This is a genomic window from Pseudoalteromonas marina, from assembly GCF_000238335.3.
Taxonomy (GTDB): domain Bacteria; phylum Pseudomonadota; class Gammaproteobacteria; order Enterobacterales; family Alteromonadaceae; genus Pseudoalteromonas; species Pseudoalteromonas marina.
On record NZ_AHCB03000005.1, the window covers coordinates 1,095,759 to 1,211,101 of the forward strand.

Annotated in this window: 92 protein-coding genes and 1 riboswitch (1 of these 93 only partly in view); of the genes, 56 read left to right on the forward strand and 36 right to left on the reverse strand. The window is 39.8% G+C overall.

All coding sequences use genetic code 11. The annotated features are described in order from the left end of the window. Window positions 1-674: 674 nt before the first annotated feature. The 3 genes from gltB (at window position 675) to PMAN_RS05215 (ending at window position 7,902) form a co-directional block, all read left to right on the forward strand. Window positions 675-5,132 carry a glutamate synthase large subunit gene (gene gltB, locus PMAN_RS05205; protein ID WP_010557607.1) on the forward strand — a complete coding sequence of 1,486 codons (4,458 nt, stop codon included), beginning with the start codon at window positions 675-677 and terminating at the stop codon, window positions 5,130-5,132. A gap of 9 nt (window positions 5,133-5,141) precedes the next feature. Further along, entirely contained in the window at window positions 5,142-6,557 is a 1,416-nt protein-coding gene (locus PMAN_RS05210) for an FAD-dependent oxidoreductase (protein WP_006792417.1), read from the forward strand. A gap of 322 nt (window positions 6,558-6,879) precedes the next feature. Beyond that, a complete protein-coding gene (locus PMAN_RS05215; protein ID WP_242032455.1) occupies window positions 6,880-7,902 on the forward strand; it encodes a GGDEF domain-containing protein in 1,023 nt (340 codons plus the stop codon). A 377-nt stretch (window positions 7,903-8,279) separates the two neighbouring features. Here the strand turns inward: PMAN_RS05215 and recN are convergent, their stop codons facing one another. The 3 genes from recN to nadK all read right to left on the reverse strand — a co-directional run bounded on the left by recN (window position 8,280) and on the right by nadK (window position 11,555). Beyond that, a complete protein-coding gene (gene recN / locus PMAN_RS05220; protein ID WP_010557609.1) occupies window positions 8,280-9,959 on the reverse strand; it encodes a DNA repair protein RecN in 1,680 nt (559 codons plus the stop codon). 75 nt (window positions 9,960-10,034) lie between these two features. After that, a complete protein-coding gene (locus PMAN_RS05225) occupies window positions 10,035-10,592 on the reverse strand; it encodes a hypothetical protein (RefSeq protein ID WP_010557610.1) in 558 nt (185 codons plus the stop codon). Window positions 10,593-10,670: 78 nt separating this feature from the next. Beyond that, the gene (gene nadK / locus PMAN_RS05230) at window positions 10,671-11,555 is read right to left on the reverse strand and encodes an NAD(+) kinase (protein WP_010557611.1); all 885 of its coding nucleotides are present in this window, start codon (window positions 11,553-11,555) and stop codon (window positions 10,671-10,673) included. Window positions 11,556-11,730: 175 nt separating this feature from the next. Between nadK and PMAN_RS05235 the strand changes: the two genes are divergently transcribed. Next, on the forward strand, window positions 11,731-12,696 hold the full coding sequence (locus PMAN_RS05235; protein WP_006792423.1) for an HrcA family transcriptional regulator: 966 nt from the start codon (window positions 11,731-11,733) through the stop codon (window positions 12,694-12,696). A gap of 58 nt (window positions 12,697-12,754) precedes the next feature. Continuing rightward, on the forward strand, window positions 12,755-13,363 hold the full coding sequence (gene grpE / locus PMAN_RS05240) for a nucleotide exchange factor GrpE (RefSeq protein ID WP_008132071.1): 609 nt from the start codon (window positions 12,755-12,757) through the stop codon (window positions 13,361-13,363). A 28-nt stretch (window positions 13,364-13,391) separates the two neighbouring features. On the opposite strand, the gene PMAN_RS05245 is transcribed toward grpE, so the two are convergent. Continuing rightward, window positions 13,392-14,594: a Bcr/CflA family efflux MFS transporter gene (locus PMAN_RS05245; protein ID WP_010557613.1), complete on the reverse strand. Its 1,203-nt coding sequence runs from the start codon at window positions 14,592-14,594 to the stop codon at window positions 13,392-13,394. 180 nt (window positions 14,595-14,774) lie between these two features. Here PMAN_RS05245 and PMAN_RS05250 point away from each other — a divergent pair, with 180 nt between their 5' ends. Then, on the forward strand, window positions 14,775-15,572 hold the full coding sequence (locus PMAN_RS05250; RefSeq protein WP_006792426.1) for a M48 family metallopeptidase: 798 nt from the start codon (window positions 14,775-14,777) through the stop codon (window positions 15,570-15,572). Between the two features lie 119 nt (window positions 15,573-15,691). Here PMAN_RS05250 and PMAN_RS05255 read toward each other — a convergent pair whose 3' ends face one another. The 3 genes from PMAN_RS05255 to PMAN_RS05265 form a co-directional block, all read right to left on the reverse strand. After that, window positions 15,692-16,708 (reverse strand): alpha/beta fold hydrolase, encoded by a 1,017-nt coding sequence (locus tag PMAN_RS05255; protein WP_010557614.1) that lies wholly within the window; start codon window positions 16,706-16,708, stop codon window positions 15,692-15,694. Window positions 16,709-16,860: 152 nt separating this feature from the next. Then, on the reverse strand, window positions 16,861-17,649 hold the full coding sequence (locus PMAN_RS05260; protein WP_010557615.1) for a hypothetical protein: 789 nt from the start codon (window positions 17,647-17,649) through the stop codon (window positions 16,861-16,863). Window positions 17,650-17,768: 119 nt separating this feature from the next. After that, entirely contained in the window at window positions 17,769-19,082 is a 1,314-nt protein-coding gene (locus PMAN_RS05265) for a Na+/H+ antiporter NhaC family protein (protein WP_021032455.1), read from the reverse strand. Between the two features lie 348 nt (window positions 19,083-19,430). On the opposite strand from PMAN_RS05265, the gene dapB reads away from it, so the two are divergent. From dapB to rhlP, 8 genes are all read left to right on the forward strand, one after another. Beyond that, window positions 19,431-20,228, forward strand: coding sequence for a 4-hydroxy-tetrahydrodipicolinate reductase (dapB, locus tag PMAN_RS05270; protein WP_006792430.1), 798 nt, complete (start codon window positions 19,431-19,433; stop codon window positions 20,226-20,228). 362 nt (window positions 20,229-20,590) lie between these two features. Next, a complete protein-coding gene (gene carA / locus PMAN_RS05275; protein ID WP_006792431.1) occupies window positions 20,591-21,727 on the forward strand; it encodes a glutamine-hydrolyzing carbamoyl-phosphate synthase small subunit in 1,137 nt (378 codons plus the stop codon). 16 nt (window positions 21,728-21,743) lie between these two features. Further along, a complete protein-coding gene (gene carB / locus PMAN_RS05280; RefSeq protein WP_006792432.1) occupies window positions 21,744-24,962 on the forward strand; it encodes a carbamoyl-phosphate synthase large subunit in 3,219 nt (1,072 codons plus the stop codon). Window positions 24,963-25,009: 47 nt separating this feature from the next. After that, window positions 25,010-25,486: a transcription elongation factor GreA gene (greA, locus tag PMAN_RS05285; RefSeq protein ID WP_006792433.1), complete on the forward strand. Its 477-nt coding sequence runs from the start codon at window positions 25,010-25,012 to the stop codon at window positions 25,484-25,486. Window positions 25,487-25,618: 132 nt separating this feature from the next. Further along, complete coding sequence (locus PMAN_RS05290; protein ID WP_010557616.1) at window positions 25,619-26,662, forward strand: S66 family peptidase; 1,044 nt, start codon at window positions 25,619-25,621, stop codon at window positions 26,660-26,662. 123 nt (window positions 26,663-26,785) lie between these two features. Further along, window positions 26,786-27,235 (forward strand): hypothetical protein, encoded by a 450-nt coding sequence (locus PMAN_RS05295; RefSeq protein WP_010557617.1) that lies wholly within the window; start codon window positions 26,786-26,788, stop codon window positions 27,233-27,235. Window positions 27,236-27,542: 307 nt separating this feature from the next. Next, window positions 27,543-27,887, forward strand: a complete 345-nt coding sequence (locus PMAN_RS05300) for a VOC family protein (protein WP_008132086.1) — start codon at window positions 27,543-27,545, stop codon at window positions 27,885-27,887. A gap of 12 nt (window positions 27,888-27,899) precedes the next feature. Beyond that, a complete protein-coding gene (gene rhlP / locus PMAN_RS05305; protein ID WP_010557618.1) occupies window positions 27,900-28,730 on the forward strand; it encodes a rhombotarget lipoprotein in 831 nt (276 codons plus the stop codon). A gap of 80 nt (window positions 28,731-28,810) precedes the next feature. Here the strand turns inward: rhlP and PMAN_RS05310 are convergent, their stop codons facing one another. From PMAN_RS05310 to PMAN_RS05320, 3 genes are all read right to left on the reverse strand, one after another. Then, entirely contained in the window at window positions 28,811-29,701 is an 891-nt protein-coding gene (locus PMAN_RS05310; RefSeq protein WP_010557619.1) for a dienelactone hydrolase family protein, read from the reverse strand. 413 nt (window positions 29,702-30,114) lie between these two features. Further along, window positions 30,115-33,264, reverse strand: a complete 3,150-nt coding sequence (locus PMAN_RS05315) for an efflux RND transporter permease subunit (RefSeq protein WP_010557621.1) — start codon at window positions 33,262-33,264, stop codon at window positions 30,115-30,117. Then, complete coding sequence (locus PMAN_RS05320; protein WP_010557622.1) at window positions 33,261-34,442, reverse strand: efflux RND transporter periplasmic adaptor subunit; 1,182 nt, start codon at window positions 34,440-34,442, stop codon at window positions 33,261-33,263. The genes PMAN_RS05315 and PMAN_RS05320 overlap by 4 nt, the downstream gene beginning before the upstream one ends. A 168-nt stretch (window positions 34,443-34,610) precedes the next feature. Between PMAN_RS05320 and PMAN_RS05325 the strand changes: the two genes are divergently transcribed. After that, a complete protein-coding gene (locus PMAN_RS05325) occupies window positions 34,611-34,874 on the forward strand; it encodes a YkgJ family cysteine cluster protein (protein WP_033035838.1) in 264 nt (87 codons plus the stop codon). 723 nt (window positions 34,875-35,597) lie between these two features. Here PMAN_RS05325 and PMAN_RS05330 read toward each other — a convergent pair. The 8 genes from PMAN_RS05330 to PMAN_RS05365 all read right to left on the reverse strand — a co-directional run bounded on the left by PMAN_RS05330 (window position 35,598) and on the right by PMAN_RS05365 (window position 43,554). After that, window positions 35,598-36,404, reverse strand: a complete 807-nt coding sequence (locus PMAN_RS05330; RefSeq protein WP_010557624.1) for a hypothetical protein — start codon at window positions 36,402-36,404, stop codon at window positions 35,598-35,600. Window positions 36,405-36,519: 115 nt separating this feature from the next. Further along, the gene (locus PMAN_RS05335) at window positions 36,520-36,876 is read right to left on the reverse strand and encodes a hypothetical protein (RefSeq protein ID WP_010557625.1); all 357 of its coding nucleotides are present in this window, start codon (window positions 36,874-36,876) and stop codon (window positions 36,520-36,522) included. A gap of 42 nt (window positions 36,877-36,918) precedes the next feature. Further along, a complete protein-coding gene (locus tag PMAN_RS05340) occupies window positions 36,919-37,566 on the reverse strand; it encodes a hypothetical protein (RefSeq protein ID WP_010557626.1) in 648 nt (215 codons plus the stop codon). A 129-nt stretch (window positions 37,567-37,695) separates the two neighbouring features. Continuing rightward, window positions 37,696-38,888 (reverse strand): IS3 family transposase gene (locus tag PMAN_RS05345; RefSeq protein ID WP_198434401.1). Its coding sequence is split into 2 segments (ribosomal slippage): window positions 37,696-38,580 and window positions 38,583-38,888, totalling 1,191 coding nucleotides; the frame shifts between segments, so codons are not numbered across the junction. An 82-nt stretch (window positions 38,889-38,970) separates the two neighbouring features. Further along, window positions 38,971-39,381 (reverse strand): hypothetical protein, encoded by a 411-nt coding sequence (locus tag PMAN_RS05350; RefSeq protein ID WP_010556291.1) that lies wholly within the window; start codon window positions 39,379-39,381, stop codon window positions 38,971-38,973. Window positions 39,382-39,528: 147 nt separating this feature from the next. Beyond that, window positions 39,529-40,566 (reverse strand): hypothetical protein, encoded by a 1,038-nt coding sequence (locus PMAN_RS05355; protein WP_010556292.1) that lies wholly within the window; start codon window positions 40,564-40,566, stop codon window positions 39,529-39,531. A 121-nt stretch (window positions 40,567-40,687) separates the two neighbouring features. Beyond that, window positions 40,688-41,062, reverse strand: a complete 375-nt coding sequence (locus tag PMAN_RS05360; protein ID WP_010556293.1) for a hypothetical protein — start codon at window positions 41,060-41,062, stop codon at window positions 40,688-40,690. A gap of 635 nt (window positions 41,063-41,697) precedes the next feature. Next, window positions 41,698-43,554 carry a TonB-dependent receptor plug domain-containing protein gene (locus PMAN_RS05365; protein WP_010556294.1) on the reverse strand — a complete coding sequence of 619 codons (1,857 nt, stop codon included), beginning with the start codon at window positions 43,552-43,554 and terminating at the stop codon, window positions 41,698-41,700. Between the two features lie 190 nt (window positions 43,555-43,744). Between PMAN_RS05365 and PMAN_RS05370 the strand changes: the two genes are divergently transcribed. Then, window positions 43,745-44,236 (forward strand): peptide-methionine (S)-S-oxide reductase, encoded by a 492-nt coding sequence (locus PMAN_RS05370; protein WP_010556295.1) that lies wholly within the window; start codon window positions 43,745-43,747, stop codon window positions 44,234-44,236. 20 nt (window positions 44,237-44,256) lie between these two features. Here PMAN_RS05370 and PMAN_RS05375 read toward each other — a convergent pair whose 3' ends face one another. The 5 genes from PMAN_RS05375 to PMAN_RS05395 form a co-directional block, all read right to left on the reverse strand. Then, a complete protein-coding gene (locus PMAN_RS05375) occupies window positions 44,257-45,054 on the reverse strand; it encodes a hypothetical protein (protein ID WP_010556296.1) in 798 nt (265 codons plus the stop codon). A gap of 76 nt (window positions 45,055-45,130) precedes the next feature. Further along, window positions 45,131-45,682, reverse strand: coding sequence for a DUF4136 domain-containing protein (locus tag PMAN_RS05380; protein WP_008132113.1), 552 nt, complete (start codon window positions 45,680-45,682; stop codon window positions 45,131-45,133). A 135-nt stretch (window positions 45,683-45,817) separates the two neighbouring features. After that, window positions 45,818-48,592: an AAA family ATPase gene (locus PMAN_RS05385; RefSeq protein WP_010556298.1), complete on the reverse strand. Its 2,775-nt coding sequence runs from the start codon at window positions 48,590-48,592 to the stop codon at window positions 45,818-45,820. Next, entirely contained in the window at window positions 48,589-49,137 is a 549-nt protein-coding gene (locus PMAN_RS05390) for a condensin complex protein MksE (protein ID WP_010556299.1), read from the reverse strand. Before PMAN_RS05390 ends, PMAN_RS05385 begins: the two co-directional genes overlap by 4 nt. 5 nt (window positions 49,138-49,142) lie before the next feature. Continuing rightward, window positions 49,143-50,429 (reverse strand): hypothetical protein, encoded by a 1,287-nt coding sequence (locus tag PMAN_RS05395; RefSeq protein ID WP_010556300.1) that lies wholly within the window; start codon window positions 50,427-50,429, stop codon window positions 49,143-49,145. A gap of 219 nt (window positions 50,430-50,648) precedes the next feature. On the opposite strand from PMAN_RS05395, the gene nhaD reads away from it, so the two are divergent. Both nhaD and lysC read left to right on the forward strand, forming a co-directional pair. Continuing rightward, the gene (gene nhaD, locus PMAN_RS05400; protein ID WP_033020049.1) at window positions 50,649-51,896 is read left to right on the forward strand and encodes a sodium:proton antiporter NhaD; all 1,248 of its coding nucleotides are present in this window, start codon (window positions 50,649-50,651) and stop codon (window positions 51,894-51,896) included. 110 nt (window positions 51,897-52,006) lie between these two features. Next, a riboswitch (Lysine riboswitch) is annotated at window positions 52,007-52,179 on the forward strand. Window positions 52,180-52,254: 75 nt separating this feature from the next. Continuing rightward, a complete protein-coding gene (lysC, locus tag PMAN_RS05405; protein ID WP_010556301.1) occupies window positions 52,255-53,634 on the forward strand; it encodes a lysine-sensitive aspartokinase 3 in 1,380 nt (459 codons plus the stop codon). Window positions 53,635-53,787: 153 nt separating this feature from the next. Here the strand turns inward: lysC and PMAN_RS05410 are convergent, their stop codons facing one another. Continuing rightward, window positions 53,788-54,543 carry a 4'-phosphopantetheinyl transferase family protein gene (locus tag PMAN_RS05410; protein ID WP_010556302.1) on the reverse strand — a complete coding sequence of 252 codons (756 nt, stop codon included), beginning with the start codon at window positions 54,541-54,543 and terminating at the stop codon, window positions 53,788-53,790. A gap of 140 nt (window positions 54,544-54,683) precedes the next feature. Between PMAN_RS05410 and PMAN_RS05415 the strand changes: the two genes are divergently transcribed. Beyond that, window positions 54,684-56,006 carry a sodium-dependent transporter gene (locus PMAN_RS05415; protein ID WP_010556303.1) on the forward strand — a complete coding sequence of 441 codons (1,323 nt, stop codon included), beginning with the start codon at window positions 54,684-54,686 and terminating at the stop codon, window positions 56,004-56,006. 4 nt (window positions 56,007-56,010) lie between these two features. Here the strand turns inward: PMAN_RS05415 and PMAN_RS05420 are convergent, their stop codons facing one another. The 3 genes from PMAN_RS05420 to PMAN_RS05430 all read right to left on the reverse strand — a co-directional run bounded on the left by PMAN_RS05420 (window position 56,011) and on the right by PMAN_RS05430 (window position 58,405). Further along, entirely contained in the window at window positions 56,011-56,685 is a 675-nt protein-coding gene (locus tag PMAN_RS05420; protein ID WP_010556304.1) for an NYN domain-containing protein, read from the reverse strand. Window positions 56,686-56,771: 86 nt separating this feature from the next. Continuing rightward, the gene (locus PMAN_RS05425; protein ID WP_008130847.1) at window positions 56,772-57,758 is read right to left on the reverse strand and encodes a 2-hydroxyacid dehydrogenase; all 987 of its coding nucleotides are present in this window, start codon (window positions 57,756-57,758) and stop codon (window positions 56,772-56,774) included. A gap of 95 nt (window positions 57,759-57,853) precedes the next feature. Further along, a complete protein-coding gene (locus tag PMAN_RS05430; RefSeq protein WP_010556305.1) occupies window positions 57,854-58,405 on the reverse strand; it encodes a glutathione peroxidase in 552 nt (183 codons plus the stop codon). A 121-nt stretch (window positions 58,406-58,526) separates the two neighbouring features. On the opposite strand from PMAN_RS05430, the gene PMAN_RS05435 reads away from it, so the two are divergent. Next, entirely contained in the window at window positions 58,527-59,408 is an 882-nt protein-coding gene (locus PMAN_RS05435; RefSeq protein ID WP_198434402.1) for an NAD(P)-dependent oxidoreductase, read from the forward strand. A gap of 690 nt (window positions 59,409-60,098) precedes the next feature. On the opposite strand, the gene rsmF is transcribed toward PMAN_RS05435, so the two are convergent. Continuing rightward, a complete protein-coding gene (gene rsmF, locus PMAN_RS05440) occupies window positions 60,099-61,538 on the reverse strand; it encodes a 16S rRNA (cytosine(1407)-C(5))-methyltransferase RsmF (RefSeq protein WP_010556307.1) in 1,440 nt (479 codons plus the stop codon). 265 nt (window positions 61,539-61,803) lie between these two features. On the opposite strand from rsmF, the gene PMAN_RS05445 reads away from it, so the two are divergent. The 8 genes from PMAN_RS05445 (at window position 61,804) to PMAN_RS05480 (ending at window position 75,209) form a co-directional block, all read left to right on the forward strand. After that, a complete protein-coding gene (locus tag PMAN_RS05445) occupies window positions 61,804-62,490 on the forward strand; it encodes a GntR family transcriptional regulator (RefSeq protein ID WP_010556308.1) in 687 nt (228 codons plus the stop codon). A gap of 129 nt (window positions 62,491-62,619) precedes the next feature. Then, on the forward strand, window positions 62,620-63,498 hold the full coding sequence (gene prpB / locus PMAN_RS05450) for a methylisocitrate lyase (RefSeq protein ID WP_010556309.1): 879 nt from the start codon (window positions 62,620-62,622) through the stop codon (window positions 63,496-63,498). Between the two features lie 46 nt (window positions 63,499-63,544). Beyond that, on the forward strand, window positions 63,545-64,672 hold the full coding sequence (prpC, locus tag PMAN_RS05455; RefSeq protein ID WP_006794389.1) for a bifunctional 2-methylcitrate synthase/citrate synthase: 1,128 nt from the start codon (window positions 63,545-63,547) through the stop codon (window positions 64,670-64,672). A 76-nt stretch (window positions 64,673-64,748) separates the two neighbouring features. Then, a complete protein-coding gene (gene acnD / locus PMAN_RS05460; protein ID WP_010556310.1) occupies window positions 64,749-67,355 on the forward strand; it encodes a Fe/S-dependent 2-methylisocitrate dehydratase AcnD in 2,607 nt (868 codons plus the stop codon). Between the two features lie 15 nt (window positions 67,356-67,370). Next, on the forward strand, window positions 67,371-68,537 hold the full coding sequence (gene prpF, locus PMAN_RS05465; RefSeq protein WP_010556311.1) for a 2-methylaconitate cis-trans isomerase PrpF: 1,167 nt from the start codon (window positions 67,371-67,373) through the stop codon (window positions 68,535-68,537). 569 nt (window positions 68,538-69,106) lie between these two features. Then, on the forward strand, window positions 69,107-72,160 hold the full coding sequence (locus PMAN_RS05470) for a hypothetical protein (RefSeq protein ID WP_010556312.1): 3,054 nt from the start codon (window positions 69,107-69,109) through the stop codon (window positions 72,158-72,160). 64 nt (window positions 72,161-72,224) lie between these two features. After that, a complete protein-coding gene (locus PMAN_RS05475; RefSeq protein ID WP_010556313.1) occupies window positions 72,225-73,316 on the forward strand; it encodes a hypothetical protein in 1,092 nt (363 codons plus the stop codon). Window positions 73,317-73,325: 9 nt separating this feature from the next. After that, on the forward strand, window positions 73,326-75,209 hold the full coding sequence (locus tag PMAN_RS05480) for a hypothetical protein (RefSeq protein WP_010556314.1): 1,884 nt from the start codon (window positions 73,326-73,328) through the stop codon (window positions 75,207-75,209). Between the two features lie 82 nt (window positions 75,210-75,291). Here the strand turns inward: PMAN_RS05480 and moeA are convergent, their stop codons facing one another. After that, the gene (gene moeA, locus PMAN_RS05485; RefSeq protein ID WP_010556315.1) at window positions 75,292-76,506 is read right to left on the reverse strand and encodes a molybdopterin molybdotransferase MoeA; all 1,215 of its coding nucleotides are present in this window, start codon (window positions 76,504-76,506) and stop codon (window positions 75,292-75,294) included. A 42-nt stretch (window positions 76,507-76,548) separates the two neighbouring features. On the opposite strand from moeA, the gene modA reads away from it, so the two are divergent. The 3 genes from modA to PMAN_RS05500 are packed head-to-tail and all read left to right on the forward strand — an operon-like array spanning window position 76,549 to window position 78,995. Next, window positions 76,549-77,301 carry a molybdate ABC transporter substrate-binding protein gene (modA, locus tag PMAN_RS05490; protein ID WP_010556316.1) on the forward strand — a complete coding sequence of 251 codons (753 nt, stop codon included), beginning with the start codon at window positions 76,549-76,551 and terminating at the stop codon, window positions 77,299-77,301. Next, entirely contained in the window at window positions 77,288-77,965 is a 678-nt protein-coding gene (gene modB, locus PMAN_RS05495; protein ID WP_008131252.1) for a molybdate ABC transporter permease subunit, read from the forward strand. Before modA ends, modB begins: the two co-directional genes overlap by 14 nt. A 1-nt stretch (window position 77,966) precedes the next feature. After that, a complete protein-coding gene (locus PMAN_RS05500) occupies window positions 77,967-78,995 on the forward strand; it encodes an ATP-binding cassette domain-containing protein (protein WP_010556317.1) in 1,029 nt (342 codons plus the stop codon). Window positions 78,996-79,008: 13 nt separating this feature from the next. On the opposite strand, the gene PMAN_RS05505 is transcribed toward PMAN_RS05500, so the two are convergent. Further along, window positions 79,009-79,764 (reverse strand): HesA/MoeB/ThiF family protein, encoded by a 756-nt coding sequence (locus PMAN_RS05505; protein ID WP_010556318.1) that lies wholly within the window; start codon window positions 79,762-79,764, stop codon window positions 79,009-79,011. 288 nt (window positions 79,765-80,052) lie between these two features. Here PMAN_RS05505 and PMAN_RS05510 point away from each other — a divergent pair, with 288 nt between their 5' ends. From PMAN_RS05510 to PMAN_RS05565, 12 genes are all read left to right on the forward strand, one after another. After that, on the forward strand, window positions 80,053-81,522 hold the full coding sequence (locus tag PMAN_RS05510) for a NarK family nitrate/nitrite MFS transporter (RefSeq protein WP_010556319.1): 1,470 nt from the start codon (window positions 80,053-80,055) through the stop codon (window positions 81,520-81,522). Window positions 81,523-81,531: 9 nt separating this feature from the next. Beyond that, window positions 81,532-83,271 carry a bifunctional protein-serine/threonine kinase/phosphatase gene (locus PMAN_RS05515; RefSeq protein WP_010556320.1) on the forward strand — a complete coding sequence of 580 codons (1,740 nt, stop codon included), beginning with the start codon at window positions 81,532-81,534 and terminating at the stop codon, window positions 83,269-83,271. Between the two features lie 9 nt (window positions 83,272-83,280). Next, a complete protein-coding gene (locus tag PMAN_RS05520; RefSeq protein WP_010556321.1) occupies window positions 83,281-84,474 on the forward strand; it encodes an alginate export family protein in 1,194 nt (397 codons plus the stop codon). Window positions 84,475-84,701: 227 nt separating this feature from the next. Continuing rightward, window positions 84,702-86,228: an FAD-dependent oxidoreductase gene (locus PMAN_RS05525; protein WP_010556322.1), complete on the forward strand. Its 1,527-nt coding sequence runs from the start codon at window positions 84,702-84,704 to the stop codon at window positions 86,226-86,228. 21 nt (window positions 86,229-86,249) lie between these two features. After that, a complete protein-coding gene (locus PMAN_RS05530) occupies window positions 86,250-88,940 on the forward strand; it encodes a nitrate reductase (protein WP_010556323.1) in 2,691 nt (896 codons plus the stop codon). A gap of 16 nt (window positions 88,941-88,956) precedes the next feature. Next, a complete protein-coding gene (moaA, locus tag PMAN_RS05535; protein ID WP_010556324.1) occupies window positions 88,957-89,928 on the forward strand; it encodes a GTP 3',8-cyclase MoaA in 972 nt (323 codons plus the stop codon). Between the two features lies 1 nt (window position 89,929). Beyond that, the gene (locus PMAN_RS05540; protein ID WP_010556325.1) at window positions 89,930-90,556 is read left to right on the forward strand and encodes a molybdenum cofactor guanylyltransferase; all 627 of its coding nucleotides are present in this window, start codon (window positions 89,930-89,932) and stop codon (window positions 90,554-90,556) included. Next, on the forward strand, window positions 90,553-91,092 hold the full coding sequence (gene moaB, locus PMAN_RS05545) for a molybdenum cofactor biosynthesis protein B (protein ID WP_004587753.1): 540 nt from the start codon (window positions 90,553-90,555) through the stop codon (window positions 91,090-91,092). The genes PMAN_RS05540 and moaB overlap by 4 nt, the downstream gene beginning before the upstream one ends. A gap of 1 nt (window position 91,093) precedes the next feature. Continuing rightward, window positions 91,094-91,564, forward strand: a complete 471-nt coding sequence (moaC, locus tag PMAN_RS05550) for a cyclic pyranopterin monophosphate synthase MoaC (protein ID WP_010556326.1) — start codon at window positions 91,094-91,096, stop codon at window positions 91,562-91,564. Next, window positions 91,542-91,841, forward strand: coding sequence for a MoaD/ThiS family protein (locus PMAN_RS05555; RefSeq protein ID WP_010556327.1), 300 nt, complete (start codon window positions 91,542-91,544; stop codon window positions 91,839-91,841). The genes moaC and PMAN_RS05555 overlap by 23 nt, the downstream gene beginning before the upstream one ends. Further along, window positions 91,841-92,320, forward strand: coding sequence for a molybdopterin synthase catalytic subunit MoaE (moaE, locus tag PMAN_RS05560; RefSeq protein WP_010556328.1), 480 nt, complete (start codon window positions 91,841-91,843; stop codon window positions 92,318-92,320). Before PMAN_RS05555 ends, moaE begins: the two co-directional genes overlap by 1 nt. Further along, on the forward strand, window positions 92,321-92,977 hold the full coding sequence (locus tag PMAN_RS05565) for an MOSC domain-containing protein (protein ID WP_010556329.1): 657 nt from the start codon (window positions 92,321-92,323) through the stop codon (window positions 92,975-92,977). It begins immediately after the preceding gene. Window positions 92,978-93,032: 55 nt separating this feature from the next. Here the strand turns inward: PMAN_RS05565 and PMAN_RS05570 are convergent, their stop codons facing one another. The 5 genes from PMAN_RS05570 to PMAN_RS05590 all read right to left on the reverse strand — a co-directional run bounded on the left by PMAN_RS05570 (window position 93,033) and on the right by PMAN_RS05590 (window position 98,985). Further along, the gene (locus PMAN_RS05570) at window positions 93,033-94,292 is read right to left on the reverse strand and encodes a nitrate- and nitrite sensing domain-containing protein (protein WP_008131277.1); all 1,260 of its coding nucleotides are present in this window, start codon (window positions 94,290-94,292) and stop codon (window positions 93,033-93,035) included. Between the two features lie 252 nt (window positions 94,293-94,544). Continuing rightward, on the reverse strand, window positions 94,545-95,414 hold the full coding sequence (gene cobA / locus PMAN_RS05575; protein WP_010556330.1) for a uroporphyrinogen-III C-methyltransferase: 870 nt from the start codon (window positions 95,412-95,414) through the stop codon (window positions 94,545-94,547). 10 nt (window positions 95,415-95,424) lie between these two features. Beyond that, window positions 95,425-95,778: a nitrite reductase small subunit NirD gene (gene nirD / locus PMAN_RS05580; RefSeq protein ID WP_010556331.1), complete on the reverse strand. Its 354-nt coding sequence runs from the start codon at window positions 95,776-95,778 to the stop codon at window positions 95,425-95,427. Continuing rightward, on the reverse strand, window positions 95,765-98,338 hold the full coding sequence (gene nirB / locus PMAN_RS05585) for a nitrite reductase large subunit NirB (protein ID WP_010556332.1): 2,574 nt from the start codon (window positions 98,336-98,338) through the stop codon (window positions 95,765-95,767). The genes nirD and nirB overlap by 14 nt, the downstream gene beginning before the upstream one ends. A gap of 410 nt (window positions 98,339-98,748) precedes the next feature. Next, window positions 98,749-98,985, reverse strand: a complete 237-nt coding sequence (locus PMAN_RS05590; RefSeq protein WP_010556333.1) for a hypothetical protein — start codon at window positions 98,983-98,985, stop codon at window positions 98,749-98,751. A gap of 257 nt (window positions 98,986-99,242) precedes the next feature. On the opposite strand from PMAN_RS05590, the gene PMAN_RS05595 reads away from it, so the two are divergent. The 3 genes from PMAN_RS05595 to PMAN_RS05605 are packed head-to-tail and all read left to right on the forward strand — an operon-like array spanning window position 99,243 to window position 102,872. Beyond that, window positions 99,243-101,438: an LruC domain-containing protein gene (locus PMAN_RS05595; RefSeq protein ID WP_010556334.1), complete on the forward strand. Its 2,196-nt coding sequence runs from the start codon at window positions 99,243-99,245 to the stop codon at window positions 101,436-101,438. After that, a complete protein-coding gene (locus PMAN_RS05600; RefSeq protein WP_010556335.1) occupies window positions 101,438-101,893 on the forward strand; it encodes a hypothetical protein in 456 nt (151 codons plus the stop codon). The genes PMAN_RS05595 and PMAN_RS05600 overlap by 1 nt, the downstream gene beginning before the upstream one ends. A 31-nt stretch (window positions 101,894-101,924) precedes the next feature. After that, a complete protein-coding gene (locus PMAN_RS05605; protein ID WP_010556336.1) occupies window positions 101,925-102,872 on the forward strand; it encodes an endonuclease/exonuclease/phosphatase family protein in 948 nt (315 codons plus the stop codon). 58 nt (window positions 102,873-102,930) lie between these two features. Here the strand turns inward: PMAN_RS05605 and PMAN_RS05610 are convergent, their stop codons facing one another. Continuing rightward, window positions 102,931-103,845 (reverse strand): glycosyltransferase family 2 protein, encoded by a 915-nt coding sequence (locus PMAN_RS05610; RefSeq protein ID WP_010556337.1) that lies wholly within the window; start codon window positions 103,843-103,845, stop codon window positions 102,931-102,933. A gap of 206 nt (window positions 103,846-104,051) precedes the next feature. On the opposite strand from PMAN_RS05610, the gene PMAN_RS05615 reads away from it, so the two are divergent. The 10 genes from PMAN_RS05615 to PMAN_RS05660 all read left to right on the forward strand — a co-directional run. Continuing rightward, window positions 104,052-105,203 (forward strand): glycosyltransferase, encoded by a 1,152-nt coding sequence (locus PMAN_RS05615; protein ID WP_010556338.1) that lies wholly within the window; start codon window positions 104,052-104,054, stop codon window positions 105,201-105,203. 8 nt (window positions 105,204-105,211) lie between these two features. Further along, entirely contained in the window at window positions 105,212-106,624 is a 1,413-nt protein-coding gene (locus PMAN_RS05620; protein ID WP_010556339.1) for a lipopolysaccharide biosynthesis protein, read from the forward strand. Continuing rightward, entirely contained in the window at window positions 106,617-107,969 is a 1,353-nt protein-coding gene (locus PMAN_RS05625) for an O-antigen ligase family protein (RefSeq protein ID WP_010556340.1), read from the forward strand. The genes PMAN_RS05620 and PMAN_RS05625 overlap by 8 nt, the downstream gene beginning before the upstream one ends. Before the next feature lie 4 nt (window positions 107,970-107,973). After that, the gene (locus PMAN_RS05630) at window positions 107,974-108,681 is read left to right on the forward strand and encodes an acyltransferase (RefSeq protein ID WP_010556341.1); all 708 of its coding nucleotides are present in this window, start codon (window positions 107,974-107,976) and stop codon (window positions 108,679-108,681) included. Window position 108,682: 1 nt separating this feature from the next. After that, window positions 108,683-109,816, forward strand: coding sequence for a glycosyltransferase (locus PMAN_RS05635; protein WP_010556342.1), 1,134 nt, complete (start codon window positions 108,683-108,685; stop codon window positions 109,814-109,816). 231 nt (window positions 109,817-110,047) lie between these two features. Further along, window positions 110,048-111,541, forward strand: coding sequence for a GumC family protein (locus tag PMAN_RS05640; RefSeq protein WP_010556343.1), 1,494 nt, complete (start codon window positions 110,048-110,050; stop codon window positions 111,539-111,541). A 1-nt stretch (window position 111,542) separates the two neighbouring features. Further along, window positions 111,543-112,619, forward strand: coding sequence for a glycosyltransferase (locus tag PMAN_RS05645; protein ID WP_010556344.1), 1,077 nt, complete (start codon window positions 111,543-111,545; stop codon window positions 112,617-112,619). Window positions 112,620-112,629: 10 nt separating this feature from the next. Continuing rightward, complete coding sequence (locus PMAN_RS05650; protein ID WP_010556345.1) at window positions 112,630-114,435, forward strand: sugar transferase; 1,806 nt, start codon at window positions 112,630-112,632, stop codon at window positions 114,433-114,435. A gap of 168 nt (window positions 114,436-114,603) precedes the next feature. Beyond that, window positions 114,604-114,912, forward strand: coding sequence for an STAS domain-containing protein (locus PMAN_RS05655; protein ID WP_006792900.1), 309 nt, complete (start codon window positions 114,604-114,606; stop codon window positions 114,910-114,912). An 18-nt stretch (window positions 114,913-114,930) separates the two neighbouring features. Next, window positions 114,931-115,343 carry the beginning of an OmpA family protein gene (locus PMAN_RS05660; protein WP_010556346.1) on the forward strand. Its footprint extends 442 nt past the window's final position, so 413 of the gene's 855 nt are visible here — the first part of the coding sequence; its start codon is at window positions 114,931-114,933; the stop codon falls past the right edge of the window.

The following is a 115,343-nucleotide window of genomic DNA, read 5'->3' on the forward strand; positions in this document are numbered from 1 at the left end:
TAAAGTAATATGTCCGCGGACACTTTATGTGTCCGCTTCGGACACATAAAAAGCAATATATAAAGAGTAAATACTGCGTTGCGGGTATAAGAAAACCAATAACGTCGCAACTACAGTGAACTCAAAGTGTAAGTGTATTTTAAAGCTAAGCTACTCAGGTGATTAAATAGCGGGATGACATTTAAGCTTGAACTGGTGTTATTTTTTTATTTACGAATAATTAATCAAAGTAATGAGTGGTTAAATGACAGTTTTTAAGCTGAATGAAGAATAAGGAACATAATTCTACCTTTATTTATCCCTTTTATAATTCGTTAATGAAAAGGGGTAATATTATTTGCATAATCCCCACATTTTACGAATCTCTTTAATTGAATATTTATTCACTAATGCCTAAGTTTACGTTTACGTAAACTGCGTTTTAGATTGGAGGTGTTTTTACAAAATGTTAAACTTGACACCAGTGTCATGAAAAAATAACGGTGAAAATACCGCTAAATGTTAATAAAAATGATAAAAAAGAAATCTTGCTATGAAGTGAGAAATATTCAAGAATGTGAATATGTATTCAAATTACTGTTGACTCTATTTGATATAGAGGCTAGTTTTGACCGGCTGTTAGCAAATCGTCGAGCAGTTCATTAACGCTAACAGTGAAGCAAGGGGAGGGGTCTATGTTATACGACTCGAAATTAGAGAAAGAAAATTGTGGCTTTGGCTTAATTGCCCAAGTTAATGGTCAGGCTAGTCACCGGCTTATTCGTACTGCTATTACTGGGTTGGATCGTATGCAACACCGTGGCGGTATTTCTGCTGATGGTAAAACAGGCGATGGCTGTGGTTTGCTTTTGCAAAAACCGGATAGTTTTTTCCGTGCTATTGCAAGTGAGCATAATTGGCACCTTGGTAAAAACTATGCAGTAGGCATGATCTTTTTAAATTCAGATCCTGTTTTAGCACAAGCTGCAAAGGAAATTCTTAGCGAAGAATTAGAAAAAGAAACGCTAAATATTTTAGGCTGGCGCGAAGTGCCTACCGACCCATCAATGCTAGGCCCAATTGCTGTGCAGCAATTACCGGGCTTTGAGCAAATTTTTGTAAGCGCACCTGAAGGTTGGCGTTCAAAAGATTTAGAACGTCGCTTATACGTAGCGCGCCGTCGTGCTGAAAAACGTTTAGCAGACGATGAATCATTTTACATTGCAAGTTTATCTGGGTTAGTGACTATCTATAAAGGCCTTATGATGCCTGCAGATTTGCCTAATTTTTATTTAGACTTGGCAGACATCCGTATGACCAGCGCAATTTGTGTTTTTCATCAGCGCTTTTCAACAAACACACAGCCTCGTTGGCCACTTGCTCAACCTTTCCGCTATTTAGCGCACAATGGTGAAATTAACACCATTGAGGGTAACCGTCAGTGGGCTCGTGCTCGCTCGTATAAATTTTCGTCTCCACTTATTCCAGATTTACAAAGCGCAGCGCCGTTTGTTAATGAAACAGGCTCAGATTCGTCAAGCCTTGATAACATGCTAGAACTATTTTTAGCCGGTGGCATGGATTTATTCCGTGCAATGCGCATGCTTGTGCCGCCTGCATGGCAAAAAAACCGTGCTATGGATGACGATTTACGTGCATTTTATGACTTTAACTCTATGCACATGGAGCCATGGGACGGTCCTGCGGGGATTGTTATGTCAGATGGCCGCTTTGCAGCCTGTAACTTAGACCGAAATGGTCTTCGTCCTGCGCGTTATGTAATCACACAAGATGGTTTTATCACTCTTGCTTCTGAAGTGGGCATTTGGGATTACACCGCCGATGAAGTAGTTGAAAAAGGCCGAGTGGGTCCGGGTGAGCTTTTAGTAATTGATACCAAATTGGGGAAAATTTGGCACTCAGACGAAATCGACCAAGATTTAAAATCTCGCCATCCTTATAAGTCGTGGCTCGAAGAAAATGTTAAGCGCTTGACTCCCTTTGAAGAATTAAAAGAGCAAGATGCAGGCAATCGTTCATTTGACGATGAAACGTTAGCTAAATATCAAAAAATGTTTGGTTATACCAATGAAGAGTTGGATAGCGTTATTCGTGTAATGGGTGAAAACGGCCAAGAAGCAACAGGCTCAATGGGTGATGACACTCCGTTTGCAGTGTTAAGCGAAGGGCATCGTTCACTATACGATTATTTCCGTCAAAAGTTTGCACAAGTCACTAATCCGCCAATTGATCCTCTTCGCGAAAATCATGTTATGTCTTTGGCTACGTGTATTGGTAGCGAACAAAATGTGTTTAACGAAACTACAGGCCACGCCAAGCGCTTACAGTTCGATACACCTATTTTAATGTATGCAGACATGCAGCAGCTACTAAATGCAGATGAAGCGCATTACAGCTATTGTAAAATTGATATTACTTATACTGTTGAAGAAGGTTTAGAAAACGCAGTTAAACGCATTTGCGATAAAGCAAAAGAGAAAGCAGCTGCTGGCTCTATCATGCTTATTTTAACTGATCGTAATTTTGACGATGTAAACCTACCTATCCCTGCGGCTATGGCTGTAGGTGCAGTGCAAAAGTGTTTGGTTGATAACAATTTACGCTGTGAATCAAACATCATTATTGAAACGGGTAGCGTAAGAGATCCTCATCAATTTGCAGTGTTACTTGGTTTTGGCGCAACAGCTATTTACCCATACCTAGCGTATGAGTCGTTAGTCGCGATGAGTGACAGTAAAATCATCGATAAATCTTACTGCGAGGTAACCCTTGCTTATCGTAAAGCAGTAAACAAAGGCTTATACAAAATAATGTCGAAAATGGGCATTAGTACAGTCGCTTCTTACCGTTGCTCAATGTTATTTGAGGCGGTGGGTTTATCAGATGCTGTTGTTGATATGTGTTTTAAAGGTGTGGCTAGCCGCATTAAAGGTGCATGTTTTACAGACTTTGATGACGATCAACAAAGCTTACACAAGCTTGCTTTAAGTAAACGTAAGTTACTTAGCCATGGCGGTTTGTTTAAATACGTACATGGTGGTGAATACCATGCATACAACCCAGATGTGATCCAAACACTGCAGGTAGCAGTTCGCTCTGGTGAATATAGAGATTACAACGAGTATGCAAAGCTTGTTAATAATCGCCCTATTTCAACATTACGCGATATGCTGGCACTTAAATTACCAGAAAATGGAATTAGTATTGATGATGTAGAGCCTGCAGAAGCGCTTTACAAACGTTTTGACTCAGCTGCAATGAGTATTGGTGCTTTATCGCCAGAGGCTCATGAAGCACTCGCAATTGCAATGAACCGCCTGGGTGGTTGTTCAAATTCAGGTGAAGGTGGTGAAGATAAACTTCGTTACGGCACTGAGAAAAACTCACGTATTAAGCAAGTAGCTTCAGGTCGATTTGGTGTTACACCGCATTATTTACGTAGCGCAGATGTAATTCAAATTAAAGTCGCGCAGGGTGCAAAACCAGGTGAAGGCGGGCAACTTCCGGGTGAAAAAGTAACACCTTATATTGCTAAACTTCGCTATTCGGTACCTGGCGTGACGTTAATTTCACCGCCACCGCATCATGATATTTATTCTATTGAGGATCTTGCTCAGCTAATTTTCGATTTAAAGCAAGTAAATCCAAAGGCACTAGTATCAGTAAAACTAGTGTCGGAACCAGGTGTTGGCACCATAGCAACAGGTGTAGCTAAAGCATATGCTGATTTAATTACTATATCTGGCTACGACGGCGGCACAGGCGCAAGCCCGCTAACATCAGTAAAATATGCAGGCAGCCCATGGGAACTAGGTCTAGCTGAAACACAGCAAGCCCTTGTAGAAAATGGCCTTCGTCATCGTATTCGTTTGCAAACAGATGGTGGTTTAAAAACAGGTTTAGATATTATTAAAGCTGCTATTTTAGGTGCTGAAAGCTTTGGTTTTGGTACAGGCCCTATGGTGGCATTAGGGTGTAAATATCTACGTATTTGTCATCTAAATAACTGTGCAACCGGTGTTGCAACCCAAGACGAAACACTTCGTCAAAAGCATTACCATGGCTTACCTGAAATGGCGATGAACTATTTTAAGTTTATTGCACAAGAAGCGCGTGAAATCATGGCAAGCTTAGGTGTTGCAAACTTAACTGATTTAATTGGTCGTCTTGATTTACTTGAAGCAATTGAGGGCAAAACAGCCAAACAGAAAAAGATAGATTTATCTTCTGTTATTGCGCAGCCAAACAATCCAACAGGCGAAACGTTATTTTGTAGCGCGCCAAATAGCTCACATTATTTAGGCGAGCTTAACGAAAGCCTATTAGGAAAAGCGCAAGAAGCAATAGATGCTTCAAGTGGTATTTCACTTGTTAGCCGAATTTGTAATACAGACCGTTCAGTTGGTGCTATGTTATCTGGCTACATTGCTGATAAACATGGAAATCAGGGGATGGCGGCTGACCCGGTAGCAATCGAGCTCCATGGCACGGCTGGTCAATCGTTTGGTGTTTGGAACGCAGGTGGTCTTGAAATGACCCTCGTTGGTGACGCTAATGACTACGTTGGTAAAGGCATGGCTGGTGGCAAGTTAGTTATTCGTCCGCCAGTGGGTTCATCATTTGAAAGTCATAAAGCAACGATTATTGGTAATACCTGCTTATACGGTGCAACGGGCGGTAAATTGTTTGCTGCAGGTTGCGCAGGTGAGCGCTTCGCAGTTCGTAATTCAGGCGTGCAAGCAGTTGTTGAAGGCGTTGGCGATAATGGTTGTGAATACATGACCGGTGGTGTTGTGTGTGTGCTTGGTAATGTGGGTGTTAACTTTGGTGCGGGTATGACCGGTGGTTTTGCCTATGTTTTAGATGAGCGAAACGACTTTGAAAAACGCATAAACCCAGAGCTTGTTGAAGTTGTGACATTAGAAGCGTTAACGTCACACCAAGAGCATTTACGTGGATTAATTGCTGAGCATTTAGAGCTAACAGGCTCATGCAGAGCAGAAAGTATTTTAGCTAATTTTGAGCTCTACTTACCTATGTTTAAATTAGTAAAACCTAAATCAAGTGACGTAAAAAGTTTACTCGGGCACCGCGCCCGTAGTAGTGCCGAACTACGTGTTCAGGCGCAATAAGGGGGCAGTATGAGCGAAAATGTATATCAATTTATAGACGTGCAGCGTGTAGATCCACGCAAAAAGCCAATTTCGTCACGTAAAAAATCATTTGTAGAAATTTACGAACCCTTTTCAGAGAATCAGGTTAACTCTCAAGCTGATCGTTGCTTGGATTGTGGTAACCCATACTGTGAATGGAAATGTCCGGTACATAATTACATTCCACAGTGGCTTAAACTAATTCGCACAGGGCGTATATTAGAAGCTGCGGAGCTTTCTCATCGAACAAACAGCTTGCCTGAAGTATGTGGCCGTGTTTGTCCTCAAGATCGATTGTGTGAAGGCTCATGTACGCTCGATGAAGAGTTTGGCGCGGTAACGATAGGTAACATTGAAAAATATATTACCGATACCGCGTTTAAAATGGGCTGGAAGCCAGACATGTCTTACGTAACATGGACTGACAAAAAAGTAGCTATCATTGGTGCAGGGCCCGCGGGCTTGGGTTGTGCGGATATTTTAGTTCGAAATGGTGTTAAGCCTGTTGTGTTTGACCGTCACCCAGAAATTGGTGGATTACTCACATTTGGTATTCCTTCTTTCAAACTAGAGAAAGAAGTGATGCAAAAACGCCGTGAGATTTTCACTGAAATGGGCGTAGAATTTAAGCTGAATGTTGAAGTAGGTGTAGATATCACTATGGATGATATTTTAGCCGACTATGATGCAGTATTTTTGGGCGTGGGTACGTATCAGAGTATGCGTGCTGGGCTTGAAAATGAAGATGCACCGGGTGTTCACGATGCGCTGCCGTTTTTAATCGGAAACACTAACCGAGTTATGGGTTATGACGAAGCGAATCAAGCTTATATTGATATGGCGAACCAGAAGGTCGTTGTATTAGGTGGTGGTGATACTGCGATGGACTGTGTAAGAACGTCTATACGACAGGGTGCTGCAAAAGTAACGTGTGCGTACCGCCGTGATGAAGAAAATATGCCAGGCTCTAAGCGTGAAGTAAAAAATGCCAAAGAAGAAGGGGTTATATTTACATATAACGTTCAACCTAAAGGCATTGTGCTAGACGCTAACGGCCATGTTGCAGGCGTAAAAATGGTTAAAACTAAGCTGGGTGAGCCAGATGCGAATGGTCGTAGCCGCGCAGAAGAGGTCGCCGGTTCAGAGCATGTTATTGAAGCAACACAAGTAATTATGGCGTTTGGTTTCAAGCCACACAAAATGGACTGGTTAGAAAAGTATGATGTAGAAATAAACCACTGGGGCGGTATTAACGCACCAGAGCAAGGTGAATTTACACATCAAACAACTAACCCTAAAATATTTGCTGGTGGCGATATAGTGCGTGGTTCGGATTTAGTAGTAACCGCTATTTTTGAAGGCCGTAACGCAGCTGAAGGTATTATGGATTATTTAAAAGTTTAATTTAATATTTTCAGAAATCGACAATTTAAAAGCAAGCCAAGTGGCTTGCTTTTTTGTGCTTGAAACGATTTAGGTACCATTTATTTTTAACCATTTTATTTTCGATGATAATTTGGTCGTATTACCAAGCTACACTCATGAATAGTTTTAAGATTCATAAAGTTAAAATTTTCTAAAAAAGGTACTAGTATTAATTTTACATCAGTAATACTTTAATCTTGATTTAACTGTTGAAAAAGGGGAGTATTGAGTGTTACTCAGAAAAATTGGTGATAACTTTGCTGAAAATTAACTCAATAATATAAGAAAAATAGCGCTTATTATGCATGAACATTCAAATAATCCAGAAAGAAAACTAATAGTTAGATTTTTCTCATCAATAGGCTTTATAGCAACCTTGGTGATGGGCTGCATTGCATTGACCAACAGCGATTATTTTTTATTTTTTACCTTAATATGTTCTTCGCTAATTTACGCATGGGCGCTTAGTGTTTATAAAAACCTTGAAAAGTCAGCTAGTGCTATCCTATATAACCTTTATGCATTGATGATTTACCTTGTTTTAACTGGAGGCGCGCAGGGAACCGGTCCGATTTGGATATTCATAGTTTCGCCAGTCACATTTTCAATTAGAGGCTTAAAGCGCGGTATCGTTGATATTGTTTTGTTTTTATTAGCGGTTATATTAGCTTTTTATTGTGCGCATACCTTTAGTATTTATAACTATCTACCGGATCAATTTCCCTATCGAGTTATATTTTCATTTATTATTGTCGCAATGTTGAGTGGCTTTTATGAAAACTCAAGGGAAAAATACAATCAAAAAATATTAGCACTGAGTAAAAAAAATGAACTGTTGGCGACTATTGACCCTTTAACGGGGTTACCAAACAGACGCTTTACAATGAATAAGCTTAGTGAATTTAAATTAGCGCTCACGAAGGAGCAAACACCGTTTGTACTTATTTTGTGCGATGTAGACAACTTTAAAAAAGTTAACGACGAGTACGGGCATAGTTTTGGTGATGAAGCGCTCATACACTTAGCTAATATTTTAAAGCAACATATTCCTAATAATGCCGTTGCATCACGCTGGGGCGGGGAAGAGTTTTTGATTGCAATTCCTAATGTATTTAACGCAAAGGGCGTAGAAATCTCAAATAAAATACATGCCGCGCTAAAACAATTTCCGGTTAATACATCTTTTGCGAGCTTAAGCTTAACGATTAGTATGGGGGTTGTTCAATCCCATGAAAGCGATTCTATAGACATTGATATCAAGCGCGCAGATGAATTGCTTTATAAAGCTAAAGAGCAAGGTAAAAATAGGACTTGCTCAGAGTAGTTTTATTATTCCATTGAGAACGAATCAAGTGTTGATTTAACTTTAGCAATACGTCTTTTTAAACTCATGTAACAAAATACATTACACAGTATTTGGGTGAGCAAAACACATGTATAACTAAAAATTAAATTATTCGAATTACCATCCTGGTAACTCATTAAATTGTAAACACTAAGAATAAGCTGAACGAATAACGTTACATTTAAAAAGCTCATTAAGTGTTTCTTGAATTGTGTGTGTTTATATCGGCTAAATAAAGTTAACAATATACTAATTAAAACCAGTAGACAGCTTACAATAATAAGAATTAAAGCAGTATTAGTAATCATATAAAGGCCTTGCTGAAAATTGAAACCCTAGTTGGTTATTAATTAAACCTAAATTACACATGCGCTTTTTATTAACTCTTTTGCGTTTGCTTTTGCTGTTTTACTAACATTGTCGCCGCCAAGCAACCTTGCTATTTCGTCTACTCTACCATCTTTTGTTAGTGCCAGCATATTGGTAAAGGTTTCACCTTTAGCAATTTCTTTTGCTACAAAAAATTGCTGATGCGCACTACTTGCAACCTGCGGCAAATGGGTAACACAGATCACCTGAGTCGATTTACCAAGTTGCCTTAATAACTTTCCAACAGCAGAGGCTGTAGGTCCAGAAATACCTACGTCTACTTCATCAAATATCAATGTTGGTGTTGTTACTTTTTGGGCAATAATAACCTGAATGGCTAAGCTAATACGCGAAAGCTCACCACCAGACGCCACCTTAGCCAAAGGCTGAAGGGGCTGCCCTGGGTTGGTCGATACTAAAAACGAAACGCTATCATGCCCTAAAAGATTGGGGGCGCGCTCAGGATCTTCAGTAAGCGATATTTCAAATACACCATTTTCCATGGATAAATTTGCCATACTTTCGCTTATTAAGGTGTTTAAGGTATTAGCATAACTTCTGCGGCTAATACTTAGCGCTTCACTTGCTTGCTTGTAGTCAAGCAATGCATCGTTTATTTCAGAGTCAAGTTGCTCCAAACGCGAACTATTATTACTAATTGACTCGAGTTCTTTTGAAATTGACTGATGAAATTCAACTAATCCTTGCGGTTTTATATGGTGCTTACGAGCTAAGTCCATTGCGCCACTTAACCTATTTTCTATCTCTGTTAAACGGGCTGGGTCTAAATCAACTTGTTCCGTATAATTGCGAATTTCTCGGCTAGCTTCTTCTACTTGAACAGCAGCTTCTTCTAGCATTGCTGCCACACTTGCTAAGCTTTCATCATATTGTGCTAAATCTGCAAATTGTTGTGCGCTGTGCTGTAAAACAGAACACGCGCTTTGTTCTTCACCTTCATATAGGTATTGCAGCTCTTTTTGACATGACTCTAAAATGGTTTGGCTATTACTTAGCTTGTAATGTTCGACTTCAATTTGTTCAAACTCACCGTCTTGTAACGCAAACTCGTCAAGTTCTGCCACTTGGTATTCTAGTAGCTGTTTTTGAGCGGCTTGTTGTAATTGCTGTTGCTCAAGCTGTTTAAATTCTTTTTGAAGGTTGGCGAATTGTTTATAACTTTCAGTTACTTTTACAACTAAGTCTTGATGGCCAGCATATGCATCAAGTAGTTGTAATTGATGTTCAGCTTTTAAAAGGTGTTGATGAGCGTGTTGTCCATGTATAGAAATTAAATACTGGCCAAGTTCTTTGAGCTGAGATGCAGTTACTGAGCTGCCATTAATATAGCTTTTACTGCGACCATTTTTGCAAACAACGCGTCTAAGTAAGCAATCATTATCAGTACTGGTCAGAAAATGTTGCTCTAAAAAAGCCTGAGCGAGCGGGAGTGCGCTTATATCAAATTGAGCACATACTTCAGCTTTGTCTGCAGAAGGTCGTACAGCAGAGGCTTCAGCGCGCTCGCCTAAACACAATGAAAGTGCATCAATGGCAATCGATTTACCCGCGCCGGTTTCACCCGTGATCGCCGTCATGCCGTTATGCCATTCAGTGCTTAAGTTACTTACAATTGCAAAGTTTTTAATTTCTAAACCAACTAACATACTGTTTATCCATCCAGTTAATTAACTGGTAATTTATACAGTGTTTAGCTTTTTTGCAAATTAATTTTTTATTATTTAGGCAATATTAACATGTTGATTGAGTTGGTTGTTTGGGTCTTGATTTTCTGGGATGTATTCATTTTCTTCATTATCAAGGGGTTGTAGCAAGTCGTTGGTTTTAATTAATTCGATAAGGTTTGGTAACGCTTCTGAGTAAAACGTTTTGTTATACGAGATACCTTGCTGTGGAAGTTCAGACACAAAATACTGGATATTTTCTTCCAAACTTTGGCCATTGCCCGTTTGGTTCGCTTTAGTCAGTTCGTTAGATAAAGTATTGATTAATAGATCAGATACATCTTCAAGGGTTTGCAAATTTTCGTCGGTATGCTTTTGAACTACAAAAAAGTTAGAAACGATTGCTTGAATTCGAGGTGCGTATTTAGGGCGAAGAATTTTCGCTTCTACTAGCTCATTTAATTTTGACTTTAGACGGGCGCCAACTTGTGATACACGTTCGTTAAATTGCTTTTTTTGAGCTTCAATTGCTTTGCGACGATTGCTTTCTATTTTTAAGTAGGTTGCTAGAAGTGTAATTAACAGTAGCAAGGCAAAAAAAACGACATATGTCATTGCTATTTGTTCCTAAAAATTGGTGTATTATTGTTGTAATCTGCATTTTGCGCTAAAGACAACGCTTTAGCAATAAAATTAGTATAAACGACTGCCCCAATTTAATTTCGTACGTAAAACGTTGTAGTAAGAGTAGTTTTTTGGATGAATTAACCGCAATTTTTTATCTGCTTTTTTAATGACGACTTCATCACCAGGTAAAACGGCAAGCACAACGTGGCTGTCGCAGCTGACTTGCAAGCTGTCAGTATTGTCTAAACTAAGTTTTAGCCTCACTTCGTTATCGGCATCTACCACTAATGGCCTGCTTGATAACGTGTGCGGAAACATAGGCACCAAAGATATTGCATTTAGTTCAGGCGTTAATATTGGACCGCCACCAGAAAGTGAGTAAGCAGTTGATCCTGTTGGCGTAGATACAATTAGCCCATCAGAGCGCTGAGAGAATACAAAGTCGCTATTTATAAATGCCTCAAACTCAATCATATGAGCCACTTTATCTGCATGTAATACGGCTTCGTTTACCGCTAAATTGGCACTTTTTAGTTCATTGTGACGATAAACTTCTACTTCCAATAAAAAGCGATTTTCTTCAATATACTCACCACTTAAAACATGCTCTAGGCTAGCTTCAAAACCTTCAGGGTTTAAGTCGGTTAAAAAACCAAGGTTACCTCGGTTAACGCCAATTACAGCAATGTTAAAACGAGCAAGCACGCGCGCAGCTCCTAACATATTTCCGTCACCGCCAACCACAATTGCAAGGTCGGCTTGCTCTCCTAAATCAACCAGTTTAACAAGGTTTTCTTTGGGTACATCGACTAACTGTCCGCCAGTGCGCTTTTCAACAATCACTTCAAAACCAAGTGCCAGTAGAAATGTATGCAAACGCTGCAAAGTGGCAGCCGCTTTTGGGTGGTTTGGTTTGCCAATAAGGCCAATAGTATTGAAAGGAGAGTTCATAATCTGCACACTAAAAATTTTGATGTTTGTAGAGTAACTCAAAAGCAAAGTGTTTGAAAATACAGATTTTACCTAAATGAGTATGATTCAATTTAGTTTAAAATAAATTTGTTTTATATTGTTCAACAAAGGGGAAATGACTTGAAATAGCAGCAAATGCCCCGATATACCTTTCATGCAACAAGATGTAGATATCATGAAATTAAATCCGCGCGATCAGCAAATATTTTCAGCTGTAATGAACATGTACTGTAACGGTGAGGGATTGCCCGTTCCATCAACAAAAATTGCCAAGCTAAAAAGCATGGCTGTGTGTTCAGCAACCGTTCGTAATGCAATGGCCCGTCTTGAAAAAGTAGGTTTATTGTATTCCCCCCACACTTCTGCAGGACGAGTACCTACAGATGAAGGGTTTAATTATTGGTTTGATGAGTTTTTTCCATTATCAGATATTGCTAGTTACTGGGAGCCAGAGCAAGCACAGCTAGTTGAATTGGCACATGGCTTGAGTCAAAAGTATCAGGTATGCTGTTGTGTTGGTTTACCGCAAGTAAGCTCACAGCATGTATTTAGGGTTGAAGTACTTGATTTTGATTCTACCGATTGGCTTATTTTATTGATAGATCGAGCAGGCCAAAGCCATAATATTTGCATTGATAAACCACATGATGCTTCAGATACGGTTCGTTACCAGTTTGCAACGTGGTTAAATACAGTATTTAGTCAACAAACATTGATGGAAGGCTTGTATAGAATGCAAGCAATGGCAAACACAGCGCCTAAAAACTGTCATGATTCACTTACTCAATGGACACGGCAGTTAAGTCAAAAGTTAGGTTCAGATAATAGTATTGTTGTGGGTGAAAACTACCTTTATAAAAAAATAAATTGTGAGCAAAGCCTAAATATAGGCGTGTCATTTCTAAATTTTGTTGAAGATGCACTGGCATTTAAAAATGGTGTTTCGGTGATCAGCGGTAAAAAACTTCCGTTTAGTGAATGTAACGATCTAATAACCATCAGCGTTCCTTACTTTCAAAACCAAGAATACCAAAGCCGCTTTTGTATAATCTGCCCAAAATCAGCGCAAATAGAACAAATAATCCAAGAATTTAAATTAATTGAGTCATCGAACTCTTGAATCTTTTTATTCAATCCCCATAATTACCGCAATTGAAAAGAATTGGAGCATGTATTTTATGTCTGAGCAGACACAAAACCCAGAGCAAGAAGTAGAACTAAACGAAGAAATTGAACAAATGCAAGCAGATGTAGAAGCAGCCGTGGATGCCGCTGAACAACATGCAGAAGAACAAAGCCCTGAAGCTGAAATTGCGATGCTTTACGCAGAGCTAGAAGCTGCTAAGCAAACTATTGCAGACCAAAAAGACGGTGTGATCCGTGCCGCTGCTGACGTTGACAACATTCGCCGTCGTGCTGCACAAGATGTAGAAAAAGCACACAAATTTGCACTTGAAAAGTTTGCTAACGAATTACTTCCTGTGATTGATAATCTTGAGCGCGCTATTGAGTTTTCTGATAAAGAAAACGAAACGTTAAAACCGTTGCTTGAAGGTATTGATATGACGGTTAAAAGCTTTAACGATGCTGTTGCTAAATTCGGTGTTGAAATTGTTAACCCACAAGGCGAGCAATTTAACCCAGAGTTCCATCAAGCTATGTCAATTCAGCCAAGCAACGATGTAACACCAAACACTGTGCTTGCTGTTATGCAAAAAGGCTACACATTAAATGGACGTTTATTACGCCCGGCAATGGTTATGGTTTCAAAAGCGGCTGACGCTTAATTTAGCCGTTTAACACTTTAAAAATGCCTCAAATTGAGGCATTTTTTTTGTCTTTTTTAAAATGAATTATTTGCACTAATATCGTCAGTAGTACCGCGCTAAACATGAGGCTAGAAAACGGCACAGAGCTTTGAGCATGCATAACAGCAAGAATGGGGCCTACCAAGGCACCGCTGCCAAACCTAAGCGTACCAATAACGGCAGTAGCCGTGCCGGTGTTTTTTTCAAACTTCATGAGTATTAACGAATCTGCATTACTGGCAGTGACCCCTAAACTCATCATTAATGGTGCAATTGCTGCCACTATATAATAAAGCGATAAATGTAAAATACTAAAAGTTAAAAGGCAAAATCCTGAAATAAAACCGCATACCAATCCAATATATAACATTTTGCGTGAACCAATACGCGGCACAATTCGTGTGTTTAAAAAGTTACCAAACATTAATGCCATCACATTAAAGGCAAATAATATCCCAAACAGTTGCTCCGACACTTTGTATAAGTCTAAATAAATAAAAGGTACTGAGGTTAAAAAGCAAAAAAAGCCAAACGATACAAACATTGAGCTTAAAATATCGGCGCGTGCATCGGTATTACTCAAAACAGTTTTATAACTATCAAAAAATAAGGCTAACCCTTTTTTTTCGCTGGTATGAATAGGTATATCAATTAAATATACTTGCACAAACACAAGTATTATAAAGCTGTAAGCTGCTAATACTAAAAATATTGTAGACCAAACAGAAAGCCCTAAAATAAAAGAGCCTACAGACGGTGCTATTAATGGTGCAACCATCATGATCATCGATACATACGACATACCTTTAGCCGTATTTTGCTGATAAATATGCCTAATGATTCCTGGCACGACCACCGTAGCAGCAGCACCAGTGAACGCTTGTATTGCCCTTAGTGTCCAAAAAGTATGAATTTCTGTTGTGAATGCTAACGCAGTAGAGGTTAAACCAAATAATGTTAAACCAATTTTAGCCAGTTTCCGGCGGCCAATTTGATCCGCTATAGGGCCAAAAAATAACATGCCCAATGAGTAACCTGCTAAATAAATACTTAGCGATATTTGTACATTTGGCATACTTGTTTGTAAATTGTTCGCAATAACCAACATTGCGGGCAAATACATATCAATTGCAAGGGGTGTAATAGCGACAATACTTGCCAATAAAGGTAATAAAATACGGGTATTAAAAGACGTAGACGAGGCGCCCATACATAAACTCAAGGTAACTAAAACAAGGGCTATAGTGTAGCAGGGCATCGTATATGTATAAACATAGTTTAGCCGGAACGTTACTTACTTCACCGCAAAGTACTTACCTTAAACCAATGATTTTAAACTGGCACTGTGTTTGCTATCCTACTTGCAGTATAAATGACTTAAGGTAATACAATGAAAAAATTGGTATTGGCACTAGTAGCAACGGCTGTTTTAGCAGGGTGTAAAACATCGCCAACAGGGCGTACTCAAATAGCGCTTTATTCGGATCAGCAAATGAGCGAAATGGGTACGGCTAGCTTTGCTGACATGAAAAAAAATCAGCCAATTAATAAAAATCCAAAAACCAATACATATGTAAATTGTATTGCTGAAAAAGTAATTGCCGTTTTACCTAATGAGTATGCATCTCAAAACTGGGAAGTGGTGGTATTTGAAGATGATTCAGCAAATGCATTTGCTTTGCCTGGCGGTTATATTGGTGTTCATACCGGATTACTAAAAATAGCGACTAATCAAGATCAAGTTGCCACCGTTTTAGGGCATGAAGTAGGACACGTAATTGCAGAACACTCTAATGAACGTGTATCACAAAGCTCGTTGTTAAGTACGGGAATGCAGTTGGGTAGTGTTGCGCTTGAAATGGGTAACGTGCAGTACCGTAATGAAATTATGCAAGGGCTCGGATTAGGCGCTCAATATGGTGTGGTTTTACCGTTTAGCCGTTCTCATGAATCTGAGGCCGATACCATTGGTCTTGATTTAATGGCTAAGGCGGGTTTCAACCCAAAAGAGTCGGTTACGCTTTGGGAAAACATGAGTAAAGCGGGAAGCGGTGCAACGCCTGAGTTTTTGTCTACACACCCAGCACCAACGAGTCGTATTAATAATTTGCAGTCGCAAATGACAAAAGCATTAAGTGAGCAAAGTACTGCAAACTCGCAAGGAAAAAGGCCACAGTGCTCACTTTAGTTGAGCTCTTAACAGTATAAAGCAGTGGCGTATAGTGTTGATGCGCTAATAAAATAAAACCCCTGAATGTAAAATACTTTCAGGGGTTTTATTTTGTCGGTTATGTGTATTTATGTGTGTTATTCAGCAGCGAGTGCTTCTTTAAATACAGTTTTAAAGCGCTCAAAGTCTTCTATATGTGGTAAGTGGCCTAAATTATCGAGCTCATATAATTTAGCATTGGGGATAAGCGATACGGCATTTTTGCCTAACTTATCGTATCGACCAAGCTCGTAATCTACACCGGTTTTTTTCCAGTTGCGGCCTGGTCCTGTTCTATCACGGGTACCAATAATTAACTCAACTGGCACGGCAAAGTCTTTAAATTCAGTAATAACGGGTTGAGTGAAAATCATATCGTATGTTTTAGCATTAACCCACGCCATGTGAGCTTTATCCGGCCCTTGTATTTGCCCTGTAATAAAGTTCGTTAATGCTGAATATGTAGCGTTCCACTTACCATCGTAATAGTTTTTTTGCTGATATTTTTTTACGCCCTTGGGCGTTTTAGCAAGCTCATTTTTATAAAAGAAGTTGGTGTCTTTGTATTCAACATAATGTAAGTAGTTTTCAAGCCCTATAGGGTTAAGCAAAACCAATTTAGTTGTTGTATTGGGATACATTAAAGCAAAGCGACTTGCCAACATGCCGCCCATAGAATGGCCAACTACAATTGTTTGTTTTAAGTTAAGGTAGGCAATTAACGCATGTGTATGGTAGGCAAGCGATGCAAACGAATACTGATAATTAGTGGGTTTAGATGATTTACCAAAGCCAATTTGATCAGGAATTAATACACCAAAGCCAAGCGATTGTAAGTACTGCGCTGTAGTCGTCCAATAATCAGCATTAAAATTTTTGCCGTGCATGAGTGTCACGGTAGGCATCTTTTCTTTGGTAGGCTTTAGGTAAATATACGCTATCTTTAAAGACTGCTTTTGTGATTCAACGCTAAAGTAATTTACTTTAAAGTCATATTGATAACTGCTTAAAAGGGCATCGTAAGATAGGGACTCTGTATTTACTTCACTACTTGCTAAAGCATTATTAGTTAAAGCTAACAGGGCAGCAAAACACATCACTTTAATTGACATCATTTCATTATTCCTTCAAAGGTAAAGCATGAGGCTTAAAAGAAATACGACAATAACTAAGTATTTACAGCCATTCAATTAAATACTTTTATGGCATAAAAAAAGGAGCGCTTAATAGGGCTCCAATTTATGTGATTTTAACGCAGTGTAATTGCTTAAAAGGTCCACTCTACATGTATTTGCGGAACTGACTCTGTCACTTCAGTTCCTAGCTTGTTATGCCAGTATTGAAGCTCCATGCCGAGTAGCAACGTATTTTCTTTCATTTCAAAGGCATGACCCATGTCCCATACTAAAATAGGTTGTGCGAGTATCCATGCCTCTACATCGTTTCCAAATTCGTCTTCACGTTCTGCAATGTATTCTGCGTGCCCTCTAAAGCTGAACTTTTGTGAGCCAATAGTAAAAGGGTATTCAAAAGCTACATCAAACATCCAACTATTTGTTTCTATGGGGGCACCACCTTTAGCAACACCTTCGCTGTCGTCAATATAGGCTGTTACTATCGTTTGAAAGAAGTTAAAACCTGGTACATCCCAGCTTAATTTAACACCCGGCAGGTATTTCACCATTTTAGCATCGCCAGCAATATTTATACCGCCAGTAAGGCCAACATCTAATAACGCACCGGTGCCAATTTTTTCACCGCTGAGCGCCGATAAGCTAACAGTTGAATACCATTCGCCGTAAAAATCGCTATCTTGATAGCCGTCAGCTTTATCGTCTTTACTGTAATCAATGAAAAAGAAGTTGTCGCCGTAATCGTAACCCGATGCATGTTGAACTGAGTAAACCGTGGTATCTGACTCCTGCTCAGTAAAAGGGTTTTTTTGGTCGCCATTGTTAATGTGTAATGCTGTGCTGCTCCAATTAGCGGCAAAAGCAGAAGACGATAAAGCAATGGATGTAAGGGTAAAAAAGGAGAGTATTTTATTTAATTTCATAATTTGTATTTAACTATAACTTGAGTGACACGCGAAAGCGCGCATTATAGCAAAAGTGATTAATATGTAGAGTAATATGTTGCAGCTTGTTTTTAAGCTGCAACAGTGGGGCAAAGGTTTTAAGCTTTATTACGACGCAAACAAATTATTGCTATAGCGGTAAATGCTAAAATGAAACAATAATAAGACGATGTTGAGACTTCCCAAGGGCTAATTTTAAACGTAGCGCCAAGTAAAAGTGCTTGTGCTCCATAAGGTAAAGAGCCCTGAGTTACACAAGCAAAAATATCAAGTAGGCTTGCAGAGCGTTTGCCACTAATTTCACCATCGTCAGCGAGTTTTTTAGCAATAGGACCTGCCACAATAATTGAAACGGTATTGTTGGCAATACAAATGTTACTTGTCATGACTAGGGCTGCAATACCAAGTTGGTCAGCTACTTTACGGTGCCATTTAGCAATTACTTTAGTAATGGCTTGAATTTTTTGGGCAATGTAATCAAGGCCACCGTTAATGCGAATAAATTCAGAAAGGCCACCAATAAACATAGAAAGTAAAAATATTTCCTGCATATCGGTAAAACCTTGATAAATATCTTTAACAAAGCTAGACCCTTCGTAGCTACCGGTAAAGCCCATTAATGCAGCAAATATAATACCGCTAAATAACACAACAAATACATTTAGACCTGCTACGGCGAGAACTAAAATAAAGGCATAAGGTAGCACTAACCAAATATCGTAATCTTGGGTTTCGACCACTTGCGCTGCAGGCGTAAGGTAAAACAATAAACCGATTGTTAAAATTGCGGCTGGTACTGCAATTTTAAGGTTTTCTTTAAATTTATCTTTCATTTCACAACCTTGCGTACGTGTAGCCGCAATAGTGGTATCTGAAATAATTGATAAGTTATCGCCAAACATAGCGCCTGACACAATAGTACCCGCCATAAGGGCTGGGTCTATGCCTGTTTTGATCGACACCGCATAAGCAATTGGGCCAATCGCCCCAATAGTACCCATTGATGTGCCCATGGCTGTAGATACAACCGCGGCAATTAAAAATAAACCAGGAAGTAATAGAGCAGGCGGTATCAGTGATAAACCCGCATTAACTACTGCGTCAACACCCCCTGTTGCACTGGCCACTGCAGAAAAAGCACCAGCAAGCAGGTAAATTAAACACATCGTAATAATGTTGTTATGCCCAGCGCCTTTTATAAAGGTTTCAACACATTGATTAACAGTGCCTTTATTAAGTATAAAGGCAAGCATAATGGCGGGTAATATTGCCACCGGTGCTGGGAGTTGATAAAAAGCGTAATCAACCCCTTGAGATTGCAGGTATAAACCAGAACCTAAAAATAGGGCTACAAATGTTAGTAGGGGTAGTAAAGAAAGTATTGCTTTGTTTTTATTAAATGATGGCTGCATCATAATCCTCGGAACCAATTAATTACCACAGCCAAAAATTCCTCTTTTAGCTGAATTTAGCAAGTCTATCTACGTTGTTAAAAGCTAACAAATAGTAGAACAATGCAGCGCCCGCAAGCCAAAGACCAAATCGACGCGAAGGGGAAGTTTAAATGTATAGATGGCTAAAGTAAACTGGTATTGTTATTATTCTTTTATTAAAGGGTTGACTGACTATTACATGACTTTTAGATAAAATCTACTAAGTACGTTACTTTCAGTGATTGATGTTAACTGAGCGATATATACACTCAATATATACAAAACGATCGGTTTACGGTTTAAACAAAAATAAATTAAGGCATAGTGATGATTCGAATAGGTGTTTTTGGTGCTAATGGCAGAATGGGTTTAGCTTTATTGGAAGCCGCAACAATAAAAGAGCAAACACAACTAACAGGCGCCTATGTTCGCAGTGGGTCATCGTTAATTGGAGTTAATGTAAACCAAATAAATAGCGCTGCTGATAAAAACGTATGTTTTAGCGACGAAAACACGCTCGAAAGTGTTGATGTTTTAATTGATTTCACCCTGCCAGACGGTATGCGTAGCCACTTAAAGCGTGCTGTTGAACAATCTCTCCCTTTAGTTATTGGCACAACAGGTTTAACGGCCGATGACATGGCATTATTAGAAAATGCTGCTAAACATATACCTATTGTATTTGCTCGTAACTACAGTGTTGGTGTAAATGTTTTACTAAATTTAGTTCAAACGGCTGCCACTAAGTTCGGTGACGATTTAGATATTGAGATATTTGAAGCGCATCACCGTCATAAAATCGATGCGCCATCGGGCACGGCTCTGGCAATTGGTGAGTCAATTGCAGATGCAAAAGGATGGAACCACGAAGAGGTTGCTGTATACGATCGAAGCCAAATTGAAACTGAAAAATCTCAAAACGAAATTGGTTATTCAGTCCTAAGAGGAGGTGACATAGTAGGTGAACATACCGCCTATTTTGCCACAATGGGGGAAAGGCTTGAATTAACGCACAAAGCAAGTTCGAGAATGACCTTTGCGCTAGGCGCTATAAGAGCTGCAAGCTGGTTGCAAAATAAACCGGTAGGACTTTATGACATGCAAGATGTGCTCGATTTAAAGTAGTTTAGTATCTATTTTGGGTGTTTGGGTCTAATTTTAGCTAAAAGCACTTATTTGTTATGATTTACCAAATAATGTTAGACCTAAAACTCAACATCATGTAGTATACAGCCAATTTGCCAAAAATTACTAAATGCGTGTTTCCAATTATACCCAAGTGGCTAGTAAAATCAGGGGTTCAGTGGGAATGATAAGAGTTTTAGGCAAGAAAAAATGTTGAAGATTTAGCGGTTATATCGGCCTCATTTAAGACTGCGTAAAACAATTTAATCTCATACAAAATCTGGTTTTGACGATCCCTCTGGGTATTGGCGGGGTGATAAGCAATTTGCTTACTCCCGTTTTTTACTGTTAGGAGGTTTAACTTGACTAAATCCGCTCTGTTAGTCCTAGAAGACGGCACAGTGTTTCGCGGTACTGCAATCGGCGCTGACGGCATGTCAGTCGGTGAAGTGGTATTCAATACGTCTATGACTGGTTATCAAGAAATTTTGACTGACCCTTCGTACGCGGAACAAATCGTAACTTTGACGTACCCACATATCGGTAATACGGGTACCAACAGCGAAGACGAAGAAGCGAATCAAATATGGGCTAAAGGCCTAGTGATCCGTGATTTGCCACTGCTAGCAAGTAATTTTCGTAACGAGCAATCGTTAGATGATTACTTGAAAGAACGTAATATTTTAGGTATTGCGGACATCGACACCAGAAAGCTAACACGTATTTTGCGCGACAAAGGCGCTCAAAATGGTTGTATTATTGCTGGTGACGAACTAGACGAACAAAAAGCGCTACAAGCCGCGCAAGCCTTCCCAGGCTTAAAAGGTATGGATTTAGCAAAAGTTGTCTCAACCAAGGAAAATTTTGAGTGGCGCGAATCAAGCTGGACATTAGGCGAGGGGTTTAAAACCTTAGATACCGCCGATGAAAAGTTTCATGTTGTAGCCTATGACTTCGGTGTTAAGCGTAATATATTACGTATGCTTGTTGACCGTGGTTGTAAACTTACCGTAGTACCTGCACAAACTAGTGCTGCTGACGTACTCGCATTAAACCCCGATGGTATTTTCTTATCTAATGGCCCTGGCGATCCTGAGCCATGTACATACGCAATTGACGCGATAAAATCATTTTTAGAAACCGACACACCCATTTTTGGTATTTGTTTAGGTCACCAGTTATTAGCGCTTGCTTCAGGTGCTAAAACAGAAAAAATGAAATTTGGCCATCATGGTGGTAACCACCCAGTTAAAGATCTAGACCGCGATGTAGTGATGATCACAGCGCAAAACCATGGTTTTGCAGCCCAAGAATCAAGCCTACCAAGCACGCTTCGTGCAACACACAAATCACTGTTTGACGGTACGCTTCAGGGTATTCATCGTACAGATAAGCCAGCATTTAGTTTTCAGGGTCACCCTGAGGCAAGTCCTGGCCCGCATGATGCAGCCCCATTATTTGACCACTTCATCGATTTGATGCAAGCGCGTAAACACTAATTTAACTGGAGTAATAATGCCAAAACGTACCGACATAAAAAGCATTCTTATCTTAGGCGCAGGCCCAATTGTTATTGGTCAAGCTTGTGAATTTGACTACTCTGGTGCACAAGCGTGTAAAGCACTCAGAGAAGAAGGCTATAGAGTTATCCTTGTTAACTCAAACCCAGCAACGATTATGACCGACCCAGAAATGGCTGATGCAACATACATCGAACCTATTCACTGGGAAGTAGTAGAAAAAATCATCGAAAAAGAAAAGCCAGATGCAGTCCTGCCTACTATGGGCGGTCAAACAGCATTAAACTGTGCACTTGATTTAGATAAGCACGGTGTATTGGCTAAGCATGGCGTAGAGTTAATTGGCGCAACAGCTGATGCAATAGACAAAGCCGAAAACCGTGAACGCTTTGACACTGCAATGAAAAATATTGGGCTTGAGTGTCCTCGTGCAGAGATAGCACACTCAATGGAAGAAGCTAAAGATACAATGAGCCGCATAGGCTTACCGTGTATCATTCGTCCTTCTTTCACCATGGGTGGCACCGGTGGCGGTGTTGCTTACAACATGGAAGAGTTTGAAGAAATTTGTGAGCGTGGTTTAGACTTATCACCTACTAACGAATTACTAATTGATGAATCACTGATTGGTTGGAAAGAGTACGAAACAGAAGTTGTTCGTGACAAAAAAGACAACTGTATTATTGTTTGTACTATTGAAAACTTTGACCCAATGGGCGTGCACACAGGCGACTCAATCACTGTTGCACCAGCGCAAACGTTAACCGACAAAGAATACCAAATTATGCGTAATGCCTCTATGGCAGTACTGCGTGAAATTGGTGTTGAAACCGGTGGCTCTAACGTACAATTTGGTATTAACCCTAAAGATGGCCGTATGGTTATCATTGAGATGAACCCACGTGTATCGCGCTCATCGGCACTAGCCTCTAAAGCAACGGGTTTCCCAATTGCTAAAATTGCAGCAAAACTTGCAGTAGGCTACACGCTTGACGAACTTCAAAACGATATCACTGGCGGTAAAACACCAGCCTCTTTTGAGCCTTCAATTGATTACGTTGTAACTAAAATACCTCGCTTTAACTTTGAGAAATTTGCCGGTGCTAACGACCGTTTAACCACGCAAATGAAATCAGTGGGCGAAGTAATGGCAATTGGTCGTAACCAACAAGAGTCATTACACAAAGCATTACGTGGTCTTGAAGTTGGCGCAACGGGTTTTAACCCAATTGTTGCACTTGATGACCCTAAGGCAAAAGAAAAAATCATCCGTGAATTACGTGAGCCAGGTGCTGAGCGTATTTGGTACATTGCAGATGCAATGCGACACGGTATGAGCGTTGAAGATGTTTACGAGCTGACTAAAGTTAACCGCTGGTTCTTGGTTCAAATTGAAGACATTTTAAAAGATGAGGCAAGAATCGCTGAAGGCGGAATGGCTGGCCTTAATGCAGATTTTTTACGCAAGCTTAAGCGTAAAGGCTTTGCCGACCCGCGTATTGCTGAAATTGCCGGCGTGTCAGAAGCTGAAATTCGTAAAAAACGTCATCAGCTAAATATTGTGCCAGTGTACAAGCGTGTAGATACGTGTGCTGCAGAATTTAGTTCAGACACCGCTTACATGTACTCATCGTATGATGAAGAGTGTGAAGCAAATCCAACAGACAAAGATAAAATCATGGTTATTGGTGGCGGTCCTAACCGTATCGGCCAAGGTATTGAATTTGATTACTGTTGTGTACATGCTGCGCTTGCACTTCGTGACGACGGTTACGAAACCATCATGGTTAACTGTAACCCTGAAACCGTATCTACCGATTACGATACATCTGACCGACTTTACTTTGAGCCAATTACACTTGAAGACGTATTAGAAATTGTACGTGTTGAAAAGCCAAAAGGTGTTATCGTGCAGTACGGTGGTCAAACACCACTTAAACTAGCACGTGAGCTAGAAGCCAATGGAGTGCCAGTAATTGGTACTTCACCAGATGCAATTGACCGTGCAGAAGACCGTGAGCGTTTCCAACAGTTAGTAGAGCGTTTAGATTTACTACAGCCAGAAAACGCAACGGTTACATCAACTGAAGAAGCTATTTTAAAATCAGCTGAAATTGGTTTCCCGCTGGTTGTTCGTCCATCATATGTATTAGGTGGCCGTGCAATGGAAATTGTATACGACGAAGACGATTTACGTCGTTACATGACCGAAGCAGTTCAAGCCTCAAATGAAGCGCCTGTTTTATTAGACCACTTCCTAGATAACGCAATTGAAGTTGACGTTGACGCAATATGTGACGGCGAGCAAGTAATCATTGGCGGTATTATGGAACACATTGAGCAAGCTGGTGTTCACTCTGGTGACTCTGCCTGTTCATTACCAGCACATTCTTTATCGCAAGAAGTGCAAGATGTAATGCGCAAGCAAGTAACCGATATGGCTCTTGAACTGGGTGTTGTAGGCTTAATGAATACACAGTTTGCAGTAAAAGATGGCAAAGTGTATTTAATTGAAGTTAACCCACGTGCTGCGCGTACGGTTCCATTTGTATCTAAAGCCACCGGCGTTGCACTTGCAAAAGTAGCTGCACGTTGTATGGCGGGCCAATCTTTAGCGAGCCAAGGCATTACTAAAGAAATTATCCCTCCTTACTACAGCGTTAAAGAAGTGGTTTTACCGTTTGCTAAGTTCCAAGGTGTAGACCCTATCCGTGGCCCTGAAATGCGCTCAACAGGTGAAGTAATGGGTGTTGGTGATACTTTCGCCGAAGCATTCGCAAAAGCACAATTAGGTGCAAGCAATACTTTACCACGCGGTGGTCGCGCGTTATTATCTGTTCGTAATAGCGATAAGTCACGTATTGTTGAATTAGCTAAAATCATGACCGAGTTAGGTTTTGAATTAGACGCAACAGGTGGCACAGCCAAAGCGCTTGAAGAAGCGGGTATTAACGTTCGTCGCGTAAATAAAGTTTACGAAGGTCGTCCACATATTCTTGATTACATTAAGAATAAAGAATACAGCTATATCGTTAATACCACCGAAGGTCGCCAAGCGATCGAAGATTCGAAGGTGTTACGTCGTGGTGCATTGCAAAATAAAACCAACTATACGACTACCTTGAACGCGGCATTCGCTAACTGTACTGCTAACAAAGCAGATGACCGCAGTAAAGTGGCGTCAGTTCAAGAGCTACACCTGCGATTGAACTAAGGAAATGTACCAAGGCCTAATTAGGCCTTGGTGTTAAGTGAGAAAATATGCAAACAATTCCGATGACAGTTCGTGGCGCAGATTTACTGCGTAAAGAGCTTAACGAATTAAAAACAGTTACCCGTCCTAAAATCATCGCTGATATTGCTGATGCGCGTGAACACGGTGACTTAAAAGAAAACGCTGAGTACCACGCTGCGCGTGAGCAACAGGGTTTTTGTGAAGGTCGTATTCAAGAAATTGAAGCTAAACTTTCAAATGTTCAAATAATCGACGTAACTAAAATGCCTAACACAGGTAAGGTTATTTTTGGTACCACAGTAACTATTGTTAATGTAGAGACTGATGCCGAAGTTAAATACCAAATAGTTGGCGATGATGAGGCAGATATTAAAAATAACTTAATCTCTGTTAACTCACCTATAGCTCGTGGTTTGATTGGTAAACAAATGGATGATGCAGTCACCATTAAAACACCAAAGGGCGACGTTGAATACGAAATCATTGAAGTTGAGTACCTTTAATATATCCTCACTTTAGCGTTTACATAAAAGCCGATGTGATTACATCGGTTTTTTTATGCCTTTAATAATCTCGACTTTGTTTACTTTATTGGGTACGTTAGGTTGACTATATCCTAATGATTGAGAGTACTGATGTCCTTAATTAATTTTCCTGAGCCACTTAAACCTAATGATAATATTGCAATTTGTGCGTTTTCTTCAGGTGTTGATAATCACTTTCGAACACGATTAGACACTGTGCTAAATGGTTTAAAGTCGCTAGGGTATAAAGTAATTGAAGGTAATAGTGTGAGGAAAAATATTAGCGCTAAAGATCGAGCTTTAGAGCTAATGCACTTTCTTACCGACGAAAATATAGCGGCAATTATGCCGCCATGGGGTGGAGAGCTTGCGCTAGAAGTTTTGCAATATATTGACTTCAACATAGTGAAAACGGCTAAACCTAAGTGGTTGGTGGGGTTCTCTGATGTTAGTACATTAGCGTGTGTGCTCACTTCTCGTTGTGGTTGGGCAACTCTTCATACTGCTAATTTAATGCAGCTACATCCAAATGAAACTGATCATAATTGTGTAAATGTTTTTCACGTTTTAGCGCTCACCAAAGGCGAGCAATTTGAACAAGTACCTTCAACTTCATACCAAACTAAATTAATTAATTATGAGAGCGACCCTGATGCGTTGTTTGAACTTACTGAGCCAACTCAATGGCAATGTTTAAATTACAACGATGCGCGTAAATTAGAAATAACAGGCCGGCTTTTTGGCGGCTGTTTAGACACGCTTAACTTGTTGCTTGGCTCGCCTTACCTCGATTTACATCGCTTTAAACAAGAGTATGCACCAGAGGGGCTTGTGCTCTTTCTAGAAAACGCAGAGTTAAGCCCAACAGCCGTAGCACGTAGTCTCATTGCATTAAAACTAAATGGCGTACTTACTGATGTAAACGGTATTATACTTGGTCGCAGTGCCATTATTGATAGCCCCCATAAGCAGATTGATTATTACCAAGCAATAGAATTAGCACTTGGTAAATGTATTTTCCCCGTACTGTTTGATGCTGATATTGGGCATGTTGCACCTAATTTAAACTTAATTAATGGTGCAAGCTGTACGATTAACGCAGACATAAATGAAGGCAAAGTGATTAAGGCATCGCTAAGCACTAAGCTGTGTTAATTATAAAGTCGCTCTTATTGGTGGCTAATCATATAAAAGTAATGGATAAATTAAGCTCTCTAATTTATTTTAGTTAATCATTAGTTTTTATACGTATTGTATATTTGAAAAGGAATCGCTAAGTTGAAAATTACGGACGCTCATTATAAAAACGGCTTTGCTTTTATTGCCGTTGTTATGTTTATCGCTTTTTTTATAATTTGGTATATAAACAATGAAATTGAAGCTTCTTTTTTGCTGTTATTTTTTGCATGCTTATCGTTTAGGTATCGATTTACCGATGAATATAAAGCTAAACATTCCCCACATAATCTAATCAAGAGAAGCGCCGGCACTATAAAAATCACAAAGCCAAATTTGAGTCGCTTTAAGTTTATATCAGATCAAGAGTCGATCGAGGTTAAGCGAATTTCTATTGTTAATATAAGTGATAATTGGTTATCAATAATTATTGACGGAAACGGCAATGGTTACGATTTTCAACTTTTAGGCTCAAAAGATGTAATTTATCAACAATTTAACTCACTGCTAAATTCAGATGAAAAAGAGAACATTGATATTAACTACGTGTAATTTATTGAGCGCTTAATACCGCGCTTGATGGTAAAAGCGATAGGGCATGTTGACCTTAGTGGCTTGAGTTTATTTAATTTAGTGGACGTGGAATAACTGCGCTATGTGTGCAGCCGAGCGGGCTAAGCAAAAGTCGAGCAATGCCTATGCATCCAGCTTACGCCTTTAGCCTAATTTATACAGGCAACAAATAGTAAATGGCTCTTAGCAAGGACAACCCTTAACCCTGAAAGTTTATTAGTCTCTAAAGTCGCTTTTAAAAGTAAGTTAATAAGCTCTGCTGCACCTAAATAACAACAGGAAAACAATGAAAATAGATGACATCAGAGTGTTTGTGCCATGTAAAAACTATCAACAATCGTGTGCATTTTATCAGGCGCTGGGCTTTAATGTTGAGCAGGCATCAGCTGATTTAAGTATTGCAACATCAGGTGAATGCAGCCTCTTTTTACAGCGTTACTACAACCAAGAATTTTCTGAAAATTTAATGCTGCAAGTGTGCGTATTAAACATAAACGAAGCTTTTAACACTATTAGTAAGTTAACTCACTTTGATATTCGCTTTGAAGGGATAAAACAAGAGCCGTGGGGTAAAGTGATTTATTTATGGGGACCATCAGGCGAGCTTTTACACATAACTGAATTTAATTAAAAAGGAATAATAATGAAAAAAAATACGTTTTTTGTCATGTTGATGGTTTTTGTACTGACCTCATGTAGTGCGCTTGTGAGTAATAATGCAGGTAAAAATACGCGTTCTAGCAGTTTGGTTGACTTTCTTTATCCAAACGAAGATAGCCGTGCTACGTATAAACCAGAAATTCCAGTGTTAAAATTACCTGTTACTGTGGGCATTTCATTTGTGCCTTCTAAGGATTGGCGAGCAAACAGTATTGAAAGTCAAAATGAGGTAGAGTTGCTCGAAAGAGTTAAAAAATCGTTTTTGCAGTACGATTACATTGACCGCATAGAAGTAATTCCAAGTACGTACCTTAAAGGTGGAGAAGGGTTTTCAGCGCTTGAACAAGTAGGGCGACTGTACGATGTAGACGTGATGGCATTGGTTTCTTACGATCAAGTAACGCAAACCTATGAAAATAACGCCGCATTACTGTATTGGACCATTGTAGGTATGTACGTTATTCCCGGTAACGAAAATACGATTCAAACCTTTGTCGACACTGCTGTTTTTGATATAAAAAGTAAAAAAATGCTTTTTAGAGCACCAGGCATCAGCAAGCTTGAAAAAAGAACCACCGCTATTGGTATTGACGAAACGCTCAATGAAAAGTCACTTGAGGGGTTTAATTTAGCGGTTACCGATATGAGCCTAAATTTAGATGCGGAATTAGCACGCTTTAAAACGCGGGTTAAAGAAGAAAAAATAGCAAAAATAGAGAATAAAGATGGCTCAAGCAGTGCTGGGGCGTTTAGTGTGTTTATTCTGGTTTTTATATCGCTACTTGTTTTAAAGCGCAGATATGTTAATAACTAAACATCTATATAACTAAGTCGCTAAATAATTAAATTTAAAACGCCACATTATTCAACTTATGCGGCGTTTTTTTCTGGTGTTTAGCTTAATTTTTCATTAAAAAACGCTAAGGTACGCTGCCAAGCAAGCTCTGCTTTTTGCTCATCATAACGCCCAGTAGAGTCGTTATGAAAACCATGATTAGCGCCTTCGTACATGTGCATAGTGTACTCAACATTGTTAGCTTTTAAGCTTTTTTCATACTCAGGCCATGTGGCGTTAACGCGTTTATCAAGTTCACCTAATTGAATCAGTAAAGGGGCTTTTATATTTTTGTGTAAGCTTTCACTTGCAGGTGTGCCATAAAAGGGCACGCCCGCGCTGAGTAAGTCACTATCAACTGCGGCTAAGTAGTTAACAATATAACCCCCAAAACAAAAGCCTACGGCGCCTAATTTGCCGTTGCTGCTAGGGTGGGCTTTTAAAAAGTGAGCGGCGGCTACAAAGTCGTTTTGAATTTTAGCTCTGTCCATCGTGCGTTGCATTGCACGCCCCTCATCATCATTACCCGGATAGCCACCAAGCGGGAAAAGTGCATCGGGAGCAAAAGCAATAAAACCTTTTTTGGCTAAGCGCCTTGCTACGTCTTTTATGTAAGGGTTTAAACCACGGTTTTCGTGAAAAACTAATACAACCGGCAGTTTACCTTCAATTTTGCTAGGCACCGCTAAATAACCTTTACCCTTACCATGCCCGTTTGGCGAATCAAATTCCTCGTAAGTGGCTTTAATATCGTCATCGTTAAACGAGACTTGCTCTGCAAGTGCATAGTTAGGTAAAAGCGCGTTGGTGAGCACACTCATTGAAATCCCCAGTGCTGCAAGGCCACCTAGTTTTTTCATAAAAGTACGGCGGTCCATTAAACCATGGGCATATTCGTCGTACCAATCAAACGCTTCTTGAGGTATGTGATCTATTTGAGGTGAATTCATGGTTTTCCTTAATTGTTTTGCTTTTTAATATTAAGTACCTAAACGTATCGGGTATAAAAAACGAGCACTAATTTTACTATTTAGTGTATTTTTGCCGTTAACTATTAATAAGCAGAGAGGTTATGATCAACCCTCATCATAAAATCTAATCCTACAAAGGCAAACGCGACAACAATGGCACCCAATAACATTAAATTACGGTTATTTATTCTGTATCCAACAATGGTTAGCACTGCAAATATGATAAATAAAATAAGTTGAAATGTACCCGTGGTTAATCCTTTAAGAAAGTAAACTGAGAGTTAAAATACCAGTGAAAAGGGGAAGTTAGCAAATAATTGAAGGTTATTTTTAACTATAAATAAAAAGCTCGGTATGTTGCCGAGCTTTTTTTGGTTGGGGGTTTTACTTAATTAGCTATTGGTCGTTGTTGGTTGGCCATCGACAATAGGGTGTTTACCACGCCACTTACGAATCATTCGTTTTGTATCTTCAAGTGCGACATACTGACACGGTATAAGAATAAGCGTAATCACGGTGGCAAATAGCACACCAAAGGCGAGTGATACGGCCATAGGTATTACAATTTGTGCCTGTAAACTCGTTTCCATAATAATAGGTAACACGCCAATAAAGGTGGTCACTGAGGTTAGCAATATAGCTCTAAAACGACGAGCTCCCGCTTGCATAACCGCTTCTTTTATAGGTACACCTTCTGCACGCGCTTTATTTACAAAGTCAACCATAACTAACGAATCGTTCACAACAATACCGGCGACCGCAATGATGCCAAACATTGAAAGGCCGCTCATGGTCATTCCTAATACCATATGCCCAAACATTGCACCGACCACACCAAATGGAATAACCGACATAATGATCAATGGTTGTGAGTATGAGCGAAGCGGAATGGCTAATAATGCAAATATAATCATTAGTGAAATTGCAAAATCACGTAATTGCTCATCAGCGCTTTCCATTTCCTCTTGCACTCGACCAGCGACATTACTGGTAACACCTGGGTAATTTTGTAAAAGGGTTGGTAAATACTCGTCAGTGATTTCTTTTACAATGGCAAAAGGTTCAACTTTATCAGTATTAATGGCTGCCCATACATTAACTGTTCTGTTTGCGTTTTCACGGCGGATTCTGTTTACACCATCTACAATGTTGATTTGTGCAACTTCACTTAACGGCACTTCAACACCTGTTGGCGTGATAATACGTGTGCTGTGTATGTTACTAATAGAGTTACGTTCGTTTTCAGGGTAGCGGATCATCACTCTGATCTCTTCGCCTTCACGTAAAATACGTTGTGCCTCTAATCCGTAATAACTAAAGCTAACTTGCGATGCAACGTCTGCAAGGGTCAATCCCATGCTGTATGCAAGTGGTTTTAAATCAAGTTGCACTTCATCGGTAGCGCTTTGTAGTGAGTCGTTAACATCGCCTACGCCTTCCATGCTTTGTAATTTAGTTTTTAATAACGAAGCAACTTCTTTTAGTTTGTCGGTATCTTTACCTTGCAGTCTAAAACTTACGTCGCCGTCATCTCGTCCGCCACCAAATAAGTTATCTTCAATGGTCAACGTTTTAACGCCCGGCAACGGTGGCAATTTTTCACGCCATAATGAGCTAAGAGTGAAGGTATCAATAGGGCGTTTATCAGGTTCAATGAGCACAGCCATTAATTGTGCAGTGGTACGGCCACGAAGGCTTACCGAGAGGTCACGAATCATTTTTTGACCGTATTGTGCTTCAAGCTCTTCATCTACACTAAGAAGCACCGCTTCAATTTTTTTAGCTGTTTCAAGTGTTGCTTGCTCTGATGATTCAAGATTCATTTCTACAACCACACGCGGAAAGTCATGTTGTATTTTAGGGTTTGGTACAAATTTAACTAAACCGCCTGCAAACATGCCTGCGCTCATAATTAAAATACATATAAACCCAATAATTACGGTATAGCGATAATGAATACAGTGCCCTATGAAAGGCGTGTAGTAATTTTGAACAAACGATTTAAGGCCTTTATCAACAACCATACGCACCTTGTGCAATGGGTTTTTAGGATTAGGTTTACGTGGGTTCATTGCGGCAATATGAGCCGGTAAAATAAGTTTTGATTCAATCAACGAAAAAATCAAACACAGGATAATAACGACACCAATTGCTTTAGAAAATGCTGCGCCTGGGCCTGATGCCATAGCTTGTGGTAAAAAAGCAGCAATGGTAGTGAGTACGCCAAATGTAGCGGGCATTGCAACACGTTTAACACCACGGATTACGTTATCGAGTGAGTGGCCGTGTTTTTCTATTTCGGCACTTGCCGATTCTCCCACAACAATTGCATCGTCCACCACAATACCGAGTACAATAATAAAGGCAAATAGCGACACCATATTAATGGTGATATCTAAAAAGCCTATCGGCATGAACAAAAAGGCACCCAAAAAAGAAACCGGTAAACCCATCATTACCCAAAATGCTAATCTAAGCGGTAAAAACAATGCCAACACCAGCATAACTAAAACACCACCCCATACCATGTTATCGATCATCATATCGAGACGACCTTGCAGGTAGTAGGTTAAATCAACCATAGGGGTTAGTTTTACGCCTTGTGGTAATTTAGATTCTTTTTCGGCCATGTAATTTTTAAGTACTTTGGCAACGTCGGTAATGTCTTGATCTTTAGATGCTGCAATATCAAACATTAACGAATTTTTACCATTGTATTTTGAATATAATAAGCCTTCTTCAAAACCATCGTTAATGGTGGCTACATCGCCTAAATAAATTTGTGCGCCATCAGCAAGGGTAATTAAAGGCAGCTGCTCAAACTCATTGCCTTTATATGCTTGTTTTTCAACACGCATAGAAATATACCCATTATCTGAACGGATTTGGCCAGCCGACATATTAGTTGAAAAGTTTCTTACAGCGTTTGATACATCTCTAAAAGTAAGGCCGTATTCACGCAGTTTGTCGGGGCTAATCTCAATGCCTATTTCATAATTTAAGCCGCTAAAAAAACTGACTAAATTAACACCAGGTAAAGCGAGTAATTCATCTTCTAAATCGGTACCTAGTTCTTTTAGTTGGGCATAGGTCATATCCCCATATAGTGCAATAAACATCACTTCTTGTTGAAACTTATCGCGCTGAATTATTGGTCTTTCCATACCTGCTGGAAAAGAGTTAATAGAATCTACTTGGGCTTTTATTTCGTCTAAGGCTTCTTGAAGGTCGTATTTTTCTTCAATTTCAATCCATGCCTGTGCATAACCACGGTTAGAGTAAGTTATAAAGCGTTTAATGCCCTCTAATCCCTCAAGGTTTTCTTCAATTTTTATTGTAATGCCTTCTTCAACCTCTTGCGGTGCGGCGCCAGGGTAAACGGCTTGAACACTCACCCAGTTACTTTCAAATTGCGGAAATGCTTGCTTACGAATCGTTAAGGCTGTTAATAAACCGCCAACCAGAATAAAAATCATGATTAAATTTGCTGCAACAGGGTTGCGAGCAAACCAGGCAATTAGGCCCTTTTCAGAGGTACTCATAGGGTGTCCTCTTTAAGAGCAAGCTGTGTTACTTCACCTTGTTTGTCATCTTCATCCGTTTTAACAGCCATTCCTTCGCTTGGGTATTCTAGTGCTGAGGTAATCAACTGTTCACCTAGTTGTAATCCTTGATCGGCTATTACCATGCCATCTTGTTCACGAACAATATTCAGTGTTTTAAAGCTTAGAGTATTGTTCGCGTTTAAAATGGCAATTTGTTTATCTTTAACAAGGTGATGCGGGACAATAATTGCGTTATCAAGGGCTCTGCCCTCAATGGTTGCATTAATGTATGAACCAAAACGTAGTGGCTTAGTGTTATCGGCGTATGGCGTTGGCAGTTGCGCAACTAAATAACTCATGCGGCTCACTTGATCTATTACGCCTTCGCTGCGCACAACTTCGGCCTGCCATGACGTTTGCTTGCCGGCAAATTCAGCATTAAGGGTAACGGTTGCACCAATGCCTCCATTGGCTAGGTATTGCATTTCGCTATCTGCTACAGGTAAACGTACTTCTGCCACCGATGTGGCACTTAATGCGCCAAAGCTACTGCCCGGGTTTACTACAGAGCCTAAGCTTATTGTGCGTGCGTTAATAATAGCGTCGTATGGGGCTTTTATATAAGTGCGTTCAAGGTTACGCTTTGCACGTTTAACACTGGCTTGGGCAGAGCGGTAACGCGCTAGCTTTTCGGCTAATTGCGGTTTACGTAAATAAAGCTCTGATGCAGTTGAGTCACTTGAGTCTGATTTAATACGTTCCCATTCAGCTTTTGCTACATGCGCTTGGGCACGTTCTATTTCAAGGGCTGAACTTGCTTGAGCAAGGCCGGCTTGTGCTTCAATAAAATCGGCTTCGTAATCATTTGGATCAATTCGTGCTAATATGTCGCCTTGTTTTACAAATGCACCTTCAACAAATTCATCTGCTACGGAAATAACTTGGCCACTAACTTGTGCAATTAGCTCGGTACGGTCTTTAGGTTTTACAACTCCGTACGATTTTACGTCGAGTGTTATTGCATCAATGTTGACTGTTTGCGCAGCAACCAGTGGACGAGTATCTTGCGCTGGTTTTTCTTCAGGCGGGGTTTTCATATTTGAAAAGCCAATTGCCAGTGCAATTCCGGCAGCTAAAACTGCGATTGGAAGAACAATTTGTTTTTTAGTAGCCACAAGGCATTCCTTCATAAAAGTGGTGATAGGGCAATAATACGCAATAAAGTGTTTACAAGGCGTTTGAAGATGTAACAAAGCATTACATATGTGTATTACAAATAAATATTTGGCTCTAAAAAGGAGTCTGTATTGTTAAATATGTGGTTAATTTAAACTGAGGGTGTTATGAAAACAGAGCCAATGGCGTGTCGATTGGGCTGCGGTGCATGTTGCATTGCGCCAAGTATTAGCTCGCCAATACCGGGTATGCCAAATGGCAAAAAGGCCGGAGAACGTTGTATTCAGCTAGATGAGCGCAATTTATGTAAGTTATTTGGTGATGAGTCTCGACCAAAAGTATGCAGTGATTTTAGTGCCACAGTTGATGTGTGTGGGTCAACTAATGCAGAGGCTCTTGCGCTTATCACGGAGCTTGAGCAATTAACTTAGTTGGTGTGTTCAATACACACATAGTTACATTTAACTACTACCGAGTAACTTTTTTAAGTTATTAAAAGCTGCGCTTTTCACGCGAGCGAGCTCTACGTCTACTACAAATGTGCAGTTATACGGCTATTTTATAGACGTAAAGCATGCTTACGTTATTGGCAAAGACGTAAAAGTGATTTATTCACAAAGAGGGTAAGAGGCGCTGCGCTTTTAGAGAAAGTGACAAACATAAAAGTTGATCATGAGTTTAGGTTTACTCTTTTACTCTTCATTCATTTCTCTTTGTGCAGTAATTTTGTCTTTGCCATAGTAAAAGGCGAATACTTTCAAATTGATGGATGAAGCCATTAAAGTGAACGATTCACAAAGAGGATAAGAGGCGCTGCGCTCTTAGAGCAAAGATTAATTGAATAAATCTTAACTATTCTTTCAGGTTTGATTTTTAGATTTTGCTCAAAACGAATATTCGCATATGTGGCATGAGCAGACATCGAAGGTTTTTAATGTCTGAAGTCAAGATTTGACCCCATTCACCTCGACCCCATTCACCTCGACCCCATTCACCTTAAACGGAGTTCTAACTTTTGCTAATTGTTCCCTTGGTAAACTCATATCTTCCCTCGTCTTATAACGCTTACAATAACGGGAAAACCGAGTGCTTTGGCACAAGGTGCCTGCGAGGATTTTTTCCAATGAGCGAAGCGAATTCTGTTAATTGTTTTGTTAGTTTCCATTTTCACCAAACTTATTCAACAACTTTTCAGTTAGCATTTGCGCCTGTTCAATATCTTGAAATTCCATATTTTGATGAATACGCTGCTTGATAAAATCTAATTTCAAGTAAATATCGTTATCCTCTACTATTTTTAACCCAAAGTCTGCATATGCTATGACTTTTAAATAGTTTGGGTTTCCAGTGTCAGGATCGTAATTTTGATACTCTTTTACCAGCCTTAATATTGACTGCTCTCCACCAGTCAAAGCAACACTTTCGGAAAGGCGGTATTTCAATTTATTAAATTTAACTCTTTGCTTTATTGTCTCTTCTCTGCTTAATTCATCTAAGCCTTTACTTTGAAAATATTCTCTATCCGAAACAGCCCATAACTCTGCTACGGCATTATCGGAACCTAATTCAATTGCTTTAAAAAGTAATTCAACAAAATCATCAGATATAAAATTAAATTGTGAACAGCGCTCAAAACGAGACAAAACCTCTTCGATATACTCGTAGGGCTCACCCACCTCATTTACTTTGCTCATCCATTTATCAAGTTCATCTTGAGTTTTGGGTATTGCGCTGCAACGACGTATTTCTTTTGCTTCAAGTAAGTATTCTTCTGCTGATGCAAGTTCACTAACACCTATATCAGTTTCAATCGTTGATTTTTCTTTGCGCTTTAAGTCTTTAGAAACTGCGTTTTCACTATCATTTTTATCGCTAAACTTTTCAATTTCACTATGTTCTTTTGTAATAAAATAGAAAACAACTAAGGCCAAAATTGATATAGCAAGAGCAAATTTTTTCACGAAACCTCGACAGGAAACTAACGCCCCAAGAAGGGGCAATTACCGCAGGCTAAAATACGGAACGAAGTGACGGGAGCCTGCGCGTAATTGTCCCGCTTACTTGGTTTGTTAGGTGTTACCTGCAAGACCACTTAATATCATCAATGCCATCAGTTTCTTCTAAAACCTCTCTAACGGCATTCAAAAGTACCCTAGCCAACTCAATAGGAGCTTTATTTCTGACGAAAAAACCTTTGGCATATGGTTCGAGAAAACACTGCCACTCTGTTTGCGAACTTTCTACGTTACCACAGCATAATCGGTATTCGTTGTCGTCCAGACAGTACTCAACATACCAGCCCCAATCCTCATATTCTGGATAGGAAGTAATGATACCTTTTTGTGCCAACTTCTTACTTATCCAAAATGCTAATTCAGCCCCAAAAACCCCAGGGTTAACCTGAGAATCATCAGGTAAAAATGGTTTGAACATTTCGGACTTAAAATTTGTCCTATTAATCAGTTTGTTATCTTTCTATTCCTTACTCGATATTGATGAGAACTCTTTAAAAACAACTTCAGAAAGAGAATGTACATCCGCTCTAATTTGCTTCCACGCCCTCATTACGTCTTGCTCTGAATAATCTTTAGGATTACGTATATGTGGATTTTCACCACTCTTTCTATCGGCCAAATATATTTCGTCACCTAAAATAAGCTCTGAGAGCAAGCAGGCCCATGTAGATCTAACTTTTCGAAGTTGGTCACAAACTGCCATAGTTGATTCTAAACTTATCGCCTTAGAGTGACCAAGCATTCTTGTGTTTACCCATAACTTTGAAGCATGCATCTCAATTGAATCTTGAGTTTCCTTTATATTACCGTGATATTTGAAAATGCGTGTCCCTACGTTCTCAGTCAAATGATCAATATGGGTTAATGCATCTAGAGACTCTTTTAGGTACGAAGAATGTTTTTCTGAGATTTCCTTTCTCAGATGTTCCACAAAAGAGCTGTTATCATTTAGTTCTTTTTGCAATTTTACAATTGTTTTCTGTCTTTCATTGCTTAGGTATAGGTTCACTATTGAAAACAACCCAGCTATGATTGCGCCAACCATGGCAGCTATTACTTTTGTTTCTAACCCGGAAATAAGTAACGATAAATTTTTAAGCTCTTCCAAGCCAAGGCCTCCTAGAAAGATAACGCCTCACTAAGAGGCTAAAAATTGTTGGTTATAATATGCGAGGTACGAGCAAGAACCAACTGTTTTTAGTGATCTTCACCCGATAAAGTGGACACCGTCCACGTTTTAATTAACTGCCGATTCAAACTCGGCAGGTGATTTATATCCTAAACTCGAATGCAATCGCTGTCTATTGTAAAAATAATTTAGGTAAACCTTTAATTTTGATAATAGTTTACCGCTGCTCTCAAATTTATTTCCTCGAATTAAATCTGCTTTAAGCGAATGAAAGAACGACTCGACTTCTGCGTTGTCAGTACAGCACCCAGGCCTATTCATACTGGCTTTGATGTTTTTGCTAGCCAAATACTTTTGTACAACGTGAGCACGGTATTCTGCACCTCGGTCAGTGTGAAATAATACACTTTCTGTTGGCTGTCGTTTTTTTATCGCAAGCCTTAGCGCCTTTAACGTAAGCTCCGTTGTTTTGTTTTTACCAAACGCCCAGCCGATTACTCGACGTGAATATAAGTCGATAACCACTGCAAGGTAATGCCAACGAGCACCGACTTTTAAATACGTAATATCGCCAGACCACTGTTGGTTGATTGCCGTGGCCTTTTCACTACCTTTGCGTTTATTTTCTATCTCTTTATAAAAGAACTTAACCTTCGCCGGTTTGCTGTAAGTCTTAAGCGCCCTAGCTCTTAAACCGTTTTCTCGCATTAAGCGGGCAACACGTTTTTGGCTTGTGTTAACACCTTCTTTTTTTAGCGCATGAAATACGCGTGGGCTACCATAGGTTTGATGATTGACATTGAAGACGTGTTTTATCTTCAGCAACAAATTAGCATCTGACAGCGCTCTAGCTGACACTGTACGCTCACGCCAAGCATAAAACCCACTACGCGACACATTAAGCCAAGAACACAAGTATTTGACGCCTAAGGCTTGTCCGAACTTTTGGATGAATCCAAATCGTTCTGATGTACTTCCGCCAGATACCGTTGCCACTTTTTTAGCAGGTCATTCTCCTGCTTGAGACGCTCATTTTCTTTCTTAAGCTTTTGAATGTTATCCAGCTCTTTTTTTGTTGGGAGTTTACTCATTGTTTTGTTGTTGCTTTGATAGCGCGGCGTGTTTTTAAACTTACCTTCTCGATATTCTTTTCGCCAACGACTAAGCATTAACGGATGAATATCCAGCGCCTCGGCAACGTCCTTTGACATGACATCGTCTCGTAAGCTTAGTTCGACTGCTTTGATTTTGAAATTAACGGGGTAAAACCATGTCTTTCTGGGTTGGGTATATCTAGGCATGTTAGCCTCCTCAAAGTGATGAGGAGGTGTCCACTAAAACGGGTGAGGAGCATAGTCCTTTTGAGTGACTTGTTAGGTAAATTTACCCTGCATCATATTTTGCGATTTTATCTTGCACAGATTTATGCATGTTATCAATTGAAGCGACTAATTGCTTGGATAAAAAATATATCTCTTCACTAGGTTTTTTTTCTTCTTTAATTTGTGTTATTGCATCGTTTATACCTAATTCCAAGTTTTCTATCAATTGAGTTTCAGTAGTAAAACCTACTTCTTCTTCTGGGAAGTGAAGACTAAGTTGTCTCTCTAATTTAATCAAAGAAGATTTTGCAGACTTACACGTTAGACTAGCCTCAATGATAAGGTTAAAAATTTCTTTTCTTTGTTCGTCTTTCTTATCTTTACGCGAACTCATGAAAGTGAAAAGTGAAAAAACGAAGCTAATTGATGATAAACCAATAGCGATGATTGCTGTATACTCTTTAATTTCCATATACTCCGACAACTCCTATTTACCTAACGCCTCAATATGGGGCGCACAAATGCATGGCTATACTTGGCGAAGAATGAGCGCAAGCCATGCGTTTTTGCGTCCATGCCATAATTGATTTGTTATACAGGTAACTAATGTAGTGCTAAGTTACGTAATTTTAATTTCGCTTTTTGATAAAGATATATTTGGGTAGTTCTCTAAGCAAAAATCAACAAGCATTTTCCATTCTTCGTCTGACGTTTTAGGGCCCTTCATGATGGCTACTTTATCTAACGTTGTATCATCGAGAGGGGCATCAATATATTGATTAACAATTTTATCCGTTTGGTGAAATGGAGTATCTGTAAAGTCATTAGGAGAAAGATAGTCTGCGTCAGACTCTGTAGCAAATATCCTAAATCTTACTTCTTTTTCACCTTTCCAATGTATACTTTTAGTTAATCCCAGCATTTTCAAATCAAACCTTCCATTATTAATCACCGCATGGTGATTATGATAATCAAAATTGGGATATCCTACATAGGCAGGGCCATAGATGAAATTACTTAACAACCTTTTCTCAAGCTTAATTCCTTGCATAGACGTTTCTATTTCTATGCTTAATTTTTCACTTAACCTGATATAATTAAGAAAATCTTTCATCTTATTTACATCAATAAAGCTATCTTTTTGGTATTTGGTGGACAAGTCACTTCCTGATATATTTACACCATTCATTCCTTTGAACATATTGGTCGGAAATGTTAATCGACAACCCCCATCACTCGTATATCGCCCCCAATGAAACAAAGACTCTTCTTTTTCATACGTCCAGCAGGATGCAAAACTATACTCCTGTGGCTTAGTGCCTAAATCAGAAGTATAAACTTCCAACGGGTCGTTTACTTTATCTAATCTGGTAAACCTTATTGTTTTATTCTTTAGAATTAACAACGCTGTTTCAATTGATGTGTAATGAAACAGATTATCTGGTATTAAACTCTTTGCGTCGGAAAGTGAAAGTCCATTTCCGCTTAAAGTATTTATTCCTTTTTCTACTACAAAGTTGTCACACTCCAAGCATTTATGGATTACATTTTTTGTTTTTTCTTTTAAGCTTTCAATATCATAACTCTCTGATATGTAACCTATACCTATAGCTCTACACACAGGGCAGTAAAAACTTAATGAGTTAAATTCACGCATGATGCTTAAAACCTGTATAACGCCTGGTTAAGAGGCGAGTTTAGCTTGCTAAAATGTTTGCCGAAGGCTCGAGCAAGCTATTACGAGACCTTCTTAAACCACTTGTTAGGTACACCTTGCTTTAAAGCCAAACCCTACAGCTTTCTGGGTTAGAACCATCGTCATAATCCCAGCTAATGATAATGTTAGTTTTAGGATCAACAATATAAAATACTTTGCACTTGCCAACCCATTCCTTATTGGGGGCAGTAGGTAATACCTCGCTAATAAACCAATGCTGTAAAATATAACCGTCTTTGTTTTTAGATGTGTGAGTAAACCCATCTCCAGAAATTAAGTAATCGGCTCTTATTAAATCACCAGCATCACCATAACGAGTTGGATCTAAAAATGGCGCTTTGCGACCAACTTTGTCATTTTGGTATTCTGCCCAAGGTCTGTTTCCAATAGAACAACCAGCAACCAAAATAACACATAATAGAAAAATAAGTCTCATAGCTAGACCTGTGTACCTAACATGTTTATAGCGAGCGAATCGCGCGTTCTTCTACCACAGCGTCGCTCGTTTGTCTGAATTACTCATTTGTAACAAACTTCTTAACTATTTGCCAGCACTAGCAAAATATAGTAGTTCTGGTTTGTACTTAAGGACAAAAACGAGCGATTAGGTCGTTTTCCTGACTATGGAAGCAATATACTTTGACGAAATTCAAAAGTAACTGTTAACGACCGCTTATCGCTCTCTGTCAAATGAAGTCTAAATCTATTCCATTAAACTTTAAGATAAGATATGAGCTAGTGCAGATTAATTAAAAGCATTGGCTGATTACGTTTATCTCATTTACTCCTCATTCGCTTCTCTTTGTGCGTTTTTTAGCTTTGCGTTATATAAAACGCGCTACTTTTATTGGTTGAAGCTCATAAAGTGAAAAATTCATAAAAAAGGGTAAGAGGCGCTGCGCCTTTAGAGGAAAGATTAATTTACAGCATTGGCTGATTTACGTTTATCTAATTTACTCCTCACTCATTTCTATTTGTGCAATAGTTTGCCTAAAAGACGTTTTTATATAAACAAACACAGCGTTTACAAACCAAAATATACATTGAGTTTGTAAACGCCGGCTTTATTTATTACCAACTATACGTTGCACTTAAGGTATATTGCTCGCCGCGACCAGGTGTGCCGGGTATTTCTTCAAACGATTCATCCCATACATTGTCTGCAGCTAACGTAATAAATAAATTATTAATAACGGTTGGCGTAATTTTTAGCGACAATTGCGTAAATAATGCGGTGTCTTTGCCACTGCGCAGTGCGTTTTCGTGCTGTTTACGCCACTCGTTATCAATCCTCATTTCTATTAGGTCGTTTGGTGTCCAAATTGCACCTAAGGTAACACGGTGATCAGGAAAATTTAACGCGTAAAAACTGGCGTCGATATCTGCATCACCATAGTTTTCTGACTTATTTAAGTAGGTGTAGCTTGCAATGAGCTCGGTTGTATCAAAATACTTAGTCGCAAAAAATTCAACGCCGGTGGCGTCTATGTCTACCGGATTAGCAAAGCGGGCAGAGCTAGAGTCAAAACTAAAAGTCCAATCGGTTAGGTTGTTATCCTCTCGGTAGAAAACTGCTGAATTAAGTTGCCAGGTTTGTTCTTGCATTAAATAGCCAAGCTCTAGGTTTTTAGTTGTTTCGCGCTCAAGGTTGTAATTACTTCTAAATAACCCGCCTTGATCACTGCCACCAATAGCGGTGTAACCTGCAACTTGGCTCGCTTGCGCATACGATAAGTAAACGGTTTGCTCAGAGCCATCACTGTTTTGAGTGTTTAGTGAAATATCGCCAATGAGCGAAAACTCAGAGTCATCTCGGTTTGTGTCGTCAAAAGCCGCACCTAGGCGAAGTGTTAATAGCTGGTTTTGTTTAAGGTCGATTTTATATTCAGGTAATACGCTCAGTTTGTAATAAGTGCGTGAGGTAAAATTATTCTCAAGTGTGGTCGACTCTATTTCATCTTCAATATATTGCGCTGAATAATTTACAGCAAACGCGGTGTTTTGTGCATGGCTTCCTGATACCGCAATCGATTTTACTTTAGTTTCATGAAATGCTTCAAAGGCGCTTGGATTCTCACGAGAAAATACATAATGGTCGTTGTGTTTTCTGTAATAGGCCGACACCTCAAAATGGCTATTATCTGCGTAATTTTGCTGGTGGTTAAGCATGAGTAAGCGGGTTTCTAGTTCTTCAGTTTCGTTTACGCCAAATGGTGTGTACATATTTGGCCAACCAAAAAACTTGTCTTGTGAGCCATACAGCACATCGGTTTGCGAATCCGCACCTATTAACTGTATGCGCGCAGAGGCGCGATTAAAATCGTGATCGCCGTTTTCTATTGAGCCGTCACTTTGTGAATGAGAATATTCGCCCTCAAAGCCAACCTGCCAATTTTTAGCATCGTCGACATCGGTGCTTATTCCTGCGTAAATACTTTGTAAGTTAAAGTTGTTTGTACCGGTACCAACAGAGACATTGCCACCAGTTGTGATGGGTTTAAAACCAAACGAAATCGATCCCACAGAGCTGTTCATACCGTTTAAGGCATTGTCGGCTCCGGTTAAAATGTAAGGTCCAGTTAGCATTTGCGGTGCAATTGGGAGCTCAGCAACGTAATGACCTGTTTGAGGGTCGAGTAGGGTAGCACTGCCGACTCTAAACCCTGTGTTTTCGAAAATACCACCACGGATTGTTACATCAGCTTGGGCTTCTGCCATATTACGTGATTGTAAATCAACACGAGGGTCGTATTCTAAATTAGAGACGGGGGAGTCAAAGGTCCCAACAGGTAATTTATTTGCCGTGGCCGATGCCTCAACAGTAATTTGTTCTATTGCTGTTTCGGTGTTGCTTGTAGCTTGCGCATAAGAAAAAGGCGTAACGCTGCACAGCAGTGCAGAAAATATAAAATGCTCAGTGCGATTCATGGTGTATCTCATAATGTGTTTGGGCACTAATAAAAACTATATAAAGCGGGTTGGCTAGCTTAACTTAGTCAGTGCAATTTTGTGCGCTATTGTACAGTAATTATAAAAATCTGCATTTGATAATCATTTGTATAATTAACGCGTTACAATACATATGTATTTTAATTAACTTTATTGAGTTAGATAAACGATGACAGTTCAGCAACACAATACACTTTATTTTGCCGGCGGCTGCTTATGGGGCGTGCAAGAATTTATGAAGCATTTACCCGGCGTTATAACAACGCAAGCAGGGCGTGCAAACGGCGCAAGTAATACCACGCAAGGAGAATACGATGGTTATGCCGAGTGTGTAAAAGTAACGTTTGACTCAAGTGTTGTTTCACTCAATCAACTGTTTGACTATTTTTTTGAAATTATTGACCCCTATAGTATTAATAAGCAAGGGGCAGATGAAGGCCCCAAATACCGTACAGGCATTTACAGCAAAAACCTAAGTCATCTAGACGCAGCAAGCAATTATATAAATAAGCGCAGCGATGCCGATAAAATTGCGGTAAAGGTGGAGCAGTTAACCAATTACGTACCAAGCGATTCAGAGCATCAAGACCGATTAAGTAACCACCCAGATGATTACTGCCATATACCATTAAATTTATTGTATAAGTATAAATTGTCATAGAATTATACTTGGATTATAGGTCACTCAGGCCTTTCAAAGCGATACAATTTAAATGAGCCAGTTTGAAGTGTTGTACCTTTGTGGTTTGAATACATATAGCCTTTGAGTTCTCGGTTGTCTTTATGAATAATTAGTTTATTTGCGAAGAGTGGATTGCTGGTCGTGATTTCCAGTACGTTGTCTTTTTCTTTAATATCTTGTGGCATAAACGTGGTACTGACTATGCCATCACTTATAAAATAATTGAAATATGACTCTTTATTGGGATGAAATTCAATACTTGCGAGTTTCTGATTGCCGTCTAAATTTAATAATCCTATCCAAAAACCATATAAGCCTGACTTTTCTATTGTTGCTAACTTATCTATTTTAGAGCGGTATTTATCTATAAATGTATGAACGGTAGATTGCCGTTCTTGTTTTTCCAACCGGTAAGTTTTTGACATGACAAAATTATCTTCTGCATTAGAATAAATTTCTAATACCTCAAATGAATTATCTAAAAAACGGCTTAAAATTAATGTAAATTGCAGATGTTCTTTATTAGGGCTAATAAGTGTAATAGTGCAATTAAGGCGACTGCATTTAATATCGTTATTATTAAACGCAATTGATTTATTTCTATGAAATGCACTGGCGATATTTGCAATGATTAAACGGTGTTCTCCGTTTTCTTTTATTTCCAGTACATTGTATTCAAAATTATTTTTGTAAATGCCTTGCCACAAACCCGGAGTTAATTTTAAATTTTCCGCATGTGCGGGGAGCGCAGCAAAAAAAGCGAGTAGAGTGACTGTAAAGTACTTTAAAAATGCCAAGGTATGAGTCCTTTGTTAACAAAAAAGCTCACATACTGTGAGCTCTTTAAAACTAACTTTAAAACTAACTTTAAAATTACTGCTGCTTTTGCGGCGGGAAGTTGCTTAAAATATTTGCGACTGTTTTTTTAATTGACGCTTCGCGTTGCTCTGGCGATTGTTTTTTCTTTAAACGGCCTTCTTTAGCACCGCGCCATATTAGCTGATTAGATGCACTGTCTACAATATCGATAACCAATGTACCCACTTCGTATTCACGCGCTGTTGTGTCTCGTTGAAAACCAGTACCCCAGTAACCCCAACGGTTACTGTAACCAGTATTAAATGTATCTACTTCTAATTCTTTATCTACCGACGCATGGTAGTTAACTAGTACATCAGCTTGGGCTGGATCTACTAATGTCATACCAAGGGTGTTTGTAAGCTCATTATTTACCGCAGTACGCACACGTTTTTCCATTAAACCGTTAATTTGGTAGTTGTTGGTGTCTTTAGTTAAACTCGCGTTTTCTACCCAAGCAAATGTTTTAAAATTACTAAAGTTAGCTGATTTATCGTAATCCCAATCAGGGGTTTGAGTACAAGCGCTAAGTAGTGCTAGTGCTGCAACAATAAGTATATTTTTCATTACGTTTGCTCCAATAAAATGCATTACCTTAAAATAACACACCTTATATAAATGTGTATTATTAAAAGGTTCTAAAAATTAGTTTAGTGTGATGAATATGAATGACTAATTAATACTAATTAGCCACTCAAAAATTTAATGCTCTACTTCTATCCAATCTTTTTCATCTACCCAGTTTTGTGCGCCATCTTTTACCGAACGAATAGGCACAATGTAGTCACAACTTATTTGCGGCTTAACTGAGGCAAATATAGGCACAAAGCCAAAGCTTAATGCGGTTTCTATAATTGCTTTTTGGTTTTGCGGGTCAATGTCAGCCGCTTCATCAATATAAATAGGTATACGGTACAGGTTTTGTTCCTGATCGCTTAATAAGTAACGAATAAACAACATGCCACACAATAACTTAATAGTAATACGTGTGCCATTTGAGCCGGCTGAGTCTATTTTTTCAAAGTGTTCGGTTTCGCCAGCGCGGTTTACCACTTCAAAACGAATATCGAACAAGTCAGTTAATGTCAGGCCTGCTTTGTCTGAGGCGAGTTTTATTAGGTGATCTTTTGCTTCGTTTACCGCGCTTTCGCTGTAAGGTTCTTGGCTTAATAAATCAAGGGTGTCGCCTTGCTCAAACTGATGCGACGTGCTGATAATAGTATCGATACTATCAACCAGCATTTTGCGTGGTATTACGTTAATTTTAAACGCTTGAAGGTTAGAAATACGGTGCTGGCTTATGCCTTTATTAAAGCTATTCATTTCGCGGCGAAGGCGGTCTAAGTCTTCACGCAAGCCTTTAATCGTGGCGGCTACTTCGGTCAGAGCTACACGGCCTTGGCGCTCAACCGCATCGCGTTCGTTATCAAGGTTATGAAATGCGCTAATCAACTTTTGGTATTTAGTAAATTCGTCGGTTTCGTTATCGAACTTAGTAATGCCCGCGTTATATACGTGCAAATAGGTATTACGTACGTTTATGTCAAAGTTGCGTAGCTCTTGGCAGTCTTTATTAAAGTGATGTACTAAGTCGCTTAGGTTATCAAAGTCGACTGTTATATCAATCATGTACGGGGTTACTTTACCGCTGTATAAATCAAGCGTGTGGTCAATTCGCTCACTTTTAACTTGGCGAAGGCGCTCGGTTTGGCGATTAATTTGTTCTTGCTTAGATTTAATTAACGAGCGCCTGTCTGCAATTGAGCCACTATTTTTTTGAATGTCTTGCAGGTAATCGTCAACTTGTTCGCGCTCTGCTAATAACTGCTCTTTTAGCATGGCTTGCGCGTCTACCGACTGCTGCATTACTTCAAATTGCTCTAAACGTTTTAGTGCTCCCTCCAGACTCATTAGTTCATCGTAAAGTGCGTCTTTTTCTTTTTGTTTATCGGCAACATTGGCTGCCACTTCGCGCTGTTGTTTAAACTCTTTTAACGCGTGTTCAAGCGCACTTAACTGCGCGGTTAATTGCTCTTTGTTTTCGCCGCTTTGCATTTGTACTGGCGAAAGCTTTTTAAGTTTAATACTTGCGCCTGGCAAAGTAAGCACACCGCCTTTAACGTTATCGCTTAATAATGATAAAAATTCCCCAAAGGCATCTTCGTCATCAATGGTTATATCGCCATTAGTGGTGGTGGCAAACGAGAGAAGGTCGGGGTTTAAAATGCGTGATATTTCTTCCACTTCTTTAAGCGATAGGTCTTCGCGCATACGGGTGAACAAATTAAACTCCAAGTTTTTAAGCTGCAGTTTTAAGCTTTTAATTTGTTTTTGCGTTTCGCTAATACGGTAATCAAGCGTGTGTAGGCTTTGCCCTTGCGCGCTGGTAATAGAGTGCGAAAGCGACTCGTAGTCTTGCTTAAGTTGGCCAAGGCTGGTTTTAATTGTGGCTTTATTTACCAGTTCAAATTCGCTTTTAAGGGCGCTGTAATCTAAAAACCATTGCTCAATTTGAGTTTGTTTGCGCTCTATATCGCGCGATTGCTGTACGTATAGGCTTTGCTTTTGCTCAAATTCGTGTTTTTCGTGTTCAATGTCTTCAAGTGCTATACCAAGTTCATTAAGCTGCTCTTCTTGGTAGGTGTCAAAGTCAATGAGTGCTTGGTCAATTTTAGGCGCGTACGCTGCTAATTTACCTTTAAGTACGGTTTGATTTTCAAGCATTGATTCAAGTGCGTTTATTGGCTCTTGCATTGATTCAAGGGCTTTTAATTCGCGCTTAGCCCGGTTTACTTTGTCAAACGAGCGACGCCATACTTCGTAAAAATCAACCTTTGAGTTTGACATATGGCGCTCAAACACACGTAGCATAAAGCGTTTAACATCGCTTGCGCCCAATTTATGCAAGTTAAGAATACGTCTAAAAATTTCTTTATAAATAGCGGAGTCTTGCACGTTATTAAGCGGGATCATTTTTAAATTAATGTCGCCGTCAAAGGGCGTTGCGCCGCCCGTAAGCAGAGCGTTTAGCTCTTGTGCTTTTAGCTCAATAGGATTGTAATTAAGCGACTTTAAATGATTAAACAGCTTGGTAAATTTAATTATGGTATTACCTTGCGTGTACTGTTCTAAATCGAGCTTGCCCTGATAACAAAAGTATTGGTGCGCGTAACCGGCTATTTTACCCAGACCCGCTACACCAATAACCACCGAGCCATGAGGGAGGTTGGCTTCAAGTAAAATGTACGATTGATCTGATGAGAAATAAAACTTACGGGTTTCATCTAAATCGTGCCCGTCCCATTCGGTTAGGCGCAAATCGTTTATAAGCGGAAATTGTAGGGCGTTAATAACCGAGCTTTTACCGGTATTATTTGGCGCACAAATAGAGCTGCTTTTATCAAGCGGGATCACACACTTTGCATAACCTGCGGTATTAAGTAGGGCGAGTTTACTCAGTCCGTATAAGTTGTTCATTCCTCGTCCTCCGTCATGTAGGTTTCTTCGTTTACTTCCATTAATGCATCAATGTAGCGGTGAATAGGGGCTTGTAGCATAAAGCCGCCTTCTACTTCACGGGCAAGGCCTAAACGAACCATACGTAGGTAAACATCTTTTCGTAAATCTGAGCCCGAAAATATCTCAAGCTGATCAAATAAGTGCTTATTTATTTGCACTAAGGTTTGCATCAGCTCTAAATCGTTTACTTCATCAAACAGGGCGCGCATTGGGTCTTTACCTGTATTGGCATAGTGCTCAATTAAAATGTAAATGGTGAGTGCGATAGCGCGCGATATTTTACCCATATTTGGCGTACTTTCGTCGCTGGCAAAATAGTAAAAGCCACGGCTATCGTGTTTTAAATCATGGCCTAATGCGGTAAATAGTGCGCTGTAAGATTCAATGTGTTGGTCGAGTTCTTGCCACATAACGTTGTCTTGTTCGCAAATGTGGTAACCCGCAGTTAATTTTTTATTGATTGCTTGCAGGTGAGTGAGTTCTTCTAGGTTTATATGTGTCATGGTAATTACTTATCTGCCTCAGTATTAGGCTGAGTTGCTGAATCTGATGCCTGAGAATTAAATGGGTAAAGTGAAAAGTGTTGGCCGGCAATTTTAACTCGGGCTTTTTCATCGCTTTGACTAATTTCAATGTCGCTATCACTGACTAATTTTTGATATAAAAAGAGCATTTCGTCGGCGTCTAAGTCGGGGTAGCTTTCATCTAAAAACTGCAGCAGCGGCTGTGGTTTTTTACGTTTTTTGTTAAAGCGTTTAGCAAAGCTTGTTTTTACATCGTTGTAGTCAGGAATGTTAGGCGTTACAAATGCCGGTACATCTTGTTGTTCGGGAAGTTGATACTCTTCATGTTCAAATTCTACCAAGCTTGCCATATACGCGACAATATGGCGTTGTTGTCCAAGCGAATAACGCTGAGAGTCGGTTACAAAATTAGGTTGTACAGCGCTTAGCATGTTATCTACGCCATTTTTACGCACAAGGCCGAGCACTTTGGCCGCTTGGCGTGTAACTAAGTTATTTCGGCGTAGCTCTTCGCGCAGGGGCATGAGCATATCGGCACTTTTACGTAAACTCTCTCTGCCCATTAGGTTCATTTCGAGTATGCGAGTTCGTAGCTGTTCTAGCATGCGTTTGTCGGTGTATGCTTTACCAGAGCGTTCAATAAATTCGATTTGTTTACTGATTTGCTGCTCTATTATTGTAAAGCAGGCATGAAAATCGCCCCTAATATCGACCATTTCAAGCATGGGCTCTATGTATTCATCAAAGGCTTCGATTACTGATTTGTAGCGTTTTTGTAGTGATTGCACCGCATTGTTTGATTTAGCTTGTTCAACAATATTTAAAATGGCGTTTTCGTTGTGCGCGTAAAGTTTCATTATTTTACGTACCCGATCATCCATAATACGGCTAAATCGGCGTAAATCGTCAAAGTCTTCCATGCTACCAGCGTTATCTAAACGATTACCTAAACGGGCAAGATCGTCTACTAACACGCTAATTTCTTGTGCTAAGCCCAAATGTTCTTCTTGCAGTAAAAAAGTAGCAAAGTCAGTAATTGCACGGTTAATTTCAAGCTGTGATGATTTAGCCAGTGGAATTAAAATATCTTGATTGAGCAAACGGTTTGTTTCTTTGTAAATGCGCTCGTTGTTCCACGTGGGTTGTTTTTGTTTTATCGCATTTTGCACGTCTTTTAGGCTAAAGTCGGCCATTTTAAAACGTTTAAATAATAGCTCTAAAACTGCCCAATGTTCGCTAAGGGTATTTAGTCGCTTTTTAGCTGGGATCATAAGGTGTTACAACATCCTAGTAATTTATTATTGAGAATTTAGAAGCGTCTCATTATTACGTATTCTAATTAATCTAGCCTGTATATGGTATTCGTTTTTAAGACTATTTAATAATAGTTTTTGTATAGCCGCAGTGCTAACATTCGCGCCGAAAATAGGCACGTCGAGAGGGACTTTACGTGTGTTCTTTAAAACAATATCAAAGGTTATTTAATACCCATGGTTTCCACGATTATTCTAACCCTGATAGCGATCGGATTTTTATTGATTGTTATAGAAGATATCATCCATGTAAATAAAGCTAAAACCACGCTTTTTTTTGGCACGCTTTGCTGGATCCTCCTGTTTATTTTCCCTTTGCATGGGCAAAGCCCAGAGCAAGTACAAGAACTCCTTAACGAAAATATTTTAGAGATAGCATCGCTGTGGTTGTTTTTAATGGCCGCCATGACCTTTGTTGCTTATTTAAACTCAAAAGGGTTTATCGAAAATATTGTGCACAGAGTAATGCCAACAAGTATTAGCGAACGCAAGCTGATGTTTTTGGTTGGGGTATTTGCCTTTTTGTTTTCGTCGGTTTCAGACAACGTAACGGCTACGTTAATATCGCTTGCTGTAGTTATGTCGTTAAAACTACCGCCTAAAAAGCTTATAAAATATGCCACACTTATTGTGTTTGGTGTTAACTCCGGTGGTGTGTCGTTAATTACCGGTGACGTAACAACCTTAATGATATTTTTAGATGGCAAGGTAACCATTGCTAACTTATTACTGCTTATTGCGCCTGCATTTATTAGCGTTATGCTGTTAGCAGCAATGCTAAGTATTGGCATGAAAGGGGATGTAACCTTTTCAAAGTCTGGAAAAAAACGCATAGAAAAAACCGACATCACCATAGCAGTTATTTTTGTATCTACAGTAATAAGTATACTTGCGCTAAGTGTAATTTACAGTGTACCGCCTTTATTAACTTTTTTATGTGGTTTATCAATCATGTTTTTAGTGGCGCAATTTTTAATGCGCAAAAAAGACATAAACAAAAACATTATCGACTACGTACGCGACATAGAATACGACACCTTACTGTTTTTCGTCGGGGTTTTATTATTGGTAGGTGCATTAAAAGAGATTGGAATGCTAAGTAAGTTTACCGACCTTTACACCGTTATGGCGCCACAGTACGCTAACTACTTAATGGGTATTTTATCGGCTGGGGTTGATAACGTACCGCTCACTGCTGCTTTACTAAAAGCGAATATAGTAATGAGCCAGCAAGATTGGTTATCGTTTACTTATGCAACCGGTGTTGGCGGATCTATGCTAATTATTGGATCGGCTGCGGGTATTATTGCTATGAGTAAAGTAAAAGAGCTAACATTTATGAGTTACTTACGTTTGTCGCTCTATTTGTTAGTAAGTTATACCGTGGGTTATGCGGGCGCTTATTACATGGGCGGGTTTGTTTAAGTTTTGCTTAACAAACCGCATTAAAACGCTTGACAGCTAGACGTCTAAACGTTAACTTTCAAACCCCACTTTATAGTGGGGTTTTGTTTTATTAGCCATTGGTTAATACAACATTCAGAAGAGGTGCGATACTTAGGTATTTAATGGTAGGTGACGAACGCCCATAACCATTAAAGAGGGAAGTACTCGCCGAGAAAACCAACGTTACGTCGATGTTGTTTTTCGGTTTATGGGGCTGAATCCTCAAAACTGTCACCAATCTAGGTGGAGAGCTTCTGGCAGTGGATTTACCTTCAAGCATTCACTTGCCAAGTTCTTCTTGTTTTATCGCGGTTTGGATACCGCAAAAGGAGACTAAATGACTACCCAATCAGTGCCGCAAACAGTATCGGACGTTAAATCAGATTACATCGTTGCCAAATTTGGCGGAACCAGTGTGGCTAACTTTGATGCGATGAGTCGTTGTAGCGAAATTATTGTTGCCGATAAAAGCGTGCGTATTGTCGCTGTGAGCGCCAGTGCCGGCGTAACTAATCATTTGGTTGCACTGTGTAAATCAAGCATCACCCCACAGCAGCGCCAAGAACACATTGACGGCGTGCTAGCCATTCAACAGGCTATTTTAGATGAGTTATCGCTTGATGCCGATTTAGCAGTAGGTTTTAACGAAACGTTAAAAGCATTTCAAACGCTAGCGCTTGAAACACTGACAACTGATCAGCAGCACGATGAGTTACTTAGCTTTGGTGAGCGTTTATCGTCGTATTTATTTGCGCAAGTGCTGCGTTTAAAAGGGTTAAATGCCGATCGCTTTGATGTACGCCAAGTACTTAAAACAGATAGTCAGTTTGGAAAAGCAACGCCAAATGTAAGCGCAACTGCACAAGCTGCTAAAGAATATTTGATCCCACTGTTAGATGACCAAGTTATTGTAACCCAAGGTTTTGTTGGCAGTGACGAATTTGGACAAACAACAACGCTTGGCCGTGGTGGGTCTGACTACAGTGCCGCTTTACTTGCTGAGGCAATAAACGCCAAAAGCGTACATATTTGGACTGATGTTGTGGGTATTTTTAGTACCGATCCGCGATTATGTGTAAAGGCATCGCCCATTGCTCGCTTAAGCTTTGATGAAGCCGCTGAAATGGCTACCTTTGGTGCAAAGGTATTGCATCCAGCTACTATTTTACCCGCTAGCCGTAGTCATATTAATGTGTTTGTTGGATCAAGCCGCGAGCCTGAACGTGGTGGTACGTGGATAGAGCGTGAAAAATCGCAGCAGCCAGGAATTCGCGCGGTAACCCAGCGTAAAAATCAAATTTTGCTCACCCTTAAAAGCCCTGAAATGCTATTGGCTAGTGGCTTTTTAGCCCGTGTATTTACTATTTTAAGCGAGTTTAATATATCGGTTGATTTGGTAACTACGTCTGAAATTAGTGTAGCAATAACGCTTGATAATGCACCTAACGCGTCGCGCCCAGAGCTCGACCAAGCGTGTTTAGATAAGCTTGCTGAATTTTGCCATGTATCGGTTGAAAACAACTTAACACTGGTGGCACTTATTGGCTCTGAGATTCAACTTCGCCAACACGAAATGAACTTAATGCAGGTATTAAGTGACTTTAATATTCGCTTAATTTGTCATGGAGCAAGTAAGCACAACCTATGCTTTTTAGTCGAACAAAGTGAATCTGATAATGTGGTTCAGGCTATTCATAGCCGTTTGTTAGAAGCTTAACCAGCAATACTAATTCGTGATAATACTTAATCATTTTTAGGGGCTAAAAGTGTCGCTATCTGCGTTAAAAAATTCTCATTTAGAACAACTAAATAACGAATTTTTTGCCTAGCTATCAACACGTTTATCTATCCTCAAAATAGATCACTTAATTTAGCGGATTGGTATAAGCGAGACATCGGTTAACAAAAAGCACCGCCAGTCGGTGCTTTTTTTATGCACTAAGGTTAAATCAAACGTCTCTGTTTGCGTGTTTACTACTTGGCTGCTTGCGGCAAAGCTTACTAAGGTTAATTCGTTAAATACGTTGGGACTAAGTAATTTCGCAATAGGGCGGCTAGTTGCTTTAGCTAATGATTCTTTCAATGTCCATATTCTAAAAAAGGTGTTGGCCTGGCTTTGAGTATTAGGTTGCGACGTAATTAACGTCACTTCGTCTGAGTGGTAAAAATGCTTGGCTAGTTTTTCAAACGGGCGCGTTAAGCTAATTTTTTCAAGGTCGAAGCCAAACGTCTCGATTTCTAAATTTAAAGCAACCCCAACAAAACCATGAGAGTGCGATATACACGTATTAATAACGCACTCGTTAATATGCAGCTCTAATTTAGCTGTGGATTGGTTAAAGCTTGTGTTAATGGCATTTAATGGCACATTTGAAAATTCAGGGAGGGTAGATTTTACAAGCAGTTTTAAAAGTAAACGGCTTGCTACATATTCTTTTTTAGCTATTTGGTTTTTACGGCGGTTAATAACGGTTAATTCAAATTCGCTGAGTAAGCTCGCCAAGTTGTAATTAGCCAAACTAAGTGTATTAGCGTCGAACAACAAAACGGTACTTTTGCCTTTAGGTAAATTGGCAAAATCTGTTGGCGTTATGGTTAAGGCGTTATTAAAAAAATGTGCGGTCATATCAGCTCAAAAAGTAAAAAGTCGTTGTTATTGTGAGCAGTTAACGCGACAAACAAAGGCTGAATACAATTTTATTACTCAGCTGGCATTAAATATGGTTTAATTCACAACAATCAAAATAATAACAGATTTGTAGATGTATGGCACAAATGCGTGATGGGTTTCAAAGCCGACTTGGTTTTGTTTTAGCCGCTGCTGGCGCGGCAGTGGGTTTGGGTAATATTTGGGGATTTCCTACACAAGCTGCTAATCATGGCGGTGGAGCATTTTTACTCGTCTATTTTCTGGTTATCTTTTTATTGGCTTTACCGGCGCTATATACCGAGCTTTATTTAGGCCATAACGCACAAGCAAATCCGGTAAAAGCGCTGGGTAACGCATGGCAAGATAGCAACCGTAAAATAGGTGCAGCTGCGGGCTATATTGGCCTGGCGGGCGCTGTAGTCATGTTGAGTTTTTATTCAATTGTGGCAGGGTGGATGCTGTCGTACGCAATTGAGCCTGTTACAACGTTTGTTGGTTTACACAGTGTGAGCGAGTTTTTACACAGTGACTCGCAAGCCCGTAATTTTGTATTTACACCATTAATGCTTATTTTAACGGCCTGCATTATTTTAAAGGGTGTTAAATCGGGTATTGAAACCTGGTCGCGCCGACTTATGCCTATGCTATTGGTGTTACTTGTTGCGCTAATTGCTTATATAGCCACTTTGGATGGCGCAAGCGAAGGTTTTGCAGCGTATTTAATGCCTAACTTTAGCCAAATACTCGATCCAAATTTAATTATTGCCGCTATGGGACAAGCGTTCTTTTCGTTGTCGTTAGGGGTGGGTTGTATGATGATTTACGGCTCGTATTTACAGCCTGATGCCAATTTACCAAAACTAACGGCAAGTGTTGCATTACTTGATACGAGCGTTGCATTTTTAGCTGGTTTACTTATTATTCCGGCTATTTATGTTGCACAGCATAATGGTGTTGAGGTGTTTAGTGGCGGTAAATTAATAGGTGAAGGGCAGCTTATATTTGCCATTTTACCTGAGCTATTTAATACCATGGGAGAAATAGGGTTACTGGTTGGTTTATTGTTTTTTGTTTTGATGTCGATAGCGTCTGTGACCTCGACTATTTCGTCTACTGAAATTCCGGTTGCGTTTTTAGTTGAAAACCACAATGTAAACCGATCTAAAGCCACGTGGTTGGTAAGCTTAGTGGTTTTAATATGTGCGAGTGCAATTATAGTAAACTTCGATTGGTTATTTGGTTTAGTTATTATGGTGTTTACTCAGTACCAACTCCCGTTAATGGGGTTGTTTTATTTTATAACGGTTGGCTGGATGTTCAAACGAGGTAATAAGTTACACCAAGCTAGCACCGGCGCGCATTTTTGGTTTGCCCAGTATATTCGTTTTGTATGCCCAATATTAATGACCTTGGTGTTTGCAAACGTCGCGTTTGGTTAATAACTTAATGCAACGAGACTAAAAAGCCTCCGTCGGGGGCTTTTTGCATTTTAAAATGCTGATCGTGATATTTAAAATATTGATATAGCTTACTTACGCCTAGCTGCTTTTTTGTAATGTTGAATATTCGATGAAGATAGGTACCAACATCCACTGTTTCAGAGAGTCCAGTTTTTGCATGTTGTGTGTTCTCAACGGCTTCTTTCACAAGTGCTAAATGGTAGGTATCAACAGAGGCAATACTTTTATTTTTTACTTTAGGTATGGTGTTTTGTTTACCTAAAATATAAAAATCATCAAAATAGTGTTTAGCACTCGCTGTATTATTACCAAACCCTATTACTTTTTTACCATTTCGTCTTAAAAAGTGCACTAGCGCCGCAAAGTCAGAATCAGATGAAGCGATTGCAAAAGTGTCAATCGGCGAGACATACAATGACTCCATAACCCCGACAGTTAACGCAATATCGGCAGCATTACTTTTCGATTTTACGAGTTTTTCTTGGTACACCATTTCTATAGCAAAGCGCGAGCATATATTCACCCAAGGTTTTAGCTGCACAGACCCAAAGTTGCCATATGCTTTTTTAACCTCAATATGTTCAAACTTAGCTATTATTTGCTCTATATATTTATGGCTTATATTTTCTGCATCTATGAATAACGCTGTTTTTTCCATTTAAACACCTGCTAAAAAAGCCATTAAATATAACTAATTGATACCACTGCAATGCATATTTTGGCAAGTGTAAATGGCTATAAATGTTAATTTTTAAAAACGGAGTTAGTAAGCGGTTTACTCTGTTCAACCTCAAGAGCATTTGTAATGGTGGTGTTTGCTATTTCGTTGAGCGCTTCTTGAGTAAAAAAGCCTTGATGCCCGGTGATCAGGACATTTTTAAAACCAACTAAACGGGAAAATATATCGTCTTGGTTTATTTCGTCGCTGTGGTTTTTAAAAAACAGTTCGGATTCTTGCTCGTATACATCTAGTCCTAAGTAACCTAGTTTTTGTGTTTTAAGTGCTTGTATGCAGGCTTTGCTGTCGAGTAATGCACCACGTGAGGTGTTGATAAGCATAACGCCGGGCTTCATTTTAGCAAAAGCATGTTCATCGATTAAATGATGGGTTTGCTCGTTTAGTGGGCAATGCAGCGAAATAATATCGCTTTGGGTAAGTAACGTGTTTAGGTCGGTAATGGAGTAGTTACCCGGTATTGCATTTGGGTCGCACACTAAAACGTTTGCGCCAAATCCATTGAGTATATTACACAGTGCTAAGCCAATTTTTCCGCACCCAATAATGCCCACTGTTTTGTTATGCAAGTTAAATCCAAGTAACCCGTTTAGATCAAAGTTGTCTTCGCGCACGCGGTTGTAAGCTTTATGTGTTTTTCGGCTCAGTGTAAGCATAAGCGCAATACAATGCTCAGCTACGGCTTCGGGACTGTATGCTGGTACACGCAAAACATGAATGTTATGTGCTTTTGCCGCATCTAAATCAACATTATTAAAACCGGCACAGCGCAGTAATATAGTATTTACACCTTGGGCTGCTAATAGCCTTATAACTTGAGCATTAACTGTATCGTTTACAAATACACACACTGAATTGTAATTGCTTGCTAACACCGCAGTTTGCTCGTTAAGCGACTGCTCAAAATAGGTTATTGCTAAGTTATTATGAGTTGCAATACTCTGTTCAAAAAAAGGTTTTTCGTACTTTTGTGCGCTAAAAAAAGCAATGTTCATGGTGTGGCTCCAACAATTTGGTGCGTTTAAAATAGTTAACCTGTTTAAATTAAACTACGTTACTGCCATGTGCTCAAGTAGCGATTACTTTTTATTTACAGCGCTGTGCGCCTATTTAAAGCAGACATAATGGGTGTTGCTTTTATGTCACTTGGTTCAACGGCTTTCTGTAGGTGTGTTTCGATAACCTGTTTAAGTGTTTCAGGTTTAGTACGCGGTGCATAGCGTGCGACTAATTGCCCCTGTGAGTTAATTAAAAACTTTGTGAAATTCCATTTCACTGCACGGTTTTGTGAAATACCGCGGGTATGGCATTTTAAATAGCTAAATAAAGGGTGAGCGTCTGGGCCATTTACCATAACTTTACCAAATACTTTAAACGAAACACCAAACTGCATTTGGTAAAAATCTCTGATAGCTAAATTATCAAGTGGCTCGTTTTGTCCAAATTGGTTACATGGGAATGCAAGTACCGTAAAGCCACGATCCTTGTACTCTTGGTATAGCTTTTCTAGAGCATTTAATTGCATTGAAAAACTACATTTACTGGCTGTATTGACAATGAGTACGGTTTTGCCTTTTAACTCGCTTAAAGAAAAATTCTCACTGTTATAAAGTGGTGCATTAAACTGATAAATACTATCCATTGGTTACCTACTTAATTTCCAATTGGTGGAAATTTTACAAAGACTTTCATTCGCTTTTTTGTTGGCCGGTTGACATAATCGGGACCTAGTTTCTAAGTTAGCAGTTAAATAGGTCATTTTTATGTCAATGAAAGTCGCATTTATAGGTTTAGGCGTAATGGGTTACCCAATGGCGGGGCATTTAGCCAATAAAGGGCATAGCGTATGTGTATTTAATCGTACGCAATCAAAGGCGCAAAGTTGGGCTGAACAATACAAAGGAAGCGTTGCAGATACCCCACGCGAAGCTGCTCAAGGCGCTGATATTGTGTTTATGTGTGTGGGTAACGACGACGATTTACGTTCTGTAGTTTATGGTGACAATGGCGTTTTGGCGGGTATGTTACCGCACACCATATTAGTTGATCACACAACAACCTCTGCAGAAGTTGCCCGCGAAGTAGCTGCAAAAGCGGCGCTGCAAAATATTGACTTTATCGATGCGCCAGTGTCCGGCGGACAAGCCGGTGCAGAAAATGGCGTTTTAACGGTAATGGCTGGTGGCAATGAAGCCGTATTTGCAAAAGTACAGCCTGTAATGGCGGCGTTTAGCCGTTTTAGCCAATTGTTAGGCGGCGTAGGCTCGGGCCAGCTTTGTAAAATGGTTAATCAAATTTGTATTGCCGGTGTTGTACAGGGTTTAGCCGAGGGATTACATTTTGCTAAGCAAGCAGGCCTTGACGGTGAAAAAGTAATTGAAACCATATCAAAAGGCGCTGCAGGATCGTGGCAAATGGAAAACCGCTACAAAACAATGTGGGCAGGTGAGTACGAGTTTGGTTTTGCCGTAGATTGGATGCGCAAAGATTTAGGCATTGCGCTTGATGAAGCTAAAAACAATGGTGCGACGTTGCCAATGACTGCAACGGTCGACCAATACTACGCAGATGTACAAGCACTTGGTGGCGGCCGATACGATACTTCAAGCCTACTTGCACGAATAGAGGCGCTGCATAAAAAATAACTATGTATGTGTTTTAAATTAAACAGGTTTCGCGTTTAACTTGTAGACGCGAAGCTTGCCTGCGTGATGTGCAAAGCCCATAAGGTGACTTATTCACAAAGAGGGAAAGATTAATTTTAAGCTGTTTTTGGTTTATGTTTGCTCATTTACTCCTCTTTGTGAAAAATTTACTAAACGTGATTGCACAAAGAGAAGTAAATGAGGAGCAAATGAGAAGACATAAAAACACCAATAATGCTTTCCTTACTTTATCATTAGATTACTTCTCTAAAGCGCAGCGTCTCTTAGCTTCTTTGTGAAATGTTAATTAAAACCATTTGCACAAAGAGAAGTAAATGAGGAGCAAATGAGAAGACATTAAAACACTAATCATGCTTTCATACCTTTATCACTAGATCACTTCTCTAAAGCGAAGCGTCTTTCAACCTCTTTGTGAATTTCTATTTCATTTCACTGGTGTATTTAAGCAGACAAAAAAATGCCCAGAGTGATTTAGGGAAACTCTGGGCTATAACGGGCTCTTTTGAGCCTTGCGCTAACAAAAACTTTCTAATTCATAGGGAGAAGTTGAAAGTGTTTTAAGTATAGTCAAAGCTCTTAAAATTACATATTTTTAGTGCATTTTTTATACTGTAGTTAATACAAATACTTAACTGTGTTGTACACATTTTATACGTTATTTAAGTATGTTTACTCCCAGTTTATTAACTGGGTATTTTGCACAAGATCGCGCGGTAGTGAGTTTTTGATCTTATTTTTTTGCCATTTACCTAGCCCAATGGGGCAGCCGCATAAAGTTAATACCACTTCGCCTAGCTCTTTTGTAGGCTCGGCTAATCGAACATCTTTACCATTAAAGTAGTCGTTTGCTTGTTCGCCATTTAGCGCATACGTATTGGTTTTACACGCATTGCCTAAAACTGTAGCAAACTCGTGGGTTAGCCTTACGCCATTTTTATGAATAATACCTATTTGAATACCTAAGCGTGCGTATTTAATTTTGTTTTGAATTGCATCAAATCCCTGCGGGAATAACCACAGTTCTTTGTCGCGCTGCATTAATGTGCCGGGTAAGTTTGTTAAACCAAAGTGTTTTTTAAGCTCGCTCATAAATGCGGTTGTTGGTTTTTTATCAAACTCAACAAACGGAAATGCGCCTTTTTTAACTGTTTGGTTTGGGTTGTTACAACTTGCGTGCTTTTTAAACTTAGCAATAAAAAAGCCTTCGCTGTTGTAGGTTTGCGGCCATACATGCAAATAGCCTTCGGCCGTTGTTGCTTTATCGGCCCCCGGAAATAAATCGCTAAGGGACTCGGGTGCTATACACTCGCCAAATTCTTCAAGCAAATATTCGCATACTTGTTGGTTTTCGAGCGGGGTGAGCGTACAGGTTGAATAAACAAGCGTGCCGCCAGGTTTTAACGCGTAAAATGCGCTTTTTATTAAGTCTTTTTGTACTTGGGCTATTTGAATATTTGATTCGATTGACCAATTTTTTAATGCGTCTGCGTCTTTACGCACGGTGCCTTCGCCAGAGCAGGGCGCGTCTAGCAATATGCTATCGAAACATTCATACATGTAGTTACCAAATATAACGCCATCAAAGTGTGAAAGCGCACAGTTACCCACACCCATACGTTTTAAAGTGGCACTCAATACTTTTAAACGCGACGACGAAAGCTCATTAGCTACCAACACGCCTTGGTTGTTCATTAGTGCTGCTAGCTGCGATGTTTTAGAACCCGGCGCCGACGCCATATCAAGCACGGTGTTGCTTGTTTGTATGCTTTGCTTAAGCGCAATAGGCGGCAGCATTGAACTTGCCTCTTGCACGTACATGGCGCCGCTTAGGTGCAAATCGGTATTACCTAGGGCTAGGTTTTGTTCTTCATTACTTGGGCGCTCTAGCCAAAAGCCTTCGTTGCACCAAGGAATTGGCGTAAGTTGCCAATTTTTTTGCTCGGCTTTTTTAATAAAGTCTTCAACGGTTATTTTTAATGTATTAACGCGGATAGATTTTCTGAGTGGGCGACGACACGCATTTATAAAGTCATCTAACTTTAAATGGTTAGGCAAGTAGGTTTTTACGTCGTCGATAAAGTGCTCAGGAATAAAAGTATTGGCGTTCACGCGCTAGCTCGTACATTAAAAATAAAGCGCGATTTTAGCATTTAAATAACTAAATTTCAGTGATAAAAACCCGCTGTTTAATTAAATAGGGCTGTCGACACTTTGTGGTTTTTAGGTATTCATAAACAATCTTGTTCATACTTTAGACTAATAGTGTCGACAATAAGGCTGTTTTTTAGCCTTTATGTTAGGTTTTAGGGTTGACATGTTTTTTTAATGCGCCCATTATGGCGATACAAATTGTCGACAATCTAAAAAATAACTTATGACAGACTCATTTTCAAACGAAGCGCCCGTTACCACAGCATCCGATCAGGTATTTGTAAATATGCGCCGTGAGATTGTTGAGGGCACTATTGCCCAAGGTAGTAAAATTTCGGAGCCTGAGCTTGCAAAGCGCTACGGCGTAAGCCGCGCAACATTGCGTGAGGCGCTAAACCGCCTTGAAAGCTGTTATTTAGTTGAGCGAAAAGCCAATGTAGGTTGCCGTGTTGTAGCGCTAACAGCTGAGCGTTTAATTGAGGTTTACCAAGTACGCAGCTCGCTTGAGGGCTTGGCGTGCAGATTAGCTGCCGACAATATGGAGCCTGATGAAATTAAAGGCTTAAAGCAATTGCTTAATCAACATTTACAAACGCAGCGCGTTAAAGAAGGCGAGTCTTACTACCAAGAGGCAGGCGATTTAGATTTTCATTATCGCATTATTAAAGGCAGTAAAAACGCGCATTTGATTCATTTGCTTTGTAACGACCTGTATCAATTAATACGCATGTACCGCGTGCAAATGGGTATGGTGGGGCCGCGTGTATCAAAAGCGTTTGACGAACACTTAGCCATTATTAACGCGATTGAAAACCACGACGGCGAACTGGCCGAAATGCTAATGAAGCGCCATATAAGTGCGTCGCAAGCGAATATTCAAACCAAATTTGATTTATACCAATCTGAATAATTGTTTACTCACACAGATTGGTAAAAGCCGCTAAAAGCTAAAAGTTAAGCAAAATAGTTAAAGCGTCATATACAAAGATTAAAAATATAAGTTACTCCATGTAGCCACCGTTCAAAGAGAGGAAATGACATGTCAGCAGGATATAAATTTAAACAAGCTATTGCTAATAATCGCCCATTACAAGTAGTGGGCACTATTAATGCCTACACAGCAATGATGGCTGAAAAAATGGGCCACCAAGCTATTTATCTTTCGGGTGCGGGTGTTGCTAATGCCTCTTTCGGTATGCCTGATTTAGGTATGACTAGCCTAGACAACGTACTTGAAGATATTCGCCGTATTACCGGTGCAAGCGATTTACCTTTACTTGTTGATGCCGATACCGGTTGGGGCGGGGCGTTTAATATTGCACGTACCGTTAAAGAAATGACCAAAGCAGGCGCGGCGGGTTTTCATATAGAAGATCAAGTGGCGCAAAAGCGTTGTGGCCATCGCCCAAATAAAGAAATTGTAAGCCAAGGCGAAATGGTTGACCGTATTAAAGCCGCGGTAGATGCCAAAACCGATAGCGATTTTTACATTATGGCGCGTACCGATGCGTTTCAAAAAGAAGGCTTAAATGCGGCTATTGACCGCGCAGCAGCCTGTGTTGAAGCTGGCGCCGATGCTATTTTTGCTGAAGCTGTGCACGACCTTGCCGATTACCAAGCATTTGCCAATGCGTTAAATGTGCCTATTTTAGCTAACATTACTGAGTTTGGCCAAACGCCAATTTATACCAAAGAGCAGCTAAGTGATGTGGGCGTTGAAATGGTGCTTTACCCACTCAGTGCGTTTAGAGCGATGAATAAAGCGGCACTTAACGTTTACTCGGCTATTTTAAATGAAGGCTCGCAACAAACCGAAATTGAAAACATGCAAACCCGAGCTGAGCTTTATGACTTTTTAGATTACCACACATACGAAAACACACTCGATAACCTTTTTTCATCAAAATCTGACAAATAATAATTATTAAATTAGACAACACACAAATTTAAGATAGGAGAAGATCATGGTAGATAAAGCATTAGGTGGCGCAGGTTTACGCGGACAAGTCGCAGGCCAAACGGCATTATGTACAGTTGGCCAAAGTGGCTCGGGCTTAACGTATTGTGGTTACGACATCAGCGAGCTGGCTGAAAAAGCGCAGTTTGAAGAAGTGTCGTTTTTACTTTCACGCGGTGAGTTACCTACATCTAGCGAGTTGGCTGAGTACAAAGCAAAACTAAAAAGCTTACGTGGCTTGCCAGATGCACTTAAAACCGTGCTTGAAAATATTCCTAAAGACGCGCACCCAATGGATGTAATGCGTACAGGTTGCTCTATGTTGGGTAACCTTGAAATGGAACTTGATTTTAGCCAAGCAAACGATGCGATTGACCGCATGGTTGCCGTGTTCCCAAGTATTATTTGTTACTGGTACCGCTTTTCACACGATGGTGTTCGTATTGAAACACAAACAGACGACGATTCAGTAGGCGCACACTTTTTAACGTTATTACACGACAAAGCACCAAGCGAGTTGTTTGCGCAAGTAATGAATGTGTCGCTTATTTTATACGCAGAGCACGAATTTAATGCCTCTACATTTACAGGGCGCGTATGTGCTTCTACCTTGTCTGATATTCATTCGTGTGTAACGGGTGCGATTGGTACGTTACGCGGGCCATTACATGGTGGTGCAAACGAAGCTGCAATGGACATGATTGAAGGCTTTACTAGCGCAGAACATGCTGAGCAAGAAGTAATGGGTATGCTTGAGCGTAAAGATAAAATTATGGGCTTTGGCCATGCTATTTACCGTGAGTCGGACCCGCGTAATGTAATTATTAAAAAGTGGTCTGAAAAATTAGCAGCAGAGGTGGGCGATGATGTGCTTTACCCGGTTTCTGTTCGTTGTGAAGAAGTAATGTGGCGCGAGAAAAAGTTATTTTGTAATGCTGATTTTTTCCATGCATCGGCTTATCACTTTATGGATATTCCCACTAAGTTGTTTACGCCAATATTTGTAATGAGCCGCGTTACTGGTTGGACAGCTCACGTAAAAGAACAACGTGCTAATAACCGTATTATTCGCCCAAGTGCGGATTACACAGGGCCAGACGCACGCAGCTATACGCCAATTGAATCAAGAGGCTAATTAGTTAGCATGTAAGGTGAGCCTAGCTCACCTTTTTGCCTTTTTATTTCCCGTCACTTATTAGCGAATTTTTATTATGACCATAATTAACAACACTCAGTACCGCAAACCGCTTGCGGGCTCAAATGTAGATTACTACGATACCCAAGCCGCTGTTGATGCCATTAAACCAGGCGCTTATGCCACACTTCCTTATAGCTCGCGTGTATTTGCCGAAAACTTAGTACGCCGCTGCGATCCTGCCATGCTTACCGATGCACTTAGCCAAATAATTGAGCGTAAACAAGATTTAGATTTTCCCTGGTATCCGGCGCGTGTGGTGTGCCACGATATTTTAGGCCAAACGGCCCTTGTTGATTTAGCAGGCTTGCGCGATGCGATTGCGGCTAAAGGTGGCGATCCGTCTAAAGTTAATCCAGTGGTGCCAACGCAGCTAATTGTTGATCATTCGTTAGCGGTTGAACATGCAGGGTTTGATCCTGAGGCATTTGACAAAAACCGTGCTATTGAAGACCGCCGAAACGATGACCGTTTTCATTTTATAAACTGGACTAAAACCGCGTTTAAAAATATTGATGTGATCCCGCCTGGTAACGGCATTATGCATCAAATTAACCTTGAAAAAATGTCGCCTGTTATTCAAAACCGCGATGGCATTGCATTCCCAGATACGCTTGTAGGTACCGACAGCCACACCCCGCATGTTGATGCTTTAGGTGTTATTGCTGTGGGTGTAGGCGGGCTTGAAGCTGAAAGCGTTATGCTTGGGCGTGCATCGTACATTCGTTTACCCGATATTGTAGGCGTAGAGCTTACGGGTACTCGCCAGCCTGGTATTACCGCTACCGATATTGTGTTGGCGATTACTGAGTTTTTACGCGAGCAGCGTGTTGTATCGACCTATTTAGAGTTTTACGGCGAAGGCGCCGATGCGCTAACGCTTGGCGACAGAGCAACTATTTCGAACATGACGCCAGAATTTGGTGCGACTGCGGCCATGTTTTATATCGACGATAAAACAATAGACTATTTACGTTTAACAGGGCGCGATGAAGAGCAAATAGCCCTTGTAGAAAACTACGCTAAAACGGCTGGCCTTTGGAGTGATAGCTTAAAAACCGCAAGATACGAGCGTGTTTTGACTTTTGATTTATCAAGCGTTGGCCGCAATATTGCGGGGCCTTCTAATCCACATCGTCGTGTTTCAACCAGCGATTTAGCGAAAGAAGGTATTTCGGGCGTTGTTGAAAACGAAGAAGGCTTAATGCCAGACGGTGCGTGTATTATTGCGGCAATTACCAGCTGTACTAATACTAGCAACCCGCGCAATGTAATAGCTGCAGGTTTGTTAGCGCGTAATGCGAATGCAAAAGGGTTAATGCGCAAACCTTGGGTTAAAACGTCGTTAGCGCCGGGCTCTAAAGCCGTGCAATCGTACCTTGAAGACGCAAACCTATTGCCAGAGCTTGAGCAGCTTGGTTTTGGTATTGTTGGCTTTGCGTGTACTACCTGTAACGGTATGAGTGGGGCGCTTGACCCTGTGATTCAAAAAGAAGTGATAGATCGCGATTTATACACAACGGCTGTGCTTTCGGGTAATCGTAACTTTGACGGGCGTATTCACCCTTATGCAAAACAAGCCTTTTTGGCATCACCGCCTTTGGTTGTAGCTTATGCTATTGCGGGTACGATTCGTTTTGATATTGAAAAAGATATTTTAGGACAAGATCAACAAGGTAATGATGTAACGCTTAAAGATTTATGGCCAACCGATGAAGAAATAGATGCGGTAATTCAGCAAAGCGTTAAGCCTGAGCAATTTAAAAAAGTGTACGAGCCTATGTTTGACTTAACCGTAGATTACGGTGAAGACAACGACCCACTTTACGATTGGCGAGCGCAAAGTACGTATATTCGTCGCCCGCCTTATTGGGAAGGAGCACTTGCTGGTGAGCGCACCATGAGTGGTATGCGTGCATTAGCAGTATTGGGCGATAACATCACAACGGATCATTTATCACCCTCTAACGCAATTATGGCAAGCAGTGCTGCGGGCGAATACCTCACTAAAATGAATGTGCCTGAAGAAGACTTTAACTCTTACGCAACTCACCGCGGCGACCATTTAACGGCGCAGCGCGCCACGTTTGCAAACCCTAAATTACTTAACGAAATGGTACTTGATGATAACGGTGACGTTAAGCAGGGGTCTTACGCGCGTATAGAGCCAGAGGGTGAAAACACGCGCATGTGGGAAGCAATCGAAACTTACATGCAACGTAAACAACCACTTATTATTGTGGCCGGTGCTGATTACGGTCAAGGATCGTCGCGCGATTGGGCGGCAAAAGGCGTAAGGCTTGCCGGTGTTGAAGTTATAGCTGCTGAAGGCTTTGAGCGTATTCACCGCACAAATTTAATTGGCATGGGCGTTTTACCACTTGAGTTTGCACCAGGCACGACACGTAAAACATTAAACCTTGATGGTAGTGAAAGCTACGATGTAAAAGGCGTACCAGCACCGGGCGCCACTTTAGAGCTTGTGATCACCCGTAAAAATGGTGAAGTGCTAACTGCAGCGATGAAATGCCGATTAGATACGCAAGAAGAGTTTTCTATTTATGCTGCTGGTGGTGTATTACAGCGTTTTGCTCAAGACTTTTTAGAAGCGACAAACGCGTAATAAGGATTAAAAAATATGTTTAAACCACAAATAAAAGTGCCCGCGACCTACATGCGTGGCGGCACGAGTAAAGGTGTGTTTTTTAATTTAACCGATTTGCCAAAGCCTGCCCAAGTGGCAGGTGAGGCGCGCGATAATTTATTACTTCGTGTTATTGGTAGCCCCGATCCTTATGGTAAACAAACCGACGGCATGGGCGGTGCAACATCAAGCACCAGCAAAACGGTTATTTTAAGTAAAAGTGAGCAAGCCGATCACGATGTTGATTACTTGTTTGGGCAAGTCGCAATTGATAAAGCGTTTGTTGATTGGAGCGGTAACTGCGGTAATTTAACTTCAGCCGTGGGGGCTTTTGCAATTAGTAATGGCTTAGTTGATAAAAACCGCGTGCCCGATAATGGCATAGCTATTGTGCGTGTTTGGCAGGCTAATATTAAAAAAAGCATTTTAGTGCATGTGCCTATGACTAATGGCGAAGTGCAAGAAACCGGTGACTTTGAGCTTGACGGTGTGACGTTCCCTGCAGCAGAAGTAAAGCTTGAGTTTGTAGACCCTGCTGATGGTGATGGTGCTTTATTTCCAACAGGTAATGTTGTTGACGATTTAGAGGTGCCAGATGTTGGTACGCTAAAGGCGACGATGATTAATGCGGGTATTCCAACTATTTTTATTAATGCTGAAGATATTGGTTATACCGGCACTGAGCTGCAAGACGACATTAATTACGATGATGCTGCGCTTAAAAAGCTTGAAACAATTCGTGCTTATGGCGCTGTTAAAATGGGTTTAATTAATAATATAAATGAAGCACAATCACGCCAGCATACACCTAAAGTTGCGTTTGTTGCTAAGCCTGAGGCGTATAACGCATCAAGCGGTAAACACATTGATGCTGGCAGTATTAATTTATTAGTACGTGCTATGTCGATGGGGAAATTACATCATGCCATGATGGGAACAGCCGCCGTTGCAATTGGCACCGCAGCATCAATTGACGGTACGTTAGTAAATATGGCTGCTGGTGGTGGCGCATTGAGTGAAGTGAATTTTGGTCACCCCTCAGGCACGTTAAAAGTAGGCGCTGAAGCTAAAAAGATTAATGGAGACTGGCAAGTTACTAAAGCGAGTATGAGCCGAAGCGCCAGAGTATTGATGGAAGGGGTTGTAAGAGTTCCCTTTTAATAATTTTTTACTGCATTATTAACTTTCTGAAATTAAAAGACCCTTATAGTCAGTTAGGGTTAACGTAACAATATTAATAATGCAGTAACAATTAAGCAGGATTTTAAAATAAATAAAAAAACAAGGGATTGGCTTTTCTAGTTCTAAAGGTTTGCTTTCAATTAAAAGTTCAGTTCTTTTGGGTTGCTTTATCTCAGTTCTGCATTTATTTTTAATGTTCTGTCGCAAATACTTGAAGAAAAAATTTAACAAACTAAATTTAATGTAATAATCAATCAATAAACACGATATATTATAAACCAACATGTTGGTTTTTTGTGGCTGTAACCTAGGTTATTGAATTTAATTAAGGCCTATAAAAATTAAAACATGGCGTTAAACTAAAATTACATCATTTTATATGTATAAATATGTAGCAACAACTCATAGCTTAATGGTACTTTTAAAGTTCTAGTAACAAAGGTTAGATTATTGTGCTTGTTTACATTTTTTGTAAACGACTAATATACTTTCCCAAGTTTAACCAAACTTTTTCAGATACTTATTTCATGGCTATCAAGGAGAAATAAATGGCGAAGCGTATGATCAAATTTACACCAATAGCGGCATCAGTTGCACTTACACTCGGCTTAACGGCGTGTGGTTCTGACAACGATGGCAATAACTATGTTGCACCACCACCACCTGTTGAGTCTTTTAGCTCAGAAGACACAGCTTTATTTAACGTAGAAGTTACAGGTAAAGCGGTTAAAGGTGCGATGATGAACGCGGTGGTTAGCGTTTCAACATTAGATGCAACTGGTGAAATGGTTGCAGTACCATTTCGTTTAGCAGCATCTGCGGAAGCTGAAACATTCTCTGCTGAAGAGTCAACTCAAGCAGCTGCAGATGCAGCAGTTGCTGCAAGTATTTTAGCAGCAAACCCAGACGCTGTTTTAACAAATGAGAGTGGCCGTTACAGCGTTTACTTAGAAAATGACTTTTCAGGCCCTGTATACATTACTGTTAAAACATCAGCAGAAGGCGACGATAGCTACCTACGTTGTGATGCATACTTAGGTTGTGGCACTTACGACGAAGCACCAGCTGCAGAAGACGATGTTAACGATGGCGATACAGCGATTGAGTTTGGCGAATGGTACAAAACAGACTTAGAGCTTTCTGTTGTTAAATTTATTCCAGCGGTAGAAGCAGATGCATCTGGCGCAAGTGGTGCTTTAGGCGATGCAAACGTAGCGCGTTCACTAAGAGCAAACGCGACTTTCTTAACAACGCTTGTTTCACAACTTTTAATTGATGCTGGCGAAGGTGTTGATGCTGCTGGTATTGCTAATTCTAGTGTTGATGTGCTTGTTCAAGTTTTAGGCCCAGACACAGCACTTTTACTTACTTCTTTATTGGGTGATGTTTCTAACGGCGGTGCAGTCGATTTAACTGACGTTGACGGCGAAGAAATGCTAGACGATGGTATTTTATCGTTAACTCAAGTTGCTTCATCTATTCAAGGCCTTGCGGATATTAACGGCAACATGACAAAGCTTATTGCTGGTATTAAAGCAGGTAAAGTAACAGGTAGTGACGATGCAGACATAGCTGCACTAGCTACTGCACTGCAACAAGCTGCTACAAATACGGCTAATATTTTCTTTGCAATTGCTACTGGTGAAGAAAGCGATATTGAAGCTGCACTTGCTGCTGCATTTGCTGTAAACAACCCAGATGCAACTGACGCTGAAAAGGCGGCATTTGCTGCACAATCAACAGGTATTGCTAAAAAAGCAAAAGCGGCTAAAGATAAAGCTGTTAAAAATGGCGCAGCAAGTGATGCTGGTTTAGCTAAGGCTGCTGAAAAATCTAAAAAAGCGCTTGAGAAAATTGGTTGTACTGACGATTGTACAGTGGGCAACGGTTTTTACATGCAACTTGCAGCTAAAACAACTGCTGCGGTAACTGTTGCAGAAGCTGAGCTAGTGTCAATTCAGGCATCAGTTACTGCTGCGCAAGCTGATTTAGTTGCAGTACAAGCACTAGGTGGTGACACTGTAGTTGACGCAGACACAGCTGTTGCATTTGCAAATGCGGTTGAGTTACTTGTAAATGAAGCTGCAGTTGCTGATTTAGCCGGTGAATCGAATGCATTGTTTGTACAGTCTCAAGGTTTAGTGTCTGTAGCTACTTTACTTGTGGCTAATAGTTCTGATTACCAACAAATTTTAGATGATGCAGACGCGTTAGTAACAGGTTCTTCTGCTGAAATTGATAAAGTTTCTACTTTTAATACAGAACTTGAAGCACTTGAAGCTGCTGCAGCGCAAGCACTTATTGATTTTGATGCAGAAGTTGCAGCAGCAGCTGCCCTTGCTACAGAAACTAACGAACTAGCGCTAGCAGCTGAAACGGCTGCAATGACTGCTGAAACAGCGTCTACAACAGCACTATCTGCTGCTGAAGATGCAATGGTAGACAACGCTGAAAATGCAGCTGAAGCGCTAGCACTTGCAGACGCTGCAATTATTGCGGCTTCTGACTTTGCTGCAAGTGTTGATGCATTAGAAGTTGCTATTGCACAAGCATTAGCTGCAGCAGAAGCTTACTTAGCTTTAGATGCTGACAGTGCCGATGCACAAGATTTAATTGATGCTGCAGAGGCAATGGCTGTTACAGCTGCTGCTAAAGCTGAACTTGCATCAGAGCAGTTTGCTACAGCGTATGCTCTACAATTAACGGCGCAAGAAGCGGTTGCTAAGTTTGAAGTTCTTGTATCTGTTAAAGCAACATCAGAGTCACTAAGCACAATGACTGTACTTACAAGCACTGGTGGTGAAGCAGTTCTTGATGCAGCTGACGTATTAGGTGATGTAATTAACGAACTTGCTGATATGGGCAACTCTGGTGAAGGTACGTCTACTCGTCAACCTAACTGGACTTATGCTTACAGCTTAGACGACCTAACGCTTATGCTTAACAATGCAACCACAGGTGAAATGATCAGCGCTGCTGCATCTTACCAAGGTGAGCAGTTAGTTGTTGCTTGGGGCGCTACGTTAGTTGGTGGTGATGCTACGGTTGAGCTAATGACTGCAGACACGCAAACTAATGCTCTTGCAGATTGTGTTGATTTTGCAGCCGGTACTATTGACGAGACTCAAATTGATTCTTGTTTAATATTTACATTTGACGGCGAAGTAGATGCTGACACAGTAGATGATGCTGAAATCGTTAATACTGAAACTTGGAACCACGTGACAATTATGGACGGTGATTCTGGGTTTACTGGTATGTTAAATGTAACTGCTGATGACGCGACTGACATAGGTACTGTTACTCTTGAAGGTATGTCGGGCGACCTAGACTTTAAAGTTATGGGTACGGTTAACGCAAGCGGCGATGAAGATCAAAGCATGTTAGAAGTAATGGTTAAAGGTGACGCAGCAATGGGTTACACATTATCTCTTATGGGTGCTGAGTCTACAGGTTACACTGGCGACGTTGAAGCGATGTACGATGGCATGATGATGTCGTTTGGTACTGCTACTAAAGTTACTAATGGGCTTTCAATCACTTACATTGATGGTGTAACAATGGATTACACTGATGTTGATTTAATTGACTCAAGCAAGTAATTTTTAAACTATTAAAGGGAAAAGCATTGTGCTTTTCCCTTTTTTTATTGAAAGCGATTAAATTATGAAAAAAAAAATTCTTTTGCTAGGATTTTCATCAGCTCTACTTTCTCCACTTGCATCCGCTAATAATCAGTTTCAAGTTTTTACTCATTTTGACGCAGAAATTTATACCGAAGCGCAACCAGTTCAGGCATTTGTTGATGACTTTGATGCGCCGCTAACATTGGGTGACAGTGCATTTACGTACAATATTTTTGAAGTTGGTGTTGGGTACGGTAATTTTAAAGTTGGTTTACAAAGTCGCTTTGACTACGTACTAAATTTTGATCCAGATACGGCAAAATACACACACATTGAAAAAAATGATTTGGCTTTTGAAGATAGATACTACACCTATTATTTAGACGCTAAACAAGCAACTTCTAATGGTATATTTGCGTCTTACGATTTTAAATTTTTAGATAAAAACGCATTAACCATTACACCAAAACTTTCTATTTTTGCTAGTACGCATTTTCAAGACGGAATTGTTGACGGGCGTATTTACAGCGATGAAGTAGAAGGCGATATTTCTGTAGATTATAACTATTCAAAAGATATTTTATTTAAAAAATTTACGCCACCTGAAAACCCAGAAGGGTTAGGTTATAGCCTAGATATATTTGCTAACTGGCAAGTAAATGACGAGTTGCATGTAGGCTTTAGCGTTAAAGACTTGCTATATAAAACAGATTATGAAGACAGTGGGTATGTAAATGGGCAAACAACCGAGATCCCATTTAGCCAAAACGATAATGGCGATATAATTACGCAGCCAACTGTATCGTTAAAAACATCGTCGTTTGGAAATACGCAATCTCATGACTTTGATATGAAAATGCGCATGCAAGCGTTTGCTGATTATAGAATAAATGACCGATTTTCGACTCAATTAACTCTTAAACGCTACGATCAAGATACATTTAGCCAGTTAAAAGGCCGAGTTCATTTTTGGGATCATTGGAAAGTACAGGCTGGCTATGAAACTAAAAGTAAGGCTTATTTAGTGGGTATTGAAAGCGAGTATTTTGGTCTTAATCTGCAAACCGATAGTTTAGATTTGGATAAAGCGTATTATGCAAATATAAATTGGTACATGAACATTAAGTTTTAAGGAATGAAGATGTTAAAACAAATTATACCTTTAGGGGTTGCAGTAGCATTAGCGGGTTGTGGTGGATCATCTTCTAGTTCTGATAACAACGAAAGTGTGGCTGTAACTCAAATTACAACTAATTCAACAGCCCGTTTTTATGTCGCCAACTGGCAGTCGCCGAAGGGTACACTCAATATTTTAAATAACGAAGGTGTTATTCAAGAGTCGATTGAAGTAGATAACATTAATACGTTTAGCATAAGTGTAACGCCACTTACATACAGCCGCTTTGAATTTATACCTGATGATACGTTGTTATCTTGTCCACGATTTACAGGGTGTGGCAGAACAGTACGTGATGACCCTAATGATTTAAACGGTAACCGTTTAGTTGATTTTCAAGAACCAACGTCTGTTACATTAAATTATAAAGCAGATGCATTTATTGCCCCTGGTGTTAACGCGCTATATTTTTCTCCTTTAAGTACAGCGATTACTGATGCAGGCTTAAGTGTAGTGCAAGCAAGTTTATCGGCCACGCCGTTTTATCATTTAACGCACAGTAACCTTACAGCCAGTGTTGAAGCTGAAATGGTCACAAATGCCTTTACGTATGCCGCTATTATTGCAGGCGTAGCTGACAGTACCTTTAACGTTGATACTGCATTTAATGCCTTTTCTAGTAATGATAGCGAACAACAAGCATGGCAAGATTACAGCCAATTAGCTGCTCAATATATTCCTGATAACCTGTTTAGTGAACAGGGTAATGGCTTACTTCCTAATGTAGCTGGCCAAGTAAACCAAACCATTGCGAGTGTTACTACCTATCAGCAGTGGGAGCCACGTGTGAGTGAAGCACAGAGCTTAGAGTCAAGAGAGCTGCTTGTTGATGTTAGAAATATTATTGGTGTTGCAAGGCTTCAAGAAAAAAGCTACTCAAATGAACTCGACGCTAAATTTGCTGAACTAGAGGGTGCGTTTGACGAAGATACTCAAGCAACGCTTACAGCACTGACTAATGCGCTTAACGAGGTTATAACTAATTATTCACCTTTGGCTGATGATTCAGTACCTGCTGGACAATATTCACTGAGAGATTTAGACATTGATTACAGTAAATCGCCTTATACTTGGGCTATAACGGGTACCTACGATAACTTACCGATTAGCATAGACTTATCTATTCCTACTTTTAGAGTAAGTGGCGTGCTAGGTAATAAAATTGAGGGTGTAATGAGTGCTACGGTAACCAATGGCTCAACTTTACTGAGTGTTGATGTTAGCGAGTTGCTGATTCAGTTTGATGGTATTGATGTTGTAAACGAAACAAATCCTGATGCTGATACAGGTATTGCACAACTTACTACTAATGTTGTTATCAATAAAGCTAATGGTGAATTAGCAGGCGATTTATCGTTAAACCTAAACCGTTTTGTGGACTCATTTGGCGAGGTATCCACTACGTTATCGTCTTTCGATTTTCAAGGTGACTTTGAAAGCGAGGTTCAAAGTACTGCGTTTCATATAACTGCAATTGAATCGTCACCTTTTATTGGTGAAGAAAATGATGATTTAGCCTTTACCTTCGAATTAGATTTTCCACTAAGTGCCGCTAACGATTTTAAATTTGCTTATGTGGGTGCTGTAGATAATTTAACAGAGCTAACATCAACGGATATATATGTGAGTGCTCAAGGACAGGCGTTGGATCTTCGTATTCGCGATGTTAATGGTAATATTAGCCTAGTTGCAAAAGGTGAAAACGGTCGCTGGTTAGATGTAAAACAAGCGGGTCGTAATTACAGCGGCGGCTTATACTTTGGTGATACAAAAATTGCTGAGGTTACTGCAGTTCGCGGGATCCCAGGTGTTTTATTCCCAAATGGTGATTTTGAATCGGTGTTTTAAACCACTGTTAGTTTTATAAACTAATATTAAAAAGCCCAACAAGGTGAACACCTAGTTGGGCTTTTGTATTTTGTAACTGCCGTTATAAGAGTTCTATTTCAACAGTTTCGCCTTGTGCAATGTTTCCACTTTGTGCAGGGACTACAATTAAACAGTTAGCTTTACTAAGAGACGACAGTACGCCTGAGCCTTGTTTTTCAACAGGTGTGACAACAAGGTTGTTGTTTTCGTCGTTACTGGCAATACCACGTTGAAAGTCTGTTCGGCCTGGGCGCTTTTTAATTTTTTGAGTTGTGACTGCTTTTAAACGAATTGTGGGTTTAGGCTCATTGCCAGATAGTTTAGTCAATGCTGGTTTTACAAGTCGCTCAAGCGTAACGGCTGCAGAAACTGGATTGCCAGGTAAACCAAAAAAGTAGCTATTAGGCAATTTACCAAAGGCAAATGGTTTGCCTGGTTTCATGGCTATTTTCCAAAAGTGTATATCGCCAATGTCGTTCAGTACTTCTTTTGTGAAGTCGGCTTCACCGACCGATACACCACCAGAGCTAATAACGGCATCGGCTTGCTCGTCCGCTTTTAAAAAGGTTTTTTGAATAAGCGCTTTATCATCGGGAATAATGCCAAAATCAATCACCTCTATATTTGGATTATTAAGCTCGCTAATAATGACAGCGCGATTACTTTCATAAATAGCGCCAGCAGGAAGTGCATTACCTGGCTCTATTAGTTCGTCTCCTGTTGAGAACACGGCTACTTTGAGTGTTTGGTAAACGTTTACTTCGTTAATACCAATAGAGGCTAATAATCCAACGTCTACGCCTTTAAGCTTTCTGCCTGCTTTTAATACCACACTGTTTTTTGCAATATCTTCACCTTCAAAACGGACATTGTTATTGTGCTCAATAGTGCCTGTAAAAGTAATTTCATCGTTATTTACAGTGGCGTTTTCTTGCATAACAACGGCGTTAGCACCTGGTGGAAGTGCTGCACCGGTCATAATTCTTACGCATTGACCGGGCGTTAGCGTTTTGTCGAAGGTTTGACCCGCAAATAAACTGCCTATTTGCGTGTAGGTGGTTAGGCCGTCGCTAATACACAATGCATAGCCGTCCATCGCAGAGTTGTCATGTGCGGGCACATTAATTGTTGATTGAACATCAGTAGCCAAAATTCGGCCAACACTACTCATTACAGGTATTGTTTCGGCATGCTTATTAAAGCTAATTGCATCTAACATATTACTGATTGCGGTTTCTATTGGTAATAAACCGGGTGCATTGCAAACATCGTTCATATATATTGCTTACTTAATTCATTTTTTAAAACAATACTTACAATGTCAAAGCTTTACAATACATGGCTGGGTTATTTTTTGTTTGGTATTTGCGTGTTTTCAAGCTCGTTAAACGCAAAAGAAACAATACATGTTGCGGTGGCAAGTAATTTTAAAACCGTGTTACAAACCTTACTGCAAGACTCCCCAATACCGGGTATACAAGTAAAAATATCAGCGGCTTCTAGCGGTGTTTTATATTCTCAAATTGTACATGGTGCACCATTTGATGTGTTTTTATCGGCTGACGATGTGCGCCCGCAAGCTTTAATAAAAGAAGGATTTGCTAGTCAAAGTAGCTTAATTACTTATGCACTTGGTGAACTTGCTGTGTGGCAGCCCAATGCTAATAAAGTAAATAATAAAGTGGCGATATCTAATCCGCGTTTTTCACCTTATGGGCAGGCGTCTGAGTTTTACGCGAATGCCAATTTTAAAAAGCCAATAAATTATGTGTATGGTAATAATATTACGCAAGCCTTTCAGTTTGTTCAAAGTGGGAATGCATCTGTAGGGGTCGTGGCTGTCTCTACATTAAAAATGGCGTTTAATAATAGCCAGGACCCACAGTATTTGTCGTACAGGTTAATACCACCTAGCGAGTATCCCGAAATTATTCAACAGGGGGTTATTATTAAATCGAGTAAAAAACTGGCGAGTGCTCAAAAGCTTATGGACTTTTTAATGACCAGCGGCACTCAACTTAAGCTTGTTGAATTAGGATATAGAACAAAGGATAGCAATGCTTCAAAGTGATTTAACTGCGCTGTGGTTAACAATTAAACTAGCCTTTATAACCGCTATATTACTACTCGCTTTTTGTATTCCTGTTGCATACAAACTAGCGGGGTACAAAGGTAAGTTTAAACCGTTTTTAGAAGCGCTTATTGCAATGCCGTTAGTATTGCCACCGACCTTGCTTGGTTTTTATCTACTAGTTTTATTTTCACCCACACATGCTTTTGGGCAATTTTGGTTTTGGCTAACAGGTACCCAGCTTGCGTTTAGTTTTCAGGGTGTTGTTATTGGTTCGCTTTTTTATTCTTTGCCGTTTGTAATGCAACCCTTAGTGGCAGGGTTTAAGCAGATTAACCACACCTATAACGAGGCTGCAATTGCCTTGGGTTTGAGTCACTTTAAGCGTTTTTTTTACTTAATATTGCCATTGTTAAAACCTAGTATTGGTAGTGCATTTGCACTGGGGTTTGCGCATACGCTCGGGGAGTTTGGCTTAGTGCTGATGATTGGTGGCAATATACAAGGAGAAACACAGGTTGTTTCTATTGCTTTGTACGACCATGTAGAGTCGTTAAACTATGCAGCGGCGCACCAGCTTTCGCTTATTTTACTGGCTATTTCATTTGCGTGTTTAGTGCTGTTATTTAAATTTAATAAAAGCATAGTGGGGGTTAAGCAATAATATGATTAAGTTAGCCCTTTATAAATCGTTAAATAGCTTTGATTTAGACATAAACCTTCATCTTGAATCTTTTACTATTGCGGGAATATTTGGCCCATCGGGCTCGGGTAAGTCCACATTGCTACGTTGTATCAGTGGCCTTGAAGGTGAGCAGAGTGTTTATATAAATGATAAATCGGTACATCATTTACCAACTGAACAACGCGGTGTTACGTTGCAAGTTCAATCTTGCCCATTATTTCCGCATTTGGATGTAGCAGGTAATTTAGCGTTTACACAAAAGCATTGTTTTAATAGGCAAACTGACTTAACTGAACAAAAAGTTATTGATGCTCTTGAGTTACACCCCTTACTTAAACGCAACGTTCAAAGCTTGTCTGGCGGGGAGCGCCAACGGGTGGTGTTTGCACGGACGTTGTTGGCAGGTCAAAAATTAATTATTTTAGATGAGCCATTTAGCGCTCTTGATTGGCCGCTGCGCTTTAAAACACTCTCAACATTAAGTGAATTGGCGGCAACGTTTACTATTAAATTTATTATAGTGAGCCACTCGTTAAAAGAACTATTGTTTTGTTGCGATACCCTGGTGCAGCTTAATAAGGGTAAAGTAATTAACCATGGCCCGAGTGCGCAGGTTGCTAAAGCTATTTACGCTAATAATAAACAAACACCGCTGAGCTTAATTAACTTTCAAATCATTACATTTGATGAAAAATACGGTGTGTATTTGCTTAAACTCCACAAAAGCGAGCAGCAGCTATTTGCATTACCCAGCGCTGTAGAGCAAGGAAATAAACTTATATTAGAGTGCGAGCAAATATCGGTAAGTGCAGAAATGCCATTAAACACAAATAACAGCAATGTTTTAATATCTACGCTGCACAGTGCAGAACTTATAAATAAAACATGGCAACTTACGCTAGATGTAGACGGACAAAGCTTGTATTGCTTACTTTCACCAAGAGTATGGGATCAAAAAAACTATAAAGTAGGCGATACACTTTATGCGACTATTCATACTCTAGAGTAATGTAAAGTGGGTTTTAGCTGCACGTAGCACAATGACTGTTTTTTGTGATTTTAAAGCGACTAAACTCCATACTCAAACCATCAACCAGCAGTAAATGTTCGCTCAACCCGCTTGGTAATCCAGCAAGCATTTTTAAGGCTTCAGTGGCCTGAATACTGCCAATTAATCCTACAATGGGCGATAGCACGCCTGATTCTGAGCAGCTTTGTGTTTGATCAGACATAAACTGCGATAAACACTCATAACAGTGGCTATTTTCTTGCATTGTAAAACAGGCAACTTGGCCTTCCATTCTAATTGCAGCGCCCGACACTAATGGGATTTTTGTTTTATAACAGGCTGTGTTTAATACATTACGTGTAGTTAAGTTATCAGAGCAATCAATGACTATATCAACATTTTTTAATAGCTCGTCAAGCTTTGACTTTTCGTCTAAAAATACATCGATTGTATGTATATCTATTTCATTATTTAAGCTAGTTAGCTGCGCTTTGGCTGCGTGAGTTTTTAAGCACCCCACATCTGTTTGTTTGTAAAGCACCTGCCTTTGCAAGTTAGTAGCATCAACCACGTCGTTATCTACAAGCGTTAACGTACCCACACCGGAGGCAGCTAAATACTGAGCAACGGGGCAGCCCAAACCACCTAAACCGACTATAAGCGCATGAGATTGCCATATTTTTTCTTGCCCCTCTATATCTAATTTAGGAAGCATTATGTGGCGCGAGTAGCGTAGTTGTTGTTGGTAAGTCAGGGCTGGTTTAGTCATTAGCGGCTTCTCATTATTTTTATACACAATAGCAATTTTTAGAATATGTGGGCAAGAACGCGGTTAAAAGTAATTGCACTGTTAGTGCTCACATTGATTACCTTAACAGTGCAAATGAAAATTATAACGAATTAGAAAAAGCATAAGTTAATGATTTTTAATGAAATAAATTATTGGCTCACTAATTGCTCATTGTGGTTAACGTGAAATTAACAAATATAGCAGTGTAATTAATAACAAAGTAGTAACTGCTATAAATAACTACAAACGTAACTAAGGAAAAATAACATGCAACCGAGTACTGGGTTTAATCTCATATCGTTTAGCGGAAAAATGAAAATACTGCATTTAAGCTGGATGGTGTTTTTTATCTCATTTTTTGTCTGGTTTAACCATGCGCCATTATTAGGCGCTATAGCGGGTTCGCTAGGTATTACTATGGCACAAGTAAAAACGCTACTTATTTTAAATGTGGCACTAACCATTCCTGCTCGCGTGGTTGTGGGCATGTTAACTGATAAATTTGGGCCTCGCATCGTTTATGCATCATTACTGATTTTATGTAGCATCCCATGTTTTATGTTTGCGATGGCCACCACGTTTGAGCAAGCCGCTATCGCGCGTTTTGCACTTGGTTTTATTGGTGCGGGTTTTGTTGTGGGCATTCGCATGGTGAGCGAGTGGTTCCCGGCAAACGAGTTGGGTACAGCAGAGGGTATTTACGGTGGCTGGGGTAACTTTGGTTCGGCAGCAGCTGCAATGCTATTACCTGTATTAGCGCTTATGTTTGGCGGTGACGATGGCTGGCGTTATGCGATAGGCCTAACCGGTGTATTAAGTGTCATTTTTGGTGTTATTTGGTACATCAGCGTAACTGACACGCCAAAAGGTGGCACTTACTTTAAACCAAAAAAAGTAGGAGCAATGGAAGTAACCAGCAAAGGCGACTTTGTACTACTTCTTATAATGAAGCTACCTATGTACGGTGCTTTAGCACTACTTACTTGGAAGCTTTCTCCTACTGGTGCAAATTTACTTTCAGAAAATTTTGTTATTGGTACATATGTATTTTTGGTGCTGCTTTATCTTTACGAAGTGTATAAAACGTACGACATAAACGGCCATATTTTTAAGCAACCTGTTCCTGAATCACACCGTTACGAATTTAAACAAGTTGCAGTTTTAAATATTCTTTATTTTACAACGTTTGGCTCAGAGCTTGCCGTTGTATCTATGTTGCCATTATTTTTTAGTGAGGTGTTTGGCCTTGATATGGTATACGCAGGTTTGCTTGCATCAGCGTATGCGTTTATGAATTTAGCTTCTCGCCCGGGTGGTGGTTGGATCTCAGATCGAATGGGTCGTCGTAAAACACTTATTGTACTTACCACAGGCTTAGCTGTAGGTTATTTTGTTATGGGTTTAGTTGACGCTAGCTGGCCGCTTTGGCTTGCAGTTGCTGCTGCCATGGCGTGTTCGTTTTTTGTGCAAGCCGGGGAAGGCGCTGTATTTGCCGCTGTACCACTTATTAAACGCCGTTTAACGGGTCAAATTGCAGGTATGACGGGAGCTTACGGCAATGTAGGAGCTGTTGTGTATTTAACGGCGCTCTCATTAGTTGATTACCAAACATTCTTTATGATTATTGCGGCAAGCGCATTATTAGGCTTAGGTGCATTATTTTTCATGAAAGAACCCGATGGCCACATCACAGAAGTAAACGAAGATGGCACCGTTGAACTTATTTCTGTGACTTAAGGCATACATATGTTTGATGAAACCCAAAAAGCCAGCGAACTTACAAACGAACTTAACGTTGAGTTTGGTGGGCACAGTAGCAAAGGTATAAAAACCGAAAACCAAGATGCGTTTGCTGCTCTTAATACTCAAGCGCAAGAAAAAGAGTCAAAAGGAGTTATTGCCTGCTTGGCCGATGGGTGTTCATCAGCAAAAAATGCTAAACAAGCTTCACAGTTATCGGTAACGCACTTTATAAATGAGTATTTAAATACACCGCCAAGTTGGGCCGTTAAAAAGTCGGTATCTAAGGTATTGGCCAGTTTAAATCAGTGGCTGTATTCGCAATCGGTTAACTACAATCACCTTGGTCAACGCCAAGCAGATTGGATGAGCACGTTTACAGCGCTTATTTTAAAATCGGCCACGGGTTATATTTTTCATTTAGGTGATACCCGAATTACGCGTTTACGTGCAAAAAGTATGGAGGCGATAACACGCGACCATAAAGTAAACGATACCCTAACGCGGGCTTTAGGCGCGCAGCTTCATCAAGAAATTGATGTATACGAAGTTGAACTTAAAGCTGATGATATTTATATACTTACCTGCGATGGTGTACACGATGTGTTGCCATACAGTGATATACAAAAGCTAATTGATGAGCATACTAATTTAGAGCTCGCAGCAAAAGCAGTGACAGAGCTTGCCATAGCAAGAGGCAGTGACGACAACGTAAGCTGCTTACTTGTAAAAGTGAATAGTATTGCAAAACAAAATTTAGACGAGTTATATCACTCTTTAACTAGGCGAAAAATTCCGCCACCGTTAAAAGTTGGCCAAAAAATTGATGACTTTACTGTTATCCGTGAATTACACGCTAGTAGCCGCTCGCACATTTATTTAGTGCAACAAACACCCGATATGCCGCCGGTTGTATTAAAAGCGCCTTCGGTAAATTTTGAAGACGATGTGCACTACCTTCAAGGCTTTATAAGAGAAGGCTGGGTGGGGCAACGTATTAATCATCCCAATGTAATGAAGGTTTTAAATACGCAATCGCAAAGCCGGTTTTTATATCATATTTGTGAATACATGGACGGGCAAACACTGAGTGATTGGAAGCATGATGTGCCGCTTCCAGAAATTACCCAAGTGCGCAGTATTATTGAACAAATAGTACAAGCACTCAGAGCATTTCAGCGTTTGGATATGGTGCACCGCGATTTAAAACTCGATAACGTGATGATAGACGCTCACGGCAAAGTAACATTAATCGATTACGGCACGGTAAGTGTTGCGGCTATGGATGAGTCGGTAAAGCAAATTGCTGATGATTGCCCGCAAGGTACGGTAGATTACACCGCACCAGAGACGCTTATCACTATGCACGCCGATTTTAAAAGTGATTTATTTTCGCTAGGCGTTGTTGCGTACGAATTATTATGTTCAAAATTGCCGTATCAGCCACTCGCGCATAATCATGTACCAAAAGATTACAGTCACTGGCAATACACTAGTATTCGTAAACACAGAGCAGATATCCCGTTTTGGTTAGATCAGGCTTTAATGAAAGCATTGGCTCCCAAACCTGAATTCAGATACCACGCATTTTCTGAATTTATAAGCGATATCAATAAACCTAATCCACATTTAAAAAGTACCGCCCCGAAAGAATCAATAATGAAACGCGATCCGGTTTTAGTCTGGAAAAGTATTTCGTTGTGTTTGTTTATAGCCTTGGTGTGTGTACTCATAATTAAAAATTAAGAGATAAACATGTTAAATCATAAAAAAAACTTACCTATTATTTTTATACTGGGTAGCTTATCTGCGCCTTCAATTAGTGTTGCAGCGCAAACCGACCTTAACTTTAGACTGCGTTTTGAAAACGCAGAGCAAGATAACGCGTTAAAAGATGGAAGTAGCTTAACGCTGCGTACACGCCTTACTCATAAAACAGATGAATTGAATGGTTTTTCTGCACTTATTGAAGTTGAAGACAGCCGAAGCCTGTTAGGTGTAGACGATTACAACAATACACTGGGTAAAAATACTAATTACTCAGTAATTGCGGACCCAGAAACCACAGAAGTAGATCAAGGTTTTATAAAATACGTGAAAGATGCGTTATCAATTAAAGTGGGTAGGCAAGTAATAGCGCTTGATGGACAACGATTTGTGGGCCATGTTGGCTTTAGACAAGACAGGCAAACTTTTGATGCGGCAACAGTCAATTACACGTTTAATGATATTAATTTACACTATAGCTACATAAGCAAGCGCAACCGTATATTTGCCGAAAGCAAAGATATTGATTCATCCGATCACCTTATCAATGCAAGTTTTAAAACAAGCTTGGGTAAAGTGGTTTTATACAGTTATTTATTGAGTAACGACGCAGTAGATGATGACAGCTTAGATACTTATGGCGTTTCTTTTAGTGGGAATAAAACACTCAGCAATACTAAGGTTTACTATAAAGCAGAGTACGCCACGCAATCTGCATCAACGAGCATGAGTGATTTTGATGCTGATTATTATGCATTTGAAGGCGGCGTTGATTTAGCCGGTTTAGGTATTAAAAACGTGAAACTAAAAGCCGGTATTGAGTCACTGGGCTCTGATGATGGCGATTATGGTTTTGCCACGCCGCTTGCCACTATGCATAAATTTAATGGCTGGGCTGATACGTTTTTAGCAACGCCTGCACAAGGGCTTGATGACACTTATGTAAGCTTAAATGGTAAAGCCTTTGACGGTAAATGGTTAGTGGCTTATCACAGCTTTGATGCAAACGATAATGCAAATGGCGTTGATGATTTAGGCTCAGAGCTAAACGTGCAATACGTTAAGCCTATTAATAAAACCTATGCCGTTGGCGCTAAATATGCCGATTATTCAGCAGGCGATAGCGCTGCAGGCAAAGTTGATACCCAAAAACTATGGGTGTGGGTGAGCGCTAAATTTTAAGTATTTAACCAGAACTCTGGTTATTTAATTTGAAGCGTTACAAGTTGGTGCAATAGCGCCAGCTTGTGGTGCTTCCACTTCTTTTTTACTGCACCAATTTGGTTAAGTCACTGTAATATATTGATTATATATCTGGCTTGCATATTGCTATAACAACTACATAACAAATTATACGTTTAAAGTACTCATTTATGCATTGAGTACTTTGAACAAAATAGGTGATTTTAATGCCAAGCAAGCAGCGTGTTGTCGTCGTAGGAAACGGGATGGTTGGGCATCATTTTGTACAGCAGCTAGTATCGCAGCAAGGTGATAACAAAAATGTTGATATTACCGTGCTCAGCGGTGAAGACCGCCTCGCTTATGACCGCGTTCAGCTCTCGTCATTTTTTAACGGCAAAACCGAAGACGATTTAGCACTTACCTGCAGTAAAACCTATCAAGATTGGCAAGTTGGTTTTCATACTCATTCTAAAGTGGTTGATATAAACCGAGATGCAAAAAAGGTTACTACTGCAAAAGGCGAGTCATTTGAATACGACAAGCTAATACTGGCAACGGGTTCGTTTGCATTTGTGCCACCCATTCCAGGTAAAGATCGTGATCATTGCCTCGTTTACAGAACCATTAACGATTTACACGCTATAAAAAAATCAGCACAAGGCAGTAAAGTCGGCGTTGTTATTGGTGGTGGTTTACTAGGGCTTGAAGCAGCCAACGCATTAAAGCAGCTTGGCTTGCAAACCCATGTAATAGAATTTGCACCTCAACTTATGGGCGTACAAATAGATGGGGCTGGTGGGCGATTACTAAAAAATAAAATTACCGAGCTAGGCGTTACAGTGCATACCTCAGTGGCGACAGAGCAAATTATAGAGGGTGAAAACAGCCGTTATAAAATGTGCTTTAAGGGTGGTCAAACCCTAGAAACCGACATGATAGTATTTTCGGCCGGTATTCGCCCATACGATAACCTAGCTCGCGAGTTTAATTTAGAAATAGGTGAGCGCGGCGGCATCGTAATAAACAACCATTGCCAAACGAGTGATAAAAACATATACGCCATAGGCGAATGCGCCCTTTGGAATAACTTTATTTTTGGTCTTGTAGCACCGGGCTACGCGATGGCAAAAGTAGCGGCGGGGCATGTTTTAAAGCAGCTTTCTTCAAGTACAGCTTCAAACACACCTTTAAGCAACTATTCAAACAATACTGATGAATTTAGCGGCGCCGATATGAGCACCAAGCTTAAATTAATGGGTGTTGAAGTGGGCTCAATAGGTGATGCCCATGCACGCAGTGAAGGCGCAATTAGCTATTACTTTGAAGATCAACTAAGCGGTATTTACAAAAAAGTAGTCACTAATGAGCAAGGCAATAAGCTCATAGGTGCTGTACTGGTTGGCGATACCAGTGATTACGATAACTTATTGCAGTATCACTTAAATAGCATTGAGCTTAGTGTGCCCGCAGAGTCATTAATAATGCCGCTTGCAGGTGACGTGGGCGAGCTAAACGCTGATGATTTGCCACAAGATGCCATTATTTGTGCGTGCCACAAAGTCACAAAACACACTATTGAACAAGCGGTTATACAAGGTTGTAGCGATTTAAATAAAGTGCAGCAAGCCACTAAAGCAAGTACGGGTTGTGGAGGGTGTGAAAAATTAGTACAAAGCGTTATTAGCAGTGCACTTAATAATAAAATAGCCACCCTTATCCCTGAAGATGAACCAGTATCACAGAGCGCTTAACGCAAATAATAAGAGAGCAGTATGGAAACATTAAACACTTGTTCAAACACGCCTTTGCTTAAACAAACTACCTGCGCTTATTGTGGTGTAGGCTGTGGGGTTGATATTTCATTATTAAATAATACCCCAACAAAGCTTGAAGGCACGCGCGAGCACCCCGCTAATTTTGGCCGTTTGTGTGTTAAAGGCACCCACCTGCTTGACACCACCGGCAGTGATAACCGCTTAACATCACCCCTTATTGATAACGAACCCGCCAGCTGGGATACGGCAACTGATTACGTTGCCAATAAATTTAACGCCATTATTAAAGAGCATGGGCCGGAATCTGTTGCGTTTTATGTATCGGGGCAGTTACTTACTGAAGATTACTACGTTGCCAATAAATTAATGAAAGGCTACATAGGCTCAGGCAATATAGATACAAACTCAAGGCTGTGTATGTCATCGGCGGTTGCCGGTTATAAACGTGCGTTTGGTGAGGACGTAGTACCATGTACCTACGACGATTTAGAGCAAACTGAGCTACTTATTTTAATTGGCTCAAATGCAGCTTGGACTCATCCGGTGCTTTACCAGCGTATGGAGCGCGCAAAAAAGCTTAATCCAAACATGAAAGTAGTGGTTATCGACCCGCGAAAAACCGATACAGCCGAACTTGCCGATACCTTTTTAAATATAAAACCAGGCAGCGACGCAGCACTTTATAACGGCTTACTTACTTATTTAAGTGAACATAACTATTTAGATACACAATTTATAAACGCGCATACAAACGGCTTTGAAACAGCGCTTGTAGAGGCGAAAAAGTGGAGTGTAAAAGCGGTCAGTGACTTTTGTGATATTGATGCGCAGCTAGTCAGTGACTTTTACGCCTTATTTGCACAAAGCCCAACCACTATTAGTTTTTATTCAATGGGTATTAACCAATCAAGCTCAGGGGTTGATAAGTGTAATGCCATTATAAATGCGCATTTAGCGTCTGGTAAATTGTTAAAACCTGGATGTGGTCCGTTTTCAATAACTGGGCAACCTAATGCAATGGGTGGGCGTGAAGTAGGTGGCTTGGCAAATCAATTAGCAGCACATTTAGACATTGAAAACGACGCGCATCAACAGTTAGTGCAGCGTTTTTGGCAATCACCAACAATAGCTAAAAAAGCAGGGTGTAATGCGATTGATATGTTTGATGAAATCGCCAAAGGAAAAATAAAAGCTATTTGGGTAATGGCAACCAATCCAATGGTAAGCCTACCTAATAACGCAGCCATACAATATGCACTTGAGCAATGTGAGCTGGTGGTTGTGTCTGACTGTATTGCCAAAAGTGATACGCTAAAATTTGCTAATGTGGCGTTTCCCTCAACAGGATGGGGCGAAAAAAACGGCACAGTAACTAACTCAGAGCGCAGAATATCAAGGCAACGCCCGCTAGTTGAGCCTTTCTCAGGAGCTAAAAACGATTGGCAAATAATGTGCTTAGTTGCCAAAAAAATGGGCTTTGAAGGATTTGATTTTACAGACCCAAGTGGCATTTTTGAAGAATGGGCACAACTGACTGATTTTGAAAATAACGGTGATAGGCTATTAAATTTATCAGCCTTGGTAGGGCTTTCGCAGCAGCAGTACGATAACTTAAAACCAGTTATGTGGCCGGCACTAAAAAATGAGCCATACAAAAACGGGCAGGTTTTTGTTAATAATCAATTTAGCACCGCAGATAAAAAAGCCCGCTTTATACCTATAACGCCCAGACTTCCTGTGCAACAAACGTCAAGCGATTACCCGTTTGTAATGAACTCAGGGCGAATACGCGATCAGTGGCATACAATGAGTCGCACCGGAAAAAGTACAGCCCTTTCTACTCATATAACGCGCCCATATATTGAAATAAACCCCATAGATGCCAGCAAATTAAACATAAAAGCAAACGATTTAATAACTGCCAATGCTAAAACTGGGCAGGTTACGGCTCATGCAAAAGTGACGGATGCTGTGCGTAAAGGCGAATGTTTTATGCCTATTCATTGGAACAAGCAATTTGCCTCATCCGCTACGGTAAGTGGGCTCTATCAATCGGTTGTTGACCCTATTTCGGGCCAGCCTGAATGTAAGCATGGTGCTGTTGATTTAGTTAAAGCGCAATTTGCTCAGTACATGCAAATTTTTAGCAAAGCAGAGCTTAAAATAACCAGTGATTTTTGGCTTAAAGTTAACGCAAGTAATTGTGTTAACTACCAGTTAGCGCTCAATGAGCCGCAAAATGATTTGCTTTATTATTGCCAAACACTGACAGGGTTACAAGGGCAGTGGTCGGCAATGGGCAGTGCAAAAGCCATGCATATTCAATGTATTCAAAACGAGCAGTTAGTGTTTGTTGTGGTTGTTTCGTTAGCTCAAAAAGACATATCACTTGAGTGGATAAATCATTTATTTGCAGAGCCTTTAATAACCTTTAGCCAATTACAGTCATTGTTGTATGCCATGCCCGATGAAGAATTTACCCAAGGCGCGCAAGTATGTAGTTGCTTTAAAGTTCGCGAGCAACCCATTATAAACGCCATTAAATGTGGTGAAAATACAGTAGAAAAATTGGGGTCTAAACTAAAGTGCGGCACTAACTGTGGTTCGTGTAAAACCCAGTTAAGCCAATTAATAAAGCAGCATACTACGCAAAACGCTAACAGTATTGATGTTGCAGTTGAAATGTAAATTAACAAGGAAGCATATGCTTAATGATCAATTTGGTCGGCAGTTTAACTATTTGCGCCTCTCAATTACCGATGTGTGTAACTTTAGTTGCACCTATTGTTTACCAAACGGGTATCAGTGCGATACCCCGCGTAACTTTTTAAATAAAAATGAAATAAACACCTTAGTAAATGCATTTGCTTCACTTGGCACAAAAAAAGTGCGCATTACGGGCGGTGAGCCGTGTTTACGCAGTGACGTAACCGATATTATAAAGCAGTGTAAAAACACCCCAGGCATAGAAAAAGTCGCCATAACAACCAATGGTTTTAACTTATTTAATAAAATTGATGAGTTTTACAGCGCTGGCCTAGATGCGCTAAACATTAGTATAGATAGCTTAAACCCGAGCATGTTTAAATTAATTACAGGACACGACAAGCTAACCCATATTTTAAAAGGGATAGACCGGGCAATTGAGCTGGGCATAAAAGATATAAAAATAAATGCAGTGCTGGCTAAGCAATTTAATAAAAACCAATTAAATGATTTTTTAGACTGGGTAAAACATAAAAAAGTAACGGTACGCTTTATTGAATTAATGGAAACAGGTAATGGTGCCACCTTTTTTGAACAAAACCATTTAAGCGGGCAAAGTGTTAAAACGCAGCTTTTAGCACAAGGTTGGTTACAGGTAGTAAGAGGTAAATTAAACGGCCCTGCAGAAGAGTTTTGTCATCCTGATTTTGAGGGGCGCATTGGCTTAATTATGCCCTACAGTAAAGACTTTTGTAAAAGCTGTAACCGATTAAGAGTATCGTCATTAGGCAAATTGCATTTGTGCTTGTTTGCCGAGCAAGGGATAGATTTACGCCCGCATTTAAATGCGCAAGATATGCCAGCCACTGTAAATGCAATTCAAGCAGCAATGGGCAATAAAACCATTAGCCATGAGCTTGATAAGCGCTTAACGGGCGCCACAACCCATTTAGCAATGTTAGGCGGCTAAAATGAGTGATAAGGCTGTATTCATGGGCGTTGTACTCGCTGGTGGGCAATCATCCAGAATGGGCAGCGATAAAGCCAACCTAATTTTAAAAAATAAAACATTACTGCAAAATGCACGTGAGTTATTAACAGCAGCAGGAGCAAGTGATGTACTTATAAGCCGTAATGTACAAAGTGCTACTGCGCAATATATACCTGACATATACCCAGGCTCTGGCCCACTTGGAGGGATTTATTCAACTTTAATGGTGACAGAGCAAGATATACTTATAACCGCTGTTGATATGCCATTGCTTACTTGCACGTTATTATCGCAAATTGCATCTGCAGGAAGCGATAATTCCCACTTTCAAACAAATCAGCCACAAATACATGCGTGGCACTTTGAAAATGAACCGTTACCCCTGTATATTCGTAACACCCAAAGCGTTAAACGTCATTTAAAACAATTACTCATAAACGCAAATAGTCATAAATCAATTAAACAGTTTACCCGTAGTATTGGTGTGCAAACGCTAAAATGTAATAAAGCGCACGCACTTGTTAATACCAATACACCGGCGCAATTTAAAGCTGTTAACGAGCAATTTGACCAACACAAACCTAATTTATTGAGAAGAACCCTATGAGCCACACAACTGAGTCACAAATTGCATTAAACATTGCCGTAATGACAGTAAGCGATACACGCGATGAAATTACGGATACTTCAGGCCATTATTTAATTAAAGCCCTTACTGAAGCAGGCCATCACTTAGCGGATAAAGACATAGTTAAAGATGATGTTTACCAAATGCGAGCAGTTGCATCGCAGTGGATTGCCGATGACACCATTCACGCTATTTTAGTAACCGGTGGTACGGGCTTTACCGAGCGCGACTCAACACCAGAGGCATTTGCACCGCTGTTTGATAAAAGCGTAGATGGATTTGGAGAGCTATTTAGACATATTTCGTACGGTGAAATTGGTAACTCAACTATTCAATCGCGTGCGTTGGCAGGCCTTGCCAATAACACCGTTATTTTTTGTATGCCAGGCTCTACGGGTGCATGTAAAACAGCCTGGACAGGTATTATAAAAGATCAATTAGACTCAATGCACAAGCCATGTAACTTTGCCCCGCATATTACTATTGGTAAGAAGTGCGAATCGCGAGAGCAATAATATGCTGAGCCACGTAGATGAAAACGGCCAAGCAAACATGGTTGATGTATCGCTAAAAGAGGTCACTCTACGCGATGCATCTGCCGAGGCCTACATTAAAATGAGCAAACAGGCTTTTGAGCAAGTGTTGCTTAATCAAAATAAAAAAGGTGACGTGCTAGGCGTAGCCCGAATCGCGGGTATTCAGGGCGCTAAAAAGTGCGCTGATTTAATTCCGCTTTGTCATCCGCTTGCACTGAGTAAAGTAGCCGTTGATTTTGAGCTTGATGAAGCACATAGCCAAATTAAAGCCACCAGTTACTGTAAATTAGCAGGTAAAACGGGCGTTGAAATGGAAGCACTCACCGCTGTATCTGTGGCGACCCTTACACTATTTGATATGTGTAAAGCCGCCGATCCGCTTATGGAAATACACGGTATGCGTGTAACGCAAAAAGCAGGGGGCAAGCATGGCAGCTGGCAGCGAGACTAATTTAAATGATACGAATGCAGCTGCAGGGCATGTTATCGTACTTTTTTTTGGCCAACTAAAAGAGCGGCTAAAGTGCGACAAGTTAACCGTTGATATAGCGCATACCCTTAGCATTAAAGCGTTTAAACACATGTTGGTTGAGCAAAACCCACATTGGCAGGCATGGCTTGAAGAACGTGATGTATTGTGTGCGCTTAATCAAACTATGTCATCAAGCGATGAGCTTGTAAAAGCAGGGGATGAACTTGCTTTTTTCCCACCCGTTACAGGTGGCTAATGAGTATAAGCATTAACGTACAAACGCAGGATTTTTCAGTAGGCGAGCAACATGACGCACTTTGTAGCAATAACAAAAGTGATGGTGCCGTAGTGACGTTTACAGGGCTGGTGCGAGAATTTAGCAGCGGCGATAACGTAATTGCCCTTGAGCTTGAACACTACCCAGGTATGACTGAGCAACTACTGCAATCGATAGCCGAGCAAGCACAAACACGCTGGCAACTTGCTCGCATAAGTATTATTCATCGAGTCGGTTATTTAGCCCTTGGTGAGCAAATTGTATTTGTTGGCGTAACCAGCCGCCACCGCCAAGCCGCGTTTGAAGGCGCACAATTCATAATGGATTACTTAAAAAACCACGCCACGTTTTGGAAAAAAGAGCATTTTAAAGACTCCTCAAACTGGGTTGAGTTTAAACAGAGCGACAAGCAAGCACTAAATAAATGGCAAAGTATCGAACAGGATGCAATTAAGTAAATGCATATAATCTCTACCAATATCTCTAAAATAAAAACGGTTGTGCATAACGGCAAAGAGGTCAAAACCGGTATTTTTAAAACGCCAACCAATGAGCCGGTTGTTATTGAAAAACTAAACATAATAGGTGATGAACAAGCCGATTTAGTTAATCACGGCGGTATTGATAAAGCGGTATATGCGTTTTCGCACAATCATTACGATTATTGGAAGCGCACCCTTAAAAATGATGATTTAGCTGTTGGTGCCTTTGGCGAAAACTTCACAATTTCAGAGCTTGATGAGAAAAATATTCATATAGGCGATCGTATTCGTGTAGGTAATGCACTGCTTGAGGTAAGCCAGCCCCGTGTGCCGTGCTTTAAATTGGCTATTGCACTTAATAATAAACAAAGCCTAAAACTGTTTACCCAGTATTACCACACGGGTGTTTATTTTAGAGTGCTTGAGCAAGGTGTTGCTAAAACAGGCGATGCCGTGACTATTGAACATAAAGCCAAACACAACATTTCGGTTAAAACGTTGTTTCAGGCGTTTTTTGATAAACACTACCCAGATTATGAAAGCGTATTATTAGCAGCACTTGAACTCCCCGAGCTTGCACTTGAGTGGCAAACTAAAATTAAAAAGAAGCTTTCATTAGAACGTCACCAATAATTTATTTTAAAATTAAAAGGTGACTATGCGTGTTTGGCTCATTAGCCTGTTATTTTTACTCACACTCACTCAATTCAATTATTTTTTTAGCCACTGCATACAGTGAACTATGCGATTCCATTGCCTGTTTTTGAAGCTGTTTATGAGCGTGCTCTTCACTTATTTTTAACTGTTCTATTAAAATATATTTAGCTTGATGAATGACTTTTTGTTCGCTTATTAGCTGTTTGGCATCTAATAAAGCTTGGTTTATTTGTTTTATATGTTGTGCTTGCTCAAGTATTAAATCGTACATTGTTTTATTACTACTCAGCTTACTTACCGCCGAATTTGAAGGCTCACCTATTTTAAGAGCGAGTTGTCCATCTGATACAGGAATATACTCTTGTTCTAGTGAGCTTAATATTTGCTTGTTTGAGTTAAGCTTTCGTTGAGCGCCAGCAATCCGCATCGCTGCGCTATCAATTAAATGGTCGCTAATATTTTGCTCAATTTTATGCATTATATCGATGCGAGTAGTCGTTACCTCATACCACACTTCACTTAATTGAGATAAAGGTTGTGCATTTTGGTCGTCTAGTTTTTGTAGCAGGCTTCTTAGTTGATCAACTTGTTTATTAACCGGGTGCTCTATAAGTGATGAGTAACATTTTAATAAATGATTGTCGGCGTATTCACTAAAGAAGGAAAAACGGTTTTCTTGTTCTTGCATAAAATGAGCAAGTTGCTGTTTTTGTTCGCATGAAAACTTACTTTCGGCAAAGGCTTGAGCGCCACAGGCTCGCTCTTGTCCTGCATACTCTTTGCCTTGCATAAAGTTAAAATAAGCCACTAAAAGGCGAATAACTTGCGGATCGTTTGCACCATCGGCTGCTTCTAAAATTATATTTAACAAGCCGGCAATTAGGTTTGTAAATGACTGGGTAGCATGAACGGGTGTAATATTTTGATTCGCTATTTGATAACGAAGCGAGGGTAATGCGTCGAGTGATTGCAAGCTATGAGAAATTAAATTATACAGCCTCGAATGACCATTCAAGGAGGTGTCGGTAATAAAAGTTGTTTTTAAAGAGTCATAAAAATAACGTTGGGTCGTTTGCGTTACCGTTATTTGCTCTTTAAGCTCGCAATTAAATTGTAGGCTTTTAGATGCTAAAAATATATTGCTCATAGCACGTTCTTTTTGCAATTGATGAACAAAGTCGCCTAATTTTGTTAACGACGCACAGCTATTTTGTAATTGTTTTAGCGCGTCTATTTCTTGATATTTAGCCGCAAGTAAAAATTGTTTTGTGAGAGGGTTTGCTGTTTGCATGGAGTTATTTCCGCACTTTTTTGTTTATGAAGTGCAACCTCTATTCCATATATGTAAAGATTTTATTATTCAAATTAAAATCAATTTAAAACAGCTGCTTGTGTATTACTTTAAACTAATAAAGTAAAAACAGATTTATTTTAGCAACACGAAAAGCCCCTTTTTGGTGCATTAAAAAAGAGTTTTGCCACACGGTGTACCGGTATTAAAAAACGCGCTTATTCCTGGGGAAGAATAAGCACGGATAGTGCGTTAAGCGTTAACATGTTGCACTAAAAGCGCTGGGTCAATATTCATTGTATGATTAACTACTTCACCAATGATAATGAGCGTTGGCCCCATTAACGTAGCTACTGATTCATTATTCGATATATCGTTAATAGACCCTGTTATTATTTTTTGGTTAGTTGTTGTTGCATTTTCTATTAAGGCAATAGAAGTGTTGTCGGGCCAACCTACTGATTTTAAGCCTTTACATAATTCGTTAAGCCTACTCAGCCCCATGTAAACAACAAGTGTTGGGTTGTTTTTACCTTGCATAAATGTGTAATTTTGCCAATTAGGTAACTTTTTAGGATCGGCAAATTGAGCGGTTAAAAAAGTTACACTGCGAGCTACATCACGAGCAGTTAAGGGAATACCTGTATATGCCGATGCAGCGCAAGCGGTTGTCACACCAGGAACAATTGCAAAACTAATATTATTTTGTGTTAGCGCGTCAGCTTCTTCATTTATACGAGCAAAAATGCTCGGGTCGCCGCCTTTTAAGCGCACTACATTTAACCCTTGTTGAGCATACTTAACTAAAAGATCACAAATATTCGCTTGCGACATAGAGTGTTTACCAGCGCGTTTGCCTACGAATACTCGCTGTGCTTTTTTAGGTAATGTGTTTAGTAAATCTTCACTTACTAGCCAGTCATACAAAATAATATCGGCAGATTGAATTAATCGCTGAGCTTTAACTGTAATTAGCTCGGCATCGCCTGGGCCCGCACCAATAATATAAACATGGCCATTTTTAGCCTTTTTGTCGGTAAACTTAACCCCATTGGTTAGCTTGTTAATTACTTTGTTTAACCAGATGTTTTCAACACCTGAAAAATAAGAGAGCACACTCATAATTATTCCTCTAAGCTACAGCTGCTATTGCTTTAGGCTCAGCGTTTATAAATACGTTGCCGTCTTCAATTTTAATATCAAACACGGGGACTTGAATTGACTCATCTTCAAGACATTGGCCTGTTTCTAAACAGAAATGCTGTTTATATAAAGGTGAAGCCACAACAAATTTATTACTGAAAGAGCCAATAATTCCGCGCGATAACACATTCGCTTTGCCGATAGGATCATAGTTACCGACTGCGAATAAAGGGCATTTATTTTGTGGTAGGTAAAAAATAGCCACTTGTTGGTTTTTAACTAGTGCGCATACGCCGCTGTTAGCAACAAGGCAATCGGTTGTTCCAATATTATGCCAAGACATCAGCTTGCTCCTCTTGTATTTCTGTTACCGCAATACGGTTTTGAGTTATCTGTTGTTCGCGTTTTTCAGCGTCTGTGGCTGGGCGAATTTGATTACGTTCTTGCACAAACAAAATGTTGTCATCGGTTTGTGGGCTATTAACAAATTGGCGAAAGCGTTTTGTTGCTTCTGGATTGTCTACTGTTTTTTTCCACTCACATGCGTATGTATTCGCTACCAAATCCATTTGTTCTTCAAGCTCTCGGCAAATACCTAAACTGTCGTCAATCACTACACTTTTGAGGTAATCAAGGCCGCCCTCTAAGTTCTCCATCCATACTGAAGTACGCTGTAACTTGTCGGCGGTTTTTATGTAAAACATCAATACACGGTCAATGTATTTTATAAGCGTGGTTGTATCTAAGTCGGTAGCAAATAAGTCTGCATGGCGAGGGCGCATGCCACCGTTACCACACACGTATAAGTTCCAGCCATTTTCAGTTGCTATGATACCAATGTCTTTACTTTGTGCTTCAGCACATTCGCGGGTACAACCTGACACTGCCATTTTAATTTTATGAGGAGAGCGCAATCCTTTATAACGGTTTTCGATATCGATGGCATGACCTACACTGTCTTGTACGCCATAACGACACCATGTACTTCCTACGCACGACTTAACCGTTCTCAGAGACTTACCATAAGCGTGACCTGTCTCAAAGCCAGCTTCAATCAGTCTTTCCCAAATAACAGGCAGCTCTTCTAAACGAGCACCAAATAAATCGATGCGTTGTCCGCCAGTCACTTTACAATAAAGATTAAAGTCTTTAGCTACTTGACCTATGACAATGAGTTTGTCGGGTGTAATTTCACCACCAGCAATACGCGGTACAACAGAGTAAGAGCCGTCTTTTTGCATATTGGCAAGAAAGGTGTCGTTTGTATCTTGAAGACCTACATGTGTTGGCTCTAGGATAAAGTCGTTCCATGTTGAGGCTAAAATAGAGGCCACTGCGGGTTTACATATTTCACAGCCATGGCCGCTGCCATGTTTAGCTATTAAATCATCAAAAGTTTTGATGCTTTCTACTTTAACCACATGGAGTAATTCTTGACGCGAATACGCGAAGTGCTCACAGAGGTGATTATTTACTTCAACGCCTCGACTTGCCAGTTCGTCGTCTACTACCGATTTAAGTAACGCTGCACAACCACCGCAACCGCTGGCAGCTTTGGTGCATGATTTAACTGAGGCTAAATCGCATGAGCCACCATCAATAGCTCCCACAATGTCGCCTTTACTCACGTTATGACACGAACAAATAGTGGCTGTATCGGGTAGGGCGCTGCCCGCAAGAGAAGGGGCGCCGGCGCTATCTGGTAAAATTAAACATTCAGGGTGCTCTGGTAAGTCCATGTCGTTTAACATGTATTGAAGTAGCGTATCGTAATCACTGGTATCGCCAACAAGGACAGCGCCTAAAAGCTTATCGCCAGTTTCATTTAATATAATTTTTTTGTAGCAATCTCTAATTGGATCTTGATAAATGAGCTCTTTGCAGTTGGGCGTTTTTGCATGCGCATCACCAATAGATCCTACTTCTACACCTAGTAGTTTTAATTTAGTGCTCATATCTGCACCTAAAAACTCAAGCTCGCCGCCACTTAGCTGGCTTGCTGCAACGCGAGCCATGTTGTAACCCGGCGCCACTAAGCCAAATAACTTTTTGTCCCATAGGGCACATTCGCCAATAGCCAAAATATCAGGGTCTGATGTTTGGCACTGGTTATTGATAACTATACCGCCACGCTCCCCAAGCTCTAGATCAGCCACTTTACCTAGCTGATCATAAGGACGAATACCGGCAGAGAATAAAATTAAGTCGGTTTCTAAATAAGTGTCGTCTGAAAAGTTTAATCTAAAGCGGCTAGTTTCACCTTTAACTATTTCGCTGGTCGCTTTTGATGTATGAACAGTCACACCCAGTTTTTCTATTTTATTTTTTAATAGCGTGCCGCCTTGCTCGTCTAGCTGGACAGCCATAAGCTGCGGCGCAAATTCAACAACATGTGTATCAAGTCCTAATTGTTTAATGGCGTTCGCGGCTTCAAGTCCCAATAAACCACCACCAATAACTACACCACTTTTACTGGCTGCGGCACTGGCTTTTATTTGCTCTAAATCCTCTAGGGTGCGATAAACCAAACAATGTGGTTGATCGTTTCCCTTAATTGGCGGCACAAACGGGAACGAGCCCGTAGCAAGTACAAGCTTATCGTACGGGTATTGATCGCCTGTTTGGGTATTAACAACTTTGTTTACTCTATCTATGCCTTCAACCCATTGGTTAGTGAATACATTAATATTGAGTTGTTGATAATTTTCTAAAGTTGTTAGCGCTAAATCGTTTGCTGTTTTACCATCAAATACGCTTGATAAATAAACACGGTCGTAAGCTAAATTTGCTTCACCACACAAAACAGTGATGTTTGCGTTAGCATCGCTTTGGCGCATTTTTTCTACAAAATGATGTCCGACCATACCATTGCCAATTATTAGTATTTTTTGCGCGGTTTGCATTAGGCATTCCTTCAGTGACGGTTTAAATTTTACACACAAAAAAGCCCGTCACGATTGTAATTAAATACAATTGTGTACGGGCCTCTTTGCCTCTGGTTGCTTTTTCAACCAATATGTATGCCGTTAATTAACGTGCTTAGTGTTCAATAAAGCAATAACCTAGCCATAAGTTTAAGTGATTGATTAATAGTGACATTAATGTGCTTTTAGGATTTAGAGATTTAAAAACGAACACTTTAGGTGCAAGGTTAGTACTAATTAGTGCAGTAAAAAATATATTTAATGTTTTGAAAATGAGTGAGAGTTATCCCCATTGTTTTGTTAAATTGTGGGAGATACTCATATGGGTATGTTGCGTGCAACATCCATTTAACCAGTGATAAGCGCTAACGTGTTTTTTAGCTATGTAGTTAACTATTAATGAAAGCGAGCAGGGTAAACATAGTTATATAGAAGCCAACGCCTAGCGCAATAACCGGCACTACTTTTTTGGATTTCCTTTGTTTAAAACTAGCATAATCTTTAAATTCCATTTTATAGCTTCCAAACGTTGTAACTTTTAACAGCATACAACCTGTTGCATAAAACAAGAAACCGAAGGCTGTTTCAATTAAAAGCCATAAAAATATATCTGTAACAATGCTCATTTTCCCCCTTAATCAAAAAGCTCAGCTGATTAGCGTAAACCAATAATAGTAAAGCATAGTTATTGGTAAAAAATAATACTTAAATTGTAAGTAAACGTGCGAGTGTATTCTCTTACATTTTGCAAAATGCAAACTTGTCAGTTGCAAACTGCATTAGGATTATACTGAATTTATTTTATTTATAATGAATTCATAGAGTTAAGTTTTGGAATAGACCCTGCAACAGTTTAATTACTTAACTTTTTAAGGGCTAAATTATGAAACTAAATAAACTTGCAACAGCATGCTTAGTTATATTTCCATGCGCTGTGCTCAGTCAACCATTCGAGTCGTGCCCCAGCCAGGCATTTTTAATGCAAGATGCTAACGCGCAACTATACGGAATAGATTTAGTTTCAGCTAAACCTACCGTTTTAGCATCGCAGCTAACGTTCGCTAACGAATTAAATACTAACAGCGTTAATGCAGTTGGTTTTAATTATAAAGATCAATACATGTACGGTTACAGTAAGCAAACGCCTGGTAGCGTAGTGCAGCTTGGCAGCAACTACGAAATGAAGCGGCTAAACGTACAAGGTTTACCTGCCACTAATTTTTACGTCGGTGATATACAAGTTGTAGGTGAGGGCAATGACCAACGAGCTACCTATTATGTTTATCATCCTAACTTTGGCCTATATGGTATTAATTTAGATGGTGACTTAGATGCATCTATTACGGCAAGTTTGTTAACCAATACAAACACTTGGAAATTATCTATTTATGACTTTGCCTTTCACCCAACTAGTAACCTTTTATATGCGGTTGAGCCAAATGGCAATTTATACGAAATAGATATTGCAGCAAATACCCATACGTTAATTACTCAAGTTGATGTAGGCGATGATACTGGCGCATTTGGCGCGGCTTATTTTGATGTGAAGGGCCAGTTTTATTTTAGTAACAATAAAAGCGGTAAAATCCATAAAGTTGATTTAAGTGTTAGCCCAGTCGTTGGCTACACCCCGGTGGCAAATGTGTTTACATCGGGGCCTAAATCAAGTCAAAACGACGGTGCGCGCTGTGCCATTGCCGAAGTAAAAGTAACTGATAGCTCAATTGATTTTGGTGACGCGCCAGCGCCTTACAACACAAGCCTTGAGCAAAGTGGCGCAAGGCATTTATTTGACCCTAATAGTACCGGCTCAGATTTAATTTATTTGGGAAGCTCGGTGGGTGGTGAAAACATTAATACCAATGCCGATTTACTATTGTCTCCTATTGACGATTCAGACGATGGCGTAAGTTTTGTAACGGCGATTTCGGCAGGGCAAGACTCGCAAATTATTGTTAACGCGTCTACTTCTGGCTTTTTATATGCGTGGTTTGATTGGGACCAAAATGGCCGTTTTACTGAAGACGAAAGAACAGTAACTAAACGTGCCATAAATGAAGGCGATAACAGCATCTTAATCACGGTGCCAAGTAACACTAAAGCGGGCCAAACATGGGCTCGATTCAGAGTCACCGATGGCACAGAGGCGTCGCTGATCACGGCAACAGGCGGTGTGCTGGGCGGCGAAGTAGAAGATTACGAAATTACCACTTATGCAAGCGCTGTTTACCCTGGCGAAAATGATTGGGTAACCCTTGCATTTGAGGATAGATGGCCGTTTGCAGGTGATTACGATTTTAATGATCTAGTACTCAATTACAGAACCACACAGCTTATGGAAGGGAGTAATGTGGTTGGCTATAAAATTGATGGTCAACTAATTGGTATTGGAGCCACATACCATAATGGCTTTGCTGTGAGATTAAAAGAAACCGTCAATAATACCACTCACACTATTTTACGAGATGAAGTAGATGAAGATGCAATTAGCTTTATTATTGACGGGCAACCGCAAACAGTGAGTCCTTTGGAGGCAGGTAGAAACGAAGCTATCCTCATTTTCATGCAAGATACTTGGGCCCACGTTTCAAAAGAGTCGGGCTGTAGTTACTTTAGAACAGAAGATAATTGCGATGAAAACGTTAAAGTTACCTTTAGCATGAGTATTCCTTTAAAAGAACCAAAAGCGAAAAGTGCATCTCCCGGTACGCTACTTGACCCGTTTATTTTTGCAACTAATGGCTTTTACCACGGTGATTTTTTAGTCGGTAAAAACGCCCGAGGATGGGAAGTACACATTAAAAACCAGGCACCAACTGAAGCATTTGATACATCACTCTACAGCGTTACAAACGCAGATGATGCCAGCGTACAAAGTAATGGTTTGTATTTTCTTAACGAAAACGGTTTACCGTGGGCAATGGAGGTCGGTATGCAATGGCTGCATCCCCTTGAAGGGGTAGATATAACCGACGCTTACGGTAGTTTTGCTGACTTTGCTCAATCATCGGGTAAACAAAAGCCAACGTGGTTTTACGATTACAGTATTAGTAATGTTGTTGTAAGAGGGGAACAGTAATGAAAAAAGCACTATTAATTTTATCACTATCAATAGGGTTAACAGCATGTGGCGGCGGTGGTTCAGAAGAGACAAAAGCACCAGCAGTCGCGACGGTATCTTCTACCTCTACTCCAGCAAATAATCCAACAGGGATTAACGCAATCACAGTTGATAACGAATTTAATTTATCTACTAAGTATTCACTTGATGTTGATGTTGACCTAGGGATGGGCGATGTAAGAGCCTACTTAAATGTGTGCCAAAAAAAGGTGGCATCTCAACGAGCAGATTATAACAACTGTATTTACAGAGGGCCTCTTAGTAATACCGCTCTCGATACGCAATTAGTGTTAAGCAATCAAGATATTGAACTGATTGCTGAAATTTGGTTTTACGATGAGTCGACCGAACCGCTTTTATTCACTTGGCAGTACGAACCTGCTCAAGCACAACAACAGTTTGTTATCAGATAATAGTTATTAAAATGGTTAGGTTTAAAAAGTAATGTCAAATATCCCAGAAAGTAATAATCCGCACTATTTAGTTTTGCGGATTATTTTTATATGTGCAGCAGTCGTATTTATCTTACTCGCGTTTAATCCCTTAACTAGCTTTTATGCCGATGTATTTTCATCTTTACGAATACAGATGTTAATTGCGGCGTTGATGTGCGGGGGCGCACTTATGTTGTTAAAACTGTACAAATTATCTGCAGTGGTGTTCCTACTTTGCGCGCTGGGGCTAGGCCCTATTTTGGTGTCTTTTCCTGTAACATCGCCTGTTAATTCAGAGGCTTTATCAATCAAGCAAATTAATGTTAATTATAGTAATAAATACCTTTCAACACATTTACTGAGTTTGCTTGATGAAAGTTGGGATGTGCTTATTTTACAAGAGTTTAGTGACAAAAATCGCCACCTGTTAACTCAATTTATAACCACTACCGACATGTTTGGCTATGAGGAGGTTGAAGGAATACCCTATGGTATGGTTGTTTTATCGCGAATACCTATGGTTTATAAGCAACAAGTTAAATTAGATGGCGATAAGTTAGGGTATTTAAAACTAAAGTTTATGGTGGGTAATAAGCTGTTGACCACGTTTATTGCGCACCCACCTTCACCGCGCTCTAAACGTCATTGGCAAAATAGAAATACGCTATTAGCGGCTTTAAAGCTTTCAACACAAAATGAAAAGGGCGCATGGCTCGTTGCAGGGGATTTAAATGTAGTACCTTGGTCTTCATATTTTGAGTGGCAGCAAGATCAAACTTGCTTTGGGCAACATCGATACTCAAGCTTTATGCCTTTTAAAAAAGGACACTCTATTTTGACTGGCTTACCTATTGATCACTGTGTAATTAGCGAACAAGTTTTATTACAAAGCCTAGTGGTCACGGACTTTAAAGGCAGTGATCACAAAATGTTAAGCTATAAAATAAGTCTAAAATAAAAGGCGCTCAATATAATAAGCGCCTTTTTAACCTTAGTGTTTTACATGTATTTTAAATTTATTTAATAGACTGTTTTATGTCATGTACTAAGTGTTGAAGATTTCGCCTATGGGGAAACAATAAGAATGCAGCAGTGGCTAAGCAAAAAGCTTTAAACTTATAACCTATTTCTCGGTAGTATTCGCTATAACATTCGAGCATTCTGGCTTTGGCTTTAAACCTAGAAACCACGCCAATATCGTTTTTACAGCGATCTATTATTATTTGCATCGCAGTTAAACGGTTTTGTCTGTTGGCAGTAATAGAGCCTGCTCTCATTAAATAGCCCATTGATACCTGATTCGAAAAAGCCACATTACCAATACGTGCTAATTTAAGCCAACAATCCCAATCGCTTGCGCTATTGAGTGATTGATCAAACTTACCTACATAACAAATGGCTGATTTTTTCACCACAACAGACGAGGTACCTATAACGTTTGCAAACAGCAGTAAATCCATTGGTGATTTAAGGTTTTGGTAACCCTCAGTGTTCCAATTAATAAATTTTGTAAACTCAGGCCAATAGGAAAAACAATCAATAATGGGTTCGTACTGCTCATTAACATGCATGTAATTGGTAAAGCTCAGCACACAATCACGATTATTTTGCATGTAGGTAACCTGGTTAAATAATTTATCTTCAGTCCAGTAATCGTCAGCATCTAAAAAAGCAATATAGTCGCCTTTGGCAAGTTCAATGGCTTTATTTCTGACACTAACAACCCCGCAGTTTTGCTGCTTTATAACACGCATATTAGGAAGTGATTGTTGTAACTTATTTAACCATTCAACGCTTCCATCAGTTGACCCATCATCAATAATAAGTATTTCACACTCAATATTATGCTGCCTAACAACGCTTGAAATAGCCTTTGCCAAATACTGCTTACAGTTAAAGTTAGGAATAATAACGCTTACCTGAATACTCATAGTACTCACCTTTTGTGTTTTTCATTAACGTTAACTACGCAAGATAAGCGCCAACCATTAATAGGCATTTGCGGGCTGTTTTTTGTTTTATGATTTGCAAATTGCGATAAGCCTTCGCAAATTGACTTTTTATAGGGGGTTTTTAGCGTTTTATGCCGGGCACAGATTTTGCGATGTAACCAATAAGTTTATTAGGAGTTTTAACTATGAAACATATTGGTATCGTTGTACCTAGCTTTCACATACCTTCAGAAACGTTTGTTGTAACTGAAATTAACGCGCTGGTGAATGCAGGGCATAGAGTGACCGTACTGACGTTTGAAAATTTAAATTACTGTGTTCATTTAAATAAAAATGTGCAGGTGATTGTTATTAAAAAATCAACACCATCGGCAGTTAACACACTACTCAAAAGCCCACTAATGGCAGTAAAAGGCGGTGTTATTGCAAGTCGCTTTAAGTCTATTTCGGTCATGTCTTTAATGGGCTACGGGTTAAATATTGCTGAAATCATTCGTGCAAAAAAAATCTCTCATATCCATTGTCATTTTATGCATGCACCACTGGCTTACTCCATTATCGCTAGCAAAATAGCCGGCGTGAGTGTGTCATCTATTGGCCACGGTCACGATGTTTATGTGAATGATGATGATTTAAAGCTTAAATTATCGTTGTGCGACTTTTCAGTTGCGGTATGTAAAGACATGGCTGTAAAACTCAGTAAATACAGCGCAGGAAAAATACAGCTACTGCATTGTGGTATTGATTTGAGCTTGTTTAATAATAAACCAAATCGATTAACAGAATCGGTTAACCTTATTTTTGTTGGTCGGTTAATTGAAAAAAAGGGGTTGCAATTTTTACTTCCGGCAATCAAAAAAATTAGCAAAAAACATTCAATCACACTAGATATAGTAGGCGATGGCCCTTTACTAAATGACCTAAAATATTTTTGCGAACAGCTAGGCATTACGAATGAGGTCAACTTTTTAGGTTCAAAAAGTCCACAGTGGTTAGCAATAAACACCAGCAATTATTCGGCTTTAATTGCGCCGTTTTGCGTGTCTAAAAATGGCGATCGCGACACGGGGCCGGTTGTACTTAAAGAAGCCATGGCCAGCGGTATACCTGTTTTAACTACTGAGCTAATGGGTGCAAAAGAAATTGTAAATGACGATGTTGGCGCTAAATGTGCGCCCTCAAGTATTACTGGTATTGAGCAAATGCTTAATGACTTTTGTGCACTAACGCCTTACCAGCGCTACGAAAAAGGGCTAAATGCAAAAAGGTTAGCGACAAAACGCTTTAATGCAAATTCGCAAGCCAAAAAGTTATCTCACTGGGTTCAAGGGATATAGGTGTTGCTATGAATGGGATTAAGCAAATTGCATACTTTGGTATTTCCACTTTATTTCTTAAAGTATTAGGGTTTGCTTTATTACCTATAACTACGCGTATTTTAAGTCAGGCAGAATTTGGTGAGCTAAATTTTTTGGTGTCTATTTCGGCAGTTATGTCGTTGTTATTGTGTTTAGGTTTACCCGATTTATTGTTTAAGCAACAAATGAACAACCCACAACATAAACGTGTATTATTCAGAGATGCATTACTAGTGTGTGCCATTGTTAGTAGTGTATTTGTGTGCTTGGTTTTTTACTGTATTGATTATTTAAGCGCGTTATTACCTGTAACGCTAAATGCACTAGATATTAAACTGTTAGCTATTAACTTAGCGCTTTCATCTCTACTTTCTATTTTATTTTGTTATTTTAGATATTACGAAATGGCAAAACAATTTTGTATTTTGGCTGTGCTTCAAGGTATGGGGCAAACACTTCTAACCATTGTTTTACTATACTTAGGCCATGGTGTTACTGGGGTAATGGCATCGGGTGTGGTGTCGAGCGCTTTAGTGTTATGCATTGCTCTAGTTTTGGTATTGAAGCCGCTGGGTATCAGTTTTAAACGTGTTTCATGGAAAATAAGTTATAAAAACGGACTTTTTTTAATCAGTATTGTTACCTCGTCTTTATTTGTGTATGCAAATAATGGGGCCGAAAATTGGTTTATAGTTGCCAGTGAGGGCAAAGAAAAACTGGCTCAATATTATGTCGCTTTACAGTTTGCCGTTATGACCTCGTTCGCTTTTGAACCTATTAGAATGTGGTGGTTCTCACGTCGTTTTGATGAATTGGCTAAAAACCGAGAACGTTATGTCGAGCTGTGTACGCTGTGTTTAGATTCGGCCATTTTACTGTGCGCGTTAATGCTTATCATCACCCCGTCTATTTTTAGTTTAGTGTTACCACAAAATTATCAGTTGCATACTTGGTTGCTACCAAGCCTTATTTTTATTGTGGTTATTAAGCACCATAGTGATTTACTCAATATAGGGTGTTACATCCATTACAATGGTGCATTTGTTACTGTGGTAAATGCAATTAGCGCATTTGCTGTGCTGGCTTTGTTAGCCGTTTTAGTTCCTCGATATAACGTATATGGCGTAGTGGTTGCACTTTGCATTGCGCAGTTAATTAAAACCAGTTTACTTATTGTTATTAGCCAACAATTAGAAAGTTTAACGTTTAGTATTACGCGTTTGCTGCCCAGCTGGGTGTGTTTTTCTTTAATATACTTTTTAAGCATTACACAAACTGCCTATTTTGAGCTTATTCAATGCATTGTTTTTATCTGCTTTTTAATTGCTTTGTTTTATAAATACAAACACGCAATTTTAGCACTTACCCAGCAAACAATGCGGGGTAAAGTGTATGATTAGTTGGTATAAAAAATATTGTCTGATGATCAACGGCTTATTTGTAATGACATTAACATTAATGCTTTACATGCGCTTTGGTCCCATTGCAGCCTTTGCTTTATTATTGTTACCTTTTGCAGGGTTTTTAGCCGTTAAAATAAGCACGGTATTTATTATTCTTTTTATACTGTTTAGCTACTTTAGGCTACATGAAGTCTTTGTTGTATTAATGCCCCTTAAAATTCCTAAAATGTTGGCCTTAGCTTCATTACTGGCTATTGCATGGCATTTATTCATTTCAAAATCGTTAAAGCCTCATTGGAGTTCAACACACTTGGTGTTTGTAATTTGGTTTGTTTGGCTCACTGTTTGCGTATTTAGTGCATCCAATAAAGGTATGGCAATAGAGTATTGGACTGGTGTGCTAGTGAAGGTTTTCATTATGGTATTTGCCATTAGCTGGTGGTTAACCCGATTTTCGCATTTTAGTTTAGTACGAATGGGCATAATGATTTCGGGTATTTCGGTGGCGTTGGTTGCACTAAGTAACAAAATGAATGGTATTGGCTTGGTTGAGGGCACGCGTGTCACTATTTCTCGTGAGTACCGCTCGCAATTAGGAGACCCTAACGATCTATCGTTAGTGTTGATGTTTCCGGTGTCTTTTTTGGCTGCAGAGTTATTTGATAAAAGTGCGAATAAATATCGTCGTCTATTTGCAGCCGTAGGATTGTTGTTAGCTATTTCTGGCGTAATAGCCACACAGAGCCGAGGTGGCCTACTGGGTATTGCTGCTATTTTAAGTTTCTTTTTGTATCAAAAAGTAAAAAACCCAATTGTAGTAGGAATGTGTGCAGCTGTTGCCATGCTAGCAATGATGGTGTTTGCAGGCATTGGTGATAGGCAAAGTGGAGGCGCAGCAGAAGACGGGGTTGATGCGTCTGCAATGGGTCGAATATATGCATGGCAAGCGGCAATTAATATGGCGCTTTCTAACCCGCTAACAGGTGTGGGAGTCGATAACTTTTACGTAAATTATTATTTTTACAGTCCGCATTGGGATGGCAAGAATCATGCAGTACACAGTACATGGTTTCAGGTGTTAGGCGAAACAGGCTTTGTAGGTATAGGTATATTTGTATTATTAATTGCCAGTATATATCGCAGCTTATCACGCGTGTATTGCATCAATGCGCTTAACCATAACGACCAAGTTGCAGTGAATGCAAATGCATTAAAAGCAGGTTTAATAGGCTTTATGGTTGCAGGTACTTTCCTAACACAAGCTTTTACTTGGCCGCTTTACATTATTTTAGCGCTAACAATCGCACTCGAAAAAATCACTGTTGAGAGCAATAAGGAATAAAACTATGATCATACACATTAAACATTGGCTTAAATGTAGCCCTCATCCTTTTGCAAAATCACTTTTTCAATTTGCAAAAACGATTCGCAATCCACAAATGATTGTTATCCCGTTTTTTCATTCATCGCTTTATTTTGTTCATCAATTTTTAAAACAATTTATACATGAATTTTTACGTATCACTTATTTTACGCCCCTTTTCAAAAGCCAAATTAAAGGCAGTAAAAAGCAGCTTTATTTATATTCAGGTATGCCGCAAGTGCTGGGTGAGCTTAATGTTGTGTGTAAAAACAACGTGAGAATGTCGGGTATTTCTACCTTTTGCGGGCGGGTAGGAGGGCAAACAACACCCACACTAACCATTGGTAACAATGTGGATATTGGTTGGCAAAATGCGTTTTCGGTAGGACGTACCATAACCCTTGAAGACGACGTTAGGTTAGCAGGGCGTGTATTTTTAGCGGGTTTTCCAGGGCACCCAGTTGATTGTGAACGAAGAGCCCAGGGGCAAAGTGATGATGAAAACCAAATTGGCGATATTATTATAAAGCGCGGGGCATGGCTTGGCACCGGAGTAACAGTGCTTGGGGGCGTTACCATAGGTGAAGGGGCGATTATTGGCGCAGGTAGTGTTGTGACTAAAAACATACCCGCCTTTAGTATTGCTGCGGGCAATCCAGCGAAAGTAGTTAAATACATAAAGGAATCATAATATGAGATTTGTTGTTTTTGCAGAGGATTGGGCAAGCCACCCCAGTAGCACTCAGCACCTATTTGCTGAACTGGCTAAAAATCATGAAGTACATTGGGTCAATTCAATTGGTATGCGAAAGCCAAGCCTTAAATTAAACGATTTAAAACGTGTATTTAATAAGTTAAAACAATTATTTAGCGAATTAAATAGCGCAACCATTGAAACGCCAGAAGCACTGCACGTTTACAAGCTCCCCGTATTGCCTTGGCATGACAACGCATTAGTAAAACGTTTCAATAAGTGGGTGTATTCTCAATACTTTAAAAATATTGATGATGAGCCTATTATTTACTGGTTAAGCGTGCCCACAGCCGAATATTTAATTACAAAACAAAAACGCGATAGGTTAATTTATTACTGCGGTGACGATTTTAGTGCATTGGCCGGCGTTGATGCGTCACTTGTTGCCCCTTGTGAAAATAGCTTGATACGAAACGCTGATTTAATTTATGTCATCAGTGCGTTTTTAATGAACAAAATGCCTAAGCACAAAACAAAAATGTTAAGCCATGGTGTTAGTTACGATTTGTTCACCTCTAAAAGTGAAATTGCACCAGAGATAAGCCACTTAGATGGCCCCATTATTGGTTTCTATGGCAGCATCAATGCGTGGTTAGATATTGCATTACTCACTGCTTTAGTCGCGCAGCGACCCAGTTATCAGTTAGTGCTTGTTGGCGATATTGTGGGGCCTACTGCGCAGTTGTTGCAATTTAAAAATGTAACGCACATTCCTGCAATTGAGCATGCTCGGTTAGCGAGTTTTTCCACACATTGGAACGTGTCTGTTTTACCGTTTGTTAATAACGAGCAAATTAGAGCGTGTGACCCATTAAAGCTTAAAGAATATTTAGCGGCAGGAAAGCCTATTGTTGCTACCGATTTTCCCGCAGTAAAACAATATAAAACAGAAATTTTTATTGGCAAAACGCATGATCAATTTATTAATAAAATTGATGAAGCCGTTAGTTTAAACACCATTGAGCGCAGCACCCTAAAATTATCGCAACAACAATTAGCAAAGAACCACAGTTGGGAGTCAAAAGCGCTAAAAGTGCAACAAGACTTATTTATTTTAAATCACGCTGTGTAGCGTGATTTTTTAAACCAAAACCCTCTAACATGTCATTTAATTAGGCCTTTGAGAGCTGAGTCTCAAAAGCCTGATCCCCGCTAATAAACTGCTTATTTTTATTAAATTCACAACAGTTGGCGCACCCTGTGCAACACCTTATGTATAGCGCGATATTTGCAGTTTAAATTATTAATTTGCAAACAAACGCCACATTTCGCATAGCAATATGCAAATAGATAGGTAGGGATTATGTTAGTTAGAGAGCAAATAAAACGATTACTTTACTTAACCTTGTACGCTGTATACACACGTGCAAAGTTATTTGTGATCCCACTTTTAGTGGTGCCTTTTGTCATTATATTGCTCACAGTGACTGCACAAAAAAAATATATCAATCATGCCACTATTTTAATAGAGGAGTCAGCATTACTTAACCCGTATCTTGATGATTTATCTTTTTCATTTGATTTATCTAATCGGATGGCAGCACTTCGTACACTCGTTATAAGCAGGAAGGTACTTATTGCAGTAGCAAAAGAAACGCAATTAGTGCCAGAAAATGCGACGCCTGCGCAAATAGAAAAAATTCACCAAGAGTTATCTCAGGCATTGTCTTTGTCGTTGGTAGGGGATGAGCTGGTACGGGTTAATTTTATATGGCATGAGCAAAGTAAAATGAAACTGGTGCTTGAAAAAGTAGTCGAGAAGTTTATAGAACGTTTACTTGCGCCCACCCGAGCATCGCTTGATAGCTCTGAGCAGTTTTTTTATCAGCAGCTGAACAGCATTCGTGATGAGCTTGAATTATCTGAAGAGGCACTTGCTGCCTTTAAATCAACAAACAGCAATACCTTGCCGGCTGTGCTGCACAGTAACCGTCAAACGTTTGATAAATTATTGAGCGATCAACAACAAAAAACAATTGTACTGTCGGGTGCGCAAGCAAAATTAAAAGCACTGGCTACTAAAATGGGCCAAGCAAACCCAATTTTAGGGCGTATTGAAGAAAAAATTATTGTTGCGGAGTCAGAGTTAAGCTTTTTAAAAACACGTTATACCGAAAAACACAGTAAGGTTACTTCAAAAAAACGAGAGCTACAAAGTATACGTAATCGCCAGCAATCACTATTAGAGAGCGCAGAAGACTTAGACCCCACCAATATTGAACAGCTATGGCAAATGGCAAACACACTGCCTAGTGGTAAAGACAATGAAAGCAGTGTTCTGGTTTCGCAAATTCTAAAATTAGAAGAGGCCAAAAATGAAGTAGCTCAACACCAACAAGAGTACGACATGCTAGAGCAACAAGTAAAACTCGTTGGTGAAAGGCTATTAGTAACCAGTGATGTAGAAAAGCAGTTAAGAAAACTAGAGCGAGATTACGATGTTAAACAATCGCTTTATAAAGATATGTTAAGCCGTTATGAAATGGCAAAAGTGACAGGCAAATTGGTTAAGTACGAAGGGCCAGATAAAGTAAAAACCATTGAACGCGCCTACAGTCCAACGCAGCCAATTAATACGTCGATAGTCGCATCCATTATTGTGGGTATTATTTTAGGTGTGTTTACAAGTAGCACAATTGTGTTTGTAGCGACCTTATTTGACAGCCACTTAAAAGATATTCAAACCATAGAAAAACTATCTTCTTTAGAGGTAGTTACCATTTTACCTATTGTTAAAAATACACCTGTAGATTTGGTGTTTAGCTCAGCGATTAACTCTATTGAACAGGGGAAATAATATGAACGTTTTACATCTAGTTCAGCACTTTAAAATAGGTGGCCTTGAAAAAATGGCCGTCACGCTAATGCAAAAAAGCCAATTTGCAGACTCAAGTGTGGTTGTATCACTTGAAGGAACGTTGGGCGAGGCTGTTGAAGGTTGGCCACAATTAGCATCGTTTGAAGGGCGGTTAATTTGTCTAAATAAGCCTGCAAAGTTTGATATGAATACGGTAAGCAAACTTACCGAGGTTATTAAAAAGTTCAATATTGATGTAATACACAGCCATCACATAGGGCCAATGTTTTATGCAAGTATGGCATGTATACGCAATAGACGAGTTAAGCATGTATCGACTATTCATGACGCTTGGTATTTAAAAAGTTTTAAGCAGCGTTTAATTACTAAAGTGCTTAACAAATTGACAAAAATTAGTTGGGTTGCTGATGCGCAGGTAGTCGCTAACGATTTTTATAATGAAACAGCTATTCAAACCGATAAAACAATACTCAATGGTATCGATTTTAAACAATTTGTTTGCGGGGATGAACCAAACGCCCGTAAGGAACTGCATTTACCGCAAGATATTAACTTAATTGGCTGTTCAGCGCGGTTAGAGCCAGGGAAAGGGCATTTTGCATTATTAAGAATTCTTAATTCATTGCCCATTTATACAGAACTTGTATTTGCTGGTAGCGGTAGTTTACATGCTGAATTGGTGGAGTATGCCACAAAGCTTGGCATTAAAGATCGCGTTCATTTTTTAGGTAATGTACAAAATATGCCGCTATTTTATTCAGCAATTAATGTGATGTGTCTGTATTCGCAGCGTGAAGGGTTACCGCTATCTATTTTGGAATCAATGGCGTGCGGAAAAAGCATTGTTGCTACCGATGTAGGCGGAATTAAAGAGGTACTAACCAGCGAGCAAGGCGTGCTCGTAAAGCCTGGTGATGAGGTTGGGCTCAAAAAAGCGCTGATTGAAGCCATTTATATAAAACATGGAGAGTGCATTCGTCAGCACGTATTTTCAATCGCAAGTGCTACAAAAATGAGTGCAGAGTACGACCACTTTTACAACGGTATTACATCGTGAGGAAAATATAATGACTTATTTATTAATAATATTAGCGGTGTTAATTGCGTTAGTTATATACCACCACGTGGGCTATGTAGCACTTTTAAAGTTATTTAGTCATGGTAAGCGTAAGCGATTAATTAGTGCAAAAAATACCAAAGCAACCACCCATTTTGGTATTTTGATTTGTGCCTACAATGAGCAAGATCACATTAAAGAAAAGTTACATAATTTGGGCGCCATGCTTTACAACACAGATATGTATGCGATTCATGTATACCTTGATGGTTGTACAGACAAAACATACGAAGAAGCGATGCTTGCCCAGGCTCATTTAGCAACACAACACGTTGAGTGCCATTTGCACTTTAATAAGCATAATCGTGGAAAGGCACATGGTATTAACGAATTAATTAAGCTAACCAAAACGAATTACGATGTTTTATTGTTTACTGATGTAAGCGCGTTATTAAGTATTGATGTACTGAATAATATTGATGCTGATTTTAAAGATAAAAAAATTAATGTTATTACCGGGGTGTATGTTTTAGATGAACAAGCCACACAAGAGCAAAAGCATTACTGGCAATATCAAAACAACGTTAAAAGTATGGAGTCATCTTTAGGGGCGGTGATTGGTGTGCCAGGTGCGATGTTTGCCATTCGTTCACAGTACACAGATTTACTGGATGAAAGTGCCATTAACGACGACTTTATTTTATCAATGAACGCATTAAAAAATGGCGGTAAAGCAATTGTAGATAAAAACATTAATATTGTTGAAAGAGAGTGTGATGAACAAAGTCACGACTATGCAAGACGCGTAAGGTTAGGCGCAGGTAATTGGCAGCAAATAAAAGTGCTGTTAACGCTTTTTAACCCTAGGTTGGGCTGGGTGAGTTTTAACTTTATTTCGCACAAAGTACTACGGGGTATTATGCCGTTGTTGCTGGCTTTAATTTATGTTTTGCTTTTTTCAATGGCGCTGTTTTCAAATGTTATGCTGGCAAAGTTAGGTTGTGGGGCTATTGCGTTACTTCATGGTATTGAACTGACTAAAAGGGTTTTTAGTATCACGACTAAAATACCTGTTGTAGATAAGGTTAACTATATTCTTAATGCCTATTTTTTAGCGTTATGGGGCATTATTAAATATGAAAAAGGCGATTACAAAAGCCACTGGCAGCGTGTGCATACAGGCAATAGCGAACAAAACGGTGCCATTAAGTGTGTTAAACGCGGTATTGATATATTTGGCTCCGCTTTAGGTTTAATTGTGTTGTCGCCTGTTATGTTATTGGTTGCACTAACAATAAAGCTAACTTCACGCGGGCCTGTGTTATTTAATCAGCTAAGAGTGGGTGAGAGCAGTGACAGCTTTGTTGCATTGTTTAATGTGCTTAAATTTCGTTCTATGGTTGTAGATGCTGAAGTAAAAAGCGGTGCAGTATGGGCATCTAAGGACGATCCTAGAATAACGCCAGTGGGTAGGTTTATTCGTAAAACACGGCTAGATGAATTACCGCAGCTGTGGAATGTGTTAGTAGGGGATATGTCATTGATTGGGCCGCGCCCAGAACGCCCCATATTTTATTCAAAACTAGAAAAAGATATTCCTTATTTTTCACAACGCACTTATGGCATAAAACCGGGTATTTCAGGGCTTGCACAAGTAATGAATGGTTACGATGAAAGCATTGATGATGCAAGAAACAAAATAGGCTGGGATTATGCCTATATGCTAAGTACGTCATCACCTCGTAGCTGGTGTTACATGGAATTGACCATACTATTTAAAACCCTTGTTGTTATTTTTACTGGTAAAGGCCAGTAATCAAGCATTGCATAATGCAATAGGATGTTTCAGTCTTAATTGCATTATGCTCTAACTTCCCTTTCAACTATATACCCTCCATTAAAACCTATTAATTATCAGTGATTTAAAGTTGGTTCGTTTCTTGTATTAGTAATAGAGAACTTTACTCACTAATAGGTAACTACCATGACTAATTTAGCCAATTCACAAGAACAAACCGTAATTTCGCTTCCTGCTGATTTTTCAGGCTTTACCGTAGACGGATTTAAAGATGAATTTGAAGGGTTAGTGGGAACAGACACTAATTTTATTATTTTAGACTTTTCAAAAACAGAGTTTATAGATTCGTCTGGTATTGGCGCAATTGTGTTTTTATACAAACGAATTGAAAAGAAAAACCACCAACTTTCTTTACTTAATGTGACGGGTCAGCCTTTCAAGTTAATGAACTTGTTAAGAGTAGATAAAACAATTCCATTTATTGATTCAATCTAACAGTTTAAGGAGAGGGATATGAAAGCACACATTTTTATTATCATTACTTTATTTTTAAGTGGGTGTGCTTCTTGGCCTGATGAAGGACAAGGAGGTTGGGCAGAAAAGTACCAAAACTACCCGTTAGATGATGAGCAAAAAGATTTAAATTACACACAGCCCGAAGAGGTGGTTCGCAGTGAATTTGAACACTTAGTGCTAAAGCTTGAGCTGTTAAAGTCTCAAGACATTAAAGCCTGTATGCCAGCACAATTGTTAAAAGCACAAATATACGAAAACCGTATACGCAGACTTATTGCAGCTCAAATGTGGGAAGATGCAGAGCACGACTTACTTATTCATTATCATGGGCTTAACCAGTTAACGCAGCATTTTGATACTGTACAAAAGTTAACTCAATGTGCGGTGGTTAAAGAGAATAAACCTGCTTT

Coding starts and splice junctions, on each gene's coding strand:
- gltB (WP_010557607.1), top strand. CDS start 675: ATGTTATACGACTCGAAATTAGAGAAAGAAAATTGTGGCTTTGGCTTA.
- PMAN_RS05210 (WP_006792417.1), top strand. CDS start 5,142: ATGAGCGAAAATGTATATCAATTTATAGACGTGCAGCGTGTAGATCCA.
- PMAN_RS05215 (WP_242032455.1), top strand. CDS start 6,880: ATGCATGAACATTCAAATAATCCAGAAAGAAAACTAATAGTTAGATTT.
- recN (WP_010557609.1), bottom strand. CDS start 9,959: ATGTTAGTTGGTTTAGAAATTAAAAACTTTGCAATTGTAAGTAACTTA.
- PMAN_RS05225 (WP_010557610.1), bottom strand. CDS start 10,592: ATGACATATGTCGTTTTTTTTGCCTTGCTACTGTTAATTACACTTCTA.
- nadK (WP_010557611.1), bottom strand. CDS start 11,555: ATGAACTCTCCTTTCAATACTATTGGCCTTATTGGCAAACCAAACCAC.
- PMAN_RS05235 (WP_006792423.1), top strand. CDS start 11,731: ATGCAACAAGATGTAGATATCATGAAATTAAATCCGCGCGATCAGCAA.
- grpE (WP_008132071.1), top strand. CDS start 12,755: ATGTCTGAGCAGACACAAAACCCAGAGCAAGAAGTAGAACTAAACGAA.
- PMAN_RS05245 (WP_010557613.1), bottom strand. CDS start 14,594: ATGGGCGCCTCGTCTACGTCTTTTAATACCCGTATTTTATTACCTTTA.
- PMAN_RS05250 (WP_006792426.1), top strand. CDS start 14,775: ATGAAAAAATTGGTATTGGCACTAGTAGCAACGGCTGTTTTAGCAGGG.
- PMAN_RS05255 (WP_010557614.1), bottom strand. CDS start 16,708: ATGATGTCAATTAAAGTGATGTGTTTTGCTGCCCTGTTAGCTTTAACT.
- PMAN_RS05260 (WP_010557615.1), bottom strand. CDS start 17,649: ATGAAATTAAATAAAATACTCTCCTTTTTTACCCTTACATCCATTGCT.
- PMAN_RS05265 (WP_021032455.1), bottom strand. CDS start 19,082: ATGCAGCCATCATTTAATAAAAACAAAGCAATACTTTCTTTACTACCC.
- dapB (WP_006792430.1), top strand. CDS start 19,431: ATGATTCGAATAGGTGTTTTTGGTGCTAATGGCAGAATGGGTTTAGCT.
- carB (WP_006792432.1), top strand. CDS start 21,744: ATGCCAAAACGTACCGACATAAAAAGCATTCTTATCTTAGGCGCAGGC.
- greA (WP_006792433.1), top strand. CDS start 25,010: ATGCAAACAATTCCGATGACAGTTCGTGGCGCAGATTTACTGCGTAAA.
- PMAN_RS05290 (WP_010557616.1), top strand. CDS start 25,619: ATGTCCTTAATTAATTTTCCTGAGCCACTTAAACCTAATGATAATATT.
- PMAN_RS05300 (WP_008132086.1), top strand. CDS start 27,543: ATGAAAATAGATGACATCAGAGTGTTTGTGCCATGTAAAAACTATCAA.
- rhlP (WP_010557618.1), top strand. CDS start 27,900: ATGAAAAAAAATACGTTTTTTGTCATGTTGATGGTTTTTGTACTGACC.
- PMAN_RS05310 (WP_010557619.1), bottom strand. CDS start 29,701: ATGAATTCACCTCAAATAGATCACATACCTCAAGAAGCGTTTGATTGG.
- PMAN_RS05315 (WP_010557621.1), bottom strand. CDS start 33,264: ATGAGTACCTCTGAAAAGGGCCTAATTGCCTGGTTTGCTCGCAACCCT.
- PMAN_RS05325 (WP_033035838.1), top strand. CDS start 34,611: ATGAAAACAGAGCCAATGGCGTGTCGATTGGGCTGCGGTGCATGTTGC.
- PMAN_RS05335 (WP_010557625.1), bottom strand. CDS start 36,876: ATGTTCAAACCATTTTTACCTGATGATTCTCAGGTTAACCCTGGGGTT.
- PMAN_RS05350 (WP_010556291.1), bottom strand. CDS start 39,381: ATGGAAATTAAAGAGTATACAGCAATCATCGCTATTGGTTTATCATCA.
- PMAN_RS05355 (WP_010556292.1), bottom strand. CDS start 40,566: ATGCGTGAATTTAACTCATTAAGTTTTTACTGCCCTGTGTGTAGAGCT.
- PMAN_RS05360 (WP_010556293.1), bottom strand. CDS start 41,062: ATGAGACTTATTTTTCTATTATGTGTTATTTTGGTTGCTGGTTGTTCT.
- PMAN_RS05365 (WP_010556294.1), bottom strand. CDS start 43,554: ATGAATCGCACTGAGCATTTTATATTTTCTGCACTGCTGTGCAGCGTT.
- PMAN_RS05370 (WP_010556295.1), top strand. CDS start 43,745: ATGACAGTTCAGCAACACAATACACTTTATTTTGCCGGCGGCTGCTTA.
- PMAN_RS05380 (WP_008132113.1), bottom strand. CDS start 45,682: ATGAAAAATATACTTATTGTTGCAGCACTAGCACTACTTAGCGCTTGT.
- PMAN_RS05385 (WP_010556298.1), bottom strand. CDS start 48,592: ATGAACAACTTATACGGACTGAGTAAACTCGCCCTACTTAATACCGCA.
- PMAN_RS05390 (WP_010556299.1), bottom strand. CDS start 49,137: ATGACACATATAAACCTAGAAGAACTCACTCACCTGCAAGCAATCAAT.
- PMAN_RS05395 (WP_010556300.1), bottom strand. CDS start 50,429: ATGATCCCAGCTAAAAAGCGACTAAATACCCTTAGCGAACATTGGGCA.
- nhaD (WP_033020049.1), top strand. CDS start 50,649: ATGGTTTCCACGATTATTCTAACCCTGATAGCGATCGGATTTTTATTG.
- lysC (WP_010556301.1), top strand. CDS start 52,255: ATGACTACCCAATCAGTGCCGCAAACAGTATCGGACGTTAAATCAGAT.
- PMAN_RS05410 (WP_010556302.1), bottom strand. CDS start 54,543: ATGACCGCACATTTTTTTAATAACGCCTTAACCATAACGCCAACAGAT.
- PMAN_RS05415 (WP_010556303.1), top strand. CDS start 54,684: ATGGCACAAATGCGTGATGGGTTTCAAAGCCGACTTGGTTTTGTTTTA.
- PMAN_RS05420 (WP_010556304.1), bottom strand. CDS start 56,685: ATGGAAAAAACAGCGTTATTCATAGATGCAGAAAATATAAGCCATAAA.
- PMAN_RS05425 (WP_008130847.1), bottom strand. CDS start 57,758: ATGAACATTGCTTTTTTTAGCGCACAAAAGTACGAAAAACCTTTTTTT.
- PMAN_RS05430 (WP_010556305.1), bottom strand. CDS start 58,405: ATGGATAGTATTTATCAGTTTAATGCACCACTTTATAACAGTGAGAAT.
- PMAN_RS05435 (WP_198434402.1), top strand. CDS start 58,527: ATGTCAATGAAAGTCGCATTTATAGGTTTAGGCGTAATGGGTTACCCA.
- PMAN_RS05445 (WP_010556308.1), top strand. CDS start 61,804: ATGACAGACTCATTTTCAAACGAAGCGCCCGTTACCACAGCATCCGAT.
- prpB (WP_010556309.1), top strand. CDS start 62,620: ATGTCAGCAGGATATAAATTTAAACAAGCTATTGCTAATAATCGCCCA.
- prpC (WP_006794389.1), top strand. CDS start 63,545: ATGGTAGATAAAGCATTAGGTGGCGCAGGTTTACGCGGACAAGTCGCA.
- acnD (WP_010556310.1), top strand. CDS start 64,749: ATGACCATAATTAACAACACTCAGTACCGCAAACCGCTTGCGGGCTCA.
- prpF (WP_010556311.1), top strand. CDS start 67,371: ATGTTTAAACCACAAATAAAAGTGCCCGCGACCTACATGCGTGGCGGC.
- PMAN_RS05470 (WP_010556312.1), top strand. CDS start 69,107: ATGGCGAAGCGTATGATCAAATTTACACCAATAGCGGCATCAGTTGCA.
- PMAN_RS05475 (WP_010556313.1), top strand. CDS start 72,225: ATGAAAAAAAAAATTCTTTTGCTAGGATTTTCATCAGCTCTACTTTCT.
- PMAN_RS05480 (WP_010556314.1), top strand. CDS start 73,326: ATGTTAAAACAAATTATACCTTTAGGGGTTGCAGTAGCATTAGCGGGT.
- moeA (WP_010556315.1), bottom strand. CDS start 76,506: ATGAACGATGTTTGCAATGCACCCGGTTTATTACCAATAGAAACCGCA.
- modA (WP_010556316.1), top strand. CDS start 76,549: ATGTCAAAGCTTTACAATACATGGCTGGGTTATTTTTTGTTTGGTATT.
- modB (WP_008131252.1), top strand. CDS start 77,288: ATGCTTCAAAGTGATTTAACTGCGCTGTGGTTAACAATTAAACTAGCC.
- PMAN_RS05500 (WP_010556317.1), top strand. CDS start 77,967: ATGATTAAGTTAGCCCTTTATAAATCGTTAAATAGCTTTGATTTAGAC.
- PMAN_RS05505 (WP_010556318.1), bottom strand. CDS start 79,764: ATGACTAAACCAGCCCTGACTTACCAACAACAACTACGCTACTCGCGC.
- PMAN_RS05510 (WP_010556319.1), top strand. CDS start 80,053: ATGCAACCGAGTACTGGGTTTAATCTCATATCGTTTAGCGGAAAAATG.
- PMAN_RS05515 (WP_010556320.1), top strand. CDS start 81,532: ATGTTTGATGAAACCCAAAAAGCCAGCGAACTTACAAACGAACTTAAC.
- PMAN_RS05520 (WP_010556321.1), top strand. CDS start 83,281: ATGTTAAATCATAAAAAAAACTTACCTATTATTTTTATACTGGGTAGC.
- PMAN_RS05525 (WP_010556322.1), top strand. CDS start 84,702: ATGCCAAGCAAGCAGCGTGTTGTCGTCGTAGGAAACGGGATGGTTGGG.
- PMAN_RS05530 (WP_010556323.1), top strand. CDS start 86,250: ATGGAAACATTAAACACTTGTTCAAACACGCCTTTGCTTAAACAAACT.
- moaA (WP_010556324.1), top strand. CDS start 88,957: ATGCTTAATGATCAATTTGGTCGGCAGTTTAACTATTTGCGCCTCTCA.
- PMAN_RS05540 (WP_010556325.1), top strand. CDS start 89,930: ATGAGTGATAAGGCTGTATTCATGGGCGTTGTACTCGCTGGTGGGCAA.
- moaB (WP_004587753.1), top strand. CDS start 90,553: ATGAGCCACACAACTGAGTCACAAATTGCATTAAACATTGCCGTAATG.
- moaC (WP_010556326.1), top strand. CDS start 91,094: ATGCTGAGCCACGTAGATGAAAACGGCCAAGCAAACATGGTTGATGTA.
- PMAN_RS05555 (WP_010556327.1), top strand. CDS start 91,542: ATGGCAGCTGGCAGCGAGACTAATTTAAATGATACGAATGCAGCTGCA.
- moaE (WP_010556328.1), top strand. CDS start 91,841: ATGAGTATAAGCATTAACGTACAAACGCAGGATTTTTCAGTAGGCGAG.
- PMAN_RS05565 (WP_010556329.1), top strand. CDS start 92,321: ATGCATATAATCTCTACCAATATCTCTAAAATAAAAACGGTTGTGCAT.
- PMAN_RS05570 (WP_008131277.1), bottom strand. CDS start 94,292: ATGCAAACAGCAAACCCTCTCACAAAACAATTTTTACTTGCGGCTAAA.
- cobA (WP_010556330.1), bottom strand. CDS start 95,414: ATGAGTGTGCTCTCTTATTTTTCAGGTGTTGAAAACATCTGGTTAAAC.
- nirD (WP_010556331.1), bottom strand. CDS start 95,778: ATGTCTTGGCATAATATTGGAACAACCGATTGCCTTGTTGCTAACAGC.
- nirB (WP_010556332.1), bottom strand. CDS start 98,338: ATGCAAACCGCGCAAAAAATACTAATAATTGGCAATGGTATGGTCGGA.
- PMAN_RS05590 (WP_010556333.1), bottom strand. CDS start 98,985: ATGAGCATTGTTACAGATATATTTTTATGGCTTTTAATTGAAACAGCC.
- PMAN_RS05595 (WP_010556334.1), top strand. CDS start 99,243: ATGAAACTAAATAAACTTGCAACAGCATGCTTAGTTATATTTCCATGC.
- PMAN_RS05600 (WP_010556335.1), top strand. CDS start 101,438: ATGAAAAAAGCACTATTAATTTTATCACTATCAATAGGGTTAACAGCA.
- PMAN_RS05605 (WP_010556336.1), top strand. CDS start 101,925: ATGTCAAATATCCCAGAAAGTAATAATCCGCACTATTTAGTTTTGCGG.
- PMAN_RS05610 (WP_010556337.1), bottom strand. CDS start 103,845: ATGAGTATTCAGGTAAGCGTTATTATTCCTAACTTTAACTGTAAGCAG.
- PMAN_RS05615 (WP_010556338.1), top strand. CDS start 104,052: ATGAAACATATTGGTATCGTTGTACCTAGCTTTCACATACCTTCAGAA.
- PMAN_RS05620 (WP_010556339.1), top strand. CDS start 105,212: ATGAATGGGATTAAGCAAATTGCATACTTTGGTATTTCCACTTTATTT.
- PMAN_RS05625 (WP_010556340.1), top strand. CDS start 106,617: ATGATTAGTTGGTATAAAAAATATTGTCTGATGATCAACGGCTTATTT.
- PMAN_RS05630 (WP_010556341.1), top strand. CDS start 107,974: ATGATCATACACATTAAACATTGGCTTAAATGTAGCCCTCATCCTTTT.
- PMAN_RS05635 (WP_010556342.1), top strand. CDS start 108,683: ATGAGATTTGTTGTTTTTGCAGAGGATTGGGCAAGCCACCCCAGTAGC.
- PMAN_RS05640 (WP_010556343.1), top strand. CDS start 110,048: ATGTTAGTTAGAGAGCAAATAAAACGATTACTTTACTTAACCTTGTAC.
- PMAN_RS05645 (WP_010556344.1), top strand. CDS start 111,543: ATGAACGTTTTACATCTAGTTCAGCACTTTAAAATAGGTGGCCTTGAA.
- PMAN_RS05650 (WP_010556345.1), top strand. CDS start 112,630: ATGACTTATTTATTAATAATATTAGCGGTGTTAATTGCGTTAGTTATA.
- PMAN_RS05655 (WP_006792900.1), top strand. CDS start 114,604: ATGACTAATTTAGCCAATTCACAAGAACAAACCGTAATTTCGCTTCCT.